This is a genomic window from Synechococcus sp. UW179A, assembly GCF_900473965.1.
In the GTDB taxonomy this organism is placed as follows: Bacteria; Cyanobacteriota; Cyanobacteriia; order PCC-6307; family Cyanobiaceae; genus Synechococcus_C.
Genome location: NZ_UCNJ01000014.1, coordinates 1 through 106,607, shown reverse-complemented (window position 1 = coordinate 106,607; position 106,607 = coordinate 1). Strand labels below are relative to the sequence as shown.

At 56.3% G+C, this 106,607-nt stretch carries 137 protein-coding genes and 5 tRNA genes (1 of these 142 running past the window's edge); 40 read left to right on the top strand and 102 right to left on the bottom strand.

The features are described from left to right. Positions 1 to 35, bottom strand: partial view of an alanine racemase gene (alr, locus tag DXY31_RS08320; RefSeq protein WP_114993328.1) — the 5' portion only. It extends 1,147 nt beyond the left edge of the window; only the first 35 of its 1,182 coding nucleotides appear in the window; its start codon is at positions 33 to 35; its stop codon lies beyond the left edge, outside the window. A 73-nt stretch (positions 36 to 108) separates the two neighbouring features. On the opposite strand from alr, the gene DXY31_RS08315 reads away from it, so the two are divergent. Further along, positions 109 to 606, top strand: coding sequence for an HNH endonuclease (locus DXY31_RS08315; protein ID WP_114993327.1), 498 nt, complete (start codon positions 109 to 111; stop codon positions 604 to 606). A 10-nt stretch (positions 607 to 616) separates the two neighbouring features. On the opposite strand, the gene prfA is transcribed toward DXY31_RS08315, so the two are convergent. The 30 genes from prfA to rplC form a co-directional block, all read right to left on the bottom strand. After that, complete coding sequence (gene prfA / locus DXY31_RS08310; RefSeq protein ID WP_114993326.1) at positions 617 to 1,714, bottom strand: peptide chain release factor 1; 1,098 nt, start codon at positions 1,712 to 1,714, stop codon at positions 617 to 619. 135 nt (positions 1,715 to 1,849) lie between these two features. Continuing rightward, positions 1,850 to 2,119 carry a 50S ribosomal protein L31 gene (rpmE, locus tag DXY31_RS08305; protein WP_114993325.1) on the bottom strand — a complete coding sequence of 90 codons (270 nt, stop codon included), beginning with the start codon at positions 2,117 to 2,119 and terminating at the stop codon, positions 1,850 to 1,852. Between the two features lie 8 nt (positions 2,120 to 2,127). Further along, positions 2,128 to 2,532, bottom strand: a complete 405-nt coding sequence (gene rpsI, locus DXY31_RS08300; protein ID WP_066904513.1) for a 30S ribosomal protein S9 — start codon at positions 2,530 to 2,532, stop codon at positions 2,128 to 2,130. Next, positions 2,529 to 2,981: a 50S ribosomal protein L13 gene (gene rplM, locus DXY31_RS08295; protein ID WP_066904508.1), complete on the bottom strand. Its 453-nt coding sequence runs from the start codon at positions 2,979 to 2,981 to the stop codon at positions 2,529 to 2,531. The genes rpsI and rplM overlap by 4 nt, the downstream gene beginning before the upstream one ends. Positions 2,982 to 3,136: 155 nt before the next feature. Next, positions 3,137 to 4,024: a tRNA pseudouridine(38-40) synthase TruA gene (truA, locus tag DXY31_RS08290; RefSeq protein ID WP_170953629.1), complete on the bottom strand. Its 888-nt coding sequence runs from the start codon at positions 4,022 to 4,024 to the stop codon at positions 3,137 to 3,139. Positions 4,025 to 4,047: 23 nt separating this feature from the next. Continuing rightward, positions 4,048 to 4,398 carry a 50S ribosomal protein L17 gene (rplQ, locus tag DXY31_RS08285; RefSeq protein ID WP_114993323.1) on the bottom strand — a complete coding sequence of 117 codons (351 nt, stop codon included), beginning with the start codon at positions 4,396 to 4,398 and terminating at the stop codon, positions 4,048 to 4,050. A gap of 37 nt (positions 4,399 to 4,435) precedes the next feature. Further along, positions 4,436 to 5,374: a DNA-directed RNA polymerase subunit alpha gene (locus tag DXY31_RS08280; RefSeq protein WP_066904499.1), complete on the bottom strand. Its 939-nt coding sequence runs from the start codon at positions 5,372 to 5,374 to the stop codon at positions 4,436 to 4,438. 45 nt (positions 5,375 to 5,419) lie between these two features. Beyond that, on the bottom strand, positions 5,420 to 5,812 hold the full coding sequence (rpsK, locus tag DXY31_RS08275; RefSeq protein ID WP_066904496.1) for a 30S ribosomal protein S11: 393 nt from the start codon (positions 5,810 to 5,812) through the stop codon (positions 5,420 to 5,422). Between the two features lie 56 nt (positions 5,813 to 5,868). Next, entirely contained in the window at positions 5,869 to 6,234 is a 366-nt protein-coding gene (rpsM, locus tag DXY31_RS08270) for a 30S ribosomal protein S13 (protein WP_114993368.1), read from the bottom strand. Between the two features lie 100 nt (positions 6,235 to 6,334). Beyond that, positions 6,335 to 6,451: a 50S ribosomal protein L36 gene (gene rpmJ / locus DXY31_RS08265; RefSeq protein WP_066904998.1), complete on the bottom strand. Its 117-nt coding sequence runs from the start codon at positions 6,449 to 6,451 to the stop codon at positions 6,335 to 6,337. Between the two features lie 47 nt (positions 6,452 to 6,498). Next, positions 6,499 to 7,050, bottom strand: coding sequence for an adenylate kinase (locus DXY31_RS08260; RefSeq protein WP_114993322.1), 552 nt, complete (start codon positions 7,048 to 7,050; stop codon positions 6,499 to 6,501). Between the two features lie 94 nt (positions 7,051 to 7,144). Next, positions 7,145 to 8,464, bottom strand: a complete 1,320-nt coding sequence (secY, locus tag DXY31_RS08255; RefSeq protein ID WP_066904995.1) for a preprotein translocase subunit SecY — start codon at positions 8,462 to 8,464, stop codon at positions 7,145 to 7,147. Between the two features lie 104 nt (positions 8,465 to 8,568). Then, complete coding sequence (rplO, locus tag DXY31_RS08250; protein WP_114993321.1) at positions 8,569 to 9,024, bottom strand: 50S ribosomal protein L15; 456 nt, start codon at positions 9,022 to 9,024, stop codon at positions 8,569 to 8,571. A gap of 6 nt (positions 9,025 to 9,030) precedes the next feature. Continuing rightward, on the bottom strand, positions 9,031 to 9,675 hold the full coding sequence (gene rpsE, locus DXY31_RS08245) for a 30S ribosomal protein S5 (protein ID WP_114993320.1): 645 nt from the start codon (positions 9,673 to 9,675) through the stop codon (positions 9,031 to 9,033). Between the two features lie 13 nt (positions 9,676 to 9,688). Next, entirely contained in the window at positions 9,689 to 10,057 is a 369-nt protein-coding gene (gene rplR / locus DXY31_RS08240; protein ID WP_114993319.1) for a 50S ribosomal protein L18, read from the bottom strand. Positions 10,058 to 10,090: 33 nt separating this feature from the next. Continuing rightward, positions 10,091 to 10,630, bottom strand: a complete 540-nt coding sequence (gene rplF, locus DXY31_RS08235) for a 50S ribosomal protein L6 (RefSeq protein ID WP_114993318.1) — start codon at positions 10,628 to 10,630, stop codon at positions 10,091 to 10,093. A gap of 15 nt (positions 10,631 to 10,645) precedes the next feature. After that, positions 10,646 to 11,047: a 30S ribosomal protein S8 gene (rpsH, locus tag DXY31_RS08230; protein WP_066904475.1), complete on the bottom strand. Its 402-nt coding sequence runs from the start codon at positions 11,045 to 11,047 to the stop codon at positions 10,646 to 10,648. A 19-nt stretch (positions 11,048 to 11,066) separates the two neighbouring features. Next, positions 11,067 to 11,606 (bottom strand): 50S ribosomal protein L5, encoded by a 540-nt coding sequence (gene rplE, locus DXY31_RS08225; protein WP_066904473.1) that lies wholly within the window; start codon positions 11,604 to 11,606, stop codon positions 11,067 to 11,069. Positions 11,607 to 11,655: 49 nt separating this feature from the next. Next, a complete protein-coding gene (gene rplX / locus DXY31_RS08220; RefSeq protein ID WP_066904470.1) occupies positions 11,656 to 12,012 on the bottom strand; it encodes a 50S ribosomal protein L24 in 357 nt (118 codons plus the stop codon). Between the two features lies 1 nt (position 12,013). Further along, entirely contained in the window at positions 12,014 to 12,379 is a 366-nt protein-coding gene (gene rplN, locus DXY31_RS08215) for a 50S ribosomal protein L14 (RefSeq protein ID WP_066904467.1), read from the bottom strand. Then, positions 12,376 to 12,642, bottom strand: coding sequence for a 30S ribosomal protein S17 (rpsQ, locus tag DXY31_RS08210; RefSeq protein ID WP_114993317.1), 267 nt, complete (start codon positions 12,640 to 12,642; stop codon positions 12,376 to 12,378). The genes rplN and rpsQ overlap by 4 nt, the downstream gene beginning before the upstream one ends. Positions 12,643 to 12,659: 17 nt before the next feature. Next, entirely contained in the window at positions 12,660 to 12,869 is a 210-nt protein-coding gene (rpmC, locus tag DXY31_RS08205) for a 50S ribosomal protein L29 (protein WP_114993316.1), read from the bottom strand. A gap of 2 nt (positions 12,870 to 12,871) precedes the next feature. Further along, on the bottom strand, positions 12,872 to 13,345 hold the full coding sequence (gene rplP, locus DXY31_RS08200; protein WP_114993315.1) for a 50S ribosomal protein L16: 474 nt from the start codon (positions 13,343 to 13,345) through the stop codon (positions 12,872 to 12,874). 16 nt (positions 13,346 to 13,361) lie between these two features. Beyond that, the gene (gene rpsC, locus DXY31_RS08195; RefSeq protein WP_066904453.1) at positions 13,362 to 14,093 is read right to left on the bottom strand and encodes a 30S ribosomal protein S3; all 732 of its coding nucleotides are present in this window, start codon (positions 14,091 to 14,093) and stop codon (positions 13,362 to 13,364) included. Between the two features lie 19 nt (positions 14,094 to 14,112). Further along, entirely contained in the window at positions 14,113 to 14,478 is a 366-nt protein-coding gene (gene rplV / locus DXY31_RS08190) for a 50S ribosomal protein L22 (RefSeq protein WP_066904449.1), read from the bottom strand. A gap of 4 nt (positions 14,479 to 14,482) precedes the next feature. Beyond that, a complete protein-coding gene (rpsS, locus tag DXY31_RS08185) occupies positions 14,483 to 14,758 on the bottom strand; it encodes a 30S ribosomal protein S19 (RefSeq protein WP_114993314.1) in 276 nt (91 codons plus the stop codon). Between the two features lie 35 nt (positions 14,759 to 14,793). Further along, on the bottom strand, positions 14,794 to 15,657 hold the full coding sequence (gene rplB / locus DXY31_RS08180; RefSeq protein ID WP_114993313.1) for a 50S ribosomal protein L2: 864 nt from the start codon (positions 15,655 to 15,657) through the stop codon (positions 14,794 to 14,796). A gap of 15 nt (positions 15,658 to 15,672) precedes the next feature. Then, on the bottom strand, positions 15,673 to 15,975 hold the full coding sequence (locus DXY31_RS08175) for a 50S ribosomal protein L23 (RefSeq protein WP_114993312.1): 303 nt from the start codon (positions 15,973 to 15,975) through the stop codon (positions 15,673 to 15,675). Next, positions 15,968 to 16,603, bottom strand: a complete 636-nt coding sequence (gene rplD / locus DXY31_RS08170) for a 50S ribosomal protein L4 (RefSeq protein WP_114993311.1) — start codon at positions 16,601 to 16,603, stop codon at positions 15,968 to 15,970. Before rplD ends, DXY31_RS08175 begins: the two co-directional genes overlap by 8 nt. Beyond that, on the bottom strand, positions 16,603 to 17,259 hold the full coding sequence (gene rplC, locus DXY31_RS08165) for a 50S ribosomal protein L3 (protein WP_114993310.1): 657 nt from the start codon (positions 17,257 to 17,259) through the stop codon (positions 16,603 to 16,605). The genes rplD and rplC overlap by 1 nt, the downstream gene beginning before the upstream one ends. 398 nt (positions 17,260 to 17,657) lie before the next feature. Between rplC and DXY31_RS08155 the strand changes: the two genes are divergently transcribed. The 6 genes from DXY31_RS08155 (at position 17,658) to recA (ending at position 23,122) form a co-directional block, all read left to right on the top strand. Then, the gene (locus DXY31_RS08155; protein WP_114993308.1) at positions 17,658 to 18,119 is read left to right on the top strand and encodes an NAD(P)H-quinone oxidoreductase subunit N; all 462 of its coding nucleotides are present in this window, start codon (positions 17,658 to 17,660) and stop codon (positions 18,117 to 18,119) included. A 32-nt stretch (positions 18,120 to 18,151) separates the two neighbouring features. Further along, on the top strand, positions 18,152 to 19,165 hold the full coding sequence (locus tag DXY31_RS08150) for an LdpA C-terminal domain-containing domain (protein WP_114993307.1): 1,014 nt from the start codon (positions 18,152 to 18,154) through the stop codon (positions 19,163 to 19,165). 69 nt (positions 19,166 to 19,234) lie between these two features. Next, positions 19,235 to 20,869, top strand: a complete 1,635-nt coding sequence (locus DXY31_RS08145; RefSeq protein ID WP_114993306.1) for an AAA family ATPase — start codon at positions 19,235 to 19,237, stop codon at positions 20,867 to 20,869. A 105-nt stretch (positions 20,870 to 20,974) separates the two neighbouring features. Further along, a tRNA-Gln gene (locus DXY31_RS08140) sits at positions 20,975 to 21,046 on the top strand. Between the two features lie 16 nt (positions 21,047 to 21,062). Further along, positions 21,063 to 21,827, top strand: coding sequence for an HAD family hydrolase (locus DXY31_RS08135; protein WP_244279646.1), 765 nt, complete (start codon positions 21,063 to 21,065; stop codon positions 21,825 to 21,827). A 152-nt stretch (positions 21,828 to 21,979) separates the two neighbouring features. Then, entirely contained in the window at positions 21,980 to 23,122 is a 1,143-nt protein-coding gene (recA, locus tag DXY31_RS08130) for a recombinase RecA (protein ID WP_114993305.1), read from the top strand. On the opposite strand, the gene DXY31_RS08125 is transcribed toward recA, so the two are convergent. The 3 genes from DXY31_RS08125 to DXY31_RS08115 form a co-directional block, all read right to left on the bottom strand. Then, complete coding sequence (locus DXY31_RS08125; RefSeq protein WP_114993366.1) at positions 23,123 to 23,467, bottom strand: DUF1815 family protein; 345 nt, start codon at positions 23,465 to 23,467, stop codon at positions 23,123 to 23,125. A gap of 76 nt (positions 23,468 to 23,543) precedes the next feature. Then, positions 23,544 to 23,783 carry a DUF2839 domain-containing protein gene (locus DXY31_RS08120; protein ID WP_114993304.1) on the bottom strand — a complete coding sequence of 80 codons (240 nt, stop codon included), beginning with the start codon at positions 23,781 to 23,783 and terminating at the stop codon, positions 23,544 to 23,546. A gap of 40 nt (positions 23,784 to 23,823) precedes the next feature. Then, positions 23,824 to 25,266 carry a helicase gene (locus DXY31_RS08115; RefSeq protein ID WP_114993303.1) on the bottom strand — a complete coding sequence of 481 codons (1,443 nt, stop codon included), beginning with the start codon at positions 25,264 to 25,266 and terminating at the stop codon, positions 23,824 to 23,826. A gap of 85 nt (positions 25,267 to 25,351) precedes the next feature. Here DXY31_RS08115 and DXY31_RS08110 point away from each other — a divergent pair, with 85 nt between their 5' ends. Next, positions 25,352 to 26,272 carry a prephenate/arogenate dehydrogenase gene (locus tag DXY31_RS08110; RefSeq protein ID WP_244279652.1) on the top strand — a complete coding sequence of 307 codons (921 nt, stop codon included), beginning with the start codon at positions 25,352 to 25,354 and terminating at the stop codon, positions 26,270 to 26,272. Here DXY31_RS08110 and crtD read toward each other — a convergent pair. Then, entirely contained in the window at positions 26,256 to 27,770 is a 1,515-nt protein-coding gene (gene crtD, locus DXY31_RS08105; RefSeq protein WP_114993302.1) for a C-3',4' desaturase CrtD, read from the bottom strand. The two genes, DXY31_RS08110 and crtD, sit on opposite strands and share 17 nt — an antisense overlap. A 35-nt stretch (positions 27,771 to 27,805) precedes the next feature. Between crtD and DXY31_RS08100 the strand changes: the two genes are divergently transcribed. Then, the gene (locus DXY31_RS08100; RefSeq protein ID WP_114993301.1) at positions 27,806 to 28,687 is read left to right on the top strand and encodes a fructosamine kinase family protein; all 882 of its coding nucleotides are present in this window, start codon (positions 27,806 to 27,808) and stop codon (positions 28,685 to 28,687) included. A gap of 40 nt (positions 28,688 to 28,727) precedes the next feature. Here the strand turns inward: DXY31_RS08100 and DXY31_RS08095 are convergent, their stop codons facing one another. Next, the gene (locus DXY31_RS08095; protein WP_114993300.1) at positions 28,728 to 29,084 is read right to left on the bottom strand and encodes a CAAD domain-containing protein; all 357 of its coding nucleotides are present in this window, start codon (positions 29,082 to 29,084) and stop codon (positions 28,728 to 28,730) included. Between the two features lie 89 nt (positions 29,085 to 29,173). Between DXY31_RS08095 and DXY31_RS08090 the strand changes: the two genes are divergently transcribed. Together DXY31_RS08090 and moeB are read left to right on the top strand one after the other, a co-directional pair. Continuing rightward, positions 29,174 to 29,689: a M67 family metallopeptidase gene (locus DXY31_RS08090; protein WP_244279644.1), complete on the top strand. Its 516-nt coding sequence runs from the start codon at positions 29,174 to 29,176 to the stop codon at positions 29,687 to 29,689. Beyond that, positions 29,686 to 30,849, top strand: coding sequence for a molybdopterin-synthase adenylyltransferase MoeB (gene moeB, locus DXY31_RS08085; RefSeq protein WP_114993298.1), 1,164 nt, complete (start codon positions 29,686 to 29,688; stop codon positions 30,847 to 30,849). The genes DXY31_RS08090 and moeB overlap by 4 nt, the downstream gene beginning before the upstream one ends. A 15-nt stretch (positions 30,850 to 30,864) precedes the next feature. On the opposite strand, the gene DXY31_RS08080 is transcribed toward moeB, so the two are convergent. After that, entirely contained in the window at positions 30,865 to 32,061 is a 1,197-nt protein-coding gene (locus DXY31_RS08080) for a cob(I)yrinic acid a,c-diamide adenosyltransferase (protein WP_114993297.1), read from the bottom strand. Between the two features lie 60 nt (positions 32,062 to 32,121). Here DXY31_RS08080 and larE point away from each other — a divergent pair, with 60 nt between their 5' ends. Continuing rightward, complete coding sequence (gene larE / locus DXY31_RS08075) at positions 32,122 to 32,970, top strand: ATP-dependent sacrificial sulfur transferase LarE (protein WP_114993296.1); 849 nt, start codon at positions 32,122 to 32,124, stop codon at positions 32,968 to 32,970. Between the two features lie 7 nt (positions 32,971 to 32,977). Here the strand turns inward: larE and speD are convergent, their stop codons facing one another. Both speD and recF read right to left on the bottom strand, forming a co-directional pair. Continuing rightward, positions 32,978 to 33,460, bottom strand: a complete 483-nt coding sequence (speD, locus tag DXY31_RS08070) for an adenosylmethionine decarboxylase (RefSeq protein WP_114993295.1) — start codon at positions 33,458 to 33,460, stop codon at positions 32,978 to 32,980. A 29-nt stretch (positions 33,461 to 33,489) separates the two neighbouring features. Further along, complete coding sequence (gene recF, locus DXY31_RS08065) at positions 33,490 to 34,587, bottom strand: DNA replication/repair protein RecF (protein WP_244279650.1); 1,098 nt, start codon at positions 34,585 to 34,587, stop codon at positions 33,490 to 33,492. A gap of 83 nt (positions 34,588 to 34,670) precedes the next feature. Between recF and DXY31_RS08060 the strand changes: the two genes are divergently transcribed. After that, positions 34,671 to 34,744 (top strand) — tRNA-Arg (locus tag DXY31_RS08060). Between the two features lie 20 nt (positions 34,745 to 34,764). Here DXY31_RS08060 and DXY31_RS08055 read toward each other — a convergent pair. The 8 genes from DXY31_RS08055 to DXY31_RS08020 form a co-directional block, all read right to left on the bottom strand. Further along, positions 34,765 to 35,226, bottom strand: coding sequence for an N-acetyltransferase (locus tag DXY31_RS08055; RefSeq protein ID WP_114993293.1), 462 nt, complete (start codon positions 35,224 to 35,226; stop codon positions 34,765 to 34,767). Further along, entirely contained in the window at positions 35,227 to 38,202 is a 2,976-nt protein-coding gene (gene ppc / locus DXY31_RS08050) for a phosphoenolpyruvate carboxylase (RefSeq protein WP_371639245.1), read from the bottom strand. Between the two features lie 32 nt (positions 38,203 to 38,234). After that, positions 38,235 to 39,383, bottom strand: coding sequence for a glutamate--cysteine ligase (gene gshA / locus DXY31_RS08045; RefSeq protein WP_114993291.1), 1,149 nt, complete (start codon positions 39,381 to 39,383; stop codon positions 38,235 to 38,237). Next, a complete protein-coding gene (locus DXY31_RS08040) occupies positions 39,380 to 40,912 on the bottom strand; it encodes an anthranilate synthase component I family protein (RefSeq protein ID WP_114993290.1) in 1,533 nt (510 codons plus the stop codon). The genes gshA and DXY31_RS08040 overlap by 4 nt, the downstream gene beginning before the upstream one ends. Before the next feature lie 78 nt (positions 40,913 to 40,990). Next, the gene (locus DXY31_RS08035; RefSeq protein WP_067095390.1) at positions 40,991 to 41,422 is read right to left on the bottom strand and encodes a photosystem I reaction center subunit II PsaD; all 432 of its coding nucleotides are present in this window, start codon (positions 41,420 to 41,422) and stop codon (positions 40,991 to 40,993) included. Positions 41,423 to 41,515: 93 nt separating this feature from the next. Then, positions 41,516 to 42,886 (bottom strand): sensor histidine kinase KdpD, encoded by a 1,371-nt coding sequence (locus DXY31_RS08030; RefSeq protein WP_114993364.1) that lies wholly within the window; start codon positions 42,884 to 42,886, stop codon positions 41,516 to 41,518. Between the two features lie 38 nt (positions 42,887 to 42,924). Beyond that, positions 42,925 to 44,199, bottom strand: coding sequence for a rod shape-determining protein RodA (rodA, locus tag DXY31_RS08025; protein ID WP_114993289.1), 1,275 nt, complete (start codon positions 44,197 to 44,199; stop codon positions 42,925 to 42,927). 2 nt (positions 44,200 to 44,201) lie between these two features. Further along, complete coding sequence (locus tag DXY31_RS08020) at positions 44,202 to 45,278, bottom strand: Mrp/NBP35 family ATP-binding protein (protein WP_114993363.1); 1,077 nt, start codon at positions 45,276 to 45,278, stop codon at positions 44,202 to 44,204. A gap of 115 nt (positions 45,279 to 45,393) precedes the next feature. On the opposite strand from DXY31_RS08020, the gene hemF reads away from it, so the two are divergent. After that, the gene (gene hemF / locus DXY31_RS08015) at positions 45,394 to 46,494 is read left to right on the top strand and encodes an oxygen-dependent coproporphyrinogen oxidase (protein WP_114993288.1); all 1,101 of its coding nucleotides are present in this window, start codon (positions 45,394 to 45,396) and stop codon (positions 46,492 to 46,494) included. On the opposite strand, the gene DXY31_RS08010 is transcribed toward hemF, so the two are convergent. From DXY31_RS08010 to DXY31_RS08000, 3 genes are read right to left on the bottom strand one after another with little or no spacing between them, the layout of a single operon-like run. Next, positions 46,421 to 47,263 (bottom strand): N-acetylmuramoyl-L-alanine amidase, encoded by an 843-nt coding sequence (locus DXY31_RS08010; protein WP_244279642.1) that lies wholly within the window; start codon positions 47,261 to 47,263, stop codon positions 46,421 to 46,423. The genes hemF and DXY31_RS08010 overlap by 74 nt on opposite strands. Position 47,264: 1 nt before the next feature. Next, the gene (locus DXY31_RS08005) at positions 47,265 to 47,819 is read right to left on the bottom strand and encodes a cofactor assembly of complex C subunit B (protein ID WP_114993287.1); all 555 of its coding nucleotides are present in this window, start codon (positions 47,817 to 47,819) and stop codon (positions 47,265 to 47,267) included. A gap of 47 nt (positions 47,820 to 47,866) precedes the next feature. Further along, positions 47,867 to 48,250, bottom strand: coding sequence for a helix-turn-helix transcriptional regulator (locus tag DXY31_RS08000; RefSeq protein ID WP_114993286.1), 384 nt, complete (start codon positions 48,248 to 48,250; stop codon positions 47,867 to 47,869). A gap of 126 nt (positions 48,251 to 48,376) precedes the next feature. Between DXY31_RS08000 and DXY31_RS07995 the strand changes: the two genes are divergently transcribed. Then, complete coding sequence (locus DXY31_RS07995; protein ID WP_114993285.1) at positions 48,377 to 49,021, top strand: ribonuclease D; 645 nt, start codon at positions 48,377 to 48,379, stop codon at positions 49,019 to 49,021. A gap of 33 nt (positions 49,022 to 49,054) precedes the next feature. Here DXY31_RS07995 and DXY31_RS07990 read toward each other — a convergent pair whose 3' ends face one another. Further along, on the bottom strand, positions 49,055 to 49,318 hold the full coding sequence (locus tag DXY31_RS07990; RefSeq protein WP_114993284.1) for a hypothetical protein: 264 nt from the start codon (positions 49,316 to 49,318) through the stop codon (positions 49,055 to 49,057). Between the two features lie 43 nt (positions 49,319 to 49,361). After that, entirely contained in the window at positions 49,362 to 50,525 is a 1,164-nt protein-coding gene (locus tag DXY31_RS07985; RefSeq protein ID WP_371639255.1) for a lipid-A-disaccharide synthase-related protein, read from the bottom strand. On the opposite strand from DXY31_RS07985, the gene DXY31_RS17380 reads away from it, so the two are divergent. Then, positions 50,511 to 50,660 (top strand): hypothetical protein, encoded by a 150-nt coding sequence (locus DXY31_RS17380; RefSeq protein ID WP_206749808.1) that lies wholly within the window; start codon positions 50,511 to 50,513, stop codon positions 50,658 to 50,660. The genes DXY31_RS07985 and DXY31_RS17380 overlap by 15 nt on opposite strands. Then, positions 50,640 to 50,710, top strand: a tRNA-Cys gene (locus DXY31_RS07980). Before DXY31_RS17380 ends, DXY31_RS07980 begins: the two co-directional genes overlap by 21 nt. Before the next feature lie 26 nt (positions 50,711 to 50,736). Here the strand turns inward: DXY31_RS07980 and DXY31_RS07975 are convergent. Together DXY31_RS07975 and DXY31_RS16955 are read right to left on the bottom strand one after the other, a co-directional pair. Continuing rightward, positions 50,737 to 51,249 (bottom strand): hypothetical protein, encoded by a 513-nt coding sequence (locus tag DXY31_RS07975; RefSeq protein ID WP_114993282.1) that lies wholly within the window; start codon positions 51,247 to 51,249, stop codon positions 50,737 to 50,739. Positions 51,250 to 51,253: 4 nt separating this feature from the next. After that, the gene (locus tag DXY31_RS16955) at positions 51,254 to 51,418 is read right to left on the bottom strand and encodes a hypothetical protein (RefSeq protein WP_170953627.1); all 165 of its coding nucleotides are present in this window, start codon (positions 51,416 to 51,418) and stop codon (positions 51,254 to 51,256) included. A gap of 49 nt (positions 51,419 to 51,467) precedes the next feature. Here DXY31_RS16955 and DXY31_RS07970 point away from each other — a divergent pair, with 49 nt between their 5' ends. Beyond that, positions 51,468 to 52,427 carry an aldo/keto reductase gene (locus DXY31_RS07970; RefSeq protein WP_114993281.1) on the top strand — a complete coding sequence of 320 codons (960 nt, stop codon included), beginning with the start codon at positions 51,468 to 51,470 and terminating at the stop codon, positions 52,425 to 52,427. Here the strand turns inward: DXY31_RS07970 and DXY31_RS07965 are convergent. Next, positions 52,415 to 53,032 (bottom strand): histidine phosphotransferase, encoded by a 618-nt coding sequence (locus DXY31_RS07965; RefSeq protein ID WP_114993280.1) that lies wholly within the window; start codon positions 53,030 to 53,032, stop codon positions 52,415 to 52,417. The genes DXY31_RS07970 and DXY31_RS07965 overlap by 13 nt on opposite strands. 133 nt (positions 53,033 to 53,165) lie before the next feature. After that, positions 53,166 to 54,203: a phosphoribosylformylglycinamidine cyclo-ligase gene (purM, locus tag DXY31_RS07960; RefSeq protein WP_114993279.1), complete on the bottom strand. Its 1,038-nt coding sequence runs from the start codon at positions 54,201 to 54,203 to the stop codon at positions 53,166 to 53,168. A 349-nt stretch (positions 54,204 to 54,552) separates the two neighbouring features. Between purM and DXY31_RS07955 the strand changes: the two genes are divergently transcribed. Beyond that, positions 54,553 to 55,128, top strand: a complete 576-nt coding sequence (locus tag DXY31_RS07955; protein WP_114993278.1) for a septal ring lytic transglycosylase RlpA family protein — start codon at positions 54,553 to 54,555, stop codon at positions 55,126 to 55,128. A gap of 62 nt (positions 55,129 to 55,190) precedes the next feature. Then, on the top strand, positions 55,191 to 56,681 hold the full coding sequence (locus tag DXY31_RS07950) for a bifunctional pantoate--beta-alanine ligase/(d)CMP kinase (RefSeq protein WP_244279648.1): 1,491 nt from the start codon (positions 55,191 to 55,193) through the stop codon (positions 56,679 to 56,681). Between the two features lie 7 nt (positions 56,682 to 56,688). Here DXY31_RS07950 and DXY31_RS07945 read toward each other — a convergent pair whose 3' ends face one another. The 9 genes from DXY31_RS07945 to DXY31_RS07905 form a co-directional block, all read right to left on the bottom strand. Next, positions 56,689 to 57,183: a low molecular weight protein-tyrosine-phosphatase gene (locus DXY31_RS07945; protein ID WP_114993276.1), complete on the bottom strand. Its 495-nt coding sequence runs from the start codon at positions 57,181 to 57,183 to the stop codon at positions 56,689 to 56,691. Between the two features lie 79 nt (positions 57,184 to 57,262). Next, positions 57,263 to 58,639, bottom strand: coding sequence for a HEAT repeat domain-containing protein (locus tag DXY31_RS07940; RefSeq protein ID WP_114993275.1), 1,377 nt, complete (start codon positions 58,637 to 58,639; stop codon positions 57,263 to 57,265). A gap of 116 nt (positions 58,640 to 58,755) precedes the next feature. Next, a complete protein-coding gene (locus DXY31_RS07935) occupies positions 58,756 to 59,334 on the bottom strand; it encodes a chromophore lyase CpcT/CpeT (RefSeq protein WP_114993361.1) in 579 nt (192 codons plus the stop codon). 70 nt (positions 59,335 to 59,404) lie between these two features. Further along, a complete protein-coding gene (cpcA, locus tag DXY31_RS07930; protein WP_114993274.1) occupies positions 59,405 to 59,893 on the bottom strand; it encodes a phycocyanin subunit alpha in 489 nt (162 codons plus the stop codon). 45 nt (positions 59,894 to 59,938) lie between these two features. Further along, positions 59,939 to 60,460: a phycocyanin subunit beta gene (locus DXY31_RS07925; protein ID WP_114993273.1), complete on the bottom strand. Its 522-nt coding sequence runs from the start codon at positions 60,458 to 60,460 to the stop codon at positions 59,939 to 59,941. A gap of 181 nt (positions 60,461 to 60,641) precedes the next feature. Next, positions 60,642 to 61,415, bottom strand: a complete 774-nt coding sequence (locus DXY31_RS07920; protein WP_114993272.1) for a phycoerythrobilin:ferredoxin oxidoreductase — start codon at positions 61,413 to 61,415, stop codon at positions 60,642 to 60,644. Beyond that, positions 61,412 to 62,119 carry a 15,16-dihydrobiliverdin:ferredoxin oxidoreductase gene (locus DXY31_RS07915; protein WP_114993271.1) on the bottom strand — a complete coding sequence of 236 codons (708 nt, stop codon included), beginning with the start codon at positions 62,117 to 62,119 and terminating at the stop codon, positions 61,412 to 61,414. Before DXY31_RS07915 ends, DXY31_RS07920 begins: the two co-directional genes overlap by 4 nt. Before the next feature lie 3 nt (positions 62,120 to 62,122). Beyond that, the gene (locus tag DXY31_RS07910; protein WP_114993360.1) at positions 62,123 to 62,737 is read right to left on the bottom strand and encodes a phycobiliprotein lyase; all 615 of its coding nucleotides are present in this window, start codon (positions 62,735 to 62,737) and stop codon (positions 62,123 to 62,125) included. Then, positions 62,737 to 62,970 (bottom strand): hypothetical protein, encoded by a 234-nt coding sequence (locus DXY31_RS07905; RefSeq protein WP_114993270.1) that lies wholly within the window; start codon positions 62,968 to 62,970, stop codon positions 62,737 to 62,739. Before DXY31_RS07905 ends, DXY31_RS07910 begins: the two co-directional genes overlap by 1 nt. 372 nt (positions 62,971 to 63,342) lie before the next feature. Between DXY31_RS07905 and cpeB the strand changes: the two genes are divergently transcribed. Both cpeB and cpeA read left to right on the top strand, forming a co-directional pair. Then, positions 63,343 to 63,897: a class 1 C-phycoerythrin subunit beta gene (gene cpeB / locus DXY31_RS07900; protein WP_114993269.1), complete on the top strand. Its 555-nt coding sequence runs from the start codon at positions 63,343 to 63,345 to the stop codon at positions 63,895 to 63,897. A gap of 51 nt (positions 63,898 to 63,948) precedes the next feature. Next, on the top strand, positions 63,949 to 64,443 hold the full coding sequence (gene cpeA / locus DXY31_RS07895; RefSeq protein WP_066904317.1) for a class 1 C-phycoerythrin subunit alpha: 495 nt from the start codon (positions 63,949 to 63,951) through the stop codon (positions 64,441 to 64,443). Positions 64,444 to 64,502: 59 nt separating this feature from the next. Here cpeA and DXY31_RS07890 read toward each other — a convergent pair whose 3' ends face one another. Then, complete coding sequence (locus DXY31_RS07890; RefSeq protein ID WP_114993268.1) at positions 64,503 to 65,384, bottom strand: HEAT repeat domain-containing protein; 882 nt, start codon at positions 65,382 to 65,384, stop codon at positions 64,503 to 64,505. Positions 65,385 to 65,402: 18 nt separating this feature from the next. On the opposite strand from DXY31_RS07890, the gene DXY31_RS07885 reads away from it, so the two are divergent. The 3 genes from DXY31_RS07885 to DXY31_RS07875 all read left to right on the top strand — a co-directional run bounded on the left by DXY31_RS07885 (position 65,403) and on the right by DXY31_RS07875 (position 68,386). Beyond that, positions 65,403 to 65,852 (top strand): DUF2656 family protein, encoded by a 450-nt coding sequence (locus DXY31_RS07885; RefSeq protein WP_371639237.1) that lies wholly within the window; start codon positions 65,403 to 65,405, stop codon positions 65,850 to 65,852. Between the two features lie 499 nt (positions 65,853 to 66,351). Next, a complete protein-coding gene (locus DXY31_RS07880; protein ID WP_114993266.1) occupies positions 66,352 to 67,668 on the top strand; it encodes a HEAT repeat domain-containing protein in 1,317 nt (438 codons plus the stop codon). An 88-nt stretch (positions 67,669 to 67,756) separates the two neighbouring features. Next, positions 67,757 to 68,386: a HEAT repeat domain-containing protein gene (locus DXY31_RS07875; protein ID WP_114993265.1), complete on the top strand. Its 630-nt coding sequence runs from the start codon at positions 67,757 to 67,759 to the stop codon at positions 68,384 to 68,386. Between the two features lie 6 nt (positions 68,387 to 68,392). Here the strand turns inward: DXY31_RS07875 and DXY31_RS07870 are convergent, their stop codons facing one another. The 5 genes from DXY31_RS07870 to DXY31_RS16425 all read right to left on the bottom strand — a co-directional run bounded on the left by DXY31_RS07870 (position 68,393) and on the right by DXY31_RS16425 (position 72,309). After that, positions 68,393 to 69,286: a HEAT repeat domain-containing protein gene (locus tag DXY31_RS07870; RefSeq protein WP_114993359.1), complete on the bottom strand. Its 894-nt coding sequence runs from the start codon at positions 69,284 to 69,286 to the stop codon at positions 68,393 to 68,395. Positions 69,287 to 69,408: 122 nt separating this feature from the next. Continuing rightward, positions 69,409 to 70,290, bottom strand: a complete 882-nt coding sequence (locus tag DXY31_RS07865; RefSeq protein ID WP_114993264.1) for a phycobilisome rod-core linker polypeptide — start codon at positions 70,288 to 70,290, stop codon at positions 69,409 to 69,411. A gap of 314 nt (positions 70,291 to 70,604) precedes the next feature. After that, positions 70,605 to 71,102 (bottom strand): class 2 C-phycoerythrin subunit alpha, encoded by a 498-nt coding sequence (gene mpeA / locus DXY31_RS07855; RefSeq protein ID WP_114993262.1) that lies wholly within the window; start codon positions 71,100 to 71,102, stop codon positions 70,605 to 70,607. Between the two features lie 43 nt (positions 71,103 to 71,145). Next, complete coding sequence (locus DXY31_RS07850; RefSeq protein ID WP_114993261.1) at positions 71,146 to 71,682, bottom strand: bleomycin hydrolase; 537 nt, start codon at positions 71,680 to 71,682, stop codon at positions 71,146 to 71,148. A gap of 384 nt (positions 71,683 to 72,066) precedes the next feature. Continuing rightward, the gene (locus DXY31_RS16425) at positions 72,067 to 72,309 is read right to left on the bottom strand and encodes a hypothetical protein (RefSeq protein WP_137024936.1); all 243 of its coding nucleotides are present in this window, start codon (positions 72,307 to 72,309) and stop codon (positions 72,067 to 72,069) included. 567 nt (positions 72,310 to 72,876) lie between these two features. Between DXY31_RS16425 and DXY31_RS07845 the strand changes: the two genes are divergently transcribed. From DXY31_RS07845 to DXY31_RS07835, 3 genes are read left to right on the top strand one after another with little or no spacing between them, the layout of a single operon-like run. After that, on the top strand, positions 72,877 to 73,197 hold the full coding sequence (locus DXY31_RS07845) for a Nif11-like leader peptide family natural product precursor (RefSeq protein ID WP_114993358.1): 321 nt from the start codon (positions 72,877 to 72,879) through the stop codon (positions 73,195 to 73,197). After that, complete coding sequence (locus tag DXY31_RS07840; RefSeq protein ID WP_114993260.1) at positions 73,197 to 73,493, top strand: Nif11-like leader peptide family natural product precursor; 297 nt, start codon at positions 73,197 to 73,199, stop codon at positions 73,491 to 73,493. The genes DXY31_RS07845 and DXY31_RS07840 overlap by 1 nt, the downstream gene beginning before the upstream one ends. Positions 73,494 to 73,529: 36 nt before the next feature. Further along, positions 73,530 to 73,751 carry a Nif11-like leader peptide family natural product precursor gene (locus DXY31_RS07835; protein WP_114993357.1) on the top strand — a complete coding sequence of 74 codons (222 nt, stop codon included), beginning with the start codon at positions 73,530 to 73,532 and terminating at the stop codon, positions 73,749 to 73,751. A gap of 2 nt (positions 73,752 to 73,753) precedes the next feature. Here DXY31_RS07835 and DXY31_RS07830 read toward each other — a convergent pair whose 3' ends face one another. The 11 genes from DXY31_RS07830 to DXY31_RS07780 form a co-directional block, all read right to left on the bottom strand. Then, a complete protein-coding gene (locus DXY31_RS07830; RefSeq protein ID WP_114993259.1) occupies positions 73,754 to 74,059 on the bottom strand; it encodes a CpeR family transcriptional regulator in 306 nt (101 codons plus the stop codon). After that, positions 74,060 to 74,674 (bottom strand): chromophore lyase CpcT/CpeT, encoded by a 615-nt coding sequence (locus tag DXY31_RS07825; protein WP_114993258.1) that lies wholly within the window; start codon positions 74,672 to 74,674, stop codon positions 74,060 to 74,062. A 23-nt stretch (positions 74,675 to 74,697) separates the two neighbouring features. Next, positions 74,698 to 75,234 (bottom strand): phycobiliprotein lyase, encoded by a 537-nt coding sequence (locus tag DXY31_RS07820; protein ID WP_114993257.1) that lies wholly within the window; start codon positions 75,232 to 75,234, stop codon positions 74,698 to 74,700. 298 nt (positions 75,235 to 75,532) lie between these two features. After that, the gene (locus tag DXY31_RS07815) at positions 75,533 to 76,267 is read right to left on the bottom strand and encodes a phycobilisome rod-core linker polypeptide (protein ID WP_114993256.1); all 735 of its coding nucleotides are present in this window, start codon (positions 76,265 to 76,267) and stop codon (positions 75,533 to 75,535) included. Between the two features lie 83 nt (positions 76,268 to 76,350). Further along, positions 76,351 to 77,997 (bottom strand): phycobilisome rod-core linker polypeptide, encoded by a 1,647-nt coding sequence (locus DXY31_RS07810; protein ID WP_114993255.1) that lies wholly within the window; start codon positions 77,995 to 77,997, stop codon positions 76,351 to 76,353. 56 nt (positions 77,998 to 78,053) lie between these two features. Continuing rightward, positions 78,054 to 78,938, bottom strand: coding sequence for a phycobilisome linker polypeptide (locus DXY31_RS07805; RefSeq protein WP_114993254.1), 885 nt, complete (start codon positions 78,936 to 78,938; stop codon positions 78,054 to 78,056). A gap of 142 nt (positions 78,939 to 79,080) precedes the next feature. Continuing rightward, complete coding sequence (locus DXY31_RS07800; RefSeq protein WP_114993253.1) at positions 79,081 to 79,797, bottom strand: pentapeptide repeat-containing protein; 717 nt, start codon at positions 79,795 to 79,797, stop codon at positions 79,081 to 79,083. A 284-nt stretch (positions 79,798 to 80,081) separates the two neighbouring features. Further along, the gene (locus tag DXY31_RS07795; protein WP_114993252.1) at positions 80,082 to 80,984 is read right to left on the bottom strand and encodes a phycobilisome rod-core linker polypeptide; all 903 of its coding nucleotides are present in this window, start codon (positions 80,982 to 80,984) and stop codon (positions 80,082 to 80,084) included. 303 nt (positions 80,985 to 81,287) lie between these two features. After that, positions 81,288 to 82,010, bottom strand: coding sequence for a phycobilisome rod-core linker polypeptide (locus DXY31_RS07790; protein WP_114993251.1), 723 nt, complete (start codon positions 82,008 to 82,010; stop codon positions 81,288 to 81,290). Between the two features lie 26 nt (positions 82,011 to 82,036). Next, the gene (locus DXY31_RS07785) at positions 82,037 to 82,663 is read right to left on the bottom strand and encodes a phycobilisome polypeptide (protein ID WP_170953625.1); all 627 of its coding nucleotides are present in this window, start codon (positions 82,661 to 82,663) and stop codon (positions 82,037 to 82,039) included. Then, positions 82,660 to 83,106 (bottom strand): hypothetical protein, encoded by a 447-nt coding sequence (locus DXY31_RS07780; protein ID WP_114993250.1) that lies wholly within the window; start codon positions 83,104 to 83,106, stop codon positions 82,660 to 82,662. The genes DXY31_RS07785 and DXY31_RS07780 overlap by 4 nt, the downstream gene beginning before the upstream one ends. A gap of 169 nt (positions 83,107 to 83,275) precedes the next feature. Here DXY31_RS07780 and DXY31_RS07775 point away from each other — a divergent pair, with 169 nt between their 5' ends. Beyond that, entirely contained in the window at positions 83,276 to 83,740 is a 465-nt protein-coding gene (locus DXY31_RS07775; protein ID WP_114993249.1) for a hypothetical protein, read from the top strand. Between the two features lie 30 nt (positions 83,741 to 83,770). On the opposite strand, the gene DXY31_RS07770 is transcribed toward DXY31_RS07775, so the two are convergent. Then, a complete protein-coding gene (locus DXY31_RS07770; RefSeq protein WP_371639231.1) occupies positions 83,771 to 84,061 on the bottom strand; it encodes a hypothetical protein in 291 nt (96 codons plus the stop codon). 115 nt (positions 84,062 to 84,176) lie between these two features. On the opposite strand from DXY31_RS07770, the gene DXY31_RS07765 reads away from it, so the two are divergent. Further along, positions 84,177 to 84,935: a hypothetical protein gene (locus DXY31_RS07765; protein WP_114993247.1), complete on the top strand. Its 759-nt coding sequence runs from the start codon at positions 84,177 to 84,179 to the stop codon at positions 84,933 to 84,935. Positions 84,936 to 85,159: 224 nt separating this feature from the next. Beyond that, a complete protein-coding gene (locus DXY31_RS17690; protein ID WP_256359622.1) occupies positions 85,160 to 85,294 on the top strand; it encodes a hypothetical protein in 135 nt (44 codons plus the stop codon). A gap of 318 nt (positions 85,295 to 85,612) precedes the next feature. Here the strand turns inward: DXY31_RS17690 and DXY31_RS07755 are convergent. The 10 genes from DXY31_RS07755 to psbB form a co-directional block, all read right to left on the bottom strand. Next, a tRNA-Phe gene (locus DXY31_RS07755) sits at positions 85,613 to 85,685 on the bottom strand. A gap of 25 nt (positions 85,686 to 85,710) precedes the next feature. Then, a complete protein-coding gene (locus DXY31_RS07750; protein WP_114993245.1) occupies positions 85,711 to 86,382 on the bottom strand; it encodes a ComF family protein in 672 nt (223 codons plus the stop codon). Between the two features lie 21 nt (positions 86,383 to 86,403). Beyond that, complete coding sequence (locus DXY31_RS07745; RefSeq protein ID WP_114993244.1) at positions 86,404 to 86,691, bottom strand: DUF2470 domain-containing protein; 288 nt, start codon at positions 86,689 to 86,691, stop codon at positions 86,404 to 86,406. A 148-nt stretch (positions 86,692 to 86,839) separates the two neighbouring features. Next, the gene (locus DXY31_RS07740) at positions 86,840 to 88,129 is read right to left on the bottom strand and encodes an FGGY-family carbohydrate kinase (protein ID WP_371639253.1); all 1,290 of its coding nucleotides are present in this window, start codon (positions 88,127 to 88,129) and stop codon (positions 86,840 to 86,842) included. Between the two features lie 4 nt (positions 88,130 to 88,133). Further along, a complete protein-coding gene (gene metK / locus DXY31_RS07735) occupies positions 88,134 to 89,360 on the bottom strand; it encodes a methionine adenosyltransferase (RefSeq protein ID WP_114993355.1) in 1,227 nt (408 codons plus the stop codon). A 37-nt stretch (positions 89,361 to 89,397) separates the two neighbouring features. Beyond that, the gene (locus tag DXY31_RS07730; RefSeq protein ID WP_114993242.1) at positions 89,398 to 90,198 is read right to left on the bottom strand and encodes an HAD family hydrolase; all 801 of its coding nucleotides are present in this window, start codon (positions 90,196 to 90,198) and stop codon (positions 89,398 to 89,400) included. 13 nt (positions 90,199 to 90,211) lie between these two features. Then, positions 90,212 to 91,318 (bottom strand): 30S ribosomal protein S1, encoded by a 1,107-nt coding sequence (locus tag DXY31_RS07725; RefSeq protein ID WP_114993354.1) that lies wholly within the window; start codon positions 91,316 to 91,318, stop codon positions 90,212 to 90,214. A 101-nt stretch (positions 91,319 to 91,419) separates the two neighbouring features. Beyond that, positions 91,420 to 91,896: a transcriptional regulator NrdR gene (gene nrdR / locus DXY31_RS07720; protein ID WP_066904216.1), complete on the bottom strand. Its 477-nt coding sequence runs from the start codon at positions 91,894 to 91,896 to the stop codon at positions 91,420 to 91,422. A 117-nt stretch (positions 91,897 to 92,013) separates the two neighbouring features. Further along, positions 92,014 to 92,109: a photosystem II reaction center protein T gene (locus tag DXY31_RS07715; RefSeq protein ID WP_006042122.1), complete on the bottom strand. Its 96-nt coding sequence runs from the start codon at positions 92,107 to 92,109 to the stop codon at positions 92,014 to 92,016. A 21-nt stretch (positions 92,110 to 92,130) separates the two neighbouring features. Continuing rightward, a complete protein-coding gene (gene psbB / locus DXY31_RS07710; protein ID WP_114993241.1) occupies positions 92,131 to 93,690 on the bottom strand; it encodes a photosystem II chlorophyll-binding protein CP47 in 1,560 nt (519 codons plus the stop codon). A gap of 262 nt (positions 93,691 to 93,952) precedes the next feature. Here psbB and DXY31_RS07700 point away from each other — a divergent pair, with 262 nt between their 5' ends. Both DXY31_RS07700 and psbM read left to right on the top strand, forming a co-directional pair. After that, complete coding sequence (locus DXY31_RS07700) at positions 93,953 to 94,447, top strand: 2Fe-2S iron-sulfur cluster-binding protein (protein WP_114993239.1); 495 nt, start codon at positions 93,953 to 93,955, stop codon at positions 94,445 to 94,447. Between the two features lie 58 nt (positions 94,448 to 94,505). Beyond that, positions 94,506 to 94,610 (top strand): photosystem II reaction center protein PsbM, encoded by a 105-nt coding sequence (psbM, locus tag DXY31_RS07695; protein ID WP_006042119.1) that lies wholly within the window; start codon positions 94,506 to 94,508, stop codon positions 94,608 to 94,610. Between the two features lie 31 nt (positions 94,611 to 94,641). Here psbM and DXY31_RS07690 read toward each other — a convergent pair whose 3' ends face one another. Continuing rightward, positions 94,642 to 95,490 (bottom strand): universal stress protein, encoded by an 849-nt coding sequence (locus DXY31_RS07690; protein WP_114993238.1) that lies wholly within the window; start codon positions 95,488 to 95,490, stop codon positions 94,642 to 94,644. A gap of 54 nt (positions 95,491 to 95,544) precedes the next feature. Between DXY31_RS07690 and DXY31_RS07685 the strand changes: the two genes are divergently transcribed. From DXY31_RS07685 to DXY31_RS17375, 5 genes are all read left to right on the top strand, one after another. Beyond that, complete coding sequence (locus tag DXY31_RS07685; RefSeq protein ID WP_114993353.1) at positions 95,545 to 95,994, top strand: thioesterase family protein; 450 nt, start codon at positions 95,545 to 95,547, stop codon at positions 95,992 to 95,994. A gap of 87 nt (positions 95,995 to 96,081) precedes the next feature. Then, entirely contained in the window at positions 96,082 to 97,137 is a 1,056-nt protein-coding gene (locus tag DXY31_RS07680) for a DNA-processing protein DprA (RefSeq protein WP_114993237.1), read from the top strand. 9 nt (positions 97,138 to 97,146) lie between these two features. Then, on the top strand, positions 97,147 to 98,040 hold the full coding sequence (gene prmC, locus DXY31_RS07675) for a peptide chain release factor N(5)-glutamine methyltransferase (protein WP_114993236.1): 894 nt from the start codon (positions 97,147 to 97,149) through the stop codon (positions 98,038 to 98,040). A 27-nt stretch (positions 98,041 to 98,067) separates the two neighbouring features. Continuing rightward, positions 98,068 to 98,685, top strand: a complete 618-nt coding sequence (locus DXY31_RS07670) for an L-threonylcarbamoyladenylate synthase (RefSeq protein WP_114993235.1) — start codon at positions 98,068 to 98,070, stop codon at positions 98,683 to 98,685. Continuing rightward, positions 98,673 to 98,846, top strand: coding sequence for a hypothetical protein (locus tag DXY31_RS17375; protein WP_206749807.1), 174 nt, complete (start codon positions 98,673 to 98,675; stop codon positions 98,844 to 98,846). The genes DXY31_RS07670 and DXY31_RS17375 overlap by 13 nt, the downstream gene beginning before the upstream one ends. A 23-nt stretch (positions 98,847 to 98,869) precedes the next feature. Here the strand turns inward: DXY31_RS17375 and DXY31_RS07665 are convergent. The 7 genes from DXY31_RS07665 to ctpZ form a co-directional block, all read right to left on the bottom strand. After that, positions 98,870 to 98,941, bottom strand: a tRNA-Thr gene (locus tag DXY31_RS07665). After that, a complete protein-coding gene (locus DXY31_RS07660) occupies positions 98,932 to 99,174 on the bottom strand; it encodes a response regulator transcription factor (protein ID WP_114993234.1) in 243 nt (80 codons plus the stop codon). Before DXY31_RS07660 ends, DXY31_RS07665 begins: the two co-directional genes overlap by 10 nt. Positions 99,175 to 99,221: 47 nt before the next feature. Beyond that, positions 99,222 to 99,500 (bottom strand): cell division topological specificity factor MinE, encoded by a 279-nt coding sequence (gene minE / locus DXY31_RS07655; RefSeq protein WP_067095546.1) that lies wholly within the window; start codon positions 99,498 to 99,500, stop codon positions 99,222 to 99,224. 5 nt (positions 99,501 to 99,505) lie between these two features. Then, positions 99,506 to 100,321, bottom strand: coding sequence for a septum site-determining protein MinD (gene minD / locus DXY31_RS07650; protein WP_114993233.1), 816 nt, complete (start codon positions 100,319 to 100,321; stop codon positions 99,506 to 99,508). A 68-nt stretch (positions 100,322 to 100,389) separates the two neighbouring features. Next, a complete protein-coding gene (minC, locus tag DXY31_RS07645) occupies positions 100,390 to 101,064 on the bottom strand; it encodes a septum site-determining protein MinC (protein ID WP_114993232.1) in 675 nt (224 codons plus the stop codon). Positions 101,065 to 101,090: 26 nt separating this feature from the next. Next, a complete protein-coding gene (locus DXY31_RS07640) occupies positions 101,091 to 102,338 on the bottom strand; it encodes an HD domain-containing protein (RefSeq protein WP_114993231.1) in 1,248 nt (415 codons plus the stop codon). Continuing rightward, the gene (gene ctpZ / locus DXY31_RS07635; RefSeq protein ID WP_170953623.1) at positions 102,339 to 103,643 is read right to left on the bottom strand and encodes a carboxyl-terminal processing protease CtpZ; all 1,305 of its coding nucleotides are present in this window, start codon (positions 103,641 to 103,643) and stop codon (positions 102,339 to 102,341) included. Between the two features lie 66 nt (positions 103,644 to 103,709). On the opposite strand from ctpZ, the gene petB reads away from it, so the two are divergent. Both petB and petD read left to right on the top strand, forming a co-directional pair. Beyond that, on the top strand, positions 103,710 to 104,366 hold the full coding sequence (gene petB / locus DXY31_RS07630) for a cytochrome b6 (protein WP_007100534.1): 657 nt from the start codon (positions 103,710 to 103,712) through the stop codon (positions 104,364 to 104,366). 75 nt (positions 104,367 to 104,441) lie between these two features. After that, the gene (gene petD / locus DXY31_RS07625) at positions 104,442 to 104,924 is read left to right on the top strand and encodes a cytochrome b6-f complex subunit IV (RefSeq protein WP_066904183.1); all 483 of its coding nucleotides are present in this window, start codon (positions 104,442 to 104,444) and stop codon (positions 104,922 to 104,924) included. 49 nt (positions 104,925 to 104,973) lie between these two features. On the opposite strand, the gene DXY31_RS07620 is transcribed toward petD, so the two are convergent. After that, on the bottom strand, positions 104,974 to 106,482 hold the full coding sequence (locus tag DXY31_RS07620; protein ID WP_114993229.1) for a glycoside hydrolase 100 family protein: 1,509 nt from the start codon (positions 106,480 to 106,482) through the stop codon (positions 104,974 to 104,976). Positions 106,483 to 106,607: the final 125 nt, after the last annotated feature.

The following is a 106,607-nucleotide window of genomic DNA, read 5'->3' as shown; positions in this document are numbered from 1 at the left end:
GAGGGACTGTTGTGATCAGCGGACAGGTCGGGCATCGGGGCTGGGTAGTGAAGGTCACAAAGCTGCCCTTGTGACCCCGATAGCATGACGTGTAATCAGGGAGCTGGCATGGGCCAGGTTCTCGTTCTCAATGCGTCCTACGAGCCTTTGAACATCACCACCTGGCGTCGAGCCGTCGTGATGATGATCAAGGGGAAGGCCGAGAGTCTGGAACACGATTCCAAGCACCTTGTCCGCAGTGATATGCATCTGCCGACAGTCATCCGTCTGCGTCAATTCGTGCGCGTGCCTTTTCGCCAGGTCCCTATGACACGCCGCAACGTGTTTCAGCGGGATAATCACACCTGTCAGTACTGCGGCAGCCGGGAACTCCTATCGATTGACCATGTAATCCCCCGCAGCCGCGGTGGAACTGATGCCTGGGACAACGTGACCACGGCCTGTACGAGTTGCAATGTCCGCAAGGCAAGCCGCACCCCTTCAGAAGCGGGCATGCCTCTCAAACGGGTTCCGCGTCGTCCCCTCAGCAGTTTGAGTTTCGAGGCCGTTCGTCAGATCGATTCGGGTCGCCACAGCGAGTGGGCCAAATACGTCATCGGCGTCTGACCGATTTGGATCAATCGTCGGTCTGTTGGCTGAGTTGCTCCAGTTTGCTGCGCTGTTCCTCGGCGACACAGGCACCGATCACATCCTCCATCTGTCCCTGAAGAACGGATTCAAGACTGAAATTCCTACCCAGTCGATGATCGGTAACTCTGTTGTCTTTGGCGTTGTAGGTGCGGATTTTTTCGCTGCGGTCGCCCGTGCCCACTTGGGATCGTCGGGCTGAACTCTCCCGTTCATTCGCTTCGGCGAGCTGGCGCTCGTAGAGCTTGGCTCGCAGAATCTCCATGGCCCGCTCACGGTTCTGAAGCTGAGAGCGTTGCTGCGTACAGAACACACGGATGCCGCTCGGTTTGTGCAGCAGGTCCACGGCTGTTTCCACTTTGTTCACGTTTTGACCACCGGCTCCTCCCGATCGCGCCGTGCTGATCTCAAGATCTCCTGGTTCAATCTGCACTTCTACGGGATCTGCTTCCGGCATCACAGCCACCGTTGCTGTGGACGTATGCACACGGCCTTGGGATTCCGTTGCCGGTACACGCTGCACGCGATGAACACCGGCTTCAAATTTCAATTCGCTGAAGACGGCATCGCCTTTGACGGACAGAATCAGTTCTTTGTAACCGCCAAGGTCGGCCTCGCTGGCGCTCACGGGCTGGACCGTCCAACCGCGTCGGCTGCTGAATCGCTCATACATGCGGGCAAGGTCTCCAGCCCAGAGTGAGGCTTCATCGCCGCCTGCCCCGGCTCTGATTTCCAGCATCACACTGCGTTGATCGCGCGGATCCTGGGGAAGCAGTGCAAGTGTCAGCCGTTGGATCAGTTCGTCATGATGTTGCTCTAGAGCTTGCAGTTCCAGCTGCGCCAGTTCTTCCATCTCGGCATCGCCGCGGCTTTCACGCAGCAGCGTTCGCGCCTGATCCCGTTCATGGAGAACGTTCTGAAGGCTGTTGTAATCGACGACCAGAGGTTCAAGGCGCGAGCGTTCTTTGGCCACGGACTGCAGACGCTCCGGATCCGAAGCCACATCGGGGTCAGCGAGTTGGCGTTCCAGGTTGTGGAAACTGCTGGTCGCGGCCTCAAGACGGCTGATCAGAGTTGAGGAGTCCATGGCCTCAGAAGCATGGTCGGGAAAGGACCTGACGGTTGTGCCCTTTCAGAAAAAAGCCCCGAAGGCAGAGCAGTGTCTGCATTCGGGGGCAAAAAATGTAGTGATCGATCGCTTGTGCGTCGATTGCAGAGCGCATCAGGCTTCAGCCTTCGACTCGTCCTTAGCGGGGGCTTTCTTGTCTTCGTTGACGCTGGCGGTGCTGCCCATGCCGTACTTGCGCATAAAGCGATCCACACGTCCTTCAGTGTCGAGAATCTTCTGGGTACCAGTGAAGAACGGATGGTTACCACTCCAAACGTCTACATGGATTTCCGGCTGTGTGGAGCCAGTGGTCATGACCACTTCTCCGTTGCAGATCACCTTGGCGTCGGGGTACCAGGTTGGATGAATGTCGGGCTTGGGCATGACAGGGATCAGCGCTTGGAGAACTGGGGAGCTTTGCGGGCTTTCTTGAGGCCGTACTTGCGACGCTCCTTGGCCCGTGGGTCACGACTGAGGTGACCTTCGGTTTTGAGAGGTTTGCGATTATCGGAGGAGAGCTCGCAAAGAGCCCTAGCGGCGCCCTGCTTGATGGCATCAGCCTGTCCGGTGAGCCCACCTCCTCTCACGTTGACGAGCACGTCGTACTCAGTGGTCAGACCCAGAGTCTGTAATGGCGCCTTGACGGCAGCGATGTACGCAGGGTTGTAATTGAGATAGTTATCTCCAGGACGACCGTTGATGGTGATCGTGCCGTTACCGGGGATCAGGCGAACGCGGGCGACTGAGGTCTTACGACGACCGGTGCCCCAATAGACGACAGAATTGGAGGTGCTCATTTGGCGGAAGCGGCGGGATCGAGCTGCAGGGGCTGAGGCTGCTGGGCGGAATGCGGATGATCTGCACCCTTGTACACCTTCAGTTTGCGGAACATCTGGCGACCCAAAGCGTTGTGGGGAAGCATGCCCTTGATGGCTTTTTCCACGATTCGCTCAGGAAGACGCTCCTGAAGATGAGCGAAGGTCTCTACCTTCATTCCTCCGGGGCGTCCGGAATGTCGGCGATAAAGCTTCTGTTGCGGCTTGCTGCCACTGACCTTCACCTTTTCGGCATTGACGACAACGACAAAATCGCCGGTGTCGAGGTGAGGGGTGTAGCTGGCTTTGTTTTTGCCGCGAAGCACGGAAGCCACTTCGGTCGCCAGACGGCCGAGAGTTTGATTCTCAGCGTCCACCAGATACCACTGGCGGTCGATTGAATCGATGGAGGGGACGGAGGTCTTGTTCATCGCGCCGGCATGCCGGTTCGGTTATGCCCCGTCGCTAGCGACGAAGCTGGGCAGGAGCTTCAGCCACGCCATGGCGTGCTGTTCAAAGCTCAAAGATCGACTTTACCTGTCGATGGTTCCCTCACTGATCGAATCAGTTGAGTGGAATGGCCCGCTCAGGTACTGATTGGCCACGGGGGAGGATCCGGAGGAGGGTCCTCTGAGGCCAGAAAAAACGTCGGTTGACAATCGTACCAGCCGCCCTTGCTGAAGATGCTTTCCGGATAACCGGCGCGCAGCAGGCAGAGTCCCTGCGCCGGTGCTCCATCTTTTACTTCACTGCGGCGACGTTCTCTCCAACGGCGTTCAAAGTGTTCCGGCGTCAGTCGGTGCTCTCCAACAGCTACGAGCTGGCCCGTCAGCAGACGCACCATCCCATACAGAAAACCGCTGGCCTGAATCTCGAAGTGAATCAGGTCTCCTCGCCGCTGGATGGACACATCCTGGATCGTTGTGCGCGAGTGGGATCGTCGGCTGCCTGCTCGTTGGAACGCTGCAAAGTCGTGACTTCCAAGTAGGCCCTGAAGTGCTTGTTCCATCGCCTGTTCATCCAGTCGTGTCTGGTAGCGATGCCAGCTCCAGGGCGCAAGAAACAGGTTTGGCCTTCGACCGTTGTAAAGGGTGTAGCGGTAGCGCCGGTAGCTGGCGGAGTAGCAGGCGTGCCATCCAAGGGGACGTTCCACCGCTTCTCGCACCCGGATCGAGGACGGCAAACGGCCATTGAGAGCAGGCGCCCAGCGCTTAGCTGGTATGGGGCCGCAGCTGTCGAAATGCACCACCTGACCGGAGGCATGGACGCCAGCATCTGTCCGCCCTGCAGCCACGGTCTGTATCGGCCGATGGGGGTCGAGCACTGAGATGGCATCGTCGAGCACCGATTGCACGCTGGTGCCGTTGGGTTGACGTTGCCATCCACAAAATGAAGAGCCCTCGTACTGGAGACTGAGAGCAATCCGCTTAAGGCGGATGCCGACAGCCTCAGCCGAGGGTTCCGGGATGGTGATTTCCGTGATGCTGACGCCGAACCTCAGACCAGCTCAATGATCGCCATCTCGGCATTGTCTCCGCGACGACGCACCGTACGAGTGATGCGGGTGTAGCCACCTTTGCGATCGCCGTAGCGATCAGGAGCTTTCTCGAACAGGGCATGCACAAGCTGCTTGTCGTAGACGTATCCCAGAACCCTGCGCCGGGAGGCAAGGCTGCCCTCCTTGGCGAGAGTAATCATCCGTTCGGTTTCGTCACGCAGTGCCTTGGCACGGGCTTTGGTGGTGGTGACGCGACCTTCGCGGATCAGCTGTGTTGTGAGGCCACGAAGCATGGCTTTGCGTTGGTCAGCGGGACGTCCCAGCTGTGGGACTCGACATTGGTGACGCATGGTTCTGGAGGGACTGGAGTACGGGGGAAGGTAAGAGTCAGACGCTGGTGCGGCTCTGGGGGATTTGAATGCCGATCCTTTCAAGCGCTTCAATCACTTCATCAGCCGACTTGGAACCGAAGTTCTTGATCTCCAGTAGATCCTCGTAGCTGAAGCCCATCAGATCGGAGACGGAATTGACCTGAGCGCGCTTCAGGCAGTTGTAGGCACGCACAGACAGATTCAATTCTTCGAGAGGAATCTGAGCTTCGGCAGTCGGCTCAGGTTCTGCCTGAACTTCTTCCACCATGGTGACGGTGGCGAGAGGTTGGAAGAGCTCGATCAGTTGGTTCGCGGACTGAGCGATGGCATCGTCAGGTGTGATCGAACCATCGGTTACCACTTCCATGCGCAGGCGCTCTCGGGCGGAACCACCCTCAGCTACTGCCGTCTCGTCAATGGTGAAGTTCACCCTGTGCACGGGCATGAACACGGAATCGATCTGGAGAAGATCGATCGCGCTGGTGTCTTCGTTGTGACGGTCGACGGGGCGATAGCCCACACCGCGCTCCACATGAACCTCGAGCTCGAGGCTGTAGCCATCGCTCACCGTGGCGATCACGCGTTCACCATCCACGACCTGGACCTGGGAGGAGAACTGCAGATCCCGGGCTTTCACCGTTGCAGGGCCAGCAATGACAAGACGACCGATCTCAAGCTCGTTGGTGCGGCTGTTGACCGTGATCTGTTTGCAGTTCAGCAGAATATCGAGCACATCCTCCCGAACTCCGGGGATGGTCGCGTACTCGTGGTTGACTCCGGCAATCCGGACAGCTGTGACAGCGGTGCCTTCAAGATTGCCCATGAGCACACGCCGCAGGGAATTGCCTAGGGTTGTGGCCTGGCCCCGTTCGAGGGGGCCGATGAGAAACACACCGGTCTGGGAGCGATCGTCAGCGATCTGGTGCTCGATACGGTCGATCTGGTATTGCAACACAGTCTGAGGCGGGGGAGAGAGGGACCTGAACAGGGACGCGTTGGCTCAGACGCGCCGACGCTTGGCACGGCGACAGCCGTTGTGAGGCAGGGGAGTGACGTCGCGGATCAAAGTGATTTCTAGGCCAGCAACCTGCAAAGCCCTGATCGCGGTTTCACGGCCTGAGCCGGGGCCACGCACAAGCACTTCGATCTGGCGCATGCCCTGCTCAAGAGCTCTGCGGGCCGCTGCTTCGGCTGCGGTCTGCGCTGCAAATGGGGTGCCCTTGCGCGCACCTTTGAAGCCGCTGGCACCTGCCGAGGACCAGGAGATGACTTCTCCAGTGGTATCGGTGATCGAGACGATCGTGTTGTTGAAGGTGCTTTGGATATGGGCAACGCCATTGGGAACGTTGCGTTTGGCCTTCTTGGGACCTGATTTCTTGACTGTTTTGGCCATGGGCCTGGAGATGGAGGGGGCTTAAGGAACTGAAGGATCCGATGGGCCGAAGCGGCTTATTTCTTCTTGCCGGCCACGGTCTTGCGAGCTCCGCGACGGGTTCGCGCATTCGTGCGGGTTCGCTGTCCGCGCACCGGGAGGCTCATGCGATGGCGCCGACCGCGCACGCAGCCGATGTCCTGGAGGCGCTTGAGGGCCATCCCCTCCTGCCTGCGCAGGTCACCCTCAATGGTGAAGGTCTCGGTGGCACCGCGCAGTTTCTGCACATCACCGTCCTCGAGATCCTTCACTCTGATGTCGGGATTGACACCAGTCTTGGAAAGGATGGTTTTGGCCCGGGTCGGGCCAATTCCGTAGATGTAGGTGAGGGCGACTTCGATCCGCTTGTCGCGGGGAATGTCGACACCAGCAATCCGTGCCACTGAGCAATTAATCGAGGTGGACAATGACTTCCTTTGCCTGGGAAGTCTTCAATTCAGGGAGCAGGGACAGGACCCTGCGATGAGAGGGCAGGCCGAGGCTTCAGCCCTGGCGTTGCTTGTTGCGAGGGCGCTTCTTATTGATCACGTAGATGCGACCTCTGCGCTTGACGATTTGATCGTCAGGGCTGATTTTTTTAACCGAGGAACGCACCTTCATGGGGCGAAGCTCTCCATTGTTGCAAACAGCTACCGTACCACAGCGGGTCAAGCAACAACATTCTCGATTCGCTCAGCAATGGCTTCAACACTGCCGTTGGCCTGCACTCTGACCAGCAGGTTCTGCTTGCTGTAGTGATCGATCAGGGGAGCTGTCTGCTGCTTGTAGACCTCAAGACGGTTGCGGATCACCACCTCGTTGTCGTCAGCACGACCGCGGCCGAGCATTCGCTCGATCAGAACGGAATCATCAAGCTCCAGCAACACAACGCTCTCAATCGCTTGATCGAGTTCCTGAAGCAGAGGCGCCAGTGCCTCGGCCTGCGCCACGTTGCGTGGAAAGCCATCCATCAGCCAGCCCTGGCCGTTAAGAGCAGAGAGCTGTGCCTTGACGATGGCCAGCACCAAGTTGTCCGTAACCAATGCACCCCGGTTCATTACGGCTTCCGCTTCCTTGCCGAGGTCACTGCCTGCGGCCACCTCAGCTCTGAGCAGATCGCCGGTGGACAGATGCCGAAGATCGTGCTTTTCGCAGAGAAGGGCAGCTTGCGTGCCCTTGCCGGCACCGGGCGGGCCCACAAACAGAAGACGTTGTTTCATGGCGATTCTGGGTGGTTGAGGTAGACGAGATCAACAGATGTGGAGGATCCGCCGCTGTTGTGTTGTTTCGGAGCGACTGCCCGAAGGTGCCGAGTTACTGGCGCACCATTCCCTCGTAGCGCTGAGAGATCACATAGGTCTGCACTTGCTTGGCAGTGTCAATCGCAACACCCACCAGGATCAGCAGCGAGGTAGCTCCAAGGCCTTGGAAGGTTTGCACATTGGTTGCACGCTCCACGGCAGAAGGAATGATGGCGACAGCACCGAGGAAGAGTCCGCCCAGCAGAGTGAGTCTGTTTTTAACCCCCTCGAGGTAATTCGCTGTTGCTGTTCCAGGCCTGACTCCTGGGATTGCTACCCCTCCGCGCTTGAGATTGCTGGCGACATCCACCGGGTTAAAGGTCAGGGACGCATAGAAATAAGAGAAGCCGAGAATCAGGGAGAAGAACACCAAGGCATAAGGCCATGGGTTCGAGCTGCCTGGATTCAGGGCAGTGGCTGCTCGGATCAGAAAAGGGTTCTGGCTGAAGTTGGCAATCGTGATCGGCAGGAAAATTAGAGCCGAGGCAAAGATGATCGGCATCACGCCGCCGGCATTGAGCTTCAAGGGCAGGTAGCTCTGGCGATTGGGCAAGACGGCTCCGCCGCCCACCTGACGCTTCGCACTGACGATCGGAAGCCGGCGTTGTCCTTCCTGCACAAAGATGATTCCCACGATCGTGACCAGGAACACCAGAACCAGGATCACGATTCCGAACACATCGTTGCGATCGCCGGTTTGGGCTTTCTCAATGGTGGAGCCGAGCGCTTGAGGCAGGGTGGCCACAATGTTCAGGAAGATCACGAGTGAGGCTCCCTGGCCGATGCCTCGTTCTGTGATCACTTCACTCAGCCACATCACGATCATCGATCCGGTGACCAGGGCCAGTGCTGTCTGCACCACGAACACACCGACGGGAAGTCCCTCTACTGCGTAAGGGCGCAGGATCATGGCGAAGACCACGCTTTGAATCAGACCCCAGCCGAGTGCGACGTAGCGCGTGATCTGAGCGAGTTTGCGACGACCCGCTTCTCCCTCATTTTTCTGCAGATCCTCCAGTTGTGGAAGGGATGCTGTGAGCAGCTGAAGGATGATCGAGGCATTGATGAATGGCAGGATCCCGAGAGCGAAGATGCCCAGGGTGGAGATGCCGCCGCCAGTGAAGATGTCGAGGAAACCAATCAGTTGTCCACCCTGTTGGATGAACTGTTCGAAAGCGACACGGTCAATGCCTGGCATCGGGATGTAGATGCCGAGACGCACGAGCATCAACAGCCCCAGAGTTGTGAGAACCCTGCCTCTCAGCTCAGGGTTCTGAACCAGCTGGGTGATGACTTCAGTGGCGCTGGGATTTCGTCCCCGACTGACGAGCATGGAACAGAGATTGTGTGATTGAGCTTGCTGCAGCAAAGCCGTCCGCCGATGACATTCCGGCGGACGGCTCAGACGTTAGATCTGTGGAGGTCGATCGATGGATCTCAGTCCAGCAGTTCGCAGGTGCCACCGGCTGCCTCGATTTTGGTTCGTGCTGATGTCGTAAAAGCAGCAGCTTGAACGGTGAGCTTGGCCTTGAGTTCCCCGTTGCCGAGGATTTTCAGAGGGTGCTTGGGGCTTGTGACAACGCCATCCTTGACGAGTGAGTCGAGGTTGACTGTGCTGCCGGCTTTGAGCTCATTCAGTGCTGACACGTTCACAACGGTGAAGTTTTTGGGATTCACCAATGTGAAGTGCTTCAGCTTGGGCACTCGCCTGTACAGGGGCATCTGACCGCCCTCAAAACCGGGGCGGGTCGGTCGGCCGGAACGGGATTTCTGGCCACGCATGCCGAAACCGCAGCTCGCACCCTGTCCAGCGGCGATGCCGCGACCTTTGCGCAGTTTGCGGCGCCGCGCGCCTTTATTGGGCTTTAGGGAATCAAGTCGGAGATTAGTCATGGGGAATCAGGAATAGATCTGCTCGAGGGAGATCCCCCGTTCCTTGGCGGTCTCCTTGTGAGTGCGGAGACTATCGAGAGCCACCATGGCGGCCCGGGCGTTGTTTAGAGGGGTTTTGCTGCCCAGTCGCTTAGCGAGCACGTTTTTAATGCCAGCAAGCTCGAGAACTGTGCGAATCGAGCCGCCTGCAATGACACCGGTACCGGGGGCTGCAGGACGAATTAAGACGCTGGCTGCACCATCGCGACCGTTGGACAGGGTCGGAATGGAGTTGTGACGTGTCAAAGGCACTTTGACGAGATGCTTTTTGCCGTCAGCTACACCCTTGCGCACGGCGCCGATCACGTCGCCGGCCTTGCCGACACCGACGCCGACCTGACCGCGCTCGTTCCCGACAACCACAATGGCCCGGAAGCTCATCTTCTTGCCGCCTTTCACAGTTTTAGAGACGCGGCGGATCTGGACTACACGCTCTTGCCATTCGGAGTCACGCTCCTGGTTGCGTCGGTCGCCACGGCGTCCGCCACGGCGGTCACCACGGTCGCGACCTCCACCACGGCGTTGTTCCTGTTGCTGGCCTTCTGCCGCCGCAGGAACATCGGCCGCCGATGGCACGTCGTTGGGATTGGTCTGGGGGTTGGAATCGGTCATGTTGAGAGCAGGATCAGAACTGAAGGCCCGCTTCCCGGGCGGCGTCGGCAAGGGCTTTCACCCGGCCGTGATACAGGTTGCCGCCGCGATCGAAGACCACCTGTTGGATGCCCTTGGCAAGGGCGCGTTTGGCCACCAGTTCACCAACGGCTACCGATGCATTGCAATCATTACCGTTGGCCTTGAGGCTAGTGCGCAGGTCCTTGTCAATGGTCGACGCTGAGCAGAGTGTGCTCTGAGCGACATCATCAATGACCTGGGCATAGATGTGGCTGTTGGAGCGGAACACGGCCAGGCGGGGTTTGCCGGCGGTGCCGCTGAGGTGACGACGCAGGCGTCGATGACGCTTCTGGGTCTGTTGTTTACGGGAGAGGGTCGACATGGTGGGTAAAGAAGAACGGCGTCTAGTAGTGGATTACTTTTTGCCCGACTTGCCTGCCTTGCGAAGGATCCATTCGCCCTCGTACCGGATCCCTTTGCCCTTGTAGGGCTCGGGCGGACGGATGGAGCGAATTTTGGCGGCTTCATTACCCACCAATTCCTTGTCGATCCCAGACACAGTCACCTTGGTGTTGTTTTCAACTTTGAAGGTGATGCCGTTAGGAGCGGCAACCTCGATGGGGTGGCTGTAACCAGCGGAGACAACCAGGGTGGTGCCTTTTACCTGGGCCCTGGAGCCGACTCCAATGATTTCAAGGCTTTTGCTGAAACCGCTCTCGACGCCAACAATCATGTTGTTAACGAGAGCGCGGCATAGGCCATGGCGCTCACGGGAGGTGCGCTTGCTGCTGGTGGGAGACAGCACGATGGTGTTCTCCACCTGATCGATGCTCACGCCCTCAGGCAGTGTGCGTTTGAGTTCTCCCTTCGGTCCCTTCACCGTGACAGAGAGGCCGTTGAGGCTCACGGTCACCTTCTCAGGGATGGGGATGGGGGCTTTACCGATACGTGACATGGTTGTGGCTCCGGATCAAAGGACGTAGCAGAGCACTTCACCGCCCACGCCCTGCTTGCGGGCATCGCGGTCGCTCATCACACCCTTGGAGGTGGAGATGATCGCCACCCCCAGTCCGCCGAGGACCTTGGGAAGGCCACGGGTGTTCTTGTAGATGCGCAGACCAGGCTTGCTCACCCGCTGCATGGAGCGGATGGTGGGTTGGCGGTTCTTTCCGCTGTACTTCAGTTCAAGCACCAAGTTGGTGTGAACTCCTTCGCCTTCCTCGCTGATCTCGGCGATGAAGCCTTCCTGCTGCAGCACTTTGGCGATGCTGCGAGACATGCGGGAGGCAGGTACTTTCGTGCTCTGGTGACGTTTCTCACTCGCATTGCGAATGCGGGTGAGCATGTCGGAAATAGGGTCGTGATTGGCCATAGTGGTTTCCGAGGAGGGCTCAGTTGCTGCGGAACGGCATTCCCATCTCGCGGAGGAGGGACCGGCCCTCTTCATCCGAACGGGCAGTCGTGACGATGGTGATGTCCATGCCCCTGATGGCATCGATCTTGTCGAAGGAGATCTCAGGGAAGATGATCTGCTCTCTCACTCCCAGGGTGTAATTGCCACGTCCGTCGAAGCTTTTGGGGCTAACGCCACGGAAGTCACGGATGCGGGGCAGTGCCAGGTTGATCAGTCGCTCGAGAAAGGCGTACATGCGATCGCCGCGAAGAGTCACGGCACAGCCGATCGGCATACCCTCGCGGATCTTGAAGCTCGCGATGGCTTTCTTGGCTCGGGTCACCACCACTTTCTGGCCGGTGATCTGAGCAAGTTCATTCACCGAGGCCTCTAGGGCCTTGGCATTCGCGGCAGCTTCGCCAAGTCCCCGGTTCACGGTGACTTTGACCACCTTGGGGACTTCATGGACATTGGAGAGACTTAGGTCTTTCAGCAATTTGGGCTGAATGGTCTCCCTGTAGCGCTGTTTCAGTGACATGGCTGGGGAATGGGACTTCTGGGCTTGGTCAGAAGGCGGTCCGTGGTGATCAGTCGATCACCTCGCCGGTTTTCTTGAGGCGGCGCTTTTTGCTGCCGTCCTTCTCTGTGATCAGCTCGACTCGGCTGGTCACCTTCTTATCTGTGGAATAGATCATCACGTTGGAGGCATGCAGTGACGCCTCTTCGGTGACGATCCGACCGCTTTCTCCCTCCTGAGTGGGTTTGACGTGGCGGGTGCGCATATTGATGCCCTCCACGATCACGCGGTTTTCATTGGGAAGGGTGCGCAGGACCTCTCCGGTCTTGCCCTTGTCCTTGCCGGTGATGACCTGAACGGTGTCGCCTTTACGTAGACGCATCTTGATGCGCTTCGCTGCGGCGGATTTCGGAGTTGCAGTTGCCATCTCAGATCACCTCCGGAGCGAGGGAGACGATTTTGGTGAAGTTCCGGTCGCGTAGTTCGCGGGCCACAGGTCCAAAGACACGAGTGCCTTTGGGGTTTTTGTCGTCGTTAATGATGACGGCGGCGTTGTCGTCAAACCGGATGGAGTTGCCGGTGTCACGACGCAGCGTGGCTTTGGTGCGGACCACCACAGCCTTGATTACATCTGACTTTTTCACGCCCATGTTGGGCATGGCGTCCTTCACGGTGGCCACAATCACGTCGCCCACATGGGCGTAACGACGATTGCTTCCCAGCACGCGGATGCACTGGATGCGCTTTGCGCCGCTGTTGTCAGCAACCGTCAGAAAGGATTCCTGCTGAATCATTTGTTGACCTCCTCAGCCTTCGGGCTGTGGCTGAGTACCTCGGCGATGGCCCAGCGCTTGTGACGGCTGAGTGGACGGGTCTCGGTGATGCGAACACGGTCACCAACGCGAACGCTGTTGTTCTCGTCGTGAGCTTTGTAACGGGTGGTACGGCTGACCGTCTTCTTGTAGATGGGGTGGGGAAAGCGGTTTTCCACCGCAACCACCACCGTTTTGTCCATCTTGTCGCTGACGACGGTGCCGACCCTTTCCTTGAGTGCCATGGGTATGAAGCGAAGGATCAGGAGGCGGTGGAGCTCTGGCGCTCCTTCTGCACCGTCAGCAGTTGAGCCAGCTTTGTGCGGCTCTGCTTGAAGCGGTGGGTGTTGGCCAGCTGCCTGGTGGCTTGCTGGAAGCGCAGATCGAACAGCTCGCGACGGAGGCCGACGATTTGTTCTGTGAGATCTGCGTCGGAGAGCTGACGCAGTTCGGAGGCATTAGGACGGGCCATGGTCAGGACTCCACGGTGGCGGCAGCAGCGGCCGGAGCTTGCGCACCGGATGTCTGCTCCTGTTCATCGAGAGTGATGAACTTGGTCTTCACAGGAAGCTTGTATTGCGCGAGGCGCATGGCTTCCTTGGCGATTTCGGGGGTGATTTCGTCACCACCCATCTCGAACAGGATCCTGCCCGGCTTGATCACCGCCACCCAGAATTCCGGGTTGCCCTTACCTGAACCCATTCGGGTTTCGGCAGCGCGCATAGTGACTGGCTTGTCAGGGAAGATCCTGATCCAGATTTTTCCGCCACGTTTGACGTAGCGGGTCATGGCACGACGGCTGGCCTCGATCTGGCGCGAGGTGATCCAGCCGCACTCCTGTGCCTGCAGTGCGAATTGACCGAAGGCGATGGTGTTGCCACGGGTGGCGACACCGCGCATGCGGCCGCGTTGCTGCTTACGGAATTTGACGCGTTTTGGACTCAGCATGGTTCAGGCCTCCTGTTCAACCCTCGTTGGAGCGGTCTTCGAACTGTTGGGGCCTGCGACCGGCCCGACGCCGCGGGGTTGCCCCCACAGGCAGCTGTTGCTGGGCTTCATCACCCAGCACTTCGCCTTTAAACACCCAGACCTTGATGCCGAGCACCCCGTAGGTGGTGCTGGCGACCTTGGTGGCGTAGTCGATGTCAGCGCGAAGGGTGTGCAGAGGCACCCGACCTTCACGCGTCCACTCGGTACGAGCGATCTCAGCACCATTGAGGCGACCTGAAACCTGGATTTTTAGGCCCAGAACGCCGGCTCGCTGTGCTCGCTGCACGGCCATGCGGATGGTGCGACGGAATGCCACACGCTTTTCAAGTTGCTGAGCGATGTACTCGGCAAGAAGGAAAGCATCGGCGTCGACACGCTCGACCTCGACCACATTGATCCGAACCTGACGGTTCAGGTCACCGACGGTTTTTTGGATGCCGGAGCGCAGCTCTTCGATACCACTGCCCTGGCGTCCAACCAACACGCCGGGGCGTGCAGTTTTCAGCTCAACTTCAAGCTGATCGGCCTTGCGGGCGATCAGCACATCACTGATACCGGCGGAGCCGTATTTCTTGTGAATGAACTTGCGAATCCGATCGTCCTCCTGAAGGAGGCTCGGATAACTCTTGCTGGGTGCGTACCAGCGTGACCGGTGCTCCTGGGTGATCCCCAGGCGTAAGCCGGTTGGATGGATTTTGTGTCCCATCAGTCGGGGTGCTAGGGGGTCAGGAGTCGGTCTGGGCTGCCACAGCAATGCTGATGTGGCAGGTCTGCTTTTTGATCGCGAAAGCGCGACCTTGGGCACGGGGCCGGTAGCGCTTCATGGATGGACCCATGTCGGCGCTGGCCTGGGAGATCACCAGGGTTGAAGGGTCAAGTCCGAGGTTGTGCTCGGCATTGGCTACTGCAGAACGCAGAACTTTGGTGATGGGACCCGTGGAGCGGTACGGCATGAACTCGAGCATGATCAGCGCATCGCGATAACTGCGACCGCGGATCTGATCGAGCACCCGCCGAACCTTGGACACGGAGCCGCGGATGAAGCGACCGTGGGCTTGGGCGGTAGTTGCCGTTGGGGATGACGTTGTCATGGTCTCAGCGGCCTCCTTTCTTGTCTTTGATGTGGCCTTTGAAGGTGCGGGTGGGGGCGAATTCGCCAAGCTTGTGGCCCACCATCTGTTCGGTCACGAAGACCGGCACGTGGGTGCGGCCGTTGTGAACCGCGATTGTGTGGCCGATCATCAGCGGCAGGATCGTGGAGGCCCTTGACCACGTTTTGATCACCGACTTGTCATCGGCGGCGTTTTGCTTTTCAACCTTGCGAAGCAGGCTGTCGGCAATGAAGGGGCCTTTTTTAAGTGAACGTCCCATGGCGGATTAAGCGAACGACAGAATGGTGAGCGGCATCATGAGTCGCGTCCGCCACGGCTCCGCTTGGACGTCTTACGACGTTTGCGGAGGACGAACTTGTTACTCGGCTTGTTGCGCTTGCGGGTCTTTAGGCCCAGCGCAGGCTTGCCCCAGGGGGTTACAGGACCGGAACGGCCGATCGGAGCTCGGCCTTCACCACCACCATGAGGGTGGTCGCAGGGGTTCATCACACTGCCTCGCACCTGAGGTCGACGTCCAAGCCAGCGACGGCGACCTGCTTTGCCAAGGCTTGTGTTGCGGATCTCCGAGTTGCCGACTTCGCCGATGGTGGCGTAGCACTCACGGCGCACCAGGCGAACCTCAGTCGATGGCAGCTTCAGGGCGACGTAATCGCCCTCCTTGGCCATCACCTGAGCGCTGGCTCCGGCCGTTCGGACCATTTGCCCACCGCGACCGGCGTAAAGCTCGACGCAGTGAACGCTGGAACCGAGGGGAATATCAGAGAGCGGCATGGCGTTGCCGACCTCGATGGGAGATTCAGGTCCCGATACCACGGTCTGACCGATGGTGACTCCAGCAGGAGCCAGGATGTAACGCTTCTCACCATCGGTGTAGAAGAGAAGGGCCAGCCGCGCATTGCGGTGCGGGTCGTAGTGAATGGCGGCCACCTTGGCGGGGACGCCGTGCTTGTTGCGTCGGAAATCGACGATGCGGTATTGCCGCTTGTGGCCACCGCCACGATGGCGACAGGTGATCACACCGCGGTTGTTGCGTCCCTTGCGGCGGTGCTTGGACACCACTAGCGAACGCTCCGGCTTGCGGCCGGTGACTTCACTGAAGTCGGTGACGACCCGGGTGCGGGTACCGGGTGTGTAAGGGCGGAAGGTACGGATTGCCATGACGTTTCAGACCCCTCAGGACTCAGGGAAGAGTTGGATGGAGTTGCCCTCAGCGAGGCGAACCACAGCCTTCTTGACCTGCGAGCGCTTGCCGGCAAATTTGCCGACCCGACGACTGCGGCGGGGAGGATTCATGGTGCTCACGCCGGTAACCTTGACATCAAAAAGCTGCTCAACAGCGGCTTTGATATCTGGCTTGGCAGCTCTGTGATCCACCTCGAAGGTGTACTGGTTCTGTTCCAGCGCTCGGGTGGCTTTTTCAGTGATCAGGGGTCTGCGGATCACATCCGCCAGACGTCCTGTGAAGCGCTCAGTCATCTCCGTAGACCTCCTGGATGGTTGCGAGTGCCTCTTCGCCCAAGACCAGTGAATTGGCATTGAGCAGATCGAAGACGTTGAGCTGGTCTGCCGTGATCAGCTTCACCTTCTCGAGATTGCGAATGGACCGTCGCACAGCCTCGCTGGGAGAGGTGAGCACGATCAAAACCTTCGCGTCTGCAGCAACTCCGAGGCGTCCGAGTGCGTCAACAACTTCACGGGTTTTTGGCGCTTCGAGGGCTGCCCCGAAGTCCTTCACCACGATGACGTCGTCGATGCGCGCCATCAGAGCGGTGCGCAGGGCCAGGCGACGTTCCTTGCGATTCATCGCAAGGTTGTAGGTGCGGGGCTTGGGACCAAACACGATGCCGCCGCCGGGACGAAGGGGAGTACGGATCGATCCCTGACGGGCACGACCGGTCCCTTTCTGCTTGTAAGGCTTGCGTCCGCCACCACGGACTTCCGCACGGGTGAGGGTGCTTGCAGTTCCCTGACGGCTGTGGGCCTGCTGGCGCAGTACCGCACGGTGCATCAGGTCGACGGCGGTGGTTTCCTTGGCCACCTTCAGGTCGAGGGAGGCCTTGCCGGCTTCCTTGCCCTGCCAATCTCGAACAACACAATTGGCCATCACTTACCTCCTTTGGCGGGCTTGGCACCCACACGATTGGCGGGCCGGATGTTCAGTAGCGATCCTGGCTTGCCAGGAACAGAGCCTTTAACCACGAGCAAGTTCCGGTCACTGTCCACCTTGAGGATCGTGAGGGCCCGCGTGGTGATTTTCTTGCCGCCGTAGCGACCAGCCATCCTTTTGCCGGGGTAGATCCGGCCAGGTGTGGTGCCAGCACCGGTTGAACCAGGCTCGCGATGGTTCTTCGAGCCGTGGGTCATCGGACCTCGGCTGAAGCCATGGCGCTTTTGATAACCAGCGAAGCCACGACCCATGGTGTCGCCGCTGACGTCGACCTTCTGGCCTGCCTCGAAATCACTCACGGTGATGGCTCCACCCAGCTCGAGACCCTTCAGGTCGTCGACGCGATATTCACGCAGGTGACGGAGAATCCCTTCGCCGGATTTCGCGAGGTGACCCTTGGCGGGCTTGTTGATCAGCTTTTCGCGTGTTTCGCCAAAGCCGATCTGTACGGCTTCATAGCCGTCAGTTTCAGTGGTCTTGAGTTGGGTGATCCGGCAAGGCCCCGCCTCGATCAAGGTGACCGGGACGGCTTTGCCTTGCTCATCGAAGAACTGGGACATACCCAGTTTCTTCCCAAGGATGCCGATGGACATGGGAGGTAATGACGCCAGCGTGGATAACCTCAGCTGTTGCAACTTGACGCTGCTTGAGCTGTGGCCTGAAGGGCGCTGATTGAGGTGACGCAGTCATGGCCGAATGCTTCAACGGAAACCGCTGGGGCAGTTCGGATTGGGGCTAGCGAGCGAATCAGCTGGCTGGGACTTATTCGACCGATGAGGGTCGGTAGTTTCCCGGCAACGCAACGAATGAAATCGCTGGATTGCACTGGCCTGAAGATCCGGCGCACACGCCGGACCTGCTCTTGGAACTGGAGGCCCGGCTAGCGGACGGGCACAGATCGTCTGAGCAAACAAAAACCCTACACCACTGCCTTCCGGCTTCCATTCATCGCTGATCAGCTGCCAGACTCATCATTATCTGGACTGTTTCCATGCCGCTGCTGCTTTCAGGTCGGGGTTTCCGCCGTGAACTGGAATCCGCCGGTGTCATGGCCGTCCATGCTCCCCTTGAAGGCGGTGCGGAGACGCGTCTGCTGAGGCGACTGCGCGCCGCGGGCTACCGCACGCAGATCTCCTCAGCGCGCGGTCTCGGAGATCCTGAAGTGTTTCTTTTGCAGAAACATGGTGTGCGCCCTCCACACCTCGGACATCAAAGTGTTGGACGTGGTGCGGCAGTTGGAGAGGTGCAGGAGGTCATGCCTCTGCTCGGAGAGATGTTGCTTGGTAATAAGCCTGTTGTTCTTTGGTTGATCGAAGGGCAGGTGTTGTCCCGATCTGAATTGCTTTCCCTGTGTGATCTCTGCCGGCGTGAGCAGCGTTTGAAGGTGGTTGTGGAAATGGGTGGTGCGCGCAGCCTCCGCTGGCAGCCGATGACACGGCTGCTGGGAGCCTGAACGCCTGTCTTCTGCCGGTCACCGGATCATTGATGGCCGGTGATGATGCCCTTGGTGAGGGGCGTTGGGTCAAACTGATCTGTGGGGCCAGCAATCAGGACTTAGCAGCGGTTGCTGATCTGTGTGCTCTATATGCGGTGGCGGGTGTTCAGTGTGTTGATGTAGCCGCCGATGCCGCTGTCGTGAATGCTGCTCGCACGGGTCTCAGCTGGGCCCGTGAACGCACCGGTCACGCTCCCTGGCTGATGGTCAGCGTCAGCGATGGTCGCGATGCCCATTTCCGCAAGGCTGTCTTTGACCCTTCCCGCTGCCCGCCGGATTGTTCTCGGCCATGCGAGAGAGTTTGTCCGGCTGATGCCATCCACGCCGGTCCCGGCGTCGACCCAAGCCGTTGTTATGGCTGTGGGCGCTGCTTGCCAGCTTGCCCCCTTGGACTGATTGAAACCTCCGATCATCGGGTGGGGCTCGATAACCTCGCCCCTTTGCTCGCTGAGCTGCAACCTGATGCGCTCGAGGTTCATACCGCGCCTGGGCGTGTGCAGGACTTTGATCGCACGCTTGAGCAGGTTTCAGCTGCCTCAATCCCTCTGCGAAGGCTGGCGGTGAGCTGCGGTCTTGAGGGGCATGGTCTTCGTCCCCAAGACCTGGTCACGGAGCTCTGGGGGCGCCACGAGGCTTTGCGAAAGCGCGGGTTTCGTCCTCTCTGGCAGCTGGATGGACGTCCGATGAGTGGCGATGTCGGTGCAGGCACGGCCCGAGCGGCTCTGCGTCTCTGGCAGCAGGTTCGGACCAGCGCACCTCCTGGGCCATTGCAGCTGGCGGGAGGAACCAATGGCGCGACAATTGGTTTGCTGGATGGCCTGGGGCTGCCGCGTTCCAGGGGGCCTGCGGGCGTTGCTTTCGGTGGCATGGCCCGTTCGATTGTGCAACCTCTTCTGCAGGAGGCGGAGTCGCGTCGCATCACGCTGCGCGACTGGCCCATGGGCTGGGATAGGGCTCTGGAGCTGGCAAGGGATCTTGTGATTCCCTGGCTTTCACGCCCCTGACTGTCCCGATTGGGGACTCAGTCCTGCTAAAAGGCGGTCAGGTTCTGATGAGCACTGGGAGCCTGGGCCATGAGTACTGAGCGCATCACCGATGATCTGCAGCGACTGCTCGCGCTGTTGCCCACTGACGTCCAGGAAGCTCTTGCGCCGGCGGACCGTCGTGATCAGCTGCTTGAGGTCGTGCTCGATCTCGGTCGGATTCCTGAGGCGCGTTATCCAGGTCGCTCCGTAGAACTCGGCGAACGCTGCCTCGAGCGCCAAGATCTTATTGAGATGGTGAGCAGGATTGGCCAATTCGGCGCCGATAACCGTGCTGGCATCGAGCGAACCCTGCATCGCATCAGCGCCATTCGTAATCGGAGAGGTGATGTGGTGGGCCTCACCTGTCGAGTGGGACGTGCCGTTTTCGGAACAGTCGCCATCGTTCGTGATCTGCTCGACAGCGGTGAGTCATTACTGTTGATGGGGCGCCCCGGTGTGGGCAAGACCACAGCCCTCAGAGAAATTGCCCGTGTTCTGGCCGATGACCTGCACAAGCGGGTCGTTGTGATCGACACGAGCAATGAAATTGCTGGTGACGGAGACATTCCACATCCAGCGATCGGTCGTGCCAGGCGTATGCAGGTGTCCAAGCCTGAACTCCAACATCAGGTCATGATCGAGGCGGTGGAAAACCACATGCCTGAAGTCATCGTGATTGATGAGATCGGCACAGAGCTGGAAGCTCAGGCGGCACGGACGATCGCAGAGCGGGGCGTGATGCTTGTGGCCACCGCTCATGGCAATGCTCTTGCCAATCTGATCAAGAATCCGACGCTCTGCGATCTGGTTGGGGGGATTGAGTCCGTCACCCTGGGTGACGATGAGGCTCGCCGTCGCCGAACCCAGAAAACGGTTTTGGAGCGTGCGGCTGAACCCACCTTTCCGCTCGCTGTGGAGATGCACAGCCGTCATCGCTGGGCCATTCACGATGATGTTGGGCGCACGGTGGATCTATTGCTGCGTGGACAAAGCCCCAGGCCTCAGGAACGCGAATTGATGGCCGACGGAGGCGTCAGGCTTGTCGACCCCGATCCATCAATGCCACAGCCCCCTCAGCGTCGGCCTGCCCTGGCCGTTGTTCCGTTGCCCGACCCAAGGCGTTCCGGTCCGAGCAACCATGGTTCCGAAAAGTCTCCCTCCGTTGCGGCCTCGCGCGAAGTGAAGCTGCAGGTGCTTTGTTGTGGACTGAATCGGCAGCGACTGGAAGAGGCTGTCCGCTGCCATGGCTGGCCTGTCTGTGCCGTTGACGATCTGGCCTGTGCTGATGTGCTGCTGAGCGTGCGTCAAGGGTTGGGACGCCAGCCCGAGCTTCGCCGACAGGCAAGGGAGGCAGGGGTGCCGATTCTTGTGATCAAGTCGGACTCTCTGGCCCAGGTGGAGCGAGCTCTTGAACGCCTGCTCAACCGCCAGACCCTGCCTAGGAAGGACCACGAGCCTGAGACGTCATCAGCCCAACCTGATCGAGATGATGCTCTGGCTGCTCTTGAGGAATGTCGTCTGGCGGTGGAGCAGATTGTGATGCCGCAGGGGCGTCCCGTTGAACTTCTCCCCCGCAACGAGAACGTCCTGCAGATGCAGGCGGATCTTGTGGCGCGTTACAGCCTTCAGAGCGATGTCTACGGATCCAGTGACCAACGACGGCTCAGGGTTTTCCCGCCATGATCAACCACCTAGTTGCCCCAATGCATTGACGAAGGTCACTCCATTGTGAGTAACTATCTGAACCCCAGAGTTGATCTCCGTAGGGAGTCTCAACAATGGATTTAATGGGCCGTCGCCAAGCGGTAAGGCAGCGGGTTTTGGTCTCGCCATTCCTAGGTTCGAATCCTAGCGGCCCAGTTTTTCTTGAACTTCGGTGCTCTCCCCCAGTCTGCTTGTCTTTGATTTTGACGGCGTGATTGTGGATGGGATGAACGAGTACTGGTGGAGTGCTCGTCGTGCCTGCCTGCGGCTGCATCCCGCTGTCGATCTACCTGAGACCACGCCTCCACAGTTCAGGCAGCTCAGGCCCTGGATTCATCACGGTTGGGAGATGGTGCTGATCGCGGCATTGATCTCTGAGCAATGTGGTCCTCTCGAGCAGTTAGGGGTCCAGATGTTTGTGCAGGACTACGCGGCGCATTGCACCGCTGCACTGGAGCGTTTTGGCTGGACTCCTGCCTTGCTGCAGCAGACGCTGGAAGCGGTGCGGGCCGATGCAGTGCGGACCGATCGTGAGGCCTGGCTGGCTTTGCATCAGCCCTATCCGGGCGTGCCTGAACGCTTGAATGCTTTTTCGGAAGAGACCATTGCCTGGGCGGTGCTGACTACAAAGGCACGCGATTTCACCGCCGAGCTGCTCGCCTCAATGGGGCTTAGCCCTGAACGGCTGGATGGCCATGAGTCGGGATCGAAGCCTGAGGTGCTGCGCCGCCTTGCCTGCGACTGGAAACTGAGCGGTTTTGTTGAGGACCGTCGCCCCACTCTGGAAGCCGTTCGCGCCACCCCAGGTCTTGAAGCCTTGCCTTGCTGGCTGGTCAGCTGGGGATATCTGAGACCAACTGATGCAACGGATCTCTCCGGTGCAATTCGCCTACTGCGACCAGAGCAGTTCGAAGCCCCCTTGGCGGACTGGCCCTGATTCGATAACGTACATCTGTACTACGTGAGACGGATGGCCTGGGTCGGGGCACTGGATGATCTGTCCGGTCTCTGATCTCACCGAGGCGTCGGTTCATCCGCCGTCCCGATCAGCTGCCTGCGGCGTTCTTCTGCTCTTTAACTGTTTCAGCCATGCCAGCCGACGTGAAAGCCTCCCAATCCTCCGGTGGAGATCTCCGCCCAGGTGAGCGCGATAAAGCGCTCAATCTCGTGCTCGGTCAGATTGAGCGCAATTTCGGCAAGGGTTCGATCATGCGTCTTGGGGACGCATCCCGGATGAGGGTGGAAACAATTTCCACCGGAGCCCTCACTCTTGATCTCGCTTTGGGTGGTGGATATCCCAAAGGGCGTGTCGTTGAGGTCTATGGGCCCGAAAGTTCTGGTAAGACCACGTTGACCTTGCATGCCATCGCCGAGGTTCAGCGCAATGGAGGCGTCGCAGCCTTTGTGGACGCCGAGCATGCTCTTGACCCGGTTTATGCCGCATCACTGGGCGTGGATGTGGAAAATCTGCTGGTATCCCAGCCGGATACAGGCGAGATGGCGCTGGAGATTGTGGATCAGTTGGTCCGGTCTGCAGCTGTTGACATCGTGGTGGTTGACTCCGTCGCCGCTCTCACGCCCCGTGCCGAGATCGAGGGTGAGATGGGAGACCTTGCCGTGGGTAGTCAGGCCCGTCTGATGAGCCAGGCGATGCGCAAGATCACCGGCAACATCGGCAAGTCCGGATGCACGGTGATTTTCCTCAACCAGCTGCGTCTCAAGATTGGCGTCACCTACGGCAATCCAGAAACCACCACCGGTGGTAATGCCCTCAAGTTCTATGCCTCAGTGCGGCTTGATATTCGTCGTATTCAAACGCTTAAGCGCGGTACAGAGGAGTACGGCATCCGCGCCAAGGTGAAGGTGGCCAAAAACAAGGTGGCTCCTCCCTTCCGCATCGCGGAATTCGACATTCTCTTCGGTCGGGGGATCAGCACGCTGGGTTGTCTGCTCGATTTGGCTGAGGAGACGGGTGTCGTCACTCGCAAGGGTGCCTGGTACAGCTATGAAGGCGACAACATCGGTCAGGGTCGTGACAACACCATTGGTTGGCTGGAACAAAATCCGGAGGCCAAGGATGCCATCGAAGTGTTGGTGCGTCAGAAGCTGACGGAAGGGTCTGAAGTGACGTCCAATTCCATGCGTCCTCTTGCTGCTGCGGCACGTTCGGCAGCTGCCAAGCCTCTGGCCAAGTCCGCTGACGTTGCTGCACCGTCGAAGGACGCAGCCTGATCAGCCCTCCTGGATCTGTGGGGAGCTGCATTCACTGCGGCTTCTCTGAGGATTCCCTGCGATGCGCTGAAGTTCCTGAATGGCTTCTGCGCCTTCGAATTTCACCAGTTCGCGTCCATTGCGGGATTCGACCCAGCTGATCCCGAAGTCAGAGACCAGAAATCGCACCATGTGCTGTTCGCCCAGTTCGGCCATGAATGAGGCTCCGCTTCCGTCATGGCCGTCTTCGCAGACATAGCAGGTTGCGGTGATGCCCTGTTTCCTGAGATTTGCTGCCAGAGCCTGCAAACTCATGACCAGATCGTGGACGACCGAGCGGTACTGCTCGGAAAGTCGGAGGAACACAAAGAACACCATCCAGGTCCAAATGACCCTAAAGGTTTTCTTTTGAATTCAGGGTTCCTGGTGAGCTTTCCCGGTTTTATGGGCTGTCGGCCAGAGTCCAGAATCCGGCAGCAGGGCCGATGAAGCGCACCACGACCCAGAACAGAACTAGGGCTGCGATTCCGATCCAGGCGCCTCGTGTGGTGATGGACACGAACTGTGCTCCCTGGGCGCGGGTCAGCGGCAACCAGGCGATAAACCGCTCAGCGTCTTTGGGGTCGGGCTTGCGCTGGCGAGGTGGTAGTCCCTGACTGGCACGGCGTCGTGCTTCTCCCATCTCAGGCCTCACAAGCTATTGATCAGCCTAGAAGTGACTGTCAGTCTGGACGAAGTCTCTGCAATGAGTCCCAGGGTTCAAGGGCTCGCAGTACCTGCTCTCCCCAGCTGCGTCCTCGCACCCTGCCGTCGAGGATGGCCAGGCGACCGCCGCTGCGCCTCAAAGAGGCAATGGCAGGGATCAGGGTCGCCAGTGCTTCCGGGAGCAGAAGCGTGCGAAACCAATCACGCCCCTGTCGCTTCAGCGACTCCACGCGCGCTGCGGTGAGTGGGTCCTCCAGGCTGGCGATTGGCAACATCGCTGCAATCAGCTGTTCCGGTTCAGGCAGTAGTTGCTGATGGCTCAACCACCAGCTCCAGCTGCAGCAGATCACTCCGTTTGACTCTGGTGCCGTGCTTTCCAGAGTGACCCTGCTGCCGAACTCCGCCGCGAGTTCGCTGCAGAGCCGCTGACGCAGGCCGGGCGCATCCAGAAGCACAACGGTCAATCCGGATCGGCCCAGGATCAGGCGTCGGCTCTGTTCCAGAAGATGGCCGGCGAAAATTTCCGTATTCGGCAATGGCTGACGTCTCGGCAGATAGATCGGGAGAGGTTCTGCACGGGGGGCATCACGCAGATCGATCCGCAGCTCCTCGCTATCGCTGTTTGGCTCTTCGCCATGACGACGACAGCCTCCATCTCCATGGATCAGTGTCCAGGGATGCATCAAAAACAGTGATTCCAGCGTGATCAGTGGTTCCAGCGGCTGCAACTGCCAGCTCCACTGAAGTGTGTTCGGATTCACGCGAGCCCAACTAGCCCATGAAGCTCGGTCCATGGAGACCAGCTGGCACCAAGGTTGTGGGGTTGGGCCAAGCAGTTGCAGCAGATCGCAAACCATGGTCAGAGCGCTCTCGGGCATGGCGAGGTCGCGATTCGTTCCGCCTCCAAGGGCGACAAGCTGCCGGCTCAGGCGTTCGTGCAGATCGAGCAAACCCTCTCCAGCGGATGGAAATGCTGCTCGCAGCTCCTCCCAGTGACAGGAGTCGATCTTCACGGTCATGGCTTGCCGAAGACGGTCTGGCAGCCACTCCGCCTCCGGGATCACCAGATGGTCGTCTGAACGGAGCTGTCCGCTGCGCTGGACATCCAGGAGCTGTTGAGGTGTTAACAGCCAGATCTGGTCTCCGGGCGGGGGATCAAAGCCTGTCCAGCAGCCCAGCCTTAAGCCGCTCTCCAACAGACGTGGTCGTTCAACGTGCAGCAGCCGCTGCTGTTGTGTCGGCTCGAGAACCAGCACGGTGTGATGGCTGCGCAGACTGAGGGGCACCAGCAGGGCCAGCCACCAGCGGTCGCTGCTGCCCGCAGAGAGTTGGATTCGGGTTCGATCCTGTCGTCGCAGGCTTCGGCCCACCAGCCGACTCAGGGTCAGTTGGTGCTCCCATTGACCTGCTTCTCCCCTGAGCAGGTGCTTGAGCTGCTGATGGGCCTGGACTTCCAGCATTTGGCAAGCCTAAGAACCGCTGGGACACTCCTCGGTTCAGGCTGAGCTGTTCCGATCCCTGCAAGGGTCAAGCAACATGGGCTGGATGCGGACAGCGGTGATGGATCAGGAGCGGATCTCAGAACTGGCTGGTTTCAGCAGGGTTGGTGTTGTGGGTCTTGGCCTGATCGGTGGTTCGATCGGCCTTGATCTGCGTGCCCTTGGGATCGGCGTTCAGGGCCTCGTGCATCGAGACACCACAGCGGAGCGTGCCCTCCAGCGTGGGCTGGTCGATGCAGTCAGTTGCGACCCTGCTTGCCTCGAAGGCTGTGATCTTGTCGTACTGGCGTTGCCGCTCGAGGCTTTGCTGCAGCCGCAAGATGTGCTGCTCAAAGCCCTGCCGTCTGAGGCGGTGGTCACGGACGTGGGGTCGGTGAAAGGAGCCGTCCTCGATGTCTGGAGAGATCGCCATCCCCGCTTCGTGGCGTCTCATCCCATGGCAGGGACTGCCGAGTCAGGGGTGAACTCCGGTTGCCGTGGTCTGTTCAGAGGACGCGCCTGGGTTGGAACGCCGGAGGCTGAGACAGATCCCGAAGCCCTAAAGCTGGTGAGAGCTTTGGCTTGCTCGCTCGGCGCGCACTGGATTAGTGCGGATCCGCTCATTCATGACCAGGCCGTTGCCCTGATCTCCCATCTGCCCGTGATGGTGAGCGCAGCACTGCTTCGCGTGCTCGGGGAGGAGAGAGATCCACGCGTGCGTGATCTTGCGCGTCAATTGGCTTCCAGTGGTTTCGCAGACACAACCCGGGTTGGTGGCGGCAATCCAGCGCTGGGAACGGCGATGGCCTGCCGCAATACTTCTGCATTGCTGAAGTCTCTTGCAGCCTATCGATGGAGTCTCGAACAGCTTGAGGAGGCAATCCTCAATGGCCATTGGGCCCAACTTGAGCAGGAGTTAGAAAAAACCCGTGCACTGCGTCCTGGTTTCCTGGAGCCCCCTTCAGATCCTGCTAGGCCGCGATCCTGATGGTCAGGCCTCGTTCAGCCATCAATTGCCTGCATGCCATCAGGGCGGACAGGCTGACGCCGGCGGTTCCCTCTCCGGGATGAATCGAATCACCACATAGCCACAGCTGGGGAATAGGTGTGCGGCTGGCCAGTCCGAAGGGCCCGAAGCGATCCGGGCTCTGCCCAAGACCACCCACCACGCCATTCGGACGACCAGTCCAGTGGGCGAACCCTCTCGGAGTTGCCAGTTCCTGATGCAGCCAGGCGTCATCCGGCAGGTTCAGAGCGGCGTTCACGTCTTGTCGAATTGAATCGCGAAGTTCCCGTTTGCGCTGCTGGTAATCCCTCTCATTCATGTCGTGCCAACCCTTTGGGGAGGTAAAAACGCTGGCGATCACGGTGGCCTGGCCGGTCGGGGCTCGACCGTCACCGTCGTGGCTGATCGACAAGAAGAGTGAGCCGGGGGAGTTTCCATCGCGCTGCAGGTGTCCAGGGCAGTCGTCTGGCAGGTGATGCCGTTCCACAGCGCCGTAGAACACAATCGCTCCGCTTGGCGCCTTCAGGCTGTTCAGGTGCTTGCGGTACTCGTCGGGCATCTGTTCATGGTCTGGAATCAGTGCTGGCAAGCATTGCGGCGGAAGGCTGCAGATGATTTCGCTGGCTCGCAGACATTGCTGCGCATTCGCAGGCGCTTCAACCGTGATCGACCATCCAGGTTGTTCGTCGTCGCGGTCCAGTTTCAGAGCGCGATGGCGCAGAAGCACACGCCCACCATCGCGTTCAAGGGCAGTCGCCAACTGGTCGCTGAGGCTTTGCATCGATCCGTGGAGATGCCATAGACCAAGTGGGGCCTGGCACATCTGCAAAACCGTGGCGCCATAAAGGGCTGCGGTGCGGTCGCTCGGTTGCTGTGAATACAGCCGTAGCTGTAGGTCGAGGAAGCGTCGCAGTCGACGGTCTCCAGCGCATCCGCTGAGTGTCAGCAGATCGGAGACCGTCATCAGACTGAGGGGGGCACAAGCCAGATTTCCGGGGGTCAGCGCAGCCAGGGTGCGGCCAAGATCCCAGCCAGTGCGAACAGGCAGCACTGGATCAGCCGCAGCAAACTGCCAGTTCTGCTGATGAATCCAGCTGCACAGTTGCCAGAAGCGTTCGCTGCCAGGGAATTGCTGGCAGCGCTCTTGCCGCCAGCGCTGAGGATCGTGCCAGAGATGCACCGGAGGCGACCCGTCATTGAGGTCTACTACGCAGCCAGGGTCTAGCCGTACGGCCTCAGGTGGTCGGATGCCAAGGTGCTGGAAGAGGCGTGCATGACTCCCTCCTGGTTCCAGTCCCGCAACCTGTGTGGCACCCACATCAAAAGTGAAGGGACCCCGTCGGAACGTTCCAGCACAACCGCCCAGCTGATGGTGCGCCTCCAGCAGGGTGACGGTCAAACCCTCATGGGCCAACAGGGCTGCGGCGGTGAGACCGGCAATGCCGCCACCGATCACGATCACGTCCTGGACTGGTTCCATCGCGGCATGCTGGCAGCAGAGTTGGATCAGCGTGGATGCGTGATCAGCTGGAACGGGCTCTGGCGACTGCCTCTGAGTTTCTTGAAGGGCGAGAGGTGTTTGGTTTGCGCAGTGTGGGCGGCGGCAGTGTCGGATCCACTTGGCGGCTGACTCTGAATGATGGCGAGGAACTCTTTGTCAAGGTGGCCCATACGGCCAACCTGCTGGCTGAACAGTCCGGCCTGCAGGCTTTGCGTCACTGGGCTGATCCAGCCTTGATCGAAGTGCCCCAGGTGCTGGGTTGTGTTCCACTGTCTGGGAAGTCAGCATTGGTGATGGCTTGGTGGGATCTGAACAGTGGTGATCAGTTCTCTTTGGGTCGGGGGCTGGCGCGGCTGCATCGCGCCTCGTCTGCGGGAGGACCAGGTCGTTTCGGCTGGGATCACGATGGCTTCATCGGTTTGGGTCCCCAGCCCTCTGGATGGTGTGACAGCTGGGGCGATGCTTTCACTCAACTCAGACTTCAGCCCCAGCTTTGCCTGGCCTCTGAGTGGGGGCTAGCTGAGCAGGACTGGGAGTGTCTGCTTCGACCGATCGCTGCATGGCTCAATGGTCATGCCCCTGAACCCTGTCTGGTGCATGGCGATCTTTGGGCTGGTAATGCAGCAGTGCTGGCTGATGGTCGTGGTCTCTTGATTGATCCAGCCAGTTGGTGGGCTGATCGCGAGGTGGATCTGGCCATGACCCGACTATTCGGTGGCTTCTCCCGTCGATTTATGGAGGGCTACAGCAGTGAATGGCCGCTGCCGGATGGCGCAGAACACAGAATTGAAGTTCTGAATCTTTATCATTTGCTGAATCACGCCAACCTTTTTGGCGGTGGATACCAACAACAAAGCCGCAAAATCCTCAAGGATCTGCGGCGCGCCTTGCTCTAAAAAGATCGAGCGTGAGTCTCACGGCTCAGGTCCAGTAGCTTCAGCCCAAGTACTCCTTGCGCAGCGTTTGGATTCGGGCAACGAGTGCATTACGCTTGTCGCTCGTGGTGAGATTCTTCCAGCTCCACTGTCCGACAACCACAACGCCGAGCAGTTCCAGCAAGCCTGGAACAACAGGCAACAAATTGATCGTGTCGAGAATTCCTTTAATCAGGATCTGGGCAACGATCACAGCGGCGAAAATGCCGACAACTTTGCCAATGCGTCCAGCCTGGCTCCAGTCGACTTTGTCGAGAGTTTCGTTCACCTTGCCAAGCACGTCTTTGTAGCGCTCGGCGAATGCGACGTTGTCGCCAGTGGCGCTTTCAGTCGACTGCGTAGTGGTTTCGTCGCTCATGACGCCTAAGCTGGCTACTAATACTCCGCGACGATATCGGCAAGATCACTGGAATGCCATGCCGGCTCCTTATCGATCTCGATTGTCTGATGATTCTCAGGTCCTCACTGAAGGCCGTGTCACCGGAAGAGGGCTGCGCATTGCTGCTGGGGAAGTCAGCACCTGATCTGCACGTGCGCTGTGTATGGCCTTGCTGCAATGTCTGGCGACCTGGTCTCGGCGGAGTCAGCGATGTGATCTCGGGAGATGGCGATCAAGCGTCAGTCTCTGCTTCGCGCCGATCACGGTTTGCCCTGGATCCTCGTGAGCAAATCGCTGCCCAGCGGTGGTCCCGTCAGAGAGGTTGGCGGGTTCTCGGCAGTGCACACTCCCATCCTGGGGGCCAGCCGGTGCCCAGCGCCATGGACAGGCAATGGGCTGCCAGCGAGGGGGTCGTGCTCATTGATGCTGGAGCTGCCGGCGTCCGTGCCTGGTGGTTGCAAGGGCCCGGTCAGGAGGGAGTGCCCGGGAAGTCTGTCAGCGCTCTTTCAATCGTTGTCCAAAGCGACGCAACGGTGGGAGACACTATGAAGTCGTGTGCTGATGGCGCATTCCTGCTGCAATGACGGAACACTCTCCAGATCCCGATCTGAGTGCGCAGGAGCGAGGACGTTACGCCCGTCACCTCACACTCCCGGAGTTTGGGGCTATCGGCCAACAGCGGTTGAAAACGGCATCGGTGCTGTGTGTTGGGGCAGGTGGGCTCGGCTCGCCTTTATTGATGTATCTGGCGGCGGCTGGTGTTGGTCGCATCGGCATCGTTGACGATGACCACGTGGAAGTCTCCAACCTCCAGCGACAGGTGATCCATGCAGAAAGTGGCCTAGGCCAGCTCAAGACGGACTCCGCTTCGCAGAGGATCCTGGATCTCAATTCCCATTGCCGGGTTGAACAGCATGCCTGTCGGCTCACAACCACAAATGCCATCGAGCTGATCGAAGATCATGACTTGGTGGTGGATGGTTCCGATAACTTTCCCACTCGCTATCTGATCAACGACGTCTGCGCCTTGCTCAACAAGCCCTGGGTGTATGGATCCGTTCAGCGCTTTGAGGGCCAGGTCAGTGTGTTCAATCAGGGCCCTCAATCACCTGATTACCGCGATTTGGTTCCAGAGCCTCCGCCTCCGGGTCTTGTTCCCTCCTGCGCTGATGGAGGTGTGATTGGGGTGATGCCGGGATTGATCGGGCTGCTCCAGGCGACCGAAACCATCAAGTTGCTGGCAGGGATCGGTGAATCTCTGGATGGAAGGCTGCTGCTTGTGGATGGCCTGACCATGCGTTTCCGTGAGCTCCGTCTGCAGCGCCGACCCCATCGCCCTCCTATCACAGCCCTGGTCGACTACGAGGCGTTCTGTAGCGTCGAGGGTTCCGGCTGTTTTGAGGGAGCATCAAGCGTGAGAAGCATTTCCGTGAAGGAGCTCAGCGCATTGTTGGAAGACGGAGGTGAGCTGGTGCTGATTGACGTGCGCAATCCTTCTGAAGCAGATGTGGCAGTGATTCCTCGATCTCAACTGATCCCGCTTCCAAGGATCGAGGATGGAGAGGCAATCGACGAGATTCGCCGCCTTGCTGGCGATCGCCCGATCTACGTGCATTGCAAGCTGGGCGGACGTTCCGCGCGGGCGGTCGAATTTCTATCGCAGCATGGAATCGACGCCACCAATGTCTCTGGAGGGATCGATGCCTGGTCGCAGCAGGTGGATCCTGGAGTTCCCCGTTACTGAGGCTGTAGGAGGGCGTCAATAGTCAACCCCACGCTTGAGGTCGACGCCCTGTTCTGCGTAGTGCTTGTGGCAAACCATTTCCGAATGAACACTCGCTAGATCGAAGTAGGCCGGTGGGTGTTTACAGCGGCCTGTGATGATCACCTCGGTTTCGGAAGGCTTGCGCACCAGGGCCTGCACGATGGGTTCGACCGGCAGCAGTTCTAAATCGACAGTGGGATTGAGTTCGTCCAGGATCACGGTTTTGTAGAGGCCGCTGGCGATCGCCGCTCGGGCAATCTCCCAGGCACGTTCGGCCTCCACGTAGTCGATCGGCTCCTGTTGACCGCGCCAAACGATTGCGTCCCGTCCGGAACGCAGGTGGTCCACCAGGTGCGGGTAGCTCTCACGCAGAGCGGCGATCGCAGCATCTTCGGTGTAGCCGTTGCCTCCCTTAAGCCATTGCAGGATCAACACGCGATGGCTTTTGTCCTGACTAATGCCACGGCCGATGGCCTGGAGACCCTTGCCCAGGGCGCTTGTGGATTTCCCCTTGCCTTCGCCGGTGTAGATCTCGATTCCACCCGGTGACGGGAATGGAATCAGCGAATTGTCTTTGTGCTCGATCCGCCTGTGGGCGCGCATCTCAGAGTGCAGATCGGCGATCTGAATCAAGGGTTGGGGCGCAGCGCGTCCAGTCACGATGATTTCCATCCCCTCTGGTCGAGCAGAGAGGGTCTTCACCACATCATTGATGTCGAGTAGCCCGAGATCCAGCACCGGGTTCAGTTCGTCCAGAACCACAACGGAATACAGAGCGCTGGCAATCGCGCCTCGCGCGATGTCCCAACCTCTCTGCGCCTCCTGTTGGTCAAATTTGGTGGCTTCGTCAGCGTTGAAATAGTCGGCCCGTCCAGTACGGACCTGATCGATGAGATGGGGGAAACCCTGCTGCAATGCTTCGATCGCTGCATCCTCGTCGTAGGCCCGTCCGGGTCCTTTGAGGAATCGCAGCAGCAGAACCCGGGTTCTCCGTTGTTCGCAGATGCCAAGACCAATCGTGCGAAGCACAACTCCAAGCGCTGCTTGGCTTTTTCCTTTGCCCTCTCCGTCGTAGACATGGAGTTGGCCAAGGCTGCGTTCACGGCTGTCTGCAGCTGTGACGATGCCGATGCCTGGCTTGCTGTTGCGTCGGGTTCCGCTCGAGCTATCGGATGACTGGACTGCGTCCATCGTCAATTTCTAGATGGCGCTTCTTACGATCGGAGCATAACGATATTCCTATTTTCAGCAGTGGCTTTCGAGACTTTGCGCCTGCTGGAATCTTTGTCGGTGGAGGACGAGCTTCGTCTGAAGAGCCTTCGAGAATGGATCCTGGGCTGTGATCGCGTGTTCGTGGCCTACTCCGGTGGGGTTGATAGCACCTTGGTGGCTGCCATCGCCCAGGAACAGCTTGGCGACTGCGCGTGTGCCATTACTGGCGTGTCGCCTTCGCTTGCTCCTCATCTACTTGCTGAAGCGCGTCAGCAGGCGCACTGGCTGGGAATCCGGCACCGTGAAGTGGAAACCAGGGAGCTCGACGACCCCGCCTACAGCAGCAACCCCACGGATCGTTGCTATGCCTGCAAACGGGAGCTGCACAGCCATCTCGCTCCCATTGCTGAGGCTGCTGAAGGTGCGAGGGTCCTCGATGGTGTGAATCTCGATGACCTCGGCGATCATCGGCCTGGCCTTCAGGCGGCTAGTGAAGCAGGGGTGGGCTCTCCACTGGCGGATCTGCAGATCGACAAGTCCTGCGTGAGACGACTGTCCAAGGCGCTGGGATTTCCCTGGTGGGATAAGCCTGCTCAGCCATGTTTGGCCTCACGGTTTCCCTATGGAGAAGCCATCAGCCATGACCGCCTGAAACAGGTTGGTCGTGCGGAAGCTTGGTTGATCGAACGGGGCTTCTCTCGTGTGAGAGTTCGATCCCAGGGCCTGTCGGCCAGAATTGAGGTTCCTCAGGAGCGGCTTGCCGAACTACTTGCTCCTGAGCTCAGAGACTCATTGGTTCGAGTCATGCTCGAACTTGGCTTCACCAGTGTGAGCCTCGATTTGGAAGGGTTGGTGAGTGGAAAACTCAACCGGGTCATACCCGGTTGAGAGCTGGTTAGCCGGCATGGCCACATGGTGTTCGTTCTGCTTCAGCCACGGCCGAGGGTGTTTCACGCAGAAAGCTGCGCATGGCATGGCTGGCTGCCCCCAGCTGTTGCCTGAGGTGTTCACAGGCTGATTCGGGCATGGTGTGGTCTCCGCAGGTGAACACATCCACTGCTGCATATCCGTTTTCAGGCCAGGTGTGAATGGAGATATGGGACTCAGCAAGAAGGGCGAGTCCGGTCACACCCTGAGGTTCGAATCGGTGGGTGGTGAGGTTGAGAAGGGTGGCACCAGCACGTTTCGCTGCCATCGTGATGGTGGCCCTCAGAAAGGCTTCGTCGTTGAGCTTGCGCTGATCGCAGCCGTAGAGCTCAAGGATGCAATGTTTTCCCACCATGTCAGTCGCACTCGTCTGACTGGGGCTTGGGGGTGAAATGGTCAAAGCGTCGTCCCATCCCGGGTTGGGATGCAGGCAGGACAGGGTCTGCTCCATCAGGGCATCAAAGAAAAGGGCCCCAGACCCTAGCTTTTTCTCATCCCGTTTCTCAAGTGATCGGCGTTGAGAATCTGCGAATGCTGCCGCCATTGGCCTTCAAAGGCATCCAGGTGCGTTGCGCTCACTAGGCATTGATGGGAATCACCCACGGCTTCCAGCAGAGTGAGCTGGCGGCTTGGATCGAGTTCCGCCAGCACGTCATCCAGCAGCAGCAGAGGCGGATGACCACAGAGTTCTCCGACCAATTCCAATTCCGCCAGCTTCAGTGCCAGCACCACGGTGCGCTGCTGACCAGCAGAGCCGAAGCGGCGAGCTGCAGTGCCATTGAGCATCAGGTCGATTTCGTCGCGATGGGGTCCCACCCTGCAGCTACCGAGTCTTTCCTCTTCCGGTCGCTGACGTTGTAATTGCTCCTCGATTGATAGCCTCCAGGCTTCCTCGGCCTCCTCCCCTTCCAACATGCTTCCAGGCGTGTAGCGCAGTTCCAGTTGTTCATGGCCCTGGCTGAGACGTTGCTGCCAGGCGGCGGCGAGGGGCTCCAGTCGTGCCAATGCACGGCGGCGGCGGCGATGAATGCGTGTGCACACCAGTGCCATCTGGGTGTCGAAGCTGTCCAGCAGCACGTTCCGTTCCAGCGACGTGCCGAGGCCACCCCGTCTCCAAAATTGACTGCGTTGTCGCAATAGTCGGTTGTAGCGACCAATGAGGTCGCTATAGACAGGTTCGAGCTGCAACACGACCCGATCGAGCCACTGACGCCTCAGTGCTGGCTCGCCACGCACTAAATGCAGATCGAGCGCACTGAACCCCACGCAGCGCAGGGGCCCGATCAGATCCATTTGACGCTGCAGCACCTTGCCGTTGCGTCGTGCCTGTCGTCCTCCTCTGCGACGCAGTTCGAGCTCCACCAGATCCTCGTCAACGCAGGTGGCTCTGAGCAGAGCGCGGGAGGCATCCCAGTGAATTAGATCCGCATCCTGGCTGGATCGATGGGAGCGAAGGCTGCCCAGCAGTTCTACCGATTCGAGCAGGTTGGATTTACCGACACCGTTGCTGCCGATCACCAGTAGACGGGGCGCATCAATTACCAGCTGCAGATTGCAGTGGTTGCGGAACTCCTGCAGTTCGAGCCGGAGAAGCCGAATCGGTCCGGGTGCGGTGTGTGGTTAAGGTAACTGGAGCGCGGTTGTTCTCCCAGCCGCCGCGTGGGCATGTAGCTCAGTTGGATAGAGCATCAGATTCCGGTTCTGAGGGTCGGGGGTTCGAGTCCCTCCATGCTCGTGTACAGAATGGTTGACCGGTCATCGAAGCCGCAGACCCATCGCTCTGATCCCGCCTGGATCAAGAATGAATCCGCGTGATTTGAGAGCATCCATGGCCTGGGCAGGTGCCGCAATCGAAATGCTGCATCCAGGAAGGTCTCTGCGTAGACAGGCAAGTGAACGCTGAACCAGCACCGCCAGCAATCTGGATTGATCAGGTCCTGAAGCGGCCGCCAGATTCCAGAGATTGGCATTGAGCGCCTGATCAGTGGTGGCTCTGACGAAGCCCACAAGCCGTTGCTCCTCACTATCGAGGATGCTCAGGTGCCAGATGCTGCGTTGCAGTGCGAGCGGCCACCGTTCCACAGGGTGGGGTTGATCGCCGCAGTCTTCCAGCAGGGCATTGATGCTGGCTCCATCAGGAACGAACTCCATGCTCGCGCTGTAGCGCTCCGGCAGCCGTGGAACGGCGGCCTGTTGGCGAAAGGGAAGCAGTGCCACTCAACCGGTGTTACGCATGCCGGCGGCGATGCCGTTGATGGTGAGCAGGGCTCCGCGCAGAAGCTCGCTGCGGCTGTAGGTCCGACCGTCGCCATCGCTCGGAAACTCGCTCATGGGGGGCTGACGGTTCTGATCACGCAGACGTTTGAGCAGCGCAACTTGCAAGAAACCCAGTGGGACGATCGTGCGGTTACGCAGGTTCACCGAAAGCTGCAGTGCAGGGTCTGCATCCAGCAGCCTTTCCTGTCTGGTGATCTCCAGAACCAGGCCGCGGGTGAGTGTGTATTCATCAGCGATCGTTGTGTAGATCCGCTCAAAGGCATCGCGATGGCTTGAACTGCCAAGGCTGGTCACGTAGTGACGGGCCAGATCGAGATCGACTTTGGAGAGTGTCATCTCCACTTTGGAAATCAGCATCCGGAAGAAAGGCCAGCGCTGGTGAAGGGTGCGCAGCAACGTCATCTGCTCTGGGTCGGCTTGGAGTTCTTCGCTGAGAGCTGTACCCACCCCGAACCAGCTGGGGAGCAGGAATCGGCTTTGGGTCCAGCCGAATACCCAGGGGATCGCACGAAGGCTGGACAGATCCCTGGCTCCGGATTTGCGCCGTGCCGGACGGCTGGAGATCTGCAGTTTGCTGATTTCTTCAATCGGAGTTACCTGCTCGAAGAAGGCCACCAGGTCGGGATTGTCATGCACCAGGGCCCTGTAGTGGCGGCGTGAGCATTTCGCTAGTCGAGCCATCAGCTCGTTCCAGCTCGGGGTGGCGTCCAGCTGATTGGTCACAAGGCTGTTCTGGACCACTGCCGTGGTGACCGTTTCCAGGTTGTAGAGAGCTAGCTCAGGCAGGCTGTACTTGGAAGCCAGCACTTCGCCCTGCTCGGTGATCTTGATGCGTCCTTGGAGCGTGCCGCTCGGTTGGGCCAGGATTGCCTGGTACGCAGGGCCACCGCCTCTGCCGACGGAACCTCCACGGCCATGGAACAAACGAAGCACAACTCCATTGCTTGCCGCCAGATCCTGCAGTGCAATCTGGGCCTTGTGAATTTCCCAGTTGCTGGACAGGAAGCCTGAATCCTTGTTGCTGTCGGAGTAACCGAGCATCAGTTCCTGGAGAGGCAGCCCCTGGCTGCCGACGCGAGGCAGGAGGTTTCTGTAGAGCGTTGTATGGAACAGCTCTCCCATCACGTCGGGGGCGCGTTGCAGATCTTCCACCGTTTCGAACAGAGGAACCACCAGCAGATCGGCATGGCCGGAGGAGGGATCCACGAGGCCGGCTTCCTTGGCCAGGAGCAGCACCTCCAGCAGGTCGGAAACGCTGTGACTCATGGAAATCACATAGGTGCGACAGATTCGGCTGCCGAACTCGTCCTGAAGCCGATGCAGCATTCGGAACACATCCACCGTTTCCGCTGTATTGGCTGACCAATCCACGGCAGGAGGAATCAGTGGGCGGCGTGTCTGCAGTTCTTGCAGCAACCAGTGCACGCGTTCCTGCTCATTCAGATCTCCATAGGCGTGATCTGGATTGAGATATCGGCTGAGTTCATCCAGTGCGTCACTGTGACGTGTGCTCTCCTGACGAATATCGAGACCCGCAAGCGAGAAGCCATAGATGTGGACCTGAGTAAGCAGGGTGTCGAGGGGCTCGCAGCTGAGATCAGTGCTGACCAGGCTTGTTCGGATCAGCTCAAGATCACTGCGGAATTCCGCCACAGACCCGTAATGCAGGGCTTCGCTTGGTTGACTCTCAGGGGTAAACGGCTGGGGACTCTCAGCCGGAGCCCGCCATCCGGCATCCGCCAGCTGATCGTTTCTCAGCTTTGTGAGACGTAACCGTTCAAGCATGAAGCTCATCTTCAGCCGGTAGGGCTCGAGGCGATAGCGGGTGGCTCGCTCCTCGTAGACCTCCGGGAAGCGGAATCGATCCATTTCCAGTGATTCCAGCAGGGAAGCACTCACCTGACTCCATTGCATCGAGATGCTGAGCTGGTCGCGCAGGCTCTGGACGGCACTGATGTACCGGTCCAGCATCAACTGACGCTGATAACAGGCTGTCCGCCAGGTGATGTCTGTGGTGACAGAGGGATTTCCGTCGCGATCAGACCCGACCCAGGAGCCGAAGGTGCAAAACGATGGTGGTGGCAGCTGCACATCGGGATAACTGTTGGAGAGTGCGTTAGTCAGGCGGCGACGCAGCTGCGGCATCGCGTCGAACAGAACCTGCTGGAAATAGTGCAGGGCGTAATCGACCTCATCGAGTACAGATGGTTTGAATTGGTGTAATTCATCCGTGCGCCACCAAAGGCGGATTTCCTCTTCAAGCTGAAGACGGATGCTGTCCGCCTCACGTGGACTGGCTTCTGATGCCGTTTCCAGTTGTTGCAAGAGGCTGGCAACGCGCCGCTGTTTGTGCCTCACCGTGTGACGCACAATTTCCGTGGGATGGGCTGTGAAGACCAGTCGGATGTCAAGTTCTTGAAGCAGAGTCTCCAGCTGCGCGGGAGGCACGTTTAGTCGGCGCAGGCGCTCAAATAATTCACTGAATGTGGCGGGTTCTGTTTGGGTTGCCAGCGGTGGAGTGAAGGGATCGATCTGCTCAACCAGTTCCTCTGAGCGGACGATGCTTTCGAGATAGCTGTCCTCCTCAATGCGCTGCTCGAGGATGTTGACAAGCTGGAAATACAGAGAGAAGGCTCTGGCGGCTGCGATGGCTTCCGACAGGTCCATGTCTCTGATCAGCAAGACCACGGAATCCGAGCTAGCGGCAGTGGGTTCGGGTAATGCCGGATTACTGAGCTGCTTCATGCGCAGCAGGCGTTCAGCCTGTTCGGCGGGGCATTCGCTGCGCAGCACGGTCTGCCAAAGATCCTCTACCAAAGCCAGGCGCTGCTGCAGCAGATGGCCATTTCCGGATGATTCCTGCACCGCAGCCCTGGGCTGATCGCTCGCAGGAATCATTGCGGGGGAGGAGGACATTGAAAGCGTGTCGGGATCTGGAGTCCTCATGATCATCCCAAAGTGCGTTCGGCCGGCGTGCAAACCCCACGCATCTCTTCCTCTTGCATGGATGTAATGCTCTTGCGAAGCACCGCTTCGACGCTTTCGCCAGCGTCAATGTCCTGCAGCCATCGCATGGCCTGATTGCCATCTTCCAAGACGGCTGCCAGTGGATCGAGTTGCTGCTTAAGTCCAAGCTCTTGAGCCAGCGGTGTTACGCAGTCAATCAGCTGTTCAAGCCAGTCTCTGCAGGAGCGTTCGCGTCCGTCGAGCCAGTTGTGCAGCGTGGCCTCAAGGCTGGATCGGGCCGCGGCCCGATCGTTGCTCATGCTGAGTTCTTCCAGTTGCTGAAGATTGAGTGCGCTGCTCTGTAGTGGGTCATACTTCTTGGGCTCTCTTAGGACCTGCTGCACCCGCAGTTCTAGAAGAGCGGTCACCGCAATCAGGACCTCGGGGTCGGTGATCAAATCGCAGATGCGCAGCTCGAGACGATTGAGTCGGTGGGGACGGTCCGGTCCGTTCGGTCGCACGGAAGTCCAGAGGTGACGGACGTTGTGCATGGAACCGTCCTGGATCTGTTGATTGGTCCAGGAGATGAAGTGTTGGTGGTCTAGGAAGAGAGGAACGCGGGCCGGCGTGAGCGGGAACTGGAGCCAGCGTTGGGAATGCGCTCCGGTGATGCGGCCGTTCAGGAAGGGTGAGCTGGCACTCAGAGACAGCAACAGAGCTGCTTCGCAGCGCACAAGACGTAAAGCAGCGAACAGTTCGGCTGGATTGGCGATCCCCAGATTGATGTGGATGCTTGCTGTCACTACTGCCGTGCCGTAAGTGGCTTCGATCAGAGAGTGATAAGGGTTCTCAGGGTCTGAGCGCTCAAAACGGTCGGTGTCGCCGAGGCTGAGGGTGCTGCCTGGAAGCAGGGTGAGACCCTGCGCCATCAGCCAGCGACGGAGCTGGCGACGAGGGGACAGCAAGGCTTCTGAAATCCCGTCGTAATCTGCAAGCGGATCGGTCACATATTCGAGATTGCGGTGATCCGGTTCCGTGACGAAGCCCTTGAGTTCCCGCATGGCACGGGCTGCGATGCCGACATTGCGGCCATCGGCACGGCCGGTGAACAGTTCGACTTCAAAGCCTTTAAGCAACCTGTTAAGGGTCATGCCCCGACGTCCTCGAGACAGGCCAGCGCTGTGAGCATTCCGCGCGCTTTGTTGAGTGTTTCCTGGAACTCTGCCTCTGGCTGGGAGTCGGCCACGATCCCCGCGCCGGCCTGCACCTGCAGGGTCCAGCCGCCATCGGGTCGGGGTTTCACCACCATGGTGCGGATGGTGATGGCCGTATTAAGTGCGCCGGCCAGGTCCACCGAGCCGTAGACCCCGGAGTAGGGGCCACGGGCTTCTGGTTCCAGGTCGTGGATGAGCTGCATTGCCCTGATTTTGGGAGCTCCGCTCACAGTCCCTGCCGGGAAGGAGGCCATCAACAGATCCCAGATGTCCTTGCCAGGGGCAAGACGGCCCTCCACTTCGCTCACGATGTGCATCACGTGGGAATAACGCTCGATCACCATCAGCTCGCGTACAGAGACTGAACCAGGAGTGCATACCCGGCCGAGGTCATTGCGACCGAGGTCGACCAGCATCACGTGTTCGGCGCGCTCTTTGGGATCGGCGAGCAGGTCGGCTTCAAAGTTCCTGTCTTCAACAGGATTTCTGCCTCGGGGCCTTGTGCCGGCAATCGGCCGCAGAACCGTGCGGATCCCCCCCTGATCCGGTTCCGCTTTCACCATTACCTCTGGACTGGAGCCGATTAGCTGCCAGTCTCCGAAGTCGAAAAATGCCATGTACGGAGAGGGGTTGATCATCCGCAGGCTGCGATACAGATCCAGCGGTGGGTGGTTGACATCAGCGCTCAGCCGCTGACTTACCACCAGCTGGAAGGCATCACCGGCAGCGATGTGGTCACGTGCCTGATCCACCGCCTGATGGAAATCCTCCCGGGTGCGATTGCTGCGAGTCTCTGGAGTGGCGCCTCTGTCTGGCCTCCAGTTGAGAGGTCGCACGGGCGGCAAGGGGGCTGCCATGCGTTCGCGCAGTGTGTTGATGCGCGCCATCGCGTCTTCCCAGGCTTCTTCAGGGCTTGTGGCTGCATTGCGCTGTCCGCTCAGATCTCCGTAGGCAACTGCGGTGATCAGGCGTTTCACCTGGTCGAAGATCAGAATGCTGTCCATCAACATCCACAATCCATCGGGTGGACCCTCGGCGATCGCGGGGTGAACAGGGACGCTGGGCTCGATCCAGCGGATCAGCTCGTATCCCCAGATTCCATAAAGCTGCCCCAGAGGAGGAAGACCAGGAAGAGTCGCAGGCTTGTAAGGCTCAAGACAGCTTCTCAGGCAATCGAAGGGGTTGCCGTTGAAGGACTCGCTCTCACTGTCTCGCCAGGTGCGCTCTAGCCCATCGCGACCTGCTGACAACGTCCAGAGAGGGTCGCAGGCGACCACGCTCCAGCGGCCAAGTGTCTCCCCGCCTTCAACAGATTCGAGCAGAACACCGGGTGGTCGTTGATCACCGACCTTCAGCCAGGTCGTCAGTGGTGTTTCCAGATCCGCAGGCCAACTGCTGGCCACAGGAATCATGGTTGCGCCTGATTGAGCGGCTTCCAGAAAGGCTTTGCGGTCGGGACTGAGCATGAACGAAGTCGTCGAAACCGACCGCCGACCATCATGCCGCTCAACAGAACAACGCGATGCATCTAAGGGCAGAGGTAATCAGGTGTCGAACGTGTCGCGACCACTGAATTTAATCTTGGCAGGATTGGTGTTTTGGCCGATGCGGCGTGGGTTGTGACCCACCATGGCGCGCCCCTCATTGACTTTCTCGGGGAAGACACCGTCCTTGGGATGGAGGAACTCAGTGTCGCCACCGGGGTAGATCCGGTAGATCTTGTAGTCCTCGATCCGGGGCTTGAATTTGGTACGCAACTGGGTACCCAGTGCCAGGCATTGTTCCTTGCGTGCGAAATACATGATGTTTTCGCCGGTGTTCATCACAGCAGCACCGCCGGTTGGCAGCTCGAAGACCTGATCTGTTTTGCTGCTCCAGGTGATTGCGTATTTCTCTTCTGTTAAGGCGGAATTGAGCAGACCACCTGTGCTTCCGATGTACTGGGGAAGCTGTCCTGTTAAAGGAGTTGATGTCATGGCTGTCCTGAGGAAATCCCCATGCCGATCTGCATGGAAAGTAGCAAATGATTCGGCTTTGATTTGGTGATCCGATCTGGACCTTCACACCCGTCAACAATGATCGGCGATCGGGAAGAACACTGTTAGCCCACGGTCCCGGCGCTGGGTGAGGCGCCCGCCAAGCCGTTCAAGCAATCGACGGGTTGCCGTCTGGCTCAGCTGCAGTCCACCGGTGCTGGTGTTCCAGCTGAGTACGGGCCCAAGGCGTTCCTGGGTCAAGTCGTCGGCGCCTGCTGCTGTGGTGGAGAGCTGATCAGGTGTTCTGGTGAGAATCTGCAGTTTCAGGCGGGCACCGGCAGGCTGAAGGGTCAACTCAAGGCTGCTTCCTGCCGGAAGGCTGCGGCTGCAGCGGTCAATCAGTCCGCCAAGCATCGGCTCCAGTCGACCTGGATCGCTCAGGACAGGGGGAAGTCCACTCTCCAGGTTCAGCTCGAGATGCAATCCACGCCGTTGCAGTTGTTGTTCCCATCCCGGTGCCAGAAGATTCAGCATCGCTCCTAGGTCGGTTCGAGCCAACGCGGATGAGCTATGAGGCTGCCGCTGCAGTTCGGCCGCCTGGAAAATTAGCCCGAACCGATCGATCTGTTCGCTGCATTCGGTATCGATCTGCTGCAGACGACCAAGCACCTGCTCAGGAAGGTCACGCCGACGCAGCAGGGAGCGGATCAAGGTGCGGATGGTGGCCAAGGGTGTGCGCACTTCATGCGTGATGGCCTCCAGAAGCGACAGTTCCCCATCCTCATCCCCGTGATCATGGTCAGACTGTGGAGGAGCTGGTGGAGATTTGGGTCCCTTCGCTGTCTGCAACATGACCGTGGGCGCCATTCCTGCCAGCCGTTCCGCCAGGCTGGGCCAGAAGCGTGTGGCCAGATCGCTGCTGCTCTGCAAAGGGCCGAGTTGTCGAACCGCCTGTTGCAGTTCATCCGCCTGCTCAGGCGCATCCAGGCGCAGACGCTGTTCAACCAGTGTCAGAGCCTGGCCAAGAATGTCGGGTTCGCTGCGCATCAGCAGCTGCCGCCGTCCCTCTTCGCCATGCAGGGCCAGGGCTACCTGGAGCTGGCTCGTGATCACGATTAGCAGTGGATCGTGACTGTCGGACTCTCTCAGGGGTAAGCGTTGGAAGTGCTCGTTGGAAGTGCTCGCCTGGGAAGGGGTTTTTCTCGCATTCGCGCGATCCGGCGGCAGGAGGGTTGACCGCTCTGCGGCACTCAGCACATCAAGAGCCTCAGGTGCCCAGACCCAGCCCTGAAAGCGCTGGAGCAGATCAGGGGCATAGAGAGCCGGAAGGGGGGCAGCTAGCCAAATGCCTGCGGCGGAGTTGTCTTGGATGTCCAGCAGATCTTGCAGCACTTCCAATCCCCCCCACCACAGTCGCCTGGCATTGGCATCGCTGGCCTGGCCGGGGGGAACTCCCGTCGCCATGCAGGCCTGAATTGACTGCAGCAGTGGTGTGGAGTCCTTCAACGGATCAGAGCTCGTCTCGATCGCCTGGCCACGGATAGGCAGAGGCCCAGGGCAATGAAATTCACAACCATGGCGCTGCGTCCGTAGCTCATGAAGGGCAGTGGAATTCCAGTCACAGGCCCAAGGCCGATGGTCATGAAGATGTTCACCACAACCTGGAACATCAACATCGTGGCGACGCCGATCACTACAAGCGATTCGAAGTCAGTGCGAGCTTTCCCGGCCACCTGAAGCATGCGCCCCATCAGTAGTGCAAAGCCGACCACAACCAGAATTGTGCCTACGAATCCCAACTCTTCCCCCAGCGCGCTGAAGATGAAATCCGTGTGCTGCTCAGGGATGAAGCGCAGCTTGGTGAGTTGTCCCTGCAGCAGGCCAGTACCGAACAGTCCACCGGAACCAATCCCCACAGTGCTCTGCAGGAGGTGATAGCCACCACCCAAGGGGTCCTTGGTGGGGTCGAGAAACAGCACGAGTCGATCGCGCTGATAATCCTGCAGGCCGTTTTCCCACAGCCAGGGAGTGACCAGTGCAGCGGCGCTCTGCACCGCCAAGACCAATGCCAGAGCCACTTTTTTCCAGGGAAGGGATCGGTAGGCGATGCCCAGGGTGAGTGGGATCCAGGCGGTGAGTCCCCAGGGGAACAGGCCAGCGAGTAGAGCCGTGATCAAGGGGGAGAGCAGTAGAACCAGCCACTCGAAAGGCATCCCCGACCAATAGAGCATTGTTAATAGCAGCGCCCCGAATACCAGCGATGTGCCCAGGTCGGGCTGGATGAACACCAGCAGCCAGGGGAGTGAAATCACGCCCAGTGGCCTGAGAAGATCCACCGGACGTTCAACAGGGTGTCGATCCAACACGGCTGCCAGCAACAGGATGGCCGCCAACTTCGCGAATTCGGAGGGTTGGACATGCACGCCTCCAATGCTGATCCAGCGTTGGGCACCCAGCGCTGTCGTGCCAATCATTCGAACGGCGATAAGGCTGACCACTGTGAGTCCGTAGATAGGGATCAGCAGGGGCCGGAGTCGCAGTAATGACAGCCGTGCCAGCAGCAATGCGATTCCCACACCAACACCGGCAGTAATCCAGTGGTGATACCAATCGGCGTAATCCGCCTGACGCTGTGTGCTGGCAATCAGAATTCCAGCTACGGCGACCATGGCCAGGGGAATACCCCAGAGAATCCAGTCCCGCTCGCGACCACGACCCCGCCGTTTGCCATGCCTTCTGAATAGGGGTTGTCCGCTGAGGCCGACTCCGGAAACCATGATCAGGCTTCGCTGGTCACCATCGGTGAGAGACGATCAGCAAGCGCCAGAAATGTTTTGGCGCTGACCGAGTCGGGCTTGGACAGCGTGATCGGTCTGCCCTGATCACCGCCTTCCTGGACAGGCATCTCCATGGGGACTTGGGCCAAAAGTGGGACGTCGAAGGCATTGGCGAGAGTCTGGCCACCGCCTGAGCCGAACAAGGCATATCGCCGATCGGGCTGGTCGGGAGGAATGAACGCGCTCATGTTTTCGACCACACCAAGCACTGGGATGTTCATCTGGCGGAACATGGCTAGTCCGCGTCGCGCATCTTGAAGGGCCACCTGCTGGGGGGTGGTCACGATCACAACGCCAGTCATGGGAACGGCCTGGGCTAACGACAATTGCGCATCACCGGTGCCCGGAGGTAGGTCAACCACCAAGACATCACGCTCTCCCCACTGCACTTGATAGAGAAACTGGCGAATGATCCCGTTGAGCATCGGCCCGCGCCAGATCACGGGCTGGTTCTCTTCAATCAGCAGACCCATGGACACCATCGCAACGCCGCAGGTCTCGATCGGCTGCATGCACTGGTTGTCTCCGCTGCCGCTCACCTCGGGTGTGCGGTCAGCCACACCGAGCATGGTTGGGGCGTTGGGGCCATAGATATCGGCATCCAGAAGACCTACCTTCAAACCGCGCACGGCCAACGAACAGGCCAGATTCACCGCCACCGTGCTTTTGCCGACGCCACCCTTGCCGCTGCTGACAGCGATCACGTGGCGGACGCCAGGAATCGACTGTCGTTCGGCGACCTGGCCGTGGCCTGCCTGTCCGATTCCTCCTTGGGAGGGTGGTTGACCTAGTTCAATCTGGACATCATCGATGCCCTCCAGTTGCAGGAGTCGTTGCCTTGCACCATTAACAATCTGATCACGCTGGTTCTGGGCGAATCCAGGCAGGTTCAGCCGGATCACTGCCCGTGGAGGGGCCACCCGCACCTGGTCGAGCCAACCGAGGTCCAACAGAGAACGGTCACTGCCCGCATCGCGGAGGTCGCTGAGCGCCTGAGTGGCCTGTTCCGCAGTGGTCATGCGTCCCATTCGTTGGCTGGATCCTAGGGGCGCTTTTCCATGACAGTCCTTCACACGAACTTGTCGGAGACGGTGCTGGGCTGAAATGGTCGAGAGTTCACCGACACTGTCGACCATGGTCCGTTCCCTGCTCAAGCGTCTCAAGGGCCGGATGCTCGGGGCAGTGCCCTCGTCGCCTGCGGCTATCTCCGGAGATCGTCCTCCTGCCGACTCTCGGGAGCGTGCCCGTGCGCTGGTGATGGGTCTTCAGGATGAGATCTGCTCAGGCCTGGAGAAGATCGATGGTGTGGGAAGGTTCCAGGAGGAGAGCTGGGATCGGCCTGAAGGAGGAGGTGGCCGTTCCCGTGTGATGCGTGAAGGCCGCATCTTCGAGCAAGGGGGAGTGAACTTCTCCGAGGTGCACGGCAAGGAATTGCCACCTTCAATCCTCAAACAGCGGCCCGAGGCCAAAGGGCATCCGTGGTTTGCCACCGGTACTTCCATGGTTCTGCATCCCAGAAATCCATTTGTTCCTACGGTGCATCTCAACTACCGCTACTTCGAGGCTGGACCGGTCTGGTGGTTCGGAGGTGGTGCTGATCTCACGCCTTACTACCCCTTTCTTGAGGATGCCCGACATTTTCATCGCAGCCATCAACAGGCCTGCGATTCAGTCGATGAGCGTCTTTACCAGGTGTTCAAGCCCTGGTGTGATGAGTACTTCTTCTTGAAGCATCGCCAAGAGACGAGGGGGATCGGCGGCATTTTTTACGACTACCAGGATGGTTCTGGTCGTCTTTACCGTGGCCAGGACCCAGAGGGCCCAGCTGCTCGCAAAGCGGCTGAGATCGGTTCAGTCAATCTCTCCTGGGAACAGCTGCATGATTTGGCGAAGGCCAACGGAACAGCCTTCCTTCCCGCCTATACGCCGATTGTCGACAAGCGCAATGGTCTCTCCTACGGAGACCGTGAGCGTCAGTTTCAGCTGTACCGACGTGGCAGATATGTGGAATTCAACCTTGTCTGGGATCGCGGAACGATCTTCGGATTGCAGACCAATGGCCGCACCGAATCGATCCTGATGTCTCTGCCACCTTTGGCCCGCTGGGAATATGGCTATCAGGCGGAGGAGGGGTCTCGCGAAGCTCTTCTCACGGATTTGTTCACCCGTCCTCAGCATTGGTTCGACGATCCGTCTCTTGAGGAGCGTTGTCGTCCGCATCAGGCGGTGAACTGAGCCATTGGTTTGCTGAGGTTCTCCCGATGCCCATTTCGATGGCATCAACGATCCGAAGGGCCAGTGCTGCGACGACCGCATTGCGGCTTTGCGGATCCCGCAGCTTCCGCTCCAGCTGTCCCTCTAGTTTGCCGATCTCGAGAATGCTGATGCCTCGTCTGGGGGCTCCAAGGCCGCCGCGGAAGCTAATGGGATAGCGCCCGAAATTGAGGGCCAAGCTCTCGTCAATCCTCGTCGCTGGACTGCGCACGTTGGGGATCAGGCCTGAGCCGACGCCGTGGTTGCCGTAGGCATCGAAATGGATCTCCAGGGCGTAGCCACCTGCATCGTGATGGCGTCGCCCCACCGACCAGTTGGTGCGTGGATCTTCTTCATTCGGAATGGTGAGTTGATCCGGTTCATAGGAAAGGATCTTGAGTCCGCGGGCCTGCCCTGTTTTCACGACTGCATCACGAACGCGCCGATTCCAGAACAGTTCATCGCGCATGCGCGGATCCATGGGGCGGGCTCCTCCACGGTCAACGGCGGCTCCCGCGGTCCCGGCTCCTTCGATTCCCTGGGAGTCGGCATGCCCTGCAAGAACCAGAATCTCCATGGCCTCTGAGGGTGTTGTTGTGCCGGTCCAGCTGGCTGGCAACGCAACCCTGACTCCGGTGAGAGGGTCTTCCTCCTGCGGATGTGGTGCTTTGGCGGCGGTTGCGATCACCATCGACAAGATCAGTCCTGCAACCACCAATGCTGGAGTCAGGACCAGCCGTAGCGGAATCACGTCAGATCGGCGATGTCAGCAGCGCCCCATCGCTAGCCAGTTCCAGCGGATCGGCAAGGGCGAGCTCCAGGGCGATGAGCTCATCGCGATGGGCACGCAGTCGAAGTGTGCTTCCCTCGCCTACGTCGGGTTCGATCAAACGGATTTGAATCTCCTCCACGCGTCTTGCGCGTTGGGTGTAGATCCAACCAGCCAAGGGGCCGAGAGCGGCCATCAGTAGAGGCCACCAGTTGAATGATGGGTTCATCTGTCGGACGACGAGTCCAAGGCTGCCAGCACCGACTGTTCCCAGCAGTGAAAGCAGGATCGCCAGAGGGGCACTGCTGGCCACCTCTCCCCTGTACTCCAACAGGCAGCGATCAACGTCCCCCCCCTGCTGGCTCCAGCCCCGTTGCTTTAACCAGGCGTCGAGGCCGTTCAGTACTTCTAGCGGAGGCCGCGGTGATCGAACCTCAACAACAGTGGTTCGATCCTTGCTGGCAGCACGCAGAAAAAAGACCAGGCCGATCCCTAGCAGCGCAGTGAGCAGCAGAGTGGACGTCTGGGGGGATGGCATCCTCTAGCTACTGCCCGAACAGTGAGTCTGTTCTAAGTGGTCAATGGCTAGGTGGTCAGTGGATCGTGTTCATGAAGCCAGCGGCTCCAGGGTTCCATCAGGCGTTGAGCCTGTCCTCTGGCGTCTTGGTGCAGGTGCAGCATGCGGCGAGGACGACCTCTGCTGGGACAGCGCTTTGTATAGGAATCGAGCATCTCTTGCTGCTCGAGAAAATCGACTGCCTGATGCAGCACCGTTTCAGAGAGCCGCAGCTTGGGGTGATCACTCTGCAGGCGCTGAAGCAGTCCTGAGGGGTAGCTGTCGTTTTGCAGCAGGCAGTCCAGAACCCAGCAGACTGCCAGCTCGAGATCCAGGAAGAGCGGCGGGGGCTGTCGGAAATAGTGTTCGATGTCTGCCAGACAGGAGCGCGTTGGTTTGCGTTGGGTGAGCATGAAAACAAGCTGTCTCGATTTTGTCTAACTCGGTCTCGTTCTGATTTTCAAGCGCTCAGTTAAAACTCGCTTCATCGCTTGCTGAGGTCAGAGTGGGGCTTGGCTGTAGTCCCTTGCTTCCCTTCCATGGCTGAGATCCCCAATGAGCCTTGCGCATTCGCAGTCTTTGACGGAGACATGGATCAGGATTGGTATGACCGCTTCGTGCAGGCGAAGGCCCTCGCGGTCGACACCGAAGCCATGGGGCTGATTCATGGACGTGACCGACTTTGTCTGGTGCAGATCTGCGACGACAGGGATCAGGTTGCCTGCATTCGCGTTGGTCTCGGCCAGACGGAGGCCCCGCGGCTGAAGTCACTGATGGAGGCTCAAGCGATTGAGAAGGTGTTCCATTTCGCCCGGTTTGATGTGGCGGCGCTTGCCACGGGTCTTTCGATCCGAGTCAATCCTGTGTTCTGTACCAAGGTGGGGAGTCGCCTGGCACGTACCTATACCCCCCGGCATGGTCTCAAGGATCTGGTCATGGAACTAGTCGGAGTTGAGCTGGATAAACAGGCCCAGAGCAGTGATTGGGGCAGGGTTGATGAGTTGAGCGACGCCCAGCTGGCCTACGCCGCCAACGACGCCCGTTATCTGCTTCCCGCACGCCGCCAGTTGGAGGTGATGTTGCGGCGAGAGGGGCGCTGGGAGCTAGCGCAGCGTTGCTTCGCATGCGTTCCAGTGATGTCTGATCTGGATCGTTTCCGCTTCGTCAACACCTTCGAGCACTGAGCTCGCCGCTTGATGAGATCAGCAGCTGGCGACTCAGTCTTCGAGCATGAAGTGTTGATCCATGGGCTCAGCCTCCAACAGCGTGTCAAGGTTGCTGCCCGCTGAGCCTTGGCCTTGTTCGGCTTTCGCTGCGTCAAGCAGGCTTGTCGCTACGGCTTTTCGGCTTTCCAGGTCCCGTGCACCGTCCTTTGCTGCTTGCTGGTCGACTCGCCTGCGGGCAGAGGCTTGGCTGATGCTAAGCAGACTCGCCAGTTCCGCGCAAAGCCTCAGATAGTTCCGGTCCTGAATGGCGGCCATGGCGGTGGGAAGGTGATCCTTCGTTCTGAAGTGAAACCCAGTATCAGCGCTCGGGTGCGAGCTGGCCGATCACCTCCCGGGCAATGGCTTCGCTGCCGCCGGCCGGGCCCATCCTCTGGCGCCCCATGCGTCCCATTTCCTGTCGCAGCAGAGGATCGTTAAGAAGCTGGGCAAGACGGCGGCCAAGCTCTTGTTCCGATCGACAGGTGCGGACCGCCCCACCCAGTAGTCGGCTCTGCCTATCGGCAAACCCACGAGTGAACTGTGGACCACGACCTGGCAAGGACAGGGCTGGGATTCCTAGGCCCACCATTTGTTCTGTGGCTGTGCCAGCAGTGGCTACACCCGCTTCTGCCCAAGCCACCCACTGCTGGAATTGTCCTGAACCAATCAGTAGCAGCACCGGGCCATGCACCCAGCATTCCGTTGCTCCGAGGGCGCTGCTTGGAGGAGGGCAGTTGCGGAATCCCAGGCTTCGCAGCACTTCCGTTAGCTCGTGCGGAGGGGGCGTTGAGCCAAGGGCTGCCAGAACGGCAATAGGGACTGGGCTGGGCATCTGAATCAGTCCGCTGATCAGGCGGCGAAAGTTGTGCAAGGCCTCCGGCATTCGGCTGCCGCACAGCAGCAGGATGCGTCGGCATCGCTCCAAACTGGCGGGGGGATCTGATGGAGCAAGGCCATCCATCATTGGGTTGCCGGGGCTGGTGGCGTTGACGCCGTGGCGGCGAAGTCCCCTTGCCGTGAGACGGTCGCGCATGGCAACCAGGCGGCAGCCACGCCGTTTCATCACATGCCATTCCCAGGGATCCCACTCGCTGCCTTTCAGTGCGTGATAGCGATCACTCAGGGCTTGTCCTGGCCCGCTGCTCCAGGTGTAGTCGCTCTTGGGCGTGCCGATGAACCCAAACGGCCGACGGGTGCTCCAGGCCATCAGTAGCGGCAGCAGGTCTCCCACGGCCAGGACTGCAGCAGTGGACTTGCGCTCCTTCTGCAGGCAGATCCATTGCTTCCAGGTGAGGAGCGGCAGACCGGCCATGAGATCCGAGAGGAGAGCACCCAGGCTCTGATTGCTGAATCCTCCGCTGGGAAGTCGTGCTCCTGGGCCGATCTTCTGTATCCAGCCTTTTTCAATTGCGGCCTGAAAGCAGCTGCCCTGGCCGACGAGAGGAAGCACCTTCACGGTCCAGGCAGGTTGCAGTCGGTGCAGCGCTTCGATGATTTGCAGTGCGATCAGATCCTCGCCGTGTCCGTTGCTGACTACCAGCAGAGCAGGGGCGGTCTCGCTGATACGATCCGCCAGTGGAGCGGATTTGCTCCGAGCGGCGGCATGGCCAAGTGGTAAGGCAGAGGATTGCAAATCCTTTATCCCCAGTTCGAATCTGGGTGCCGCCTTCGTTCTCATCACACGGTCTGGATGATCAGAGTTGTGCGTCAGCACTGACCTTCCCTCCTGCCGGTATGTCGGCACGACAGAGAATGCGCCTTTCACGGACGCTGCAGTTTCCCTGGCTCACAGCCCAGGCTTTTGGCAAGCTTTCAGCAATCCCATCGGCGTCATAGCTTGAGACGGACACACTGTTGATCCTGCCTTGCCAGTTGGCCTTTTTCAGTTGGCAATTTCCACGGCTGCACTTCAAAACGGGCGATGTTGATAACTCCGACACCACGAATTTGATCCTTTGGCTGGACCCTGGCTGATCGCCAGATCCAACAAAGCGGATGCTGATGATGGCCGGTGTCCTGCCATCGATCTGAATGAAATGGCAACCTCGCTTTTGTCCATTCTTTGGGAGGAAGCGGCAGTTGCTGCTTTTAGTCTGATAACGACCTGCAAAAGATTCGAGTTGGCTCTGAGCAGCGAGGGGGCAGATCAGACCAAACACCAAAATGCATCCAAGAGCCGCGTGTTGGTGGATGGGCAGGACGCGCATCACTTCAGTAGTCGCTGTCGGCAACACACATCCCGATGCAGCTGATGCCATTGCTGGCGGTGCGACCACAGTGAGAGCAGAGCACGCGCTCTTGTTCAGCGGCGCTGGAATCCTTTGCGGACCGCTCGTTACGCCGATTGTGAGCTGTTTCGTGAGCGGAGAGTGACATCGCATCGACCGTACTGAAGCGATCATGGCGTGCAGCGATCCACGGCGTTGTGACAGGAATTGGATTCGGCACCTGGGCCTGGGGCAACCAGCTGCTCTGGGGCTACCGCCCCGAGAGAGACGATTCAGAGCTGAGGGCAACATTCAGCTCAGCCGTTGCTGCCGGTCTGCAGCTTGTTGATACGGCTGACTCCTACGGCACAGGTCGACTGAATGGTCGGAGTGAAGAGCTTTTGGGCCAGTGTCTTCAAGGACTTGACCCCCTTTCCCGCGCCAACCTTGTTGTGGCCACCAAGCTGGCTCCTTTCCCCTGGCGCCTAGGTCGTCGCGGCCTGCTCAAAGCCTTCCAGGCCAGTAGGCAACGGCTACGGGGTCAGCTCGATCGGGTTCAGCTGCACTGGAGCACGGCCCGATACGCCCCATGGCAGGAGCGACCGCTGCTGGATGGACTCGCTGATCTAGTGGAGCAGGGTGAAGTGCGTGAGCTTGGTGTTTCCAATGTTGGGCCCCAGCGCCTAAAGCTGCTCCATAGTCATCTGGCGCGCCGTGGTGTTCGGCTGGTCAGTGTGCAGGTGCAGCTGTCACTGCTGGCGCCAGAAACGATCAGGCCTGGCGGCATTTTGGACGTGTGCCGCAACATCGGTGTGGAGGTACTGGCCTACAGCCCTTTGGCGCTTGGGGTTCTGGCGCGCCGACCTGGCTGGACACCCAGTGATGCAACGCTGTTGCGTTCGGGTCTGTTTAGGCGGCTGTTGCCGGGGTCTCTGCCTCTGCGTCAGGTGATGGCTGACATGGCACAGGCAAGGGGGGTGAATCAGGTGCAGGTGGCACTGAACTGGTGTCGGGCTCACGGAACCTGCCCGATTCCCGGATTTCGCAGACCCTCTCAGGTTGAGGATGCCAAACAGGCACTCAGATGGAACCTCACTGAGCAGGAGCGCGTTCGGCTCGATCAGCTGAGTCTTGATTGTCCGGTTCGCATGCCGGACAACCCGTTTCAAAGCGCCTGATCACTGGGTTCCGGATCTGGACTCACAACCACCGGCAGGGATGATGCCTGGGGTTGTAGAGAAACCACCTTGAGTGGTGGCTTGATGCTGGGAGAGGGTTCTTCCGCCGACTGCTCGCAGGCCGAGAGTGCCTCCTGAAGCAGGGAATCGAACGTCGCTCCAGGAAGGCGGTGTCGCGCGATCTCCAGGAATGTTCGAGGGAGAGATTCTCCTGCAGCGCGCCGAACAGCGGGATTGTCCCGGCGCTGCTGTTGCTCTTCTTCGATTGCTCTCAGGAAGCGATGAGTGACATCGCGCTTCGTACAGGCCTTGATCAACGTGTCACGGTCACCCTGAACCTGCTCCAACTCGCTGATGCGCCGCTCAAGGCTGACGAGAACTTCCGCAGCTTCTTTGCTGATGTTGGCCAGTTGCCCGTCTGAGAGAAAGGGCATGTCAGCAACAAAGACCTTGCCGTGGTCTTTCAGCGCCAAAAAGGTTGGTCTTGGTCCGCCCTGACGGTGAGCCCCGCTTTTGTCGTATCCAGAACTGATTGGGCGCCTGGGAGGGGTTGGACCCGCCGACGAACGTCGTCGGGTTGTGCGCTGAGGTCTATCAAATGGCATGGCTTACTAGGACGTATGTCACGACGCATTGATCGATTCAAGATCGATCTGTCAGCTGGGAGACTAACGGGGCTGAAAGCCATCAGTGCGCTTTCTCGTCCAGCTGTTGGAGATTGTTGGATGCAGGTCTGTTTCAGGCAGGTAGGCCAAGCACTGGAGAGTTCCCCTTTGTTGCTGAGGTCACGATCTCGCCGATGTCCCATGCCCTGAAGCCCAGCTGCTCACAGTGCTTGTGTGCAGCCTCCAGGGATGTGTCGGGAAGCACGAGGCAGTAGCCAATTCCAAGATTGAAGGTGTGCCAGAGATCGCGTTCCTTGATCTCGCCGTGGGATTGAAGCCAGCTGAACAATTCTGAGCGCGGCCAGCGCTCGGGCTCGACCTTGGCCATCAAGCCGTCTGGCAGGCAGCGAGGAAGGTTCTCGGGAATGCCTCCGCCTGTGATGTGGGCCATGGCGTGAAGCGGAGTGCCTGATTCGATCAACCGTTTCACCAGAGCTGCGTAAAGGTGGGTCGGCTTCAGTAGTGCCTGAATCAGTGGCTGATCATCGGAGCCGAAACGAGTTTCGGCTGACACGTTGTTGGCCTCCAGGATTTTGCGAACCAGGCTGAAGCCATTGCTGTGAACTCCGCTGCTGCTGATCCCAAGGATGCGATCGCCAGCTCGAACTTGGTTGCCGTCAATTACTGCATCCTCATCAACTACAGCGACGCAAAACCCTGCGAGGTCGTAGCGGCCGGGAGGATAAAAACCTGGCATCTCGGCCGTTTCGCCGCCGAGCAGTGCGCAGCCGCTTTGGCGGCATCCAACGGCGATGCCTTCGACCACCGTGGCCATGGCATCAGGACTCAAAGCTCCTGTTGCCATGTAATCGAGAAAAAAGAGGGGTTCAGCGCCGCTGGTGATGACGTCGTTGACGCACATGGCGACCAGGTCGATCCCCACGTTGTGATGCCCGTGATGCTCCTGGGCGAGTTCAAGCTTGGTGCCAACGCCGTCGGTCCCCGACACCAGCAGTGGACGTTTCAGCCCATGAGGTAGCCGGATCATGCCTCCAAAGCCGCCCAGTCCACCGACAACCTCTGGACGGTGAGTCGCTTCGACGCCGGTTTTGATCCGCTGCACGAAAGCTCGTCCAGCTTCCACGTCCACACCGGCGGCTCGGTAGTCCATCAGCAGCTTTCGTTCTGCTCTGATCCTCTCCCTTCATGAGCGGAGTGTTGTGTTCTGCGCTTGTGCCGCTGCAGTCGCCGGTCCTTTGGTGATCAGCGGGGCTTGTGGATTGGATTGCCTGGGCTAATCAGTCGGGCGTCGGAGCTCTCTGCTTGCAGCCCAGTTACCGCACCTCCTCCGGGTAGCTCATGAGCATCTTGCCCCTGGTCCGCATGAACCCTTTCTGGCTAGCAGGAGCCTCCAGACATTTTTACGGTCGTTGCACTTTCGCGCGTTTTGGTCGCGGTTCTCATTGGTCTCTGACGGCCAAAACAAAGGTCTTTCCAGGACCGCCGTTTGACCCACCGTTATGGCTCGCTTTCTTCCTGCCATTGCTGCATTCGCCGGCGTTTCCCTGGCAAGTCTGGCTCTCTATCCAGTGCTGGCCAGAGACCTCGATGGCTTTGAGATCACTGACCCGCTGGACTTAGTGCTGCCTTCGGAGCCGGTTTCCGCTGTCGAGCTTGCTGAGCCATCGATCGAAGCTCCGATTGATCCTGTGAAAGCTGCCCCCTTAACAGCCATCGCCGAGCCTGAGCCAGTGGCGATACCAGCTCCCCCGGAGCCACCCAAGCCTGTTGTTCCGCTTGTGATCTCCACACATTCCGGCGAAGCCAGTTGGTATGGCCCTGGTTTTTACGGCAATCGCACAGCGAGCGGAGAGGTGTTCCGACCAGGAACGATGACTGCTGCTCACCGCACATTGCCCTTCGGGACACGTGTGCGTGTGACGAACCTTTGGAATGGTCGAAAAGCAGTGGTTCGCATCAATGATCGTGGTCCATTCGCTGGGGACAGGGTGATTGATCTGGCTCATGGTGCTGCAAGTGAACTGGGATTGACGAGTAGTGGCATTGCCCAGGTTCGTCTTGAGGTGCTTCGCTGAGTCTTCGCGTTCTCCGAACTCGCTTCGAACTCAGTGTCTGGCGTGCATCACGGCCTGGGCCGATTGATTTCGTGCCCACCATGGGGGGGCTGCATCAAGGTCATGCTCAGCTGATTCGGCGCGCGGTTGCTGGTTGCCCTGAGCAGGGATCAGTTTTGGTGAGTGTGTATATCAATCCTCTGCAATTCGGAGAGGGAGAGGATTTTGATCGTTACCCCCGATCCTTTGAAGCAGACTGTCTGTTGGTACAGCAGGCTGGTGCAACAGCGATCTGGTGTCCGGATGAGCGCCAGATTTATCCCGAAGGAGCCCTGTCGGGTTGGAGGCTTCAAGCGCCGTCAGCCTTGCAGTCGGGTTTATGCGGTCCCTGGAGACCAGGCCATTTCGATGGAGTAGCCACTGTGGTCAGCCGCTTGCTGGCACTCGTCCAGCCAAGGCAGCTCTGGTTGGGTGAGAAGGATTGGCAGCAACTCACGATCGTGCGCAGGATGGTGACCGATTTGGGGTTTTCGGTTCGGGTCAGGGGATGTGCAACCGTGCGTGAACCTGATGGTTTAGCTGCCAGTTCGCGCAATCTTTATCTGGTTCCATCGGAACGATTGAGTGCGGTGTCGATTGGAGCCGCCCTCCGTGATGCGGCGACGCAGCTTCAGAACAGGCTGGCGAGCCAAAATGATGTTCTGATCCAACTCAGACGGCAGCTCGAAAATGCTGGGCTTGAGGTGGAGTATGTAGAGGTCGTGGATCCATCCACGCTGCAGCCTGCAGAAGAATTGCAGTCTCTGCGCCTTCTGGCTGCGGCGGTCTGCTCCGGTTCCACACGCTTGATCGATCACATTTTCGTCATGACCCGTTCTCCCATCGTTGCCATCGACGGCCCCGCAGGTGCTGGCAAGAGCACGGTCACCCGGGCCTTCGCTGAGCGGATGGGTTTGCTTTATCTCGACACCGGCGCCATGTATCGGGCCGTGACCTTGTGGGTCCAAGAGCATGGGGCCGACCCTGCCAGTGCCGAAGCCGTCGAGCGGCTTCTGGAAGGTTTGGAGGTCGATCTCTCACCGTTGCGAAGCGGAGTACAGACCGTTTGTGTGAACGGCAGGGACGTCACGGAGGCGATCCGTGATCCCAAGGTCACCGCTGCGGTGTCGTTGGTGGCTGCACATGCCTGCGTGCGAGCTCTGTTGACACGGCAGCAGCAGCGACTCGGCGAGAAGGGTGGATTGGTGGCAGAAGGACGCGATATCGGAACAGCTGTGTTCCCGGACGCGGAGCTCAAGGTCTTTCTGACTGCGACTGCTGAGGAACGGGCTCGTCGCCGCGCCAAGGATCTACAGAAACGCGGTCATTCCGTGCCTGCGCTCAGTGAACTCGAAGCACAGATTGTTGAGCGAGACCGGCTCGATAGCACTAGGGCCATTGCCCCTCTGGTGCAGGCGCAGGATGCCATGGAGCTGATCACCGACGGGATGGGGATCGAGGCCGTGATTGACGCACTCGAGGATCTGTTCCGCGGACGGGTGGCTGAAGAGGTTTGGCCTACTCCAGAGCGCTGATCGCTGCTCAGGGATGGATGGTTGCTTCTTGATCGTGTTCGCTCAATTCATCGAGCATCGCCGCGCAGGCATCTTCCAGTAGATCCAGCACATGATCGAAGCCGGCGTCTCCTCCGTAATAAGGGTCAGGAACTTCGCTGTCGCTATAGCGGTCGCCGAAGCTGAGCATCGGCCGGATCTGGGCGGTGGCCTTGGTCCCTGCTTCACGGGCTAGGCCGCTGACAGCCCCGAAGTTGTCGTCGTCCATGGTCAGCACTAGATCGAACTCTTCCAGGTCATTGAGTTCGATCTGACGTGCCCGGCTTGGTAGATGAATGCCACGCCGCTTGGCCGCAGCCTGCATCCGACGGTCCGCAGGATTCCCCACATGCCAGCTGCCGGTGCCGGCGGAGTCCACCACGAATCGGTCGTTTAATCCTCGTTCGTTCAGAAGATGCAGGAACACCCCCTCCGCAGCGGGCGATCGGCAGATGTTGCCGAGACAGACAAAAAGTATTTTCACAGTTTTTAAGGAGTAGTTTTAGGCCTTTTTATGACCCTTGATTGAGGCGCAAATTAGTGGCTTGGAAGGTTTGAAGGATTTAAAAAACATTGGGTATAGATCTTTCGGATAAGGCAATATCGATCCGTTTCGAAATCACCGGGTCATCCTCTTTTGCTTTTGATTCAAGCAGAAGGGCTCTCGCGCTGCTGTTGCCGATTCCTTCCAATGCTATGCAAGCGCTGTAGCGCAACCCCCAGTCGTCAGGGTTTTCCAATGTCCAGCGCAGTTTATCCATTGTGATGTCAAGAAATTGATGATCAGCTTGCTGAACCCAATCAATGTCTCCAAGTGCGCAGGCTGCCACGCGTCGTATGTTGCCCTGGCAGTGATTGCCGATCTCGACTCCAATAGCATCGACGAATGCTGGAACATAATAACTATGTTTTAACTTTGCCATGGCTTTGATAAGGCCCATTTTTATGTCTTGATCTGATTCTGAAAAGTACAGATTGTGCAGATCTCCTTTGATGCTTTCTGAGCTGTTAACAAGCAGCTTGATGCCTTGTTCCCGTTCCATCAACGACGGCGACCCGAGCCTCTTAAAGGCATTGGAGAGTAATTCTGCTGTTGAACTGAGTGGCTGTTCGGGATTGGTGGATTTTTGAACTTCTTGGCTGATGAGCAAATTGCCCGCAAAATTTTCTCTTGTTAATTCATCAAGCGTTCTGAACAGAGAATCATGCACCTCTTCATTCTGTGCCTCTTGGTTGTTTTCTCTCTTGGTTGACTTGAGCAATGAATCGCTCAGGATTGCCCTGATGGCATACATCTTGACGTTATTGGGGATGTTGGCTCCGAGGATCGGTTTGGCTGCTGCGAGCGTTCCGATGCGGGCAAGATCGAATGCGGCTGATTGTCTGATAAAGCGATTGTCGTGATTGAGGAGTAAAACGATTTGGTCAAGATAGTTTTTGTCGCCTGTGCAGCAAAAGAAGAAAGATGCGGCTGAGCTCACCACTCTTTCGGAGTCTGACTGGAGGAAGGGCTTGATTTTTTCAGAAACCTGCCAGATTCCGAGTGAAGCCAGTGCTTCAATTAGAGCTTCTATGGGCTTGTTGTGAATATCTTTGTCGAGGTAGTTGATGAGTGAGTTGGAGCATTGATCGCTTTTGATTTCGATCAATGCTCTCAATGTTGCTTCGTGTAGTTGAACATCATCGGTTTCCAGCGTTTCAAGAAGTGCGTGGACGCAGCTTGCATCTCGGATCATCCCCAGGGATCGTGCTGCTTGCCGTCTCAGGGGGTATCCGCCGGCAGATGTGACCTCCCTTTCATCCTTCAGGCACTCAACCAGCTTGGGTACTGCTTCGAAAGCTCTGTGTTTGCCAAGCCACCAGGCCCCGTGATAACGCACACCTGGATCCTCATGGTCGAGACCTTCCAGAGCTGTTTTGGCTGAATAGATGGCAATCAAGTGTGAATAGTTTCAGGAAAGGAACAGGTACGACAGTTTAAAAGGGAGCCCATGGCCTCGGTGGGCTTGCTTGCATGCTGCAATGGCGTCTAAAAGTGCAGCCATGCAGGAATCACTTAATGCCAATCTGCACGCCAACACGCTGATTTTTTGAATCGGTATTCCCCCGCAATGGCTCCCCATCGCCGCTCACTCGTTTCTATGTCATAGCCGCGATCTAGTGTCGACAATGCTTCTTCCTGCAGGTGAAAGGAGCTGACTAACAGTGTGTCTCTGCCATCTCTGTGAACGATGCAGCGGCAACCCTCTTCTAGCTCGCCATGGTATCCGTCTTCTTTTGCTGTGACCTGGTAGTGGCATTGATCTAGGCAGATTAAGTCTTTTTCGCTGATCTCCTGACGCCGAGTTCGGTCAAATGTTGCTGACGCAAAGTGTTGTGGCTCTCGGAACTTATGATTCCAAAGTTTGATAATTCCCGATTCGAGCTTCTCTGCCTTGATAACCCTAAGTCGGTAAGGGCTTTTGGGGTTTATGGCGTAGCTTTGTTCAATCAATATTGATCCTGGTTGAAGATGTTCGATTGGGCGATAGCGAATAAAGATATGAGCAAAAAATGGTGGATTGTCGAGTGCTTGTTGCTGATTGCTGAACTCGCCGCAGAGTTGATCGAGAAATCTTTTTAGAGAAGGATGCATGTCGTTCATTCTTCAGACATAAAAAAGTCCCCTGAAGGGGGACTTGATTAGTTAAAGCAAACTTGATTGATCAAGTCAGCGCATTGATAGCGTAGTCGAGGTAGCTGTTGGCTTCAGAAGCAGCATCTCCATTTAAGCCGTGGTTTGCTTTGATATGCTTCAGCGCTTCGACATACCAGCTTGGAGACAACTCAAAGGTGCGGTTGATCTCGGCCAGACCAGCAATCAGGTAGTCGTCCATAGGGCCTGTGCCACCAGCAACGAGGCAATAGGTGACCATGCGCAGGTAGTAACCGATGTCCCTGGCACACTTCGCTTTGCCTTCCGAAGTTGAGGCATAGTTAGCGCCTTCCATCTGCGTGGTGAAAGGAAACTTGGTGTAGACGGCCTGGGCAGCAGCGTTCACCAGGGCATCGCCCTTGGAGGTGAGAGCTTTTGCAGCTTCGAGGCTGGCCTTTGCGCGGCTGAAACGACCAGCAGCACCTTGAATTTCGGTGTTGGTCAGGAAGCGTCCCTGGGAGTCAGCTGCGGCGACGGCCTCGGTGAGGGGGGTTTTCATGATTGGGTAATAAAGGAGATAGTTCGGATAGTGCAGGTGACTTGATCAGGCGACGGAAGCTGCAGCGCGATCGAAGTAAGTTCCTATTTCGTTGGCGATGTCTGTGCAGTCGCCGGAGCTGCAGTAGGTACCAGCTTCGAGAACCATGGCCAGTGCAGCCTCCTTCATCAGGTTGACGCCGGCAGCCACGGATGCGCCCGGTGTGCCGAGGGCCAGGTAGGTCTCACGAAGGCCGTTGAGGCAACGATCTTCCATCACAGACGCGTCGCCGGTGAACACGGAGTAGGTGACGTAGCGAAGAATGATCTCCATGTCGCGAAGGCATGCAGCCATGCGACGGGAGGTGTAGGCGTTGCCGCCGGGTGCAATCAGGGCAGGCTGTTGAGCAAACAGCGCGCGTGCAGCATTTGCGACAATCGCGGAGGCGTTGCTGGAAATGCGGTTCACGGCGTCCAGACGCTTGTTGCTGTCAGCGACGACGGCGGCGAGAGCATCAATCTCGCTGGTGTTGATGAACTGTCCCCGGGCGTCGGCCTGGGCGACAACCTTGGTGAAGGCGTCGAACATTTTGAACTCCTCTTGGCAGCGTCGAAATGGGTGTCACAGACACCGGAGGGACATCGTAAAAGTCCCGTCGGGGTCGATGACAATTCTCGCTAAACGGTCGAAGCGCCCCCGATTGCTGTTCATAATGCTTAATCCCCTGTCAATGCAGGGCTTTGCCCCAGTCAGAGCAGGAAGCCAGCAATCAGAGGTCAAACAGCACGTCATGGATGTACGCCTCGGTCCATTCACTGCCATGGAATCGAGTCAGCATCCCTCGGGCAGGGTCTTTCTCTGCTCTGTAATCGGTGTAACGCCGTTGCCCCGCCAGGAGATGCTCCCTGCGTTGATCAGAGACAGGGGCAGCTGCAGCAGCGAGTTCCAGATAGAGGCTGAGATACTCATTGAATGCGGGGCGAACCACTGTTTCGATGAGCTGAACGCCTTCTTCTCCCAAAGGAAGTCGTGTCCAGAGGAACCCCGGCGAGAAGAAGGGTTGGGCTTCGTCAGGGATTGGACCTCCGTCCGGTAACTGAGAACGCCAGCGATCAAAGATCGGCATCAGACGATCCCAAACGCCTTGGGTGTGTTCGCTGTCCTGCTTGTCAGCCGGTTGAAGGTCGAGAGCGAGCAAATGGCCCGACGGCAGAGTGACCAGGTCTCCGCCGAAGAAGGGCAGGTCGTAGCGCGGCAGCGGATTGATCACGAAGTTCAGAACCGATGCGGATGTGCCGGCACTGACACAAGCCGCCCTCACTTGACGGAATTTCTCGCTCTTGCAGGCCCAGGTGGCCGTGGTCACTGCGACAGGTTTCGCCTTCGATCCGGTTTGATCTTGCTTGAATAGAAACGCGTCACTCACCGGATAAGGCTCGATGCCTAGTGGCTGCAGAGAGTTGACAGCGTCCTCGAGGAACGGCTGCCAACTCCAGCCTTCAATGACAACAGGGTCGAGGCTGCTGCGTCGGGTTGAACTCATTGCTTGGCGGATGCTGGAAATAGAAATTCGCTTAGGAATCGGTCGGACCACTCTTTGCCGAAATGACTGGTGAAGAGTCCGTGAGCAGGGTCCCGTTCGGCGCTGTAAACGTCGTAGTTGTCCTGCAGACGTTTGACTTCGTCCGACTGAATGAGTGCGTCGTGGTTGAGAGCAGTGTCGTGAAGCTCCCAGTAAGCCTTCAGGAATGCACTGAAGGCCGGCGGCAAAGAGGTCTCAGCTTGATCAGCACCGCCACGACAAAATAACAACCAGGATGAGAAATACTGGTTTGGGTCGAACGAACGCATTGTCTCCTCGCCGTTCAAATCAGGAAATTCCTGATTCAGTTGTTTGAGTCCGGAGAAGTATCGATCCAGATACTTTGAATCCTGAACCAAAGGTTGGAAATCGAGAACGGCAACAAGCTTTTGCCGTGCACCAAACCAGAGCAGGTCGACCCCCATCAGAGGATGGTCGAGGCTGTAATCGGGGTAGGCAACTGAATTGAGGACCTGCAGCTTGTCACCGGCATCAAGCCTGGTGACACGCCAGCGACGGAAGTTCGGGACCTGCCAGAGCCAGCTGCGGATCACGCTGGTGCCTTTTTTGGATCGGCATTCCTCGAGCCCAGCAGGCACCTCGATGGACTTACCACCTCTTTGCTCGATGCCGTGGTGAAGTTCCTTCAGAAATGGGTCAAACACGTTTCAGCTCTCCTGGTTTGGAGGATTGTTGTCAGCTCTGGCTCGGGTGGCTGAAGAAAGTGCAGCAATATCAGCATCACTGGGACAGCGAAATTCTGTGCAGTAAGTGGTCATGGCGACCCCGTTAAGAAACTGCACCGAACTCACCCGCATTCTGATCTGGTCATTCACAAACCAGCAACGTTCGATACCCGTATTTGTGTCGTATCGGGTTTTAATCGTCAACACTCCATCATCAGTAAAGGCATAGGTGCTGACGACCGATTTTTTTTCAACATATCCAACATCTCTCAATAGAAAACCTTGACGGGGATCTTCAGGATTAGGTGCATCAACAACTACTGCGGCGTAGTCGTTATTGCGAGTGTCTTCCATCAGGTTGCTTTCCCACCAAAATCTGGCTCCGCCACTTGTATCGCTGATCTTTACGTTCAGCGCTGAACAAATTTTTTCAACAACGGGATCGTTCGTGTCGAAAGGTTCGATGATCAGATTTGAATCCGCAGCTTCGTCGTCTTGGCAATCCAGGTGATGGACCACGCGACGGTTCAACCAAGTACCGCGACTGGCCTCAAAAAAGCTGGCCATGGTCATCGGGGCTATCCCCTCTGGTTTCATCATTGGCCGCTCTGCGCATTTTTTTGCGCCTTAAGTTGATCCAGCACCTCATCGATTCGTGTGAGCTCAGGGTGTTCGCTGAGCGTGGCATCAATCTTCTTTTGGGATAAACGAAGTTTTTTACCCAGACCTAGAACGTCGTTGTAAAGTCGTTCTCGATAGGTGGAAAGTTCATCGATCGATTCCTGCAGTTCTTCAATGCTTGGTGCTTTCTGAGGAGGTTGATCCGCCATGCTGAGCAAAGGAACAGAGAAGCGAGTGTGAGCCTACCCGTCGACTGATGCCGAAGTGCTGCCTGCGTTGCGTTTGGTGATTTAGTGGTTGTGCAGACAGATTTTCCCTTGAAGGTGCCTTTTGTTCTGTCCGTTGCGAAGGCGGTTGGCCTTCTTGACGCCAGTTGTGGGTGTTGTTGAGCTCACAAGGTGACGAACTCTTGCGTGATCAGCTAATCGCGAACCACTGCTTGGTTGACCCGGCTTAGCTTGTTAAAGCGCTTCCAACCCCTTGGGTTTATCAGCCACTGTTCAAGACACCTTCAAAGGCCTTGTTCACTGGTTGCCTCTCGGCATTAGAAGCCTCTCCCCCACAAAACTGTCTGGCCCCAAATGCTCGACGCATTCTCCCGTTCGGTCGTCAGCGCTGACGCCAAAACCGCACCTGTAGGTGGTAGCGACCTCGCTGTCCTTCGTAGCTACGTCAGCCAAGGCAATAAGCGCCTGGACGCTGTCAACGCCATCACTTCCAACGCCTCCTGCATCGTTTCTGATGCTGTGACCGGCATGATCTGCGAAAACACCGGCCTGATTCAGGCTGGTGGTAATTGCTATCCCAATCGCCGCATGGCTGCCTGCCTGCGCGATGGCGAGATCGTGCTCCGCTACATCAGTTATGCACTTCTTGCAGGCGACGCTTCCGTGCTGGATGACCGTTGCCTGAATGGTCTGAAAGAGACCTACATCGCTCTGGGAGTTCCTACCCAGTCAGCAGCCCGTGCCGTGGCCATCATGAAGTCTGCAGCAACAGCTCTGATCGGCGAAACCAACTCTCCTGCCTCTGGCGGCAAGCGTTTCCGCAAAATGGAGACCACGCAAGGTGACTGCTCCGCGCTTGTGGCTGAAGCTGGTGCCTACTTCGATCGCGTGATCGGCGCCGTTTCCTGAACGGCTTCTCGCTTTCTTCTCAGACACCCTCGCTTTTAAAGGAATCCAACAATGAAGTCCGTCGTTACCACAGTTGTGACTGCTGCAGATGCAGCAGGTCGCTTCCCTTCCCAGAACGATCTCGAAGCAGTCCAGGGCAACATCCAGCGTGCAGCTGCCCGTCTTGAAGCTGCTGAAAAGCTGGCTGCAGGCCTGGACGCAGTGACACGTGAAGCCGGTGATGCCTGCTTCAACAAGTACGCCTACCTCAAGCAGCCTGGTGAGGCTGGTGACAGCCAGGTCAAGGTAGACAAGTGCTACCGCGATCTTGGCCACTATCTGCGTCTGATCAACTACTGCCTCGTTGTCGGTGGTACTGGTCCTCTTGACGAATGGGGTATTGCCGGTGCTCGTGAGGTTTATCGTTCACTGAGTCTGCCGACTGGCCCTTACGTCGAAGCACTCACCTATACCCGTGATCGTGCATGTGCACCTCGTGACATGAGCCCTCAGGCTCTTAACGAGTTCAAGTCCTACCTGGATTATGTGATCAACGCTCTTTCCTGAGTTTGGTTCACATCAAATAACAATATCGGGGGGGGTGATCAGTCACCCCTTTTTTATGATTAGTTTTCTGAGAATTTTTGGAGACGATCAATTGCAAGCTGCAGAATTTTGCGGACTACTGGCTCAGACTCGCTCTTGAGTTGTGTTTGAAGATTAGGAATGCTTGAACTGCAGCCTAGCTTCATCAGGGACAAGGCAGTATTTTTCCTGACTAAACTATCCTGATCTGAAAGGGCGGGAGAAAGTAAAGGTAGCGCCCATTCTGCATCCTCAAGACTTCCAAGCAGAATCACTGCTTCGGAGCGAATTTCAGCACATGAATCTCGCAGAGCCTTTTGCAGTAAGTCGCGATCCTCTTGGCAGTTTAGAGATTGAATTTGACTTGCAAGAGCTGATATTGCTGCTTTTCGTACTTTGGGGTTGTCTGAAGATAATGCAGATTTAAGTGTTTCTGGGTCCCGGTCGCCAATGATCGTGAGTGCCCAATTCGCTAAGCCAATTTGCATTTCCGTGCTGTCAACATTTTCAACAATGCTGAAAATTGCTCCGATCGATTCTTTCCCCATGGAAGCCATCGCCCCCATTGTTGAACCCTGAACGACCGAGTCTGTATCGGTCAGAAAAGTTGTCAGTAGATCAGGAAGGCTATTGCGATCAGCAATCAAGGTGAGAGTTTTAGCAGCTGCCCTTCTCACTGTGACCTGATCACTGCGTCGCATCGCTTGGCACAAAGCAGGTACAGCTGCTTTTCCAACTGATCCCAACCCCTCGGAAATTTGGCGGCGAAGTAGCCCTCGAGGATCTCCTAGCCCAGCTACCATGATTGCAATTGAATCTGGATCCGCATCAATCGGCAATCCTGCTCTCAGTTTTTCCTTGAGATGATTGGCAAGATCGAGAGCTTCTTCTTGACTCAACTGTGTTTCAGTGAAGTCATTCATTGAGCTCCTTCATCACACTTGACTTTGACCATAGCCCAAACCATGACCGTTTTTATTGTCTCTCATAACCTCCAGATCACATCAGACAGTGTTCCTGCAATATCTGCTCAAGAGCTAGTTGAGGGACTCAAGGTTCATTCAAATGCTTTTGATCATGCTGAAGCCTTGAATCATCCGCATTGGCTGATCCGGTTAGAGTCTTTTTTATCAGCTGAAGAAATGGCGAAGGAGCTAGTTGAGTCATGGAAAAAATTTCGAATTTCTTCTTCTCATAGTTCCGAACATCACTGGCTTGCTCTTGGCGGGCGCAAAGATTCACCTGGATCAACTGGTTCACCACTTCAGGAAGGATCTTGGGGCGTTGATGTCGTTGAATGTGCAGACCCAGAACAGTTTCTGCTTGGTATCAACTGGGAAGCCCTAAAAGGTGGACGACCCAGTGATGCAATTTTTGAAATTAGATCATGAAATCATGAAGCTCAGATTTCTTTTATTTGCGTCGTTGGCGTCGGTTCTTTTGAGTCGACTTTTTCTCCGCTTGTCTGCCTTCAGTCTTACTTTCCGATTTCAACTGTGTGCTTTTAGGGTTGGACGATTTTGGGGCATTTTCAACTTTCAGGTCGTTATTCCCGATAGTTCTTTGATCTTGAGGTTCGCTTTTTACGAAATCTGGATTCAGCGCTGTAACGCTAAATCCAGATCGATGCATCACTTGCATCCCCTGACATAGCCCATTGAATGGAACGTTGAAATTGACTGACATCGACGGCCTTGAGCGATGCATGGTCGTCGTTTGTACGATGAATCGCTTTCCAGAAAAAGGTCCCACAATGTTTAAGTAACTCATGCGAGTCTATGCTGATTCTGCTTTTCAAGGCATGGAGTTAGTTTTTTTTGATCAGTTTGAGTTTAGTAAAGACACCTTGCTTGATTTTAAGGTACAATTTATACACTATCGTTTCTCTTGATGCCAGGTCGTTTTGACAATATTCATCCCGAGCTGACATGTGAGCATGCTCGGCAGATTCTTCTTCAGCCTATTAATGAGTTGGAGTCGCAAAGCGATTACTATATGGCTGCGTCTCATTTAATTAATTGCCCGGGCCCAGAGACTGAGCAAGCTTTGGTGGATTTGTTGGACAATCCTCTCAATGAGCAAGCTGTAACTATTGCAAAAAGAAAAGCTGTGGAAGTCCTCGGGAGGCTGGGTGCTGAATCATGGATCTCTGAGATTGGTCAATGCTTGTGGTCTGATGATAGTTATTTGGTTGAAAACACTATCTGCTCACTTAAGCAATTAAAATGTAATCAGCCCGAGTTGATTGCAAAAATAATTAATCTTTTAAAAGACAATGTTTGTAATCAGCGTGTTTTGATTCAATGTTTGGCGAGTTTGTCTGTACAAGAAAGTCTCGCGACCATTCAATCATTGAAGAATGTGGAATCTCCCGGGATCAGTGGAGCCGCAATTTCTGCAGATGCTCAACTTTCAGGTAGCAGGAAGCAGCTTTCTGTTGTTGCTGATCATCTTTTGCTGCCAAATCAGATGGATCGTCAATGCGCAATACAGGATTTAATTGATGCGCAAGCTGTTGAGCAGCTTCCTGCAATTGTAAGCTCGCCAGTTTCGCCAGCCTTTCGAGTCCGTGCCTGCAGACTTCTCCTGAATTCACTGAGTCATTCAGCATTGATCGAATCAATACACCTCGTTGATGCTGTTCTGATTGATGATCCAAATGATATCAAGATTGTTCATGAGTACGACGTCACTCCTGGTCTCAACTTTTTAGTGCGTGACCTCTTCAATACTGATTTTAGCCGATGTTATCTTGCCTTAAAGACGTTGAGTCGTATCCCTTCGGAAGTGCTTTGGCCTGTGATTTTAAAAGAATGGAATGAAGAGGCTTATAACGACTATGGTGCTCATTATTTTTTTATGCGATTGATTGGTTCGCGGTCTGATTGGCCTCAGCAAGCATTGAATTCTATTGATGAAATCCTCAACAGTTCAGCAATTAATATGCGACCTCAGTTTCAAAAAAGCCGTTCTGCTGCGATATACTCCATGGCTCAATTAAATCCAACTGGCTTTCTTGCACTTATTCCAGTATTTTTGTCTGATCAATATTTGCCTGCTTGGGATTGTCGTTATGCAGTGATCTTGGCGCTGGAATCAATCTCTCATCACGTCAATCGAGCTCAAATCAAAGATTTATTGAAATCACTTGCCGATGATGATGATTGTTTTGTTCAAGCCAGGCTGGCATCGACTTATCTGACTTGATTGAACCTACTGCTTTAATATTGATGGAGTTTGCTCTAGTATGTCCCTTGTGATGGTGTAGTATTGCTTTATATTTGCACGTATTTATATGGATACCTCTGGCAATTCCATTGACTCCTTGTTTGCTGATTTAGTCCATCCAAATCCCAATATTCGCTTCACTGCTTGTTCAATTCTTGCAGAGCAGTTTCCTGAGGAGGCAATGCCGAGGCTGTTCGCGTTGATGCATGATCCTGATCCAGGTGTGTATCGCACTGCGGTTAAAGCGTTAGGCATGATTGGACATCTGAGTGTCCCCGATCTGATTCAACTGTTTGACTCATCCGATAATGGAACAATTAGAGCATGTTGCATTAAGGCAATCATTCAGGTGTCAGTGAGTTTTCCAGATGAAGCTTTTTCTGTTGACACGATCACGATGTTGGAAAAAGCTCTTGATGATGAGAGCCCGGTCGTTGCTCAGTCCGCTCTGATGACGCTTGGCCATCTTTCTAAACAAGCTTCAGAAGAATCTCGTGTTATTCCTTTGTTGGTTAAGGCTTGCGACAATAGCAATATTGCACATGTTCAAGGTGCGGCTATGTCTCTGGCTGAATTAGATTCTCCACTAGTGAACGAATGCCTGCAAAGGCTGGTTCAGGATGATTCTAAAGACGAATTGATACGCGAAGTTGCTCAAGCTAGTCTTGAGAGACGACAAAGTCTTGGTTTTAATTAATAGACTCTAGTCTTGCTTTAGTACATTCACCGCCACGTTCATCACAGCCCTAACCTGTTCGTCTTGTTCAGTTTTTATTGCGTCTTTAATTCGATCAATCGCATCTGTTGCTTCCATTTTCATCAAAGCAAGTGATGTATTTTTTCTAACTTGCTCGGATTCGTCTGAGAGCATCTTGCACAATTGGTTGGAGACATCTTCGGGTTCTAATGTTTTGCCGGCCATTGTGGCTGCCTCCGCTCGAACTTCGCTAGCCTCGTCAGATAACGCTTTGATGAGTGCAATTTTCGCTGAATTGCTCGTTTGCGCCTGAATCTGCTCAGCCAGCACTGTGATCGCTGCTATGCGGATCTCAACATTGTCTGATTGTGTCGCTTGATCCAATGCATCTGGTGCTTTTGAGCCAATAAAGCTCAGGGCAAGATTGACGAGCCCCACTTGAAATGCTGTGCAGCCTGGCTCCACCAGAATTTTGAGTAGATCATCGATTGCAGGGACGCCAATCGTTGCCATAGCGCCTGCCGATGATCCTTGAACGACTGGATCAGAATCTGTTTTGAATGCTTCAACGAGATTCGGTAATGCTTTTCTACTGCCAATCAGATTGAGTGTTTTTGCAGATGCACGTCGAATGATGACATTCGGATTGTTTTTTAATGCATCGCATAAATATGGAATAGCTGCTTCACCCACGTTTCCCAGACTTTGCGCGAATGTCAGTCGTAAAGCACCACGCTGATCTCCCAATCCAGCAACCATTTTTTTGATCGACGCTTGATCAGAGCTTGGTGTTTCTTGATCAGTCAGATTTTGCTTCAATACTTCAGCCAACTCGAAAGCTTCCTGCTCGGTAAGACTGTCAAGTTCGTTTATTTGCTGATTCGATGTTGCATCACTCATGGTCATCATTCGCTTGTATTGAATCTAATTGATTGGTTCGTAGCTCTGTTGGTTGGGCATTGGCAAAAAAAAACCCATCAAAAGATGGGTTTTGGATCCTATTGATCAAACTTGCATTTGGATCAGAAGTGAACCCCGAAAGGACGGAATGCCACGTAATCGGTCATCTTTGGAGTCTGGTGTCCGCTGTACTGCTGTTGGGGCAGTTTGATAGGGGTCCGCTGAACTGAGGTGTATGTAAATGGCTGGGGCTTTGACTCTTCTCTCGATGCAATCGCAAGTGGGTTGATCGTACGGCTGTTGCGACCTTGAGCATTGTCGCTGACAGCAACCTTCATGCCGCCCAGTTCACGCATCAGGTTGAAGGACCGTGTGAACATCCCTGCGTAGGAATCGTGAGACCTTTCATAGGGCACGATGTCAGAACCAAACACCTCGGTGTACTCAGCCGAGTCAGTCAGCTTGTCGATCAGTGCATCAAAGCCTTCTTCAGACTGCAGTTTGATGTGATTCTGGACTTCTTCCTGGTTCAGAGGAGCTCGTCCAAGCAAGTGCTTGAAGTTCAGTTCGATACCACGCTGAGCGCCAACAGCGTGGAAGAAGTTTGCTTTGTAGAAATCTGACTTGGCCAAGCCGTTGACGAAATCGCGAACGCTGATTTCCCCGTTCATCAACCTGACTTCCAGGGAGGTTTCTCGCTGATTTTCAGTTGGAGGCAGGTTGCCGTACACCTGACGGTATGCCGTTCTGATCACGCGCTCAAGAGCAGCGATATCGTCTGGGCTGTATTGATCAAATACAGACCCAAAAGGACATTCAGCGTGCAGACGGGGACCGATCCCAATCCCCATGGAGGCACAATGCTGCCTCTTGTACTCGGCACGAACACCTGCAAGCGTGCGGTGAACTGTGTTTTTACCTGCTTTGCTGGGTGTGGAATACGCAGCTGGCCCGGTTCGGGTCGCTGAGGTGAGTGATTTCAGACTGGTTTCTGGGCCGAGCATGATGTGAATTGGGGATAGGTTTGACTATTTGTCCCGAATTACCCCTGATAGTTGCTTTAGATGCTGAAGCTCAAGAGCAATCGGTTTCAAACTTTGAGGTAACAAGAAATTCCTTAATGGCTTCTTGTTGCTGTCGAGAATGGCGTAAGTCTTTGTTTTCGGCCAATTGAGTGGCCGAATGCAATGTCCCATGATTCAGCAACGCCATGATTTTGGCATGGTGATTACTTTCATTCTGAAGGTAATAAAAAAGGGTGGGCAGAAATGCCCACCCCAATCACATTGCTGAATTATTCAACAGTTGAACTGACGAATCAGCCCAGGGAGTTGATCACGTAATCGAGCAGGGTGTTGTATGCAGTCAGAGCTTGGGGGCTCATGTCGCGAGGTGAGCAACCGTCGTTACGCATCTGCGAGAAACCAGCAACATAGGTGCCAGCGTCGATGCTGAGGGCCTTGTAAACCTCTTTCTGACCATTAATGGCCAGCTCGTCCAGGGGGCCGGTGCCGCCGGTGACCAGGCAGTAGTTGATCAGACGCAGGTAGTGAACGAAGTCACGCTTGCACTTCTCTTTGCCTTCGGTGGCACAGGCGCGGGGCTGACGGCCCGTAGCGCCGTTGGGGTACTGAGCGTAAACAGCGTCAACAGCGCGCTGAGCAATGGCGTCGTAGCCGGAAGCCAGCTTTTCAGCAGCTTCAAGACGTGCAGCTGCTCGCTGAATGGAACCCTGAACGGATTCCATGTCGGATGCAGAGGGGAAGCGGGAAGCGCTATCGGCTGCACCGACAACAGTGGTGATGACGGACTTCATGATGAAGGATGTGTGTTGTTTTGAACGATCAAGCAGATAGGGCTCAGCTGATGGCGCTGATCACCATGTCGAAGTAGCTGCCAGCTTCAGCAGACAGGCTTGCGCAGTCACCCTGGGTGACAGGCATTTTCTTGGCTTGGCTGTTGGTGTTGGTGATCAGACCAGCAGCAGCAGACTTCATGATGGCCACAGCGCGGGAAGCGGAACCTGTAGGAACGCCCAGAGCGGCGTAGGTTTCGCGCAGACCGTTCAGGCAGCGATCCTGCAGCACGGAAGCATCGCCGGCTAGAAGGGCGTAGCTCACATAACGGAGAACGATCTCACCGTCGCGCAGGCATGCAGCCATTTTGCGGTTGGTGTACACGCCACCGTTAGGAGCGGTCAGGCCGGTGTTTTCGCAGCAGATACCTGCAACGGCATCAGAAACGATGCAAGCGGCGTTAGAAGTAATCGCATTGACAGCGTCGAGACGCTTGTTGCCATCGGAGATGAAGGACTTGAGGGAGGCCAGCTCGCCTCCGCCGATGAAAGCGCCGCTGGAATCGGCCGAGACGGCCTTCCGGGAGAATGCGTCGAGCATGGGTGCTTCGGAAAGTTTTAGAGGGGGATGCAAATCCGCATCACGAATGACGTTAACCCTGCTTTCTGCCCCCCTACCAAAAGCAGATTGTCAGGACACACAAGTTTGCAAACTCAATTCCAAGGAAAAACCAAAAATCGCAACCCCGCCGCCTCTGTGGCTTTAGTTGCCTTGCACTGCAGCGGGTCTTGATGTTTATGACGACTGTTTAAGGAGCCATCCATGGTGCTCCTTCAATGCTAATAACGACACTGATCGAGTTTCTTGGCGAAGGTCTGTTAAGCCATTCGGCGCAAGGTTGCGACAGAATCGAGAAGCTGTTGTGAACGTCCTGGTTGACTCAGGTGGTCTTTCCAGCGGCGATGATGCAAATCAAATTGGCGCTCAATTGTTTGCTGGATGGCGAATCGCTTGATGATTGGTCATTGGACCCATCGTTCGGTTCAATGACCAATGAATCAACTTGTTGCTTTCAACTTGGATGGTCTGGCCAATATTCAGCGCATTTTGATCTTCGCTCCTTTTGCAGATTGGCGTTTTAGAGGAAGACGTTGAATCTTTTGCGTTCTCCCGTTCACCTGTTGAATCATGTGCTGTCTTGTTGCCGCAACTCAGCCTCGCCTGCATTCTCAAGCTCCCACCACCGCTCACTGATCTCGTTTCGTGCTTTGGCTGACGGCTGGAATGTGTGATTTGGCCATAGTTGGGACCGATCCAACCCTCGATTAAGGTGGTCGATCGAGTTGATCAAGACTCTTTTATGTTATCTGCATGATGTTATTTGATGATTAAGTTCGGTTTTGGACTGGCTTTGCGCTGGATTGATGTCTGATGTCTCAGTGTTGAAGTACGACTTGTTGAATAGATTTGCTCGACTTCTCGAGGCGGCGAGGATGCGCGTTGCTCTCATAAGAAAGGATCTTGTTAAATCAATTCTGGTTGTTCCATGTTAAAAAGTGAATGACTGTAGTTCTGGCGCGAATGCTTCGGTTGCTTTTTATTTATGATAGTTGCCCAGCGCTTTGAGTTCATTTTGGATTGTGATGGCATGGACGATGCATTCCACCAGCTCATTTGATTGAACCGTATTTGTCTCACAGATCTTGATTGTAAATACATACAGATTTTTTTGGAGTTGAGCTATTCTTGGCTTTCAACCTGTCTGTTAGCATAAGCCAGCGTTCTGTTAATCAAATGCCAGTCTCTGCTGAAGCGGAAAAAGCGTTGCCACGTTTTGTCGAGACGCTCAATAATGACCAGGATTTTCAGAATCAATTGAATCAAGTGAGTGATATAGAAGCCCTTCGTAAGGCCGTTCAGGCTGTAGACCCGTCTCTAACTGGTGCCGCCTTGATCCCACTCGATCAAGCGACCCGTCCTCCAAAGATTCTTGTGGATTCCGGAGTGATCAGCAATGCTCTGCCTTGGAGGCTTTTGCGTTGCACTGGCGGACCACTTGTTTTGCAATTGATTTGCACCAACGCTAATTTTGCAATCTGGATCGAGAGTTGCTGATGATTTCTCAAGAACTCCCTCGTTTTGTAGATGAAGTGATTCGCTCTCATGAGCTTGCGACGGGATTAAAGCCGCTTGTCTCTCATCAAGAGATCATCGCTTATGCCCAAAGTAAGGGCTTTAATATTAATCAAAATGAATGGACTACTTACTTTGAGCGTGACTTCGCACAGTTATCTGATTCAACACAGCAAAAAGTTTTAGCTGCTCAGACCAGTCATTGGTCATGGGCGTTTCGTCAGATTTCTGCTTGGAGAGCTATGCTGATGGAGGGTGCGGACACGAATCATTCCTGATTCTCGTGCTCAGATCACGATAGTGTGAGTTGAATGATGTCTGATGCTGAACAGGATCAAATCCTTGAACAATTTATCTCCCTAGCAAAAGCAGATCAAAGTCTTCAAGACGAGATCAAGGCTGCACTCAATCAGGATCAAGTCATTGCCATCGCGGCAGAACGTGGTTTTCAAATTGACCCATTAGCTATTTTGAGGAAGTGGAGCAAACATACCGACTTTTCCAAACCAACATGGTTGGGTTGGTTCTCAGACTGATTTCAAGTGTTGATATCTGAATAACGTGTTTGTTTTGCTCCTCGTTTAGCCCAATAAGTTACAAGGCTTTCCCCTCCTGGCCTAGGTACGCTTGCAATGGCTCTTAAAATTTTGAACGATCGGTTTGGTCCCATCGGCCAGTTGCCTACAGCTTTAATTTGCCTTACTTTTCCGCCAATTTCGTCCATGCATTGTTCAAATTTCTCGAGCTGTGTTTGATCAACAGTTTCAAATATAAAATCAGTTCCTTCGCAGATCAAGTGTTGTGATCGTATCCATCCCTTGAGCTGTTTTATGCTGTTTTGCATTCACTCTTTGGTTCCATCGATCCATTCAGATGTGACCATTTCAGAAAAATCTGCGACTCGTTTGAACTTGAGCGGACCATGTTCTGAACCCCACCGTACTTCGTCTGTTTTTGGATCAAAACCTCTATCACGGCTTACCCAACTTTGTTCGTTCACTTCAACCTCGCTGACGAGATAAGTTAGTTTCCCGTCTCGAGGTACGATGCAAGCTTTTCCTGGCTCTACGTGGCCAATATAGTGACCAGTTGTTTCTTCTTTGAAGTACATTGCGCATCCACATCTTCTTTCAAGACTATTGAGATCTAACGAATCAAGTAATTCTGGTCTTCTCCCAGATCCAGCCAATCGTTCCTTATTGCTGAAACCAAAGTTTTCTACAACGAAGATATCTTCTTTATAAGACAAGCGATGAATTCCCTGTCTATAAGGATCCCATGGAGAATAGTCGTAATATTGCTCTGAATAAAAGCCGGGTCCTTGAAAGATATGCCATGGTAGTGGCCTAAATACAATATTAATACGAGCAAAATCTTTGGGTCGCTCTTGTGACTGTGCAAAATTATCAAAGATTCCAGATAATGTTTTTGCGAATTTGATTTTTTCTTCGGGTTTCATGAATAGGACGTAGTCGCTGATGACTAAACGGAAATTTTTCTGACTTCGGAAGCAAATGAAGCTTGCAAGATGCCCGATCCCTCTGATGTTTTCAGAACTGAGGAGCGGCAGCGGACGTGATCAGAAACGAACCAAATACGTTCTTCTGCAATGGATTGATCATAGTGAGTCTTGAGGATGAACGTGCCATCGTCAAGAAATCGGTATTCTGATTCTGCCGCTACTGATTCGGCATAGCCAACGCTTCTCAATAGTTTTCCAGATTGTTCATCCTTCGGGATCGGCAGAATGATGCATGATCCACTGGAAACTTCACTGGGATCGTCAGGTTCCCAATCACTCTCTGCACACCATTCCATTGAAAAGGGAGAAATGTAGTGGCTTTCGTTGGGTTGTGATGAAGCCTTAATCAGTTCTCGCAGCTGATTTGTGTCATCAATAAATTCTTTGATTGATATTTCACTGAGCACATCTTCGAATTGTTGAAATGCAAGGGAGTGTCCGCTTCTCATTGAGCGCCATTCTCCGATGCTTTGAGCAACAAATTGCTCAATATCCATCAGTGCTTCTGCCGTGACTGTCGAATCTCTCAGTGTTTTTAGGTAAATTTGCTTGCATCATGTTGACCATTGAGTCAACCATCATTGACATTGCCATGGGAACTGATGCCACAGACTTATTGAAGGCGTCTGTCTGATTCGGGTCAGATCTGGTTGTGTCTCTAAGAATTGGCATGTCGGGGGGAGTAAACGAGAAAACTAGGAGCCTTTCTGAGCGATGAAATTGAATTGACGTTAGCTAACGCCAATTCAATTATCTCTGATTTTATGAACAATCAGAGGTCAACCTCATGAAGGTTTAAGCCTTCGAAATAGAAACGATCCGACCACCTTGGGCTTGGATGCTCCGAAGAGTTGCAGACATTGAGGTTTGGCTAACAACTGATTTCTGCATCACACGACGATTAGCACTGACCTGACGACGTGTTGTCCAAAAGATTGAGATTCCATTAGCGTTGCCAACGCTTTTGCGGTCGACAATCGCAGGCGCATTTCCAGTGGAGAGGCTGTTCAGGAGTTTTGATCCATTACTGGCCGCGTCGTAACCTGCGAAGCCTGCATCAACAGCGATGCCTCGTGTGTAATTAATCGTTCGTCCACCACTGATGGATTGGCTTGAGCGATTATGGGGTACCCCGTCGATACCAAATGCTGCGAGATATTCTTCGCTGTAAGTGTAACTAGCAATTTCTGCGTCGTATCCTTCGGTATTCATCTTGCTGACATGTTCCATCAGCTCTTGTTGATCATGTGGGGGTCTACCCAGTAAATGCTTGAAATTGAGCTCAACAAACTGATAGGCACTCTTATCTTCAAGGAATAATTTTTTGTATGTATCTGACTGTGCGAGGGCTGTTACGAAGCCCTGAACGGTTAGATCCCCATTCATGAATAAGGCTTCGAGAGACTTGTTGACGTCAAGCTCCATGAGATGACGGTTGCCAAAAACCTGTTTGTAGATGCTTTGAATCACATTATCTGCATGTCCCAAATCTGTATTTGCTTGGGTTGCCAGTGTGGTGGTTTCCGTCATGTCTCGGTTGGTTAGGTGATGGTTAATTGTTAGGCCTTTCGATCATCAAAAGGCCCATTCAATAAGTTGTTGTTGGAGGTTTTTTACATCACTTCGGTGATGGAGACGATCTTTCCACCTCTGGCATGGATGTATTTCATCTGGCTGGACATGTCTTTGCCAGACACCAGATAGGTGTTGCCTGCGGTGCGCTGTCTGGTGCGAGCAGCTTGAGCAGCAACTACAATCCGGAAGCGCTTTTTGGTGGGATCTGGTGCACCAGATTGAGTACCAGTTCTGTTGATTCTGGTGGTGGTAGAGCTCCATCCTCCAGGAACCATTCCAGTAGCAACTGATGTGACCAACGAAGAACTTGTCAGAACTGTGTCGCTTGCTGCGAAACCTTCGGCCAACTTGAGATGGCGGTTAAAGGCAACTTGTGAGCGGCCATCTTCGGAGAGGATTCGTGCAAATGGCACGGTATCTTCACCGAATGTGCTTTGGTATTCTTCGCAATCAACGTAACTGCAAATTTCCGCGTCATAACCTCCTTCCGCAAGAATTCGTGTGTGCTCGCTGATTTCTGCCTGGGATTTTGGTGCTCGTCCGAGGAAATGTTTGAAGTTCAGTTCGATGAATCGATAGGGAGCATTTGTCTCGAAGAAACGCTTCTTATATTCGGCTGAAAGACCAATCGCCCGCACAAATTCGCGAGTGCTCAGATAGCCATCGATGAATTTGCTTTCTGCCGACACTGACCTTTCGAATTCCATGAGGTGAGGGTTGCCCATCACCTGCTTATATGTTGCCCTGATCAGTGCACTTAGCTGATCTGCACTATCGCCAGGGCAGCGCTGGTACGTTTCTTGTTCTCTTTGCCCTAAACCAAAGAACACGTAAGAATCGCCGCGCATCGGCGCGCTGTCGCTGCCACTTGTGATTCCAGGAGCTTTGCTGGCGATCTGTCCTCTTGAGAATGCAGAGGAAGGACGAACTCCAATGGTCTCAGAAGGACTGCTGATACGAGGAGCAATGCCCGATGCCATGCTGGTTGTGAGCGCACTGCTGCCTCCGCGCGCGCTGTCACTTCCAGCAAAGCTCTTTTGCAGTGCTGCCAGCATGGGGAATGCCGATGTGGCGAGATCCGCCGGTGAACTCCACGCACGGGCGTAGGGAACAATGTCATTGCCGAAAACTTCAAGATATTCAGCGGAATCGATGATGCTGTCGATCAGCGCATCGTGGCCACTTTCAGCCTGCAAACTGATTTTTTGAGACACCTCACTCTGAGAATGCGGTGCTCGACCCAAGAGATGCTTGAAGTTCAGTTCGATACCACGTTGAGGAGCCACCGCAGAGAAGAAGCGGGACTTGTAGAAGCTTGACTTCGCTAGTCCTCGGATGAAATTTCTGACATCGAGTTCGCCGTTGCGCAATTGTGCTTCCAGTTCATTGGAGCGTTCGTAATCCATGACGTGCGCGTTGCCGAACACCTGTCGGTAACTGGCAGCAATCACTTCATCCAGAGATGCTTGGTCGTCAGGGCTGTAACACTCTGCTGTAACGCGGTGTGGACAATCCTCATGGCTGCGAGGGCCCACACCGATTCCCATCTGATCGCATGACTGCTTGAGGAATTCGCCAATGGTGAGTGCAGGCTTCGGAGTGGTCTGACCTTTCCTCTGGAAGCTGACAGGCTTATTCCATTTGGTTTCAGCGCCGAATCCGTTCGAAATTTGATTGGTTGCCATGGTTCAGATCAATGAATTGGGTGTTTGGTCTTGGTTGATTGCTCGTTCAGATGCGATCAGGTCACCGGAGTGATGCTTGCGATCTTTCCGCCTTCCCGGTGAATCCTCTTGAATTGCTCGGACAGCTTGTCGAACGGAACGTAGAAGACGCGATTACTGCGGGTGTAACGAGAGATGCGCCGCACGTTGTTGGCGCTGTAGCCAGTGACTTCCACTCGGTAGGTCACTCCCTCCTCGCCGGCACCGGCACCCAGCCGGGTCGGTGCATCCTGCATGTCGGTGGAGGGGCGGAAACTCCAGCCTGTGGATTGGGTGGATGATGGCGGAACCACGGGAAGTGCCAGGTTCTGGTATGCCGCTCCGCCGAGCTTGCTGCGCTTACCTGCTAAATCACCTTTCAGGCTGCTGCTGCTGTTTCCACGTAATAACTGGAAGCTCCAAGTGAACTCCTGGAGAGTTGTGCAGCATTCGGTTTTCCAACCCCGTTGATAGGGGACAGTCCATTCACCGAAAGCATTTTGGTAATCGGCTGAATCCAGAAAACTGTCGATATCTGCTTCATACCCCATGCTGTCCAGACGTTCAGCATGGGTGCGCATTTCCTGGAAGTCTTCAGGAGCGCGTCCAAGCAAGTGTCGGAAGGCCAGCTCGATGTAGCGGTAGCGCGCGCAGGTATCGAAGAAGCGAGTGCTGTAGAGCTCGCTCTTGGCAATGCGTCGCACCAGTTCTCTAACGCTGATTTCGCCGAGCTTGAACTGCGATTCAGCAACGATTTGGCGCTCGCTTTCCATGACGTAAGCGTTGCCAAGCACCTGCTGATACACCTTGCGGATGATCTGCTCCTTCTTGGCATCGTCGTCGCCAGGGAGCAGTTCGAGGGGTGCTTCACTCTCGTCCGAGAAGCGCTCGACCCCCAAAAGCGAGGCAGGACCGAAGGGCATGAAGGTTCTCGCGGTATTCGCGGACCCATCGTCCGTCAGAACCGCCGTGCGCGAACGCCTTCTTTATAAAGCTCAATCAATTATGTCTAAACATTGCGTGACATGACAATTCTGTGCTCCTGGAACGGATCTGAAGCATGCATCAGTTTTGGTTTAACGAATCATTTTTAGCTTTGAGGGATTCCAGGCTTGACCGCGTCGAGCTGCGTGTTATCGGGTTCCATTGATCAAGTTCAAGGGCTTCACGATTCAGCAATGTCTCCAGTTGCTGGTCGAGACCCAGGCAAAGGCTGAAGTCAGCACCCCGAACTGATTCGACGCAGTCCAGTACCGCAGCTTCCAGGTCTGCGCCTCTGAAATCGGCCATATCGAGCTGGCTGGTACCAAAGCGAGTACCTCTGCACATCGCACCACGCAAATTTGCATGTCGAAGATCCGCTCCAGCCATTGCAGTGCCATCGAGAATCGCCCCGCTGAGATCGGTGCCGCTGAGATAGGCGCCCATCAAGACAGCTTTGCGCAGGTCAACTCCTCTTAAATCAGCGTTATTCAGAAATGCACCATTTAGCTTTGCGCCTGGACCGACGGCTCCGCTGTTTTGATGATCGAAATCGTCTGGAAATTTGGTTTTTGAGTCGTATATCGCTAAACGTAGATCTGCACCTTCCAGTGTGCATTGGCTTAAATCACTGCCACGCAGGTTGCAACGGCAAAGCAAAGCACCGCTCAGATCACGTTGACCCAAATCTCGATGACTCCAGTCGGCACCACGAGCATCGACGGCTGAACCTTCTGCGTCTTCAGGCGTTTGAGTTTCGGGTGCCGTCCAGGTGCGAAGGTCGATAAACCGAGATGTCATAGCTCCATCCTCCTTGATAGGGCTGCGAGGAGGTTACCTCTCGACTGTCAGACTGATATTAATGAATGAGCTCTACAGCGTGATTGTTGTTGAGCTCAGTTTGTTGGTGTTCCTTGTCTACCATTTTGATGGTTTCTAGGCTTAAAAGAACTCAGGATGCTCGCTGAATTGCGTGCCTTTTCATCGATTGATAAAGCCATGAAAAAGCACTAACTTTATAAGTCAGTGCTTTGATATTCAACGCTTAATTAGGATGATGTATTGAATGTCCGAGGATTATCTCGTTATGCCCAGGTTTTTGCATTTTTAGACTGATACATCCGCTGGAATGCTCCGCTGTAAGGGTCTTTGACTGCCTTCGAGTAAACGAACCCACTCACATCGTATCCGGAGCCTGATTGAGAAATCCGTCTGGCATTGGTGAATTCCATTACCAGTTGGCTGCGAGACTCGATCGTTGTATCCGAAGCAGCGTTGGCTGGAGTCACTCTGGCGAGGTTTGTGAATGTGGAGCAATAAGCACCAGCTGCCGAAGTCCAGGCGCGTGGATAAGGAACAGTGTCTGTTCCAAACACTTCCATATACTCTCCCGAGTGAGTAATTTTGTAGACCAAAGCATCAAATCCACTCTCCGCGATCAGCGTGATGGCTGCGCTCACTTCCGCTTGATTGATCGGGGGCCTTCCAAGCAGATGCTTGTAGTTCAATTCGATGCCGCGAATCGGTGAAACACAATGGAAATACTTCTCTTTGTAGAGATCTGACTTGGCGAGCCCTGCGACGAAATCTCTAACGCTGATTTCACCGTTGCTGAGTTGCGATTCCAGCTCAGTGCAGCGCTGATTGCCCATGGGGCCGAGGTTGCCGAAAACCTGCTTGTAGCTTGCTGCGATGGCTGTCTCTAAAGCATCGCTTCCGTTTGCTGCGTAAACGTCATTCACGCTACTGAAAGGGCATTCGCTATGGAGTCTTGGCCCGATGCCGACGCCCATGGCCGAACAAAGGTTTTCTTTGAATTCCTCAGTTGTTGAAGCTGCCAGGCCTTTCCGCGGAATCAAGTTGCCTTTCTCACACTCCTGACGGTAGAGATTGGTCGCCTTGTTTTGTATTGCTTTCTTGGAATGACCTGTGGCGTATGAGACGCGGTTCAGGTTCGTGAAATCACGTGTCGGCTTGATGGCGACCATTACTGATCTCAATGGGGTACTTGTGCCCAGACAATAATCGCGTTTACAGATGAACTCCGCGGAGCCACGAGGCTTGCAACAAAATGTTTTCTCGTGGTTCTTTGGTTTTCTTAACAATCAGCGATTGGGTGCTTAATGATTCTTGATGCACTAATTTTTGGGTTGATTTTGTTGTTGCTAAATGACTCTGTTTCAGCGGTTGAAGAGTTCTTTTACGGGAAGGCCTCGAGCGTCCATCGGCAGGATGGCGTTCTGCGTGGTCAGCTTTCACTGAAATGGATTGCTGGATTCAGAGCACTTCAACTAGCGAGTGCTGTACATTTCTCCGGCCACAATCAGAAGGACTCTGATGAGTTCAAAGGCTCCAATAGCAGCCAAGCCAAGCCATACTTTCTTGGCCCATTCTGGCGTTTTGATATAAGCAGGGACAATGGTTTCAATTTCAATTCTGGCTTGTAGTTTCAGGTCCCATTGTTGATCCCTCCAGTCGCTTCCATAGCGAGGAAACTGCTGGTAAATCGGCATCACTCCTGTTGAAGCTCCGGGAATGACGCGCGAGCGCTGGCTGGGAACATCGTCATAACCAAACGAATCAAGATATTCGCTGCTGTCAAGCACAGCATCGACAAAGCTGCTGAAGCCCTTGTCTGCAATCAGGATTGACCAGCTGATTCGCTCACTTTGCCCATGTACTTCGCGACCTAGAACGCGTCCGACGACCTGGTCGACGAGCCTGTAGTTGGTGCTGCAAGATACGTAGCCTTCCTGAAATCGCCTGGACAGCAGTAAACCGCGGATGAAGTCCCTGGTTGTGATGCTTCCATCTCGAAACTGGGATTCAAGGTTCACGTCACGATCGCATTTCATGGCGTGAAAAAAGATTTGCCGATAGGCCTGCTCGATCTGGAAGTTCCTGTCTTCACGGCTTGGGAACGTTGCGCGATTCAGCTCAGACTTGAGACCACCCTGGTCGCCAACACGACTGTTCTGGCTTGTGAGCGGGTAGTCGAGCAGCTGAAGCGCCATCCGTAAAAATGCTCAGTGAACGCCAATTAGTTTATGTCTGCTTTGCGGCCCTCCCGCTGCGCCCCGTCGTGTCTCTTCATCTCGTTGCCAATAATGTTGCAGAGATCAGACAATGCGTCACCCAGTGCTTCAGCATCAGCCCCTGCTCCAAGCTCGCGGTAACAGTTCACAGAATGCAGGCGAAGGCAATCAAGTGCCAGAAGTAATGCAGGCACCGGAACATCAAGCAGTGCGTAAAGCTTTACCAGGAATGGTATGCCGTCGCAGTCCGTCACGTCGGCCCTGCGTAAGGCTGTTCCGTAAAGGCTGACCCGCAGAAAATGGAAGCAGTCGCGCCAGCAGGCTTCGGCTCGTTCCTGCGGAAACAACTGTCCGCCTGGTTGCACCAGCTGCGGCTGCTCTTTCAAAAGATCCGCGCGCGCTCGGTCAACAAGCTCCGAAGCCTGTTTATGAAGTGCAGTCAGTGGAGCGGCTTCAAGGCCTGACCAGCCACAGCACAAGCGAATTTCCTCGTCAGTCAGTAAACGTTTGTTCTGATCTGCCTCATGGATCAGATGACGTAGTTCTTCCGGAAGGCTGGTATCACCACTGAGTCCACACACCTTCGAAAGTCGTGCAAGTTCTTTGATTTGTTCTGCTGAGGCGGAGCTCACGGATGAACGGCGTTGTGTTTGGACGTGATGGGAAGAATTGGGCACGCGGTCAGCCAGCCGTGGCGTTCCAGATAGAACGCCCATGCAATCTCCTGGCCAACTCCCGGGCAATGACAGGGGATAGCATCCGCGATTGGATCACTCACTCCCAGATTTTTCAGCAGTGTTCCAACATCGGATGCAGACCTGACAGCCGTGCTGCGGATAGCGGCACCAACAACCCAGGTGAGTTTGGTCGCCTCTAACGGGCAGCCATCGCTTTCGCAGGCGAGCAGCACATTTCCAGGCTCTCCCATGGCTGCAAAAGTGTCCTGCCAGAGCTGCAGGTCATCGGGCTTCAGGTTGAGTCGCAGGATCTGATCCCCGACCGAATGGAGCTGTTCGTTTTCATCTCCGACCTCCTCGATCAACGACATGAGGTTGGCCTGCTGTGATCCATCCATCGCTCAAGTCCGGCCTTGGGAACTGTATCCGTACTGTTCGGAATCTCCGGTGTCGATCATTAGGGATGTCACCAGAAGGCGTATGGAGCGAGATCAGCTTGCGCTCGCCAGGCACTCCTGGACAACCCTCATACGATCGATACGATCGGGCCGCCACCGCTCGTGTCCCATGGCTGCAGCTGAATCCAATGCGCTGATGGTCCAGCAGCTCAGTCGTCAATTACATGTCGTCAGCGAGATTGCTGAGTCACTCACGCTGCGTGTGCTTGCACTGGAGGAACGTTTTGAGCAGGTGCATCTGAATGCTTTGTCTGATGGATCAGACCCTTTGCCAGATGAAGCAAGTCAACAGCTGCTTGATGACAGTGGTGACCGTCTCAGGCATCTTCAAGGGTTGCTCATCGAGGATGCTCCCGGGCAGCTAATCGAACTTGTGAAGCCAACTGCCGATGAAATGGCATCAGCCTGCATCGATAAAGCGGTCTCTGATCGTGATGATCTGGATGACATTGAGGCTGAGCTTGAGCCGTCGCTGAATGAGACGATCTACGTGGATGACCCGCAGATTGAGCCTTCTCAGGAGGAGGTCAATGATCAGGACGAAGATGATCAGATCGATCTCTTGAGTGCCTGATGATTGGGCTGTAAGGTCGGCTTCAGCTGCTCACAGCTCAAGTAGCCGCACCCTGAATTTTGCGATCTGGCGAGCTTGTTTTGGCTCTGACTGCACAAACGGATGATCGTTTAGAAGGTTGATCACTGTTTCGATTCTTTCATCGACTGACTTGTTCTCAAGCTCACCGAGCTTGAGACATTGTTTCCAGGCTGGATCGAACACCATGGCGAAGCCATCGGCGTTGTTGAATTGTCGATCGTCGTTAACCGGTATTGGAATCAATGAGCGGTTCTGCGAAGTGACAGGACCAGGTTTATGAATGGGTCGAGCGGCGATCAAGGCATGCCTTTTGGCAGAGTCTTGTTTGCTGCTCCCTGACCGCGTCCTTACTCTTGGTTCGGTTTGGCGGTAGGTCCTTCGCCTTCCTGGTTGTAGGCGTTGGTATGGGAACTCTATGTCTCGCTCTCTTCCCCAGAACTGGATCGATGGCAGCCTGCACACTCTCAATGTGATGCGTGATCTGGGATGGGCAGGGTCGATCATTCATCCATCTCTCTCCATTTTCCGCCAGAAACCAAGTGCTAAGAGCAGGAAGACCAAGAACCTCCAATGGCGCTTTCTTCCTGAACAGGCAGATGACCCGCGTCCCTTTGCAGGAAGAACCAACCGAGGACAGGGCAAGCGTCTGTCGATCGAGGGCACCTGTGGAACCACTGACCCTTGGGAAGCTGTGACGATTGCTCTGGCTGCTTCTCAAGAGCGGTGGAGAACTCTGCATCAGCAACTGGAGCAGCATCAGCTTGAGCAAGGCCAGGCGCTTTCGGTGTATTGGGAACGCTGGTATACCCATGAAGAGCAGCAACCAAGGAACAATCGCAATCGCTGGTTAAGTGATAAGCGGAACCTGTGGCATGGACCTATAGGTATTGGCCTCCAACCCTGGGCAACAACCAAGAGGGTTGAGCGAATTTCCAGCAACGATTTCCTGGAGTTCTTCCTCATCATTCGCAAGCACTGTGAAGTGAAGGGAGCTTCTGTGGAAGAGACCAGACGTCAATACAAAACCCTGATCCGCAATCTCTTTAGGGAGGCAAAAGCAGATTTTCCTGCTCTGACTTGCCCGCAGTTCCCTGACATCAAGAAGCAAGTGAGGTCAAGCTGCAAGTCTGAAAATCATGCATTCCCTGCGCGGGAAAGTGGCAGAAGGGGCTGAATCGATTTGCCGTCAGTCCTGTGCAAGAAGGTTTGTGCTGATCAAGAGCAGATATGACTATCCCTTGATGCGTTTCTGGGTGTTGTCTGTGGGCGATGTTTTAACCCATGGCCGGAGAGAACTCCACGCAAAGCACTCCCGCTTAGGAGAAGGGTTGCGGCGGCACCAACAAGGCAATACTCACTAACGGCGTGATAGGGATTTCTGCCACCGCCGTCTCCGCCATGTCACGGACAGCAATCGCGTTGGGCATCTGTGCTCTCAAGCAGGAAAGCAGGGTGTACAACGCTTGCTTGAAACAGGTCATCGCCGATGGCAGGACCAATGCCGAAGCGGTTTACTTCTGCAATGGCGCCTGATGAATCGACGTTGTACCTGCTCGAGTCGTTTGCCTGAATTGTGCTTTTGACGACTTTGTGTATCTAACCGATACACAAAACTGGGTGGGTACAAATGAAGGGGGTTGTGCAGGCTGCGGAAAACACGAACAGGGGGAGCGGGATGGTCCGGAAAGCCATCCCGTTTTTTTGTATTCAGTCGAGGTGTTCCTGGACCGTTGAGTCATTGCTGCTTCTCTGCAGATGGGGCGCATGGCCTCTAGGAGATTGGAGGACTAAAAAGCACCGAATAGTGCCATTACAGGAACCATTCGGTGCTTTTTTTGCGCTTAAGAAAGGTGCCAGGACCCAGATTTGAACTGGGGACACGGCGATTTTCAGTCGCCTGCTCTACCAACTGAGCTATCCCGGCGCGTTGTCTGCGCCACCTTTGAATCTTAAATCACGGGGTGGAACTCCCAAGGTGTTCTGGCCAGGCAGAGCACCCCTTGGATGGTGGTTCCTGAGGCCTGAAGAGCCTGTTGCGCGGCCAGAACGGTTGCACCTGTTGTCACGATGTCATCCACAATCCAGACCTCTTGTTGTGTGGGCCAACTCGTCCATTCATGGTTTTTCGACTGGGTCCAAGCTTGATTCAAGGTGAAGCTGCCGCACTGGTTGCTCTCTCTCTGCCGACGGTTCAGCCGGTGCTGGCCCACCGTGGGGCGACAACGCTCCAGCACCTGAAGTGTCGGTCGCTCCAGGCAGCGGCACATGAGTTCCGGAAGCGGATTCGACCGGCTTTTCGCCTTCCAGCCTGGAATCGGGATCAGCAGAGTCTCTTCCTGCAAATCGCGCTGCAGCATCCTGCAAATCGCTTGCAGAGAGCCAACGTTTTGATTTCTGCGTAACGACAGAATCAACTGGCGCATGGCACCCCTGTACCAGGAGGCTGCCCGCCAGGGCAGGGGGCTCATGCCTTTGATCGCAGTCTCTGCGAGACCGAGGCGTTGTTGGCAGGTCTGGCAGAGATCTGTCTGATCAGTTTCTGAGATGGTCTGTCGCTTGCAGATCGCGCAACTTGGTTGGATCAACAGCTGCTTTAGACAGCTCTTGATGGAGGTCAGCAAGGCAATGCACTGCGGTTGACTTCAGGATTCCCCTTTGCCAGCTCCGGCAGGCATGGTCTTCAACATGGCTACCAGAGTGCGGTGAGCATCCTCACTGTCGGTGAGCGTGTGGTCGAAGGGAATGCTGACGGGCTCGCCATTCACCTCAAGGGTCATGGCTTCCGCGTTAACGCCTGTCATCGTGGCTGCGGTTGCGGATGTCAGACCTCCGTAGTGGTGGGCGTAGCGAAGCACAGCATCACTGTGGTCGTCATTCATGTGACGACAGATGCGTTCGCTGATGGCTGGAGTGAGTGGGTCGGCGGCCATGGAAAAGATGCAGGGATTGAGGGAAGGAAATCAGCTGAGACGCTGCCAGAGCAGTAGGGCCAGACGAAAACCGCTGTAACCCACGTATCCGGCCAACACGACGAACAGCCCGATGGCGAGCGCGTCACGGAGTCTGTTTGCCAAAGGCTCATGGAAGCTCAGTCAATTCTCTCCCGAAATGGGTGATTTGATCATGCTGCTGTTGCAGAGCGGTGAGTGCGAGTCGCGCGACCCCTGCAGCAGGAGGGCTGTAACAACTGCGGATCGGAATACCGATCAAGCGTTGCCGCAAGCGTCGCCATTGCGGGTTTCTGGCTCCGCCCCCCAATGTCACCAGGCGTTTCGGAGCGGGTGCTCCCAGTTCAGTGAGCCTTGTCCAGCCCTGGCATTCGATCTGACTTAAGCCTTCCAGCAGACCATGCAGATAGAGCGCATCACTGACGGGTCTTGGAGTCAGGATCGGTTCAAGATCGGGGTCATCAACAGGGAAGCGCTCTCCTTGACCGATCAGGGGCCTCAGTTGTAGGCCACTGTCCTGGTCAGGGTCGATCTGCCGGCTCAGTTCGTCCAGGTCGATCCCTGGAAAGCACTCACGCAGCACCGCACCACCGCTGTTGGAGGCACCACCTCCAAGCCAGCGGCCGCCCACTCGGTGGGTGGAGGCCCCTGCACCATCTCGCAAAGGGATGGTGGTGAAGCGTTTGAGCACAAGCGTGCTTCCCAACACGGTGATGCCTTCATCGTCGGCGGCATCGGCGGTGAGCACTGCCGCATTGGCATCGGTCGTGCCCGCGATCACGAGCATGTCCTTCGACAGCCCTAGCTGTTTGGCTCGGGCACTGTCGATGACTCCCAGCCTTGAGCCGCTCGGTCGGATCTCCGGGAGGGCCGCACGCCAGGTCTGTTGTTCAAAGGTATCCGGCCAGCGCTGACCGGTGAGTGACCAGCCCAGGCGAAGGTTGTTGCCTTCTTCGCCAAAACTCCAGTCTCCAAGCAGCCAGCCGCTGATCCAATCAGCCTGATGACGGAGGATCAGCGGCTGTGAGTGTTGTTGCAAGAGCCTCAGCGCGCGGGCCAAGCTGCCACTGGCGCTCGACGCCGGCTGACCTGTTTGCACCAACTCATGCACCCGATCAAGCTGTTCCGGACAGGCGATGTTGTAAGGCAAAGCCTTTCCCTTGGGAATGCCTTCTGGATCGCAGGCCAACAGTGTCCCTGAAGTTCCATCAACGGCAAGAGACCTGATTTGGCTGCGGAGCTCCTCTGGGATTGTCTTGATCAGCTGGATGCAGCTGTTCAGCCAATCATCCGGATGATCCAGGCTTCGGCCGTAATCAGTGGAATCGGTGTGCAGCAGATCACGCTGATGATTGAGAACCGCAACTCGAACTCCACTGGTGCCCAGATCGATTCCGAGTGCCAGTGAATGTTGCATCAACTGATTAGGCGTTGCGCAGTTCTGCCGCCTTGGCGTCAACGTTCTCCCAGGGAGCCTTCAGGTCATTGCGACCAAAGTGTCCATAGGCCGCAGTGTCCTGGTAGAAGCGTCCACCACGTTGCTGAGACAGATTGCGCAGTCCGAAGTTTTCAATGATGGCTCCGGGTCGCAGGTCGAAGTGCTCTTGAACCAGATTTGTCAGAGCGTCGTTGGCCAACTGGCTTGTTCCGAAGGATTCGACCAGGATCGATACCGGCTTGGCGACGCCGATGGCATAGCTCAACTGCACTTCGGCCCTTTCGGCCAGGCCCGCTGCCACAAGGCATTTCGCCACATACCGCGCTGCATAGGCTGCTGATCGGTCGACTTTGGTGGGATCTTTGCCCGAGAAGGCACCGCCTCCATGACGGGCATAACCCCCGTAGGTGTCAACAATGATTTTGCGACCAGTCAGTCCGGCATCTCCTTGGGGGCCACCCACAACAAACTTTCCGGTTGGGTTGACGAGATATTTAGTTGCTTCGCGGCTTGGTTTCAGGACCAGATCAGCCGTTGATGGCTCCACGACATGGGTCCAGAGGTCCTCTGTGATGCGTTCGCGGATGCCCTGCTCGTCACTGATGCCGCCCACTTCAGCGGTGTGCTGGGTGGAGATCAGGATTGTGTCGATCGCAACCGGCTTGTCATTGTCGTAGACCACGCTCACCTGTGTTTTGCCGTCAGGCAAGAGGTAATCGAGAGTGCCGTTGTGACGGACTTCCGCCAGCCTTCTCGCCAGACGGTGGGCCAGGCTGATGGGCAGGGGCATCAGCTCGGGTGTCTCGTTGCAGGCGTATCCGAACATGATCCCTTGATCGCCAGCGCCAACCAAATCAAGGGGATCGCCGGCGTGGTCATCGGCTTCATTCACACCCTGAGCAATGTCGGGAGACTGTTGGTCGAGGGCGACCAAGACAGCACAGCTGTTGGCATCAAAGCCACCGGCGCGGGCTCCGCTGTAACCGATCTCCTTGATCACGTTGCGAACAAGGTGGATGAAGTCCACCTGCGCTTTGGATGTCACTTCGCCTGTGATCATGCACAGACCTGTGTTCACAACTGTTTCACAAGCCACACGGCTGGTGGGATCCTGCGCCAGAAGAGCGTCGAGTACGGCATCACTGACCTGATCACAGATCTTGTCAGGATGACCCTCCGTAACGGATTCGGAGGTGAAGACGTATCGACTCATGGCCATTGGTGATTGGCGGAGACTTTACGAGGTCGACTTATGAGGCCTTAGACATTTCGTCTGTGGTTGTGGTCAGTTCGTTCCAGTGACTGATCAGATGTTCATGGGCGGTGAGCGTTGGTTCGCGATGCCATCCGGCTACATAGCCAAGGGTCAGACCAATCCCTGCCTGTCGTGCCATCAGCAGATCGGTGTCTGCATCTCCGATCAAGGCGCAATTCCCCACTTTCAGGTCCAACTGTGAGCACAGCCCCTGAACAGCTTCTGGGTTCGGTTTGGCTGGGTGGTGATCAGCACTCCACACTCCGCTGATGCAGTCATTGAGTTGGTGCTGCTGGAGAAAGTTCTGAATGCCCTCCGTGCTGTCATTGCTGATCACGGCACAGATAATTCCTGCAGCGGCCAGCTCTCTCAGAAGCCTTGCTGAATCGGGTAACAAGCCAATCTGATGTCCGTCTGGAAGCAGCGCTTGTCTGCGGCTATCGACTTGATCAAACACCTCCTGAGCTAGGACCAGGGATTGAGGCCAACTCAGATTCATCTGACAGAACACCGTTGCAGTGCTCAGCAGGTTGTGATGCCTCGATGCCACGGCAAGTGTGCCGTCTGGGATGATGCCTTCCCTGCATCGTCCGTAGGTTCTCGCCAGCAGATCAGCAAGCTCTTGAAGAGCGCTGGCTGAGGCGCCCCTCGCGCGGAATCGGCGATCTGCTTCTGCAAGCCTGGCGTCAGCCAGTTCAATTAAACGTGGCTCGCTATGGGAAAGGGTGCCGTCCTTATCGAACAGCACCCCCTGAACTGGACCCAGATCGAGGCCATTGAGCTTGAGATGAGCCATCGGCTCGTCTCCCTCAGATCATCATGGAACCCAGGGGCTCTTCACCTTCCTCGGCTTGCTCAAGCAACATCTGCTTGTAGCGAGCGGCCATTTCTTCGGCCTTGTCGAACACTTTCTGCGGATCAGTGAGCATGTCACCCGGTTCCGGTTCAAGCGCCTTGGTGGACAGGGAGATTCGGCCACGTTCGGCGTCGAGATCGATGATCATCACTTTCATCTGATCATTCACGTTCAGCACCGAGTGCGGAGTTTCGATGTGCTCGTGACTGATTTCAGAAATATGCAGCAGGCCGCTGACACCGCCGATGTCGATAAAGGCGCCATAGGGCTTGATTCCGCGAACGGTGCCCACAACAACCTCTCCCACTTCGAGGCGATTCATCTTGCGTTCGACCAAAGCGCGCCTGTGGCTCAGCACCAGACGATTGCGCTCCTCGTCCACCTCAAGGAACTTGAGGGGGAGGAAGTCGGCAACAAGTTCCTCTTTTGGCTTTCGGGTGCTGATGTGGGATCCAGGGATGAATCCACGCAGACCTTCAACCCTCACCAGGGCTCCGCCTCTGTTGGTGGCAAACACCTCGGAGTAGATCGTGGCGTCTTCCTTCTGCAGTTGGCGAACACGTTCCCAGGCTCGCTGGTATTCGATCCGGCGAATAGAGAGGGAGAGCTGTCCGTCTTCGTTCTCCTCGCTCATGATGAAGAACTCCCGGATTTCTCCGGGTTGCAGCACATCGCTCAGTCCTTCAACGCGATTAATCGACACCTCTTGAAGAGGCATGAATGCAGCTGTTTTTGCGCCGATATCGATCATGGCGCCCTTTGATTCCAGGGCGAAAACCGTGCCGTTGACGATGTCGCCGGGCTTGAAGTTGTAGTCGTATTTGCTCAGTAAGGCTGCGAACTCATCCAGGGTGAATCCAGCACTGTCCATGTCCCGGGTGGTTGCCCGGCTGCTGGGATCATCAGCCGTGGGGATGTCGTCGGGAATGCCGAGGTCTTCATCGGTACCGAAGTCGGCTTGATCTGCTGATCTTTCAGCCACTGCTTCGGTCTCGGATGTGACCGCTTCTGCGGTGTCCACTGCAGATTCCTGGGAAGGATCTGTGGGAGTGACAGTCATGGAACGTTGGCGGTCTGCCTCTGGAGCAGAGCGATGGGATCTGAGACAGGCCCGCCGACCTGCATCAGGCAATTGCCGAGTCTACAGATCAACGATCAAGCTCAGATCGCAGCTGTGAGCTCTGCCTTGGTTGCATTGATGCCTTCCAGGGTGGCCACAAAATCACTCACACCGCTGAACTGGCGATAAACAGATGCAAAACGGATGTAGGCGACTTCGCTGAGAAGTTTCAACTTTTCGAGCACCAGTTCGCCGATGTCGCTGCTGGAGACTTCACGGCCGCTGCGCTGTTGAAGGCTCAGCTCCAGCTCTTCAACCATTGTTTCAAGGCGTTCTGGAGGAATCCCAGTTTTTTCACAGGCTCTGCTCAACCCATGAAGCAGTTTGCTACGACTAAAAGTTTCACGATTTCCGTTTCGCTTGATCACTGTGATTGGAACGGTTTCAACCCGTTCATAGGTTGTGAAACGAAATTCGCAATTGAGGCACTCCCGGCGACGACGCACGCTTCTACCTCCATCGGCGGCTCTTGATTCGAGCACCCGGCTATCGGTGTTCTGGCAGGAGGGGCACTGCACGCCCTTGTAATTACGTAGATGTATGAATTGTAAGGCTCGCGTCCACCCATGACATCTATGGAGCGAATTCACGTTTTAGACATAAAAAAAGCCCCGCTTTAAGCGGGGCTGAAATGATCACTTGCCGATCTTCGGAGGATCGCGGAATGCGATTGCGAAAAACAGTGTTGCAATCGCGAGAGTGAGGATGAGGATGTAAGCGAAGCTTTCCATCGGTTATCTCCTAAGGACTGATCAGCTGAGCGGTGTGCCTGCAGGGGGCACGTAGCCCTCTGGCAGTCGACGAGTGGAGCGGTCTCCAAGTTTTTGGAAGAGACCGAATTCAACCTGTTCGCCAAGGTCGGGATCAATACCCGCGAACACATCGCGATACAACGTACGAGCTCCATGCCAGATGTGGCCGAAGAAGAACAGCAGCGCGAATGTGGCGTGTCCGAAGGTGAACCAGCCGCGAGGTGAACTGCGGAAGACGCCATCGGAGTTGTAAGTCTCACGGTCGAATTCGAATGCTTCTCCCAGCTGAGCTTTACGCGCTAGTCGCTTCACGTCAGCAGGATCAGTGAAGGTTTGACCGTCGAGCGCACCACCGAAAACGGTCGCGGTCACACCCTGCTGTTCGAAGGAGTACTTCGCTTCAGCACGACGGAACGGAATATCAGCCCGTACGATGCCATTGGTGTCTTCCAGAATCACTGGGAAGTTCTCGAAGAAGTTGGGCAAGCGGCGAACTTGAAGATCGCGTCCGTCTTTATCGGTGAAGGCAATGTGTCCCAGCCAGCCGGTTGGTAGACCATCACCATTGACCATGGGACCTACTCGGAAGAGGCCGCCTTTTGCAGGACTGTTTCCGACGTAGTCATAGAAAGCAAGTTTCTCGGGAATCGAGGCGTAAGCCTCAGATTCTGATTGACCTTGATCCATCGCGGTTTGGACACGACGATTGATCTCGGTCTTGAAGTAACTCTGATCCCATTGATAACGAGTGGGGCCAAACAACTCGATAGGAGTTGCAGCAGCTCCGTACCACATGGTTCCTGCAACCACGAAGGCCGCAAAGAACACAGCAGCAATTGCGCTGGCCAAAACAGTTTCAATGTTTCCCATCCTTAATGCCTTGTAAAGGCGTTCCGGTGGACGAGTCGTGATGTGGAAAATTCCGGCAATGATGCCGACAATTCCTGCTGCGATGTGGTGGGCAACGATCCCGCCAGGGTTGAAAGGGTTGAAACCTTCGGGCCCCCAGGACGGTTGGACAGGCTCTAAGTGGCCTGTAATGCCGTAGGGATCAGAAATCCACATTCCTGGTCCGAAGACACCCGTGAGGTGAAAAGCTCCGAATCCGAAGCAGCCGAGACCAGCCAAAAGCAGGTGAATGCCGAAAATTTTGGGAAGGTCTAGAGCTGGCTCCCCAGTGCGAGGGTCTTGCCAGATTTCAAGATCCCAGAAAGTCCAGTGCCAGATGGCGGCCAGCATGAGCAGGCCGCTGAACACGATGTGAGCAGCAGCGACACCTTCGAAGCTCCAGAAGCCAGGATCAACGCCCGTGGCTCCGGTAATGCTCCAGCCTCCCCAACTGTCCGTCACGCCCAAGCGGGCCATGAAGGGCATCACGAACATGCCCTGACGCCACATCGGGTTCAGGACTGGATCGGAGGGGTCGAAGATGGCGAGTTCGTAAAGAGCCATCGAGCCGGCCCAGCCGGCGACGAGGGCAGTGTGCATGAGGTGCACGGCCAGAAGGCGGCCTGGGTCGTTAATTACGACGGTGTGCACCCGATACCAGGGCAATCCCATGGGTCAGGTTCGGGGGAACGGAGCTGCTAATGCAGCCAGACTCGGCGATCGTAGGGCGTTCACTGCGATCCACGCGTCAGGCTGTCGTGAGCTGCAACGTGAATTGACGGTCGTGCAGATGATCGAAGTTCTCGATCCCGCCGGTTTCCTGGGTTTGCTTGCCTTTGAGGCTTTCTCTTGCCGGGGGGTTACAAAACGCAACCTGAGGCTCGTAGTCTCGGTGCCTAGGCGTGTCGCAGCGCCCCTGTCTTAGGGAGGTTCAATGCCTGTCATCCGTTTTGTGCGTGAGGGTCGGGATGTGGAGTGCTTCCCGGGTGAAAACCTGCGCGCTGTGGCCGTGCGGGAGGGGATTCAGCTCTACGGGCTCAAAGGTCAGCTTGGTAACTGTGGTGGCTGTGGTCAGTGCAGTACGTGCTTCGTGAAGGTTGAAGGAGAAAAGTCGACAGCCGCAATGAGTCCAAGAACTGCTGTGGAGGAAGCGAAGCTCAGGCGCAGGCCAGAAGGGTGGCGCCTGGCTTGTCAATCTTTGGTTGAACAGTCAGTGGTGGTGTTAACAAAACCACAGGCTTCCATGCCTGAACAGGACAAGCGGGTGGCTGCCGCCTTGGCGGCACCTCTCCCTCCCGGTCCCTTGGAATGGCCTGGTGCGCCTGCTGTTGAGGAGGACACGGATGATGAGTCGTCTACTGATGAATCCATGCGGTCGCTGGAAGTCTCAGGTCAAGGTTCGCCTGCAACGCCCGGTGAAGAGCGCTGATCGGTTCGAGTCAAAGCTTTCCGGACGGTGATACGTTCCAGCAGGTTCTTTCACGTTCATGGAAACCAACGATCTCGGCTTCGTGGCCAGCCTGCTGTTTGTTCTGGTGCCGACCGTCTTCCTGATCATCCTGTTCATTCAGACCAACAGCCGTGAGGGCTGACTTCCCTCAAGGCTGTTGTGATCGCGGTCTGTCACCTCTGCTCCGGTTCTCTCACTAAAAGCACCGGGGCAGGAGCGTGAACTCTGATGTAGTCGCTCACTGAACCGCCAAGCAGTTTGTCGAGGTCAACCAGTCCTCTTGCTACTAGGGGGCGACGGTCCTGAGAAGCCAGTACGACCAGATCAGCATTGATCTTCTCTGCTGCTAAGCACACCCCTTTGCCGATGTCGGCGTCGGTGACGTGTAATGGCTTGAGTTCAACCCCCAGCTTTCGAGCTCTCTGTACGGCGCGGTCGAGGTAGGTATCGCTCTTCATGGCTGCTCCTCGTGATGGGGTGGGGTCTTGTCGTGCTACGTGAACGCCGGTGAGCTGTCCTCCTGGAATCTCGAGCACCATTTCGCAGGCGAGCTTGAGGGCGTCATCGCCGACTCCTGTGCCATCGATGGTGACCAGAACCCGGTTGATATGACGAATGTAAAGATCGTCGCGGACCAGCAACATCGGTCGCGTCGACAGTTGGAAGACGTACTGGCTGGCACTGTTGGACAGGATTGAACGAATCCTGCCAAGACCTCGCGATCCCATCACGATCAGGTCAACGTTCAGTTCATCCGCCACATTGAGAACGGTCTGCTTGGTGTCCCCCTGGCGGATGATCGAATTCACGTCTTGTGGATTCAGTCCCAGCTTCTCTACAGACCCAGCCAGAAGGCTGCCTGCGCTTTCCCAGTGCTGTTGCGTTGCTGCCATGGTCTGCTCAGGGACCACATGAAGCAGGTTGATCCTGGCGGCCTTGAAAGCCGGGAGGTCACGCAGCATGTTGATCATTTCACCGACGTGGCCTTTGCCTGAATCGGCGATCAGAAGGTTCTTGAACACGGCGAGGTTTCAGCCTATGCAGCAGCCTATGGCTGATTGGAGTTCCCAGTTCGCATGCTGAATGAGAGCGTTACCAGGGTTCCCTGGCGACTGCACAAGCGAGTGCTTCCACAGCACACAGACCATGGCGGTGTGATGTGGCATGGGGCCTATGTGGGATGGCTTGAGGAGGCTCGGGTAGAGGCGCTGTCCGCCACTAGCTACCCCTACAACAAGATGGCTTCAGCTGGGCTGGAAATGCCTGTTGTTCAGCTGCAGATTCGTTACCGGGAGGCGTTGATGCTTGGGGATGAGGTGGAGCTAATGAGTGTCTCCTGCTCTCCCCGGGGTGTTCGCTGGCCATGGTCCACCCGGTTCATGAAAGATGGCGTTTGCGTGGCTGAAGCTTCGGTAGAGCTGGCTTTGGTGAGCGTACGTCCAGTTCGAAGGGTTTTGCGGCACCCGCCTGAAGCGGTAGCAGAGGCATTCAGGGCTTTGGCTGAGGGGCCAAAGTACAGGGACTGATAGTATTTTTGTACTAGTGCTAATGGTGTGTTGGAGCGCTCCTGGAGATGGTTGTGGTTGCAGTGTCCAGGGATTGGTTCAGCCCGGATGCGCCAGCTCTGTTCGGCTGCCGCTAATGCCCCTCAGGGGTTTCAGGAACTCTGGAGCTGCTCTCTCCCCACATTGCAGAAGCAGTTCGGATGGCCGGCCGCGGTGATGTCTTCGCTCGAGCGTTATCGATCAAGCCTCGGCCTGAAGCCTTGCATCAAGGTTCCCATCAATGTTCTGTTGCCTTGTGATCCTGAGTGGCCCGCTTGCTTTGAAAGGCTGGAGCGCCCGCCGCTGTCGATTCATTGGCGTGGCAGTCAAGATCTTTTGTCGTTGCTCTCGATGCAGCAGGCGGTTGCCGTGGTGGGTACGAGAAGGCCTTCCAGTCACGGCCTGCGAATGGCGGACAATCTGGGTCGAGCCCTTGCCCAGGCTCACTGGCCTGTGGTCAGCGGTCTTGCTGAGGGCGTTGACGCAGCTGCTCACCGAGCCTGTCTTGAGGCTGGTGGCTGTCCCGTTGCTGTTCTTGGAACTCCCCTGCATCGCGTTTATCCACCTGAGCATCGCCGCTTGCAGCAGGAGGTCGCGCGGGCTGGGCTACTAATCACTGAGCTCCGCGATTCGGAAAGGGTCCTCCGATCCAGTTTTGCTTTGCGCAATCGCTTGCTCGTCGCTGTTGCCAAAGCTGTAGTGGTGGTGGAATGTCCTGAGAACAGTGGAGCGCTGCATACGGCAGCGGTGGCGCGTTCTTTGGGCATCCCAGTTTGGGTGGTTCCAGGTGATGCGCTGCGTGAATCGTCTCAAGGCAGCAATGCGCTGCTTCAGTCGGGGGCACTGCCGCTGATCAAGGCCCAGGCTTTGATTCATCACCTGGGACCAGGCCCTTGTGGTTCCTGTCTTGAGGAGAGTCATGCTTCCGCCTTGAAGTCAAACAAGCTTCTAAGAATCAGTTCTGTGCAGACACGTTTGCTCAAGCTGGTGGATGACGATTCCAGCTTTGATGAGATGGTGCATGCGTTGCAATCCAAGCCTGAGCGTGTCGCTGCGGAGCTGTTGAAACTTGAGCTGGATGGTTTGGTGGTGGCGCAGCCAGGACTGCGGTGGCGCTCGCTTTAGGTTGATTTCATGGAGTCCGCCTCGTGTTCAGGACAGGAGTTGCTGACCTGGCGACGCCGACAGTTGCTTCGTGGCGGGCGGGCTGTTGATCTCGACTGGCTTTTGGCGATGGAAGCCAATCTGAGCTGGGCGGAACTTCAGCGGCTGCGAATTCTTCCGGAGTCGATCGCTCCTCTAGCCAGCACCCTCGAGGAGCTGGAGAAGCTCTGGGTAGTGCATCTTCAGAATCATGTTCCGCTACAGCATCTCGTCGGACGCTGTCCATGGCGCGATCTCGATCTTCGAATCAGCCCAGCAGCACTGATTCCCCGCCAGGAGACGGAGCTCCTGATTGATTTTGCGCTTGATTGCCTACAGGATTCAGCATTGGCGGGAAATGCCTCTGCGGGGCGCTGGGCTGATCTGGGCACAGGCAGCGGAGCTCTTGCCGTTGCCCTCGCTCGTGCCCTGCCGGGATGGGATGGACATGCTGTGGATCTCAGCGCTGCTGCTCTCGAGTTGGCGGGGATCAACCTCAATGCCTTGACGAGATCTCTCAGCTGCAAGCTGCATCAAGGTTCTTGGTGGGATCCCCTAGAACCTTGGTGGGGACAGTTCGACCTCGTTGTCGCTAATCCGCCCTACATCCCCTCCCATGTTGTGGACGAGCTCGATCCTCTCGTTCGCGACCATGAACCAAGGCAGGCTCTGTGTGGTGGTGAAGATGGTTTGGATGGCTGCAGAGCGATTTTGGACTTGGCCCCTCAGGCACTTTCTCCAGGCGGATGGTTGTTGCTCGAGCATCATCACGATCAGAGTGATCAGGTGCTTGGCCTGATGCGCTCTGCAGGACTTGTGTTGTCCACACCCCGCTCCGATCTCAGCGGCGTCAATCGTTTTGCTGTCGCGAGGCGTCGCCTTTGACGCTGATTTTGTTCTTCGGTCTTCCTCATGACCCATGACAAGCCCTCATTGATGTCAGCCATGGAGTTGGCCAGGCATCTCAGGGGTGGTGGGGCAGCTCTGTTGCCCACAGACACCTTGCCGGCCCTTGCTGCAGTGCCTGACCATGCGGCACAGATCTGGACCCTCAAGCAGCGTCCGCAGGACAAACCTCTGATCCTGATGGCAGCTGAGGCTGATCAGTTGCTGGCGCTCACCAGTGAAGACGCCAGGAATGATGCAGAACCGCTCGCCCGTCGCTTCTGGCCAGGCGCACTCACTCTGGTGCTTCCTGTGGAGGGGCGTCTGACTCAGAGCCTCAATCCGGGTCAAGGAACCCTGGGAATGCGCATCCCAGATTGTGATCTCACCCGAGCCCTGCTGATGCAGAGCGGTCCATTGGCGACAACAAGTGCCAATCCTGCGGGTGCTCCGCCAAGTCAGACTGCAGCGGAAGCCGCTGCTGCTTTTTCAGATCTGCCGCTGCTGTCTCCGCTGCCCTGGCCCAACCCCTCTGGACTGGCGAGCACTGTGATTGGCTGGAAATCTCCTGGATGCTGGCAACTGCTGCGCCAGGGCGCTGTGATGGTTGATGTGATTGAGAGATCTCCCCCATGCTCTGGCTGATTGCGCTTGTGCTGCTGCTCCAGGCCCTCTTTCACTGGACGCTAGAACCAGCTATCAGATGGTTCACGCCCCTGTTCGAACTGAGGGCGCTGCCCTTGTTATTGGGCTTGCTGGGAATCTGGTTTCTTGCGGGGCGCACTGATTCCGATAAAAAGCCTTGAACAATGGAATTTCAGTCCCGATAAGCCGGCTGACGGATTTGAACCGACGACCTTCGCTTTACAAAAGCGCTGCTCTACCACTGAGCTAAGCCGGCAATGAAGGAACTCTACTGGCGCACATCCGGTTGTCCTCTGTGGTCGTCTTAATCCACAAGAGGCAGAGCTCCAGTCGTGAACGACAGCCTGTCTTTGCGAGGCAACTGCTGATATGGCTTTCAACCGTGCGCACACTCAGAAACAGTGCTTCAGCGATGGCACGGTTGCTGCAGCCCTGCAGTAACAGATTGAGCACGCCAATTTCGGCTGGTGTGAGCTGAAAGTTCGTCATGGATCGAGGGAAGTCCTCCTCTTGGGATTCCCCTCAAGCGCGTGCCGTCAATCCTGTGAGCTGGTCGCCATTGAACGTCGGATCGGCAGATTGGCCACAAGTGCTGTGACGCGATCTTCGGTTTCCAGGCTCACATCGCCTTCCTCGAGATCAATGTCCACATATTTGGCCACGACCTCAAAGATTTCGCGTCGCATCTGATCCAGAGTTTCAGGGCTCAGGTCGCTGCGATCGTGGGCCAAAACCAGTTGCAAGCGTTCACGTGCGGTGGTTGCACTGGCGGGTTGACGGCGCAGGATTTTGTCGATCAAGTCTTGCAAGGTCATGGCGTTCAGAAAATCTTGGTTTGCATCAGTTGGCGCACCCTGGCGCGAATGCCGCGTCGTCCGTCCTTTGCAGGGTCCATGAGGGGGACGTCCTCTCCCTGGAGACGTCGGGCGATATGCCCGTAAGCCTTGGCAGCAGGAGAAGCACTTCCATTGAGTGTCAGGGGTTCACCTCGGTTGGTGCTGACAATGACCTGCTCATCTTCAAGAACCAGGCCAAGAAGCGGTAGAGCAAGGATGTCGGTGACGTCGTCGACAGCCAACATCTCTTGATTGGCCATCATTTTTGGTCTGACCCTATTCAGCACGAGCTGAACGGGTGACACCCCATGGGTGTTGAGTAATCCGATCACTCGATCGGCATCTCTGACTGCCGATACTTCCGGCGTCGTGATCACGATCGCTTCCTTCGCGGCCGCTACAGCATTCTTAAAGCCGTCCTCGATACCTGCTGGGCAATCGATCAGAACGTAGTCGAAACGCTCAGACAGCATTCCAGCAATGGTCTGCATGTCTTCAGGTTTCAACCACTCGAGCATCCGCGGATTCCCCGCAGGCAGCAGTGCCAGGTTCGGCTCTTGCTTGTGCTTGACCAGTGCCTGGTCAAGGCGGCAGGTTTCTGCCAGCACTTCCTGTGCGGTGAACACGATTCGATTCTCGAGTCCAAGCAGCAGATCGAGATTTCTGAGGCCGAAGTCCGCATCGAGAACCACGGTTCGAGCCCCTTGCCCGGCCAGAGCGATGCCGAGATTGGCAGTGAGGGTGGTCTTGCCGACACCACCCTTTCCCGAGCAGATCAGGATCGTTCGCGAATTGGTCACGGGGTCCCGTTTTGATCGCGCCACCTTAATGGCATTGATTCGTCCCGTCCGCCTGAAATTGATCAGATTTACTGAGGTAGGAAGGGCGGACTGGCTGGCTCGATGGAGATGGCACCATCCTGAATGCAAGCTTGCTCGGCAAGCCCAGGCTGCGGCTGTTCTTCTGGACCTCGCGCCACAAGCTCCGCAATCCGCAATTGAAGTGGTCTCAGCTGCAATGCCACGATCTTGGCGCTGCTGTTGCCCTTGCTGCCTGCGTGGGCCCTGCCTCGTAGACGCCCCCAGACGTAGACATCTCCCTCGGCCGATGCCGATCCTCCAGGATTGACATCCCCCACGATCAGCAGGTGCCCCTGAGTTTCGATGTGATCACCGGATCTCAAGGTTCCCCGATGAACCGTGAGGTCAACATTGGTTATGGCCTCGTTCTGCTGATCGTCTCTGGCTTCAATAGTGGGGATTTCATTACTGGCCTCACGAACAGGCAAACCCAGTGCAGCTGCGCTGATCAACGTGTTGCGGCAGCGCGTGACCAACAGCTGAACGCTATGGCCAGCCTGATGCAAAGCATGCAGAAGTTCGTCCAAATCACGACAGCTCAGGCTCCAGTCAGCTGTATCGAGGTCGATGTCTCCTGGAGGGAGAGATGGCAGCCGTGCCGGAAGCCATTGCTGCCACGACACGGACCGGAACGCCGGCAGCCTGAGGCAGTAAGGCACCTGAGGTGTTGGTTCAGCGGTCATGGCGGGAGCGTAGGGAGATCATCCGCCTAGCGAATGCTGGCCATGGCCATATGGAGTTCGGTTGTGATGTCTCCCGGGTGAATCAACCAGGCTGACGCCGCGGGAATCGCGAGGCTGTTGACCAGTGGCGAGCATTGCTCGAGCGCCTGAAGGCTTTGACCGTCCCAAAGGCGCAATCCACTTCGATAGGGGTAATAGCCCCGGATCTGATGGTGTCGAAGTCCGCAACACATCTCAGGGTCGAGGCCTTCTGCAGCCGCAAGCGTCTGCGCTTTAGCCAGCAGTTCCAACTGCGTTGATGCATCCATCTGGCTGACATCGAGCGCTTTGAACAGTCGGCGGTTCAGAAATCGATCGCAGAGTTCGGCAAGTGGCTGCGGTGCTTCCTCTCTCCATCTCTGAAAGTGATAACCGGTGCGCAGGTCGTCATTCGCGAGGTAGCTCTGGAGGTCGAGCTCCTGGGTCTGCCACAGCCACGCCCGCATGATTTTGTCTGCCCAGATTCGACTGGGGCCCAGCAGGCGTGCCTGGCGGATCAACTGATCCAGCAACCAATTGCAAACCACATTGAGGCGATGGTTATAAACGCTGCGGTACATCAGGCTCCGGACCACCAGGTAGTGCTCCACCGCCATCAGGCCCTTTGGATGAATGGCCAGTTCACCATCGGGTGCCAGGGTGATCGCACCGAGGATGCGATCAAGATCAAGCTGGCCGTATCGGGCACCTGTGCTGTAGCTGTCGCGTAAGAGGTAATCCAGACGATCGCAGTCAAGTTGGCTACTCACCAGGGCCTTGATCACGCCCCGTTCCGCACGGCCATGTTCCAGAAGATCCGCTACTAAGGCAGCGGTGCCTGTTGAAAACTGTTCGAGGGGGGCCTGGATGTCTGGGTGTTCCCGGATCACACGTGCTGACCACTGTTCGTGTTGCGTGCCAAACATCTCCTCGCCTGAATGGCTGAGGGGGGCATGGCCTAGGTCATGGAGTAGAGCGGCGGCGTAAAGCACGCCCTTTTGTTTGTCCAGGGAGGGATCGAGCTCAATCAGGCGACCCATCGCTCGGCGCGCGATGGCAAAGACACCCAGCGAGTGGGTGAACCGACTGGACTCGGCGCCGTGGAACGTGAGGAATGCTGGGCCGAGCTGGCGGATACGCCTGAGTCGTTGAAAAGGAGCCGAATCCACAAGCGCGAGAACCATGGCTTCGGCTGGTTGATCGGCGTCCAGGCTGATGCCGTGATGGAGTGGGTCGTGATAGGTGCGGGAGCCCATTCAGCTCATCGGCTCCGCTTCCACGCCGTCCGTGATCGGCATTGGATCTGCACTGGCCTGACTGGCTTCCTGATCAATCATCGACTGGAGCACCAGTTCGGCGTCCGTGAGCCAACGATCGCCTTCTCCGCCGGGATTCAGGGGTTCCGGTCCGTCCAGGATCCTGTCCGGAGTGATGCCTTCGCCCTGAATGTCCCGACCACTGGGGGTGACATAGCCCGCCACAGTCACGGCGAGTCCACTGCCATCACTGAGGTTGGTCAGGGTTTGAATCAAGCCTTTGCCGAAGGTGTTGCTTCCGAGCAGCAGCGATCGTTCGTCGTCCTGAAGGGCGCCCGCAAGAATTTCGCTGGCGCTTGCGGTACCGCCATTAACGAGCGTCACCATCGGTCCGGTGTAAAGCATGTCAGGCCCTGCCTGGATTGGATCGGCGATGCCGCTGCGATTTCGGGTTTCCACAATCGGTTGCTGATCCAGGAATGCATCGGCAACCGCAAGTCCTGCGCTGACAAGCCCCCCCGAGTTGTTGCGTAGATCCAGCACCAGCCCCTCAACGCTCTTGTCGGATAATTCGTCGATGGCTTCGCGAACCTGTTCGGGGACCCCCTCACTGAACTGTGTGATTCGGATGTAACCGAGTGTGTGGGTGTCACTGCGCAGCCGCCGTGTCCGCACCGGCCGCAGATCGATGTTGCGTCGTTCCAGGGTGATCTCCTGCTGCTCCTCCTCCTTTGGCGGCAGCACTGTGAGCACCACTTGGGTTCCCACAGCTCCCCGGAGACGTGCCGCAGTCGTTTCGAGCCCGAGCATCTCTACAGCTTCTCCATTCACTGCCAAGACCTCAGTCCCGCTGACGATGCCGGCGTCGGCCGCAGGAGATCCTTCCAGAGGGGCAATTACCACGGTTGCATTGCTGTCTTGGCGATGGCCGAGTTGCAGGCCAACACCGCTGAGATTCCCTTCGTTACTGGCCTTCATGACCTCGTAATCCGCAGGTTTCAGCAGGCGGGTATAGGGGTCATTCAGCGGCAGTAACATCGCTTCGATAGCGCTGTAGGCCTCTTCGCTGCTTTCAATTGTGTTTTCAAGTGCCTTCTGACGAAGGCGCTTCCAGCGGATCCGATCGAACTGTTCAGGGTCCAGATAACCCTGATTCACCAACCGCCAGCTTTCCACCACCAGTTGTTGGGCATCGTTAAGTGCCAGGGCGTGCGGGCTGGCAAGCAGAACGATGAGAATGGCACTCGCCAAACCAAAAGCCAGACGTCGCAGACGATCTGACCATCCGTTAACAGTCGGCAACATTGGCTTCATCCATGCCCTCAACTGGAACGACATCGGTAGACTCTCGCAATCCAAGCCCACCTCTGCATGGCGAACTCCTCACCTGTCTACGACTGGTTCCAGGAACGTCTTGAAATTCAGGACATTGCTGATGACATCAGCAGCAAGTACGTGCCTCCACACGTCAACATTTTTTACTGTCTCGGTGGAATCACACTTGTGTGCTTCCTGATTCAGTTCGCGACAGGCTTCGCGATGACCTTCTACTACAAGCCCACGGTTGCTGAGGCCTACACATCCGTTCAATACCTGATGACGGATGTGAGTTTCGGATGGTTGATCCGTTCGGTTCATCGCTGGAGTGCCTCGATGATGGTGCTGATGCTGATCCTCCACGTGTTCCGCGTCTATCTGACTGGTGGTTTCAAGCGCCCGCGTGAACTCACCTGGGTCACCGGTGTCACCATGGCCGTGATCACTGTCTCCTTTGGCGTGACGGGCTATTCCCTTCCTTGGGATCAGGTTGGCTACTGGGCTGTGAAGATCGTTTCAGGCGTTCCTGCTGCCATTCCAGTGGTTGGAGACTTCATGGTTGAACTGCTCCGTGGCGGTGAAAGCGTCGGCCAGTCCACACTCACTCGCTTCTACAGCCTTCACACCTTTGTGATGCCATGGCTTCTGGCGGTCTTCATGCTGATGCACTTCCTGATGATCCGGAAGCAAGGTATTTCTGGACCCTTGTGATCCGTTTCAGTCTCTGAGCGCTCTGCTGTTCAGCCCACCTGGTCTGCTTAAGGTTCAAACATCAACCCCTGATCCATGCACATCCTCAAGAAGCCGGATCTGACTGATCCCAAAATGCGCGCCAAGCTCGCCAAGGGCATGGGCCACAACTATTACGGCGAACCTGCCTGGCCTAACGATCTGCTTTACATCTTTCCGGTCGTAATCCTGGGCACGATTGCCTGCATTGTTGGTCTGGCCGTCCTTGACCCAGCCATGCTTGGCGATAAGGCAGATCCCTTCGCAACGCCTCTGGAAATTCTTCCTGAGTGGTATCTGTATCCCGTTTTCCAGATCCTGAGGGTTGTTCCTAACAAGCTTCTGGGAATCGCTCTCCAGACTCTTGTTCCTCTTGGTCTGATGTTGGTTCCGTTCATCGAGAGCTTCAATAAGTTCCAGAACCCTTTCCGCCGCCCTGTTGCAATGGCCGTGTTCCTATTCGGTACAGCCACCACCATCTACCTCGGAATCGGTGCAGCAATGCCCATCGACAAGTCTCTAACACTGGGCCTCTTCTGAAGCTTCCTGTTTACTGATTTGATTGGCCCAGCCCTATGGCTGGGCTTTTTTAATGGTGATCCATGTCGTGATCACTGTCCTCAGGAAACTCATCCGCAGGGTCAGGAACAGCCCCTTCATCGAGGTCCAGAAGCATCACGTCATCTGGATTGACGCGTAGGAAATGGTGGAGCAGCAGAAAACCAACAATGGTCCAGGTCTGATAGGTCCTGGACTGTTGACCCACCCAGGTGCCAGTTGGGCCATCGAAGTATTCAGCCCACTGTTGTCTTGGTAACTGGTTGAGATGACTCCAATAGCACTCTTCCAGCAGTGCTTTCATCTGCCCCATCAGCAGAACATCTGCATGGGGATGGCGGCGCTCGTGCAGAAGGATGGAGCCACCGAAGAACCACAACAGGCTCGGCCAGTGCCCACCGTTGTGATAGCTCCAGGGCCAGTTCTTCGGATCCGACCCAGTCTTGTTTTGCCACTCAAGGCTTTCCATCGGTGGGTGGCAGATACGCATGGGCATCTCGGCCATTAGGTGGTCGCGGTTGTGCAGCGTTAAGCGGAACAGCGCACGTTGCTGAGGAGCCGTCAGCAGTCCGAACAGGCAGCCGAGTGAATTTCCGAGGCTGTAGAAGCGGAAGTCAGGGCGTCCTGTGCGCATGTTTCCGATCAGGTAGCCCCCACGGTTTTCGAGCCAGTCCTGCAACCAGTCAGGAATGACTTGAGGCTGAACATTGAATTCGTTCTGGTGTTGGTTGTCTCCGTACTGCTCGGTCGGTCTGCGACGCAACACCTGCATGGTTTTGCTGGTGACCCAGTAATGCTTGAGAAGAAACTGGCGAAGGTCGTGAACCCACTGCCGGGTCAGCACCAGTCGTTGGTCCAGCAGCCTGCTGTTGTGGTGCTTTCGTCCCAGCTCCATCAGCTGAGTGCAGCAACGCAGAGATCCGTACAGCAACACCTCTACTTCCAGTGGTGCTCCCCAGACGTCCATCGGACGGTCAATCATGAAAGCGCAGTCCGGCACGAACAGCACCGGAGTTCCTTCAAAGGTGGGGTGCAACACAAGGTCCAGCAGCAGCTGGACACCACGCTGCACAGCCTGACTGGAGGCGAATTCCTCGTCTCCACTGGACTTCACGTACATCCAGCACAGAACCGGCCACCAGAGGCTTGCGTCGACTGACGTGATTCGTCCGATGGAGCGTTGGCCATAGTCCGCAATCAGATGTCCTTCCTCTTCCACGAAGCTGGTGGGAAAGACTCCTCGTGTTTGGTAGGTGGTGCTCTGTAGGTCAAGGCAGATGGTCAGGAACTGACGGACGATGTCGAATCGCTTCTGCGTCAGCAGGTAGACCATCACGGGAACGTTGTCCCTCAGGAAGATCTCCCCGTAGTTGAGAGCTTCGTCGTGACGGGGATGTTCTAGGGCCGCGACGCTGCCAGCCAGCTGTCCACGCAGGGGAATCAGCGTTCGCTCAAAGTGCTCGCGGGCCTTCTGGACCACCTGGTCTTCCTTCGAGCTCGGTCGGACACGCTGGTTCTGCTGGCTGAAGCGTCCTGCCATGGTCCGTTGCGTGTAGCCAAAACGTAGTGCTGGCTTTCGATTACGGCAGTGGAAGCAAGTCTTGAGATGCGATCAGTTGCGAAAGGGGTTGATAGTGAGTTATGTTTTTGGACTGCGCGAGAGGC

Coding starts and splice junctions, on each gene's coding strand:
- rpsH (WP_066904475.1), bottom strand. CDS start 11,047: ATGGCCAATCACGACCCTATTTCCGACATGCTCACCCGCATTCGCAAT.
- DXY31_RS07745 (WP_114993244.1), bottom strand. CDS start 86,691: ATGGCCGCCGACCCACTCACTCCAGCCATCAGCGAACGCATCTGTCGT.
- rplO (WP_114993321.1), bottom strand. CDS start 9,024: ATGACTAATCTCCGACTTGATTCCCTAAAGCCCAATAAAGGCGCGCGG.
- moeB (WP_114993298.1), top strand. CDS start 29,686: ATGACGGAACACTCTCCAGATCCCGATCTGAGTGCGCAGGAGCGAGGA.
- DXY31_RS17690 (WP_256359622.1), top strand. CDS start 85,160: ATGTCACGGACAGCAATCGCGTTGGGCATCTGTGCTCTCAAGCAGGAA.
- DXY31_RS08115 (WP_114993303.1), bottom strand. CDS start 25,266: ATGCTGGAAGTCCAGGCCCATCAGCAGCTCAAGCACCTGCTCAGGGGA.
- prfA (WP_114993326.1), bottom strand. CDS start 1,714: ATGGACTCCTCAACTCTGATCAGCCGTCTTGAGGCCGCGACCAGCAGT.
- recA (WP_114993305.1), top strand. CDS start 21,980: ATGCCAGCCGACGTGAAAGCCTCCCAATCCTCCGGTGGAGATCTCCGC.
- DXY31_RS07820 (WP_114993257.1), bottom strand. CDS start 75,234: ATGGATATTGAGCAATTTGTTGCTCAAAGCATCGGAGAATGGCGCTCA.
- DXY31_RS07620 (WP_114993229.1), bottom strand. CDS start 106,482: ATGGCAGGACGCTTCAGCCAGCAGAACCAGCGTGTCCGACCGAGCTCG.
- rplD (WP_114993311.1), bottom strand. CDS start 16,603: ATGGCCAATTGTGTTGTTCGAGATTGGCAGGGCAAGGAAGCCGGCAAG.
- rplN (WP_066904467.1), bottom strand. CDS start 12,379: ATGATTCAGCAGGAATCCTTTCTGACGGTTGCTGACAACAGCGGCGCA.
- DXY31_RS07660 (WP_114993234.1), bottom strand. CDS start 99,174: ATGACGAACTTTCAGCTCACACCAGCCGAAATTGGCGTGCTCAATCTG.
- psbM (WP_006042119.1), top strand. CDS start 94,506: ATGGAAACCAACGATCTCGGCTTCGTGGCCAGCCTGCTGTTTGTTCTG.
- DXY31_RS07865 (WP_114993264.1), bottom strand. CDS start 70,290: ATGCTCGGCCCAGAAACCAGTCTGAAATCACTCACCTCAGCGACCCGA.
- DXY31_RS17375 (WP_206749807.1), top strand. CDS start 98,673: ATGCTCTGGCTGATTGCGCTTGTGCTGCTGCTCCAGGCCCTCTTTCAC.
- DXY31_RS07810 (WP_114993255.1), bottom strand. CDS start 77,997: ATGGCAACCAATCAAATTTCGAACGGATTCGGCGCTGAAACCAAATGG.
- prmC (WP_114993236.1), top strand. CDS start 97,147: ATGGAGTCCGCCTCGTGTTCAGGACAGGAGTTGCTGACCTGGCGACGC.
- DXY31_RS08175 (WP_114993312.1), bottom strand. CDS start 15,975: ATGACTGAGCGCTTCACAGGACGTCTGGCGGATGTGATCCGCAGACCC.
- minE (WP_067095546.1), bottom strand. CDS start 99,500: ATGACCTTGCAAGACTTGATCGACAAAATCCTGCGCCGTCAACCCGCC.
- DXY31_RS07890 (WP_114993268.1), bottom strand. CDS start 65,384: ATGAATGACTTCACTGAAACACAGTTGAGTCAAGAAGAAGCTCTCGAT.
- rpsK (WP_066904496.1), bottom strand. CDS start 5,812: ATGGCCAAAACAGTCAAGAAATCAGGTCCCAAGAAGGCCAAACGCAAC.
- DXY31_RS07715 (WP_006042122.1), bottom strand. CDS start 92,109: ATGGAAAGCTTCGCTTACATCCTCATCCTCACTCTCGCGATTGCAACA.
- DXY31_RS07935 (WP_114993361.1), bottom strand. CDS start 59,334: ATGCATCCTTCTCTAAAAAGATTTCTCGATCAACTCTGCGGCGAGTTC.
- rpmJ (WP_066904998.1), bottom strand. CDS start 6,451: ATGAAGGTGCGTTCCTCGGTTAAAAAAATCAGCCCTGACGATCAAATC.
- DXY31_RS07815 (WP_114993256.1), bottom strand. CDS start 76,267: ATGACGGAAACCACCACACTGGCAACCCAAGCAAATACAGATTTGGGA.
- rpsI (WP_066904513.1), bottom strand. CDS start 2,532: ATGAGCACCTCCAATTCTGTCGTCTATTGGGGCACCGGTCGTCGTAAG.
- cpeA (WP_066904317.1), top strand. CDS start 63,949: ATGAAGTCCGTCGTTACCACAGTTGTGACTGCTGCAGATGCAGCAGGT.
- DXY31_RS07905 (WP_114993270.1), bottom strand. CDS start 62,970: ATGGCGGATCAACCTCCTCAGAAAGCACCAAGCATTGAAGAACTGCAG.
- purM (WP_114993279.1), bottom strand. CDS start 54,203: ATGGACTACCGAGCCGCCGGTGTGGACGTGGAAGCTGGACGAGCTTTC.
- crtD (WP_114993302.1), bottom strand. CDS start 27,770: ATGGAACCAGTCCAGGACGTGATCGTGATCGGTGGCGGCATTGCCGGT.
- DXY31_RS07830 (WP_114993259.1), bottom strand. CDS start 74,059: ATGCAAAACAGCATAAAACAGCTCAAGGGATGGATACGATCACAACAC.
- rpsE (WP_114993320.1), bottom strand. CDS start 9,675: ATGACCGATTCCAACCCCCAGACCAATCCCAACGACGTGCCATCGGCG.
- DXY31_RS07805 (WP_114993254.1), bottom strand. CDS start 78,938: ATGCCCTTCGGTCCTGCCTCGCTTTTGGGGGTCGAGCGCTTCTCGGAC.
- DXY31_RS08260 (WP_114993322.1), bottom strand. CDS start 7,050: ATGAAACAACGTCTTCTGTTTGTGGGCCCGCCCGGTGCCGGCAAGGGC.
- secY (WP_066904995.1), bottom strand. CDS start 8,464: ATGCTCGTCAGTCGGGGACGAAATCCCAGCGCCACTGAAGTCATCACC.
- minC (WP_114993232.1), bottom strand. CDS start 101,064: ATGACCGCTGAACCAACACCTCAGGTGCCTTACTGCCTCAGGCTGCCG.
- rpmE (WP_114993325.1), bottom strand. CDS start 2,119: ATGCCCAAGCCCGACATTCATCCAACCTGGTACCCCGACGCCAAGGTG.
- DXY31_RS16955 (WP_170953627.1), bottom strand. CDS start 51,418: ATGTCACTCTCCGCTCACGAAACAGCTCACAATCGGCGTAACGAGCGG.
- DXY31_RS07840 (WP_114993260.1), top strand. CDS start 73,197: ATGATTTCTCAAGAACTCCCTCGTTTTGTAGATGAAGTGATTCGCTCT.
- rplP (WP_114993315.1), bottom strand. CDS start 13,345: ATGCTGAGTCCAAAACGCGTCAAATTCCGTAAGCAGCAACGCGGCCGC.
- DXY31_RS07965 (WP_114993280.1), bottom strand. CDS start 53,032: ATGCCATTTGATAGACCTCAGCGCACAACCCGACGACGTTCGTCGGCG.
- rplF (WP_114993318.1), bottom strand. CDS start 10,630: ATGTCACGTATCGGTAAAGCCCCCATCCCCATCCCTGAGAAGGTGACC.
- DXY31_RS08005 (WP_114993287.1), bottom strand. CDS start 47,819: ATGCCATCCCCCCAGACGTCCACTCTGCTGCTCACTGCGCTGCTAGGG.
- DXY31_RS07870 (WP_114993359.1), bottom strand. CDS start 69,286: ATGAGTGATGCAACATCGAATCAGCAAATAAACGAACTTGACAGTCTT.
- mpeA (WP_114993262.1), bottom strand. CDS start 71,102: ATGAAGTCCGTCATCACCACTGTTGTCGGTGCAGCCGATAGCGCTTCC.
- rplV (WP_066904449.1), bottom strand. CDS start 14,478: ATGACAACGTCATCCCCAACGGCAACTACCGCCCAAGCCCACGGTCGC.
- DXY31_RS08120 (WP_114993304.1), bottom strand. CDS start 23,783: ATGGGAGAAGCACGACGCCGTGCCAGTCAGGGACTACCACCTCGCCAG.
- DXY31_RS07730 (WP_114993242.1), bottom strand. CDS start 90,198: ATGGCTCATCTCAAGCTCAATGGCCTCGATCTGGGTCCAGTTCAGGGG.
- rplM (WP_066904508.1), bottom strand. CDS start 2,981: ATGAACAAGACCTCCGTCCCCTCCATCGATTCAATCGACCGCCAGTGG.
- DXY31_RS07835 (WP_114993357.1), top strand. CDS start 73,530: ATGTCTGATGCTGAACAGGATCAAATCCTTGAACAATTTATCTCCCTA.
- DXY31_RS07875 (WP_114993265.1), top strand. CDS start 67,757: ATGGATACCTCTGGCAATTCCATTGACTCCTTGTTTGCTGATTTAGTC.
- DXY31_RS07725 (WP_114993354.1), bottom strand. CDS start 91,318: ATGACTGTCACTCCCACAGATCCTTCCCAGGAATCTGCAGTGGACACC.
- DXY31_RS08000 (WP_114993286.1), bottom strand. CDS start 48,250: ATGCTCACCCAACGCAAACCAACGCGCTCCTGTCTGGCAGACATCGAA.
- rplB (WP_114993313.1), bottom strand. CDS start 15,657: ATGGCAATCCGTACCTTCCGCCCTTACACACCCGGTACCCGCACCCGG.
- DXY31_RS08030 (WP_114993364.1), bottom strand. CDS start 42,886: ATGGCGACGGGAGTTCCCCCCGGCCAGGCCAGCGATGCCAATGCCAGG.
- DXY31_RS07880 (WP_114993266.1), top strand. CDS start 66,352: ATGCCAGGTCGTTTTGACAATATTCATCCCGAGCTGACATGTGAGCAT.
- gshA (WP_114993291.1), bottom strand. CDS start 39,383: ATGACCCTTAACAGGTTGCTTAAAGGCTTTGAAGTCGAACTGTTCACC.
- rplE (WP_066904473.1), bottom strand. CDS start 11,606: ATGTCACTGAAACAGCGCTACAGGGAGACCATTCAGCCCAAATTGCTG.
- petB (WP_007100534.1), top strand. CDS start 103,710: ATGGCGAACTCCTCACCTGTCTACGACTGGTTCCAGGAACGTCTTGAA.
- rpsC (WP_066904453.1), bottom strand. CDS start 14,093: ATGGGACACAAAATCCATCCAACCGGCTTACGCCTGGGGATCACCCAG.
- DXY31_RS07780 (WP_114993250.1), bottom strand. CDS start 83,106: ATGGATGGATCACAGCAGGCCAACCTCATGTCGTTGATCGAGGAGGTC.
- DXY31_RS08040 (WP_114993290.1), bottom strand. CDS start 40,912: ATGCTCAGTCCCGACCGCAAAGCCTTTCTGGAAGCCGCTCAATCAGGC.
- DXY31_RS08090 (WP_244279644.1), top strand. CDS start 29,174: ATGATTCTCAGGTCCTCACTGAAGGCCGTGTCACCGGAAGAGGGCTGC.
- cpcA (WP_114993274.1), bottom strand. CDS start 59,893: ATGAAAACCCCCCTCACCGAGGCCGTCGCCGCAGCTGACTCCCAGGGA.
- DXY31_RS07670 (WP_114993235.1), top strand. CDS start 98,068: ATGACCCATGACAAGCCCTCATTGATGTCAGCCATGGAGTTGGCCAGG.
- DXY31_RS07925 (WP_114993273.1), bottom strand. CDS start 60,460: ATGTTCGACGCCTTCACCAAGGTTGTCGCCCAGGCCGACGCCCGGGGA.
- metK (WP_114993355.1), bottom strand. CDS start 89,360: ATGAGTCGATACGTCTTCACCTCCGAATCCGTTACGGAGGGTCATCCT.
- DXY31_RS08100 (WP_114993301.1), top strand. CDS start 27,806: ATGCGTGATCAGCTGGAACGGGCTCTGGCGACTGCCTCTGAGTTTCTT.
- DXY31_RS07790 (WP_114993251.1), bottom strand. CDS start 82,010: ATGGCGCTTCAGCTGCTCGACTACCCGCTCACAAGCCAGAACAGTCGT.
- DXY31_RS07700 (WP_114993239.1), top strand. CDS start 93,953: ATGCCTGTCATCCGTTTTGTGCGTGAGGGTCGGGATGTGGAGTGCTTC.
- rpmC (WP_114993316.1), bottom strand. CDS start 12,869: ATGGCCCGTCCTAATGCCTCCGAACTGCGTCAGCTCTCCGACGCAGAT.
- rpsQ (WP_114993317.1), bottom strand. CDS start 12,642: ATGGCACTCAAGGAAAGGGTCGGCACCGTCGTCAGCGACAAGATGGAC.
- DXY31_RS07920 (WP_114993272.1), bottom strand. CDS start 61,415: ATGAGTTCAACCCGACGCAGCAGCCTCGACCCTGTTGTCATTGAAGGC.
- cpeB (WP_114993269.1), top strand. CDS start 63,343: ATGCTCGACGCATTCTCCCGTTCGGTCGTCAGCGCTGACGCCAAAACC.
- DXY31_RS07685 (WP_114993353.1), top strand. CDS start 95,545: ATGCTGAATGAGAGCGTTACCAGGGTTCCCTGGCGACTGCACAAGCGA.
- DXY31_RS07765 (WP_114993247.1), top strand. CDS start 84,177: ATGTCTCGCTCTCTTCCCCAGAACTGGATCGATGGCAGCCTGCACACT.
- rodA (WP_114993289.1), bottom strand. CDS start 44,199: ATGGTTTCCGGAGTCGGCCTCAGCGGACAACCCCTATTCAGAAGGCAT.
- DXY31_RS08095 (WP_114993300.1), bottom strand. CDS start 29,084: ATGAGCGACGAAACCACTACGCAGTCGACTGAAAGCGCCACTGGCGAC.
- DXY31_RS07995 (WP_114993285.1), top strand. CDS start 48,377: ATGGCTGAGATCCCCAATGAGCCTTGCGCATTCGCAGTCTTTGACGGA.
- psbB (WP_114993241.1), bottom strand. CDS start 93,690: ATGGGATTGCCCTGGTATCGGGTGCACACCGTCGTAATTAACGACCCA.
- DXY31_RS07800 (WP_114993253.1), bottom strand. CDS start 79,797: ATGACATCTCGGTTTATCGACCTTCGCACCTGGACGGCACCCGAAACT.
- DXY31_RS08110 (WP_244279652.1), top strand. CDS start 25,352: ATGCGGACAGCGGTGATGGATCAGGAGCGGATCTCAGAACTGGCTGGT.
- DXY31_RS08035 (WP_067095390.1), bottom strand. CDS start 41,422: ATGACATCAACTCCTTTAACAGGACAGCTTCCCCAGTACATCGGAAGC.
- DXY31_RS07990 (WP_114993284.1), bottom strand. CDS start 49,318: ATGGCCGCCATTCAGGACCGGAACTATCTGAGGCTTTGCGCGGAACTG.
- DXY31_RS07680 (WP_114993237.1), top strand. CDS start 96,082: ATGCGCCAGCTCTGTTCGGCTGCCGCTAATGCCCCTCAGGGGTTTCAG.
- rplQ (WP_114993323.1), bottom strand. CDS start 4,398: ATGCGTCACCAATGTCGAGTCCCACAGCTGGGACGTCCCGCTGACCAA.
- DXY31_RS08150 (WP_114993307.1), top strand. CDS start 18,152: ATGGCCGGTGATGATGCCCTTGGTGAGGGGCGTTGGGTCAAACTGATC.
- petD (WP_066904183.1), top strand. CDS start 104,442: ATGCACATCCTCAAGAAGCCGGATCTGACTGATCCCAAAATGCGCGCC.
- DXY31_RS07910 (WP_114993360.1), bottom strand. CDS start 62,737: ATGAAACCAGAGGGGATAGCCCCGATGACCATGGCCAGCTTTTTTGAG.
- ppc (WP_371639245.1), bottom strand. CDS start 38,202: ATGTCCTCCTCCCCCGCAATGATTCCTGCGAGCGATCAGCCCAGGGCT.
- speD (WP_114993295.1), bottom strand. CDS start 33,460: ATGGAGCAGACCCTGTCCTGCCTGCATCCCAACCCGGGATGGGACGAC.
- DXY31_RS08080 (WP_114993297.1), bottom strand. CDS start 32,061: ATGGACGCAGTCCAGTCATCCGATAGCTCGAGCGGAACCCGACGCAAC.
- rplX (WP_066904470.1), bottom strand. CDS start 12,012: ATGGCAACTGCAACTCCGAAATCCGCCGCAGCGAAGCGCATCAAGATG.
- hemF (WP_114993288.1), top strand. CDS start 45,394: ATGGTCCGTTCCCTGCTCAAGCGTCTCAAGGGCCGGATGCTCGGGGCA.
- ctpZ (WP_170953623.1), bottom strand. CDS start 103,643: ATGTTGCCGACTGTTAACGGATGGTCAGATCGTCTGCGACGTCTGGCT.
- DXY31_RS07795 (WP_114993252.1), bottom strand. CDS start 80,984: ATGGTCGCCATCAAGCCGACACGTGATTTCACGAACCTGAACCGCGTC.
- rplC (WP_114993310.1), bottom strand. CDS start 17,259: ATGTCCATCGGCATCCTTGGGAAGAAACTGGGTATGTCCCAGTTCTTC.
- DXY31_RS07850 (WP_114993261.1), bottom strand. CDS start 71,682: ATGCTCGACGCATTCTCCCGGAAGGCCGTCTCGGCCGATTCCAGCGGC.
- DXY31_RS16425 (WP_137024936.1), bottom strand. CDS start 72,309: ATGCAGGCGAGGCTGAGTTGCGGCAACAAGACAGCACATGATTCAACA.
- DXY31_RS07845 (WP_114993358.1), top strand. CDS start 72,877: ATGCCAGTCTCTGCTGAAGCGGAAAAAGCGTTGCCACGTTTTGTCGAG.
- DXY31_RS08145 (WP_114993306.1), top strand. CDS start 19,235: ATGAGTACTGAGCGCATCACCGATGATCTGCAGCGACTGCTCGCGCTG.
- rpsS (WP_114993314.1), bottom strand. CDS start 14,758: ATGGGACGTTCACTTAAAAAAGGCCCCTTCATTGCCGACAGCCTGCTT.
- DXY31_RS07640 (WP_114993231.1), bottom strand. CDS start 102,338: ATGGGCTCCCGCACCTATCACGACCCACTCCATCACGGCATCAGCCTG.
- DXY31_RS08315 (WP_114993327.1), top strand. CDS start 109: ATGGGCCAGGTTCTCGTTCTCAATGCGTCCTACGAGCCTTTGAACATC.
- DXY31_RS07825 (WP_114993258.1), bottom strand. CDS start 74,674: ATGAAACCCGAAGAAAAAATCAAATTCGCAAAAACATTATCTGGAATC.
- rplR (WP_114993319.1), bottom strand. CDS start 10,057: ATGTCGACCCTCTCCCGTAAACAACAGACCCAGAAGCGTCATCGACGC.
- DXY31_RS07775 (WP_114993249.1), top strand. CDS start 83,276: ATGGCTGCAGCTGAATCCAATGCGCTGATGGTCCAGCAGCTCAGTCGT.
- DXY31_RS07955 (WP_114993278.1), top strand. CDS start 54,553: ATGGCTCGCTTTCTTCCTGCCATTGCTGCATTCGCCGGCGTTTCCCTG.
- DXY31_RS08020 (WP_114993363.1), bottom strand. CDS start 45,278: ATGACCACTGCGGAACAGGCCACTCAGGCGCTCAGCGACCTCCGCGAT.
- DXY31_RS07975 (WP_114993282.1), bottom strand. CDS start 51,249: ATGCGCGTCCTGCCCATCCACCAACACGCGGCTCTTGGATGCATTTTG.
- DXY31_RS08155 (WP_114993308.1), top strand. CDS start 17,658: ATGCCGCTGCTGCTTTCAGGTCGGGGTTTCCGCCGTGAACTGGAATCC.